Annotated in this window: 103 protein-coding genes, 2 tRNA genes and 1 pseudogene (1 of these 106 running past the window's edge); 41 read left to right on the forward strand and 65 right to left on the reverse strand. The window is 57.3% G+C overall.

Annotated elements, in window-relative coordinates; all coding sequences use genetic code 11:
* The 33 genes from fliR to flgF form a co-directional block, all read right to left on the reverse strand.
* Positions 1–513 carry the 5' portion of a flagellar biosynthetic protein FliR gene (fliR, locus tag IEI95_RS23305; RefSeq protein WP_015914973.1) on the reverse strand. It extends 240 nt beyond the left edge of the window, so 513 of the gene's 753 nt are visible here — the first part of the coding sequence; it begins with the start codon at positions 511–513; its stop codon lies off the left edge, out of view.
* Entirely contained in the window at positions 510–2,600 is a 2,091-nt protein-coding gene (gene flhA, locus IEI95_RS23310) for a flagellar biosynthesis protein FlhA (RefSeq protein ID WP_156531432.1), read from the reverse strand. Before flhA ends, fliR begins: the two co-directional genes overlap by 4 nt.
* Positions 2,601–2,723: 123 nt before the next feature.
* Positions 2,724–2,990 (reverse strand): flagellar biosynthesis protein FliQ, encoded by a 267-nt coding sequence (gene fliQ / locus IEI95_RS23315; RefSeq protein WP_015914971.1) that lies wholly within the window; start codon positions 2,988–2,990, stop codon positions 2,724–2,726.
* A gap of 151 nt (positions 2,991–3,141) precedes the next feature.
* On the reverse strand, positions 3,142–3,597 hold the full coding sequence (gene flgD, locus IEI95_RS23320; RefSeq protein WP_015914970.1) for a flagellar hook assembly protein FlgD: 456 nt from the start codon (positions 3,595–3,597) through the stop codon (positions 3,142–3,144).
* Positions 3,588–4,037 (reverse strand): flagellar biosynthesis repressor FlbT, encoded by a 450-nt coding sequence (gene flbT, locus IEI95_RS23325; RefSeq protein ID WP_015914969.1) that lies wholly within the window; start codon positions 4,035–4,037, stop codon positions 3,588–3,590. The genes flgD and flbT overlap by 10 nt, the downstream gene beginning before the upstream one ends.
* Positions 4,034–4,381, reverse strand: coding sequence for a flagellar biosynthesis regulator FlaF (gene flaF, locus IEI95_RS23330; RefSeq protein WP_060716418.1), 348 nt, complete (start codon positions 4,379–4,381; stop codon positions 4,034–4,036). Before flaF ends, flbT begins: the two co-directional genes overlap by 4 nt.
* 34 nt (positions 4,382–4,415) lie before the next feature.
* On the reverse strand, positions 4,416–5,483 hold the full coding sequence (locus IEI95_RS23335) for a flagellar hook-associated family protein (RefSeq protein WP_194417090.1): 1,068 nt from the start codon (positions 5,481–5,483) through the stop codon (positions 4,416–4,418).
* A 3-nt stretch (positions 5,484–5,486) separates the two neighbouring features.
* Positions 5,487–6,941, reverse strand: a complete 1,455-nt coding sequence (flgK, locus tag IEI95_RS23340; protein ID WP_070163560.1) for a flagellar hook-associated protein FlgK — start codon at positions 6,939–6,941, stop codon at positions 5,487–5,489.
* A 24-nt stretch (positions 6,942–6,965) separates the two neighbouring features.
* Entirely contained in the window at positions 6,966–8,222 is a 1,257-nt protein-coding gene (locus IEI95_RS23345; protein WP_156531429.1) for a flagellar hook protein FlgE, read from the reverse strand.
* A gap of 130 nt (positions 8,223–8,352) precedes the next feature.
* Complete coding sequence (gene rem, locus IEI95_RS23350) at positions 8,353–9,024, reverse strand: transcriptional activator Rem (protein ID WP_015914964.1); 672 nt, start codon at positions 9,022–9,024, stop codon at positions 8,353–8,355.
* Between the two features lie 336 nt (positions 9,025–9,360).
* The gene (locus IEI95_RS23355; RefSeq protein WP_015914963.1) at positions 9,361–9,909 is read right to left on the reverse strand and encodes a transglycosylase SLT domain-containing protein; all 549 of its coding nucleotides are present in this window, start codon (positions 9,907–9,909) and stop codon (positions 9,361–9,363) included.
* Entirely contained in the window at positions 9,875–11,734 is a 1,860-nt protein-coding gene (locus tag IEI95_RS23360) for a flagellar hook-length control protein FliK (protein ID WP_194417091.1), read from the reverse strand. Before IEI95_RS23360 ends, IEI95_RS23355 begins: the two co-directional genes overlap by 35 nt.
* Complete coding sequence (gene motC, locus IEI95_RS23365; RefSeq protein ID WP_156531427.1) at positions 11,731–13,182, reverse strand: chemotaxis protein MotC; 1,452 nt, start codon at positions 13,180–13,182, stop codon at positions 11,731–11,733. Before motC ends, IEI95_RS23360 begins: the two co-directional genes overlap by 4 nt.
* Before the next feature lie 4 nt (positions 13,183–13,186).
* Positions 13,187–14,518 carry a MotB family protein gene (locus tag IEI95_RS23370; RefSeq protein ID WP_194417092.1) on the reverse strand — a complete coding sequence of 444 codons (1,332 nt, stop codon included), beginning with the start codon at positions 14,516–14,518 and terminating at the stop codon, positions 13,187–13,189.
* Positions 14,515–15,165, reverse strand: coding sequence for a FliH/SctL family protein (locus tag IEI95_RS23375; RefSeq protein ID WP_156531425.1), 651 nt, complete (start codon positions 15,163–15,165; stop codon positions 14,515–14,517). Before IEI95_RS23375 ends, IEI95_RS23370 begins: the two co-directional genes overlap by 4 nt.
* Positions 15,166–15,640: 475 nt before the next feature.
* Positions 15,641–16,603: a flagellin N-terminal helical domain-containing protein gene (locus tag IEI95_RS23380; RefSeq protein ID WP_071202982.1), complete on the reverse strand. Its 963-nt coding sequence runs from the start codon at positions 16,601–16,603 to the stop codon at positions 15,641–15,643.
* Between the two features lie 405 nt (positions 16,604–17,008).
* Entirely contained in the window at positions 17,009–17,971 is a 963-nt protein-coding gene (locus IEI95_RS23385; protein ID WP_156531424.1) for a flagellin N-terminal helical domain-containing protein, read from the reverse strand.
* A gap of 414 nt (positions 17,972–18,385) precedes the next feature.
* Complete coding sequence (locus tag IEI95_RS23390) at positions 18,386–19,348, reverse strand: flagellin N-terminal helical domain-containing protein (RefSeq protein WP_156531423.1); 963 nt, start codon at positions 19,346–19,348, stop codon at positions 18,386–18,388.
* Positions 19,349–19,736: 388 nt separating this feature from the next.
* Positions 19,737–20,699, reverse strand: coding sequence for a flagellin N-terminal helical domain-containing protein (locus IEI95_RS23395; protein ID WP_156537579.1), 963 nt, complete (start codon positions 20,697–20,699; stop codon positions 19,737–19,739).
* Positions 20,700–20,986: 287 nt separating this feature from the next.
* Positions 20,987–21,949: a flagellin N-terminal helical domain-containing protein gene (locus IEI95_RS23400; RefSeq protein ID WP_156531421.1), complete on the reverse strand. Its 963-nt coding sequence runs from the start codon at positions 21,947–21,949 to the stop codon at positions 20,987–20,989.
* A gap of 264 nt (positions 21,950–22,213) precedes the next feature.
* Complete coding sequence (fliP, locus tag IEI95_RS23405; protein WP_015914953.1) at positions 22,214–22,951, reverse strand: flagellar type III secretion system pore protein FliP; 738 nt, start codon at positions 22,949–22,951, stop codon at positions 22,214–22,216.
* Positions 22,948–23,466 carry a flagellar basal body-associated FliL family protein gene (locus IEI95_RS23410; RefSeq protein ID WP_071202757.1) on the reverse strand — a complete coding sequence of 173 codons (519 nt, stop codon included), beginning with the start codon at positions 23,464–23,466 and terminating at the stop codon, positions 22,948–22,950. Before IEI95_RS23410 ends, fliP begins: the two co-directional genes overlap by 4 nt.
* 166 nt (positions 23,467–23,632) lie before the next feature.
* Positions 23,633–24,346 carry a flagellar basal body L-ring protein FlgH gene (flgH, locus tag IEI95_RS23415; RefSeq protein ID WP_015914951.1) on the reverse strand — a complete coding sequence of 238 codons (714 nt, stop codon included), beginning with the start codon at positions 24,344–24,346 and terminating at the stop codon, positions 23,633–23,635.
* The gene (locus tag IEI95_RS23420; RefSeq protein WP_156531420.1) at positions 24,343–24,912 is read right to left on the reverse strand and encodes a MotE family protein; all 570 of its coding nucleotides are present in this window, start codon (positions 24,910–24,912) and stop codon (positions 24,343–24,345) included. The genes flgH and IEI95_RS23420 overlap by 4 nt, the downstream gene beginning before the upstream one ends.
* Positions 24,909–26,024 carry a flagellar basal body P-ring protein FlgI gene (locus IEI95_RS23425; RefSeq protein ID WP_015914949.1) on the reverse strand — a complete coding sequence of 372 codons (1,116 nt, stop codon included), beginning with the start codon at positions 26,022–26,024 and terminating at the stop codon, positions 24,909–24,911. Before IEI95_RS23425 ends, IEI95_RS23420 begins: the two co-directional genes overlap by 4 nt.
* Positions 26,021–26,500, reverse strand: coding sequence for a flagellar basal body P-ring formation chaperone FlgA (gene flgA / locus IEI95_RS23430; protein WP_015914948.1), 480 nt, complete (start codon positions 26,498–26,500; stop codon positions 26,021–26,023). Before flgA ends, IEI95_RS23425 begins: the two co-directional genes overlap by 4 nt.
* 17 nt (positions 26,501–26,517) lie before the next feature.
* On the reverse strand, positions 26,518–27,309 hold the full coding sequence (flgG, locus tag IEI95_RS23435) for a flagellar basal-body rod protein FlgG (protein ID WP_015914947.1): 792 nt from the start codon (positions 27,307–27,309) through the stop codon (positions 26,518–26,520).
* An 18-nt stretch (positions 27,310–27,327) separates the two neighbouring features.
* Complete coding sequence (gene fliE / locus IEI95_RS23440; RefSeq protein ID WP_071202753.1) at positions 27,328–27,702, reverse strand: flagellar hook-basal body complex protein FliE; 375 nt, start codon at positions 27,700–27,702, stop codon at positions 27,328–27,330.
* A complete protein-coding gene (gene flgC, locus IEI95_RS23445) occupies positions 27,699–28,136 on the reverse strand; it encodes a flagellar basal body rod protein FlgC (protein WP_015914945.1) in 438 nt (145 codons plus the stop codon). The genes fliE and flgC overlap by 4 nt, the downstream gene beginning before the upstream one ends.
* A gap of 3 nt (positions 28,137–28,139) precedes the next feature.
* Positions 28,140–28,532 carry a flagellar basal body rod protein FlgB gene (gene flgB / locus IEI95_RS23450; protein WP_015914944.1) on the reverse strand — a complete coding sequence of 131 codons (393 nt, stop codon included), beginning with the start codon at positions 28,530–28,532 and terminating at the stop codon, positions 28,140–28,142.
* Between the two features lie 289 nt (positions 28,533–28,821).
* Positions 28,822–29,394, reverse strand: a complete 573-nt coding sequence (locus IEI95_RS23455) for a flagellar protein (RefSeq protein WP_081088894.1) — start codon at positions 29,392–29,394, stop codon at positions 28,822–28,824.
* Positions 29,375–30,718: a flagellar protein export ATPase FliI gene (gene fliI / locus IEI95_RS23460; protein ID WP_233741248.1), complete on the reverse strand. Its 1,344-nt coding sequence runs from the start codon at positions 30,716–30,718 to the stop codon at positions 29,375–29,377. The genes IEI95_RS23455 and fliI overlap by 20 nt, the downstream gene beginning before the upstream one ends.
* Before the next feature lie 73 nt (positions 30,719–30,791).
* Positions 30,792–31,526, reverse strand: a complete 735-nt coding sequence (flgF, locus tag IEI95_RS23465) for a flagellar basal-body rod protein FlgF (protein WP_015914941.1) — start codon at positions 31,524–31,526, stop codon at positions 30,792–30,794.
* Positions 31,527–31,949: 423 nt separating this feature from the next.
* Here flgF and motA point away from each other — a divergent pair, with 423 nt between their 5' ends.
* The 6 genes from motA to IEI95_RS23495 all read left to right on the forward strand — a co-directional run bounded on the left by motA (position 31,950) and on the right by IEI95_RS23495 (position 37,356).
* Positions 31,950–32,825, forward strand: a complete 876-nt coding sequence (gene motA / locus IEI95_RS23470; protein WP_015914940.1) for a flagellar motor stator protein MotA — start codon at positions 31,950–31,952, stop codon at positions 32,823–32,825.
* Positions 32,822–33,781, forward strand: coding sequence for a FliM/FliN family flagellar motor switch protein (locus IEI95_RS23475; RefSeq protein ID WP_156531419.1), 960 nt, complete (start codon positions 32,822–32,824; stop codon positions 33,779–33,781). Before motA ends, IEI95_RS23475 begins: the two co-directional genes overlap by 4 nt.
* A 63-nt stretch (positions 33,782–33,844) precedes the next feature.
* Positions 33,845–34,477: a flagellar motor switch protein FliN gene (fliN, locus tag IEI95_RS23480; protein WP_156531418.1), complete on the forward strand. Its 633-nt coding sequence runs from the start codon at positions 33,845–33,847 to the stop codon at positions 34,475–34,477.
* Between the two features lie 29 nt (positions 34,478–34,506).
* Positions 34,507–35,550 carry a flagellar motor switch protein FliG gene (gene fliG, locus IEI95_RS23485; RefSeq protein ID WP_015914937.1) on the forward strand — a complete coding sequence of 348 codons (1,044 nt, stop codon included), beginning with the start codon at positions 34,507–34,509 and terminating at the stop codon, positions 35,548–35,550.
* 271 nt (positions 35,551–35,821) lie between these two features.
* Positions 35,822–36,907, forward strand: coding sequence for a flagellar biosynthesis protein FlhB (gene flhB, locus IEI95_RS23490; RefSeq protein WP_015914936.1), 1,086 nt, complete (start codon positions 35,822–35,824; stop codon positions 36,905–36,907).
* A gap of 5 nt (positions 36,908–36,912) precedes the next feature.
* A complete protein-coding gene (locus tag IEI95_RS23495; RefSeq protein WP_070151650.1) occupies positions 36,913–37,356 on the forward strand; it encodes a BspJ family T4SS effector nucleomodulin in 444 nt (147 codons plus the stop codon).
* Between the two features lie 206 nt (positions 37,357–37,562).
* On the opposite strand, the gene IEI95_RS23500 is transcribed toward IEI95_RS23495, so the two are convergent.
* Together IEI95_RS23500 and IEI95_RS23505 are read right to left on the reverse strand one after the other, a co-directional pair.
* Complete coding sequence (locus IEI95_RS23500; protein ID WP_156531417.1) at positions 37,563–38,441, reverse strand: DUF6030 family protein; 879 nt, start codon at positions 38,439–38,441, stop codon at positions 37,563–37,565.
* 130 nt (positions 38,442–38,571) lie between these two features.
* Complete coding sequence (locus tag IEI95_RS23505; protein WP_194417354.1) at positions 38,572–40,698, reverse strand: TonB-dependent siderophore receptor; 2,127 nt, start codon at positions 40,696–40,698, stop codon at positions 38,572–38,574.
* Between the two features lie 296 nt (positions 40,699–40,994).
* On the opposite strand from IEI95_RS23505, the gene IEI95_RS23510 reads away from it, so the two are divergent.
* Positions 40,995–41,891 carry a MurR/RpiR family transcriptional regulator gene (locus tag IEI95_RS23510; RefSeq protein WP_194417093.1) on the forward strand — a complete coding sequence of 299 codons (897 nt, stop codon included), beginning with the start codon at positions 40,995–40,997 and terminating at the stop codon, positions 41,889–41,891.
* An 8-nt stretch (positions 41,892–41,899) separates the two neighbouring features.
* On the opposite strand, the gene IEI95_RS23515 is transcribed toward IEI95_RS23510, so the two are convergent.
* Positions 41,900–43,525 (reverse strand): ABC-F family ATP-binding cassette domain-containing protein, encoded by a 1,626-nt coding sequence (locus tag IEI95_RS23515; RefSeq protein WP_015914931.1) that lies wholly within the window; start codon positions 43,523–43,525, stop codon positions 41,900–41,902.
* A 329-nt stretch (positions 43,526–43,854) separates the two neighbouring features.
* Between IEI95_RS23515 and IEI95_RS23520 the strand changes: the two genes are divergently transcribed.
* From IEI95_RS23520 to IEI95_RS23540, 5 genes are all read left to right on the forward strand, one after another.
* Positions 43,855–45,063 carry a glycosyltransferase family 4 protein gene (locus IEI95_RS23520; RefSeq protein WP_156531415.1) on the forward strand — a complete coding sequence of 403 codons (1,209 nt, stop codon included), beginning with the start codon at positions 43,855–43,857 and terminating at the stop codon, positions 45,061–45,063.
* Positions 45,060–46,031: a glycosyltransferase family 2 protein gene (locus IEI95_RS23525; RefSeq protein WP_156537578.1), complete on the forward strand. Its 972-nt coding sequence runs from the start codon at positions 45,060–45,062 to the stop codon at positions 46,029–46,031. The genes IEI95_RS23520 and IEI95_RS23525 overlap by 4 nt, the downstream gene beginning before the upstream one ends.
* A gap of 214 nt (positions 46,032–46,245) precedes the next feature.
* Complete coding sequence (locus IEI95_RS23530) at positions 46,246–47,457, forward strand: hypothetical protein (protein ID WP_156531413.1); 1,212 nt, start codon at positions 46,246–46,248, stop codon at positions 47,455–47,457.
* A 2-nt stretch (positions 47,458–47,459) separates the two neighbouring features.
* Positions 47,460–48,113 carry an ABC transporter ATP-binding protein gene (locus tag IEI95_RS23535; RefSeq protein WP_015914929.1) on the forward strand — a complete coding sequence of 218 codons (654 nt, stop codon included), beginning with the start codon at positions 47,460–47,462 and terminating at the stop codon, positions 48,111–48,113.
* A gap of 224 nt (positions 48,114–48,337) precedes the next feature.
* A complete protein-coding gene (locus tag IEI95_RS23540; RefSeq protein ID WP_194417094.1) occupies positions 48,338–49,417 on the forward strand; it encodes a hypothetical protein in 1,080 nt (359 codons plus the stop codon).
* 234 nt (positions 49,418–49,651) lie between these two features.
* On the opposite strand, the gene IEI95_RS23545 is transcribed toward IEI95_RS23540, so the two are convergent.
* Positions 49,652–49,726: transfer RNA gene (locus tag IEI95_RS23545), tRNA-Thr, on the reverse strand.
* A gap of 150 nt (positions 49,727–49,876) precedes the next feature.
* Between IEI95_RS23545 and IEI95_RS23550 the strand changes: the two genes are divergently transcribed.
* The 11 genes from IEI95_RS23550 to IEI95_RS23600 all read left to right on the forward strand — a co-directional run bounded on the left by IEI95_RS23550 (position 49,877) and on the right by IEI95_RS23600 (position 57,417).
* On the forward strand, positions 49,877–50,125 hold the full coding sequence (locus IEI95_RS23550) for a hypothetical protein (protein WP_015914888.1): 249 nt from the start codon (positions 49,877–49,879) through the stop codon (positions 50,123–50,125).
* A 134-nt stretch (positions 50,126–50,259) separates the two neighbouring features.
* Positions 50,260–51,552 (forward strand): UDP-N-acetylglucosamine 1-carboxyvinyltransferase, encoded by a 1,293-nt coding sequence (gene murA, locus IEI95_RS23555; protein ID WP_015914887.1) that lies wholly within the window; start codon positions 50,260–50,262, stop codon positions 51,550–51,552.
* Between the two features lie 99 nt (positions 51,553–51,651).
* On the forward strand, positions 51,652–52,122 hold the full coding sequence (locus tag IEI95_RS23560; RefSeq protein ID WP_087727262.1) for a DUF2948 family protein: 471 nt from the start codon (positions 51,652–51,654) through the stop codon (positions 52,120–52,122).
* A gap of 34 nt (positions 52,123–52,156) precedes the next feature.
* Entirely contained in the window at positions 52,157–53,455 is a 1,299-nt protein-coding gene (gene hisD, locus IEI95_RS23565; protein ID WP_194417095.1) for a histidinol dehydrogenase, read from the forward strand.
* A 3-nt stretch (positions 53,456–53,458) separates the two neighbouring features.
* Positions 53,459–53,932 (forward strand): UPF0262 family protein, encoded by a 474-nt coding sequence (locus tag IEI95_RS23570; protein WP_015914884.1) that lies wholly within the window; start codon positions 53,459–53,461, stop codon positions 53,930–53,932.
* A gap of 10 nt (positions 53,933–53,942) precedes the next feature.
* Positions 53,943–54,446, forward strand: a complete 504-nt coding sequence (locus IEI95_RS23575; RefSeq protein WP_156531411.1) for an arsenate-mycothiol transferase ArsC — start codon at positions 53,943–53,945, stop codon at positions 54,444–54,446.
* Between the two features lie 121 nt (positions 54,447–54,567).
* Positions 54,568–54,786, forward strand: a complete 219-nt coding sequence (gene infA, locus IEI95_RS23580) for a translation initiation factor IF-1 (protein ID WP_004435948.1) — start codon at positions 54,568–54,570, stop codon at positions 54,784–54,786.
* A 16-nt stretch (positions 54,787–54,802) separates the two neighbouring features.
* Complete coding sequence (locus tag IEI95_RS23585) at positions 54,803–55,423, forward strand: Maf-like protein (RefSeq protein WP_015914882.1); 621 nt, start codon at positions 54,803–54,805, stop codon at positions 55,421–55,423.
* A gap of 59 nt (positions 55,424–55,482) precedes the next feature.
* Positions 55,483–55,692: a DNA gyrase inhibitor YacG gene (yacG, locus tag IEI95_RS23590; RefSeq protein ID WP_060716379.1), complete on the forward strand. Its 210-nt coding sequence runs from the start codon at positions 55,483–55,485 to the stop codon at positions 55,690–55,692.
* A 194-nt stretch (positions 55,693–55,886) separates the two neighbouring features.
* Positions 55,887–55,962: transfer RNA gene (locus IEI95_RS23595), tRNA-Phe, on the forward strand.
* A 327-nt stretch (positions 55,963–56,289) separates the two neighbouring features.
* Positions 56,290–57,417 (forward strand): hypothetical protein, encoded by a 1,128-nt coding sequence (locus IEI95_RS23600; protein ID WP_156531410.1) that lies wholly within the window; start codon positions 56,290–56,292, stop codon positions 57,415–57,417.
* Positions 57,418–57,597: 180 nt separating this feature from the next.
* On the opposite strand, the gene IEI95_RS23605 is transcribed toward IEI95_RS23600, so the two are convergent.
* A complete protein-coding gene (locus IEI95_RS23605; protein ID WP_156531409.1) occupies positions 57,598–58,449 on the reverse strand; it encodes an NAD-dependent epimerase/dehydratase family protein in 852 nt (283 codons plus the stop codon).
* Positions 58,450–58,672: 223 nt separating this feature from the next.
* Here IEI95_RS23605 and IEI95_RS23610 point away from each other — a divergent pair, with 223 nt between their 5' ends.
* On the forward strand, positions 58,673–59,485 hold the full coding sequence (locus IEI95_RS23610; RefSeq protein ID WP_156531408.1) for a cephalosporin hydroxylase family protein: 813 nt from the start codon (positions 58,673–58,675) through the stop codon (positions 59,483–59,485).
* 223 nt (positions 59,486–59,708) lie between these two features.
* Here the strand turns inward: IEI95_RS23610 and IEI95_RS23615 are convergent, their stop codons facing one another.
* The 7 genes from IEI95_RS23615 to mscL form a co-directional block, all read right to left on the reverse strand.
* Entirely contained in the window at positions 59,709–61,049 is a 1,341-nt protein-coding gene (locus IEI95_RS23615; RefSeq protein ID WP_156531407.1) for a glycosyltransferase family 2 protein, read from the reverse strand.
* 124 nt (positions 61,050–61,173) lie between these two features.
* Positions 61,174–62,403 (reverse strand): class I SAM-dependent methyltransferase, encoded by a 1,230-nt coding sequence (locus tag IEI95_RS23620; RefSeq protein WP_156531406.1) that lies wholly within the window; start codon positions 62,401–62,403, stop codon positions 61,174–61,176.
* Complete coding sequence (locus IEI95_RS23625; protein WP_156531405.1) at positions 62,400–62,963, reverse strand: dTDP-4-dehydrorhamnose 3,5-epimerase family protein; 564 nt, start codon at positions 62,961–62,963, stop codon at positions 62,400–62,402. The genes IEI95_RS23620 and IEI95_RS23625 overlap by 4 nt, the downstream gene beginning before the upstream one ends.
* Positions 62,960–64,045: a CDP-glucose 4,6-dehydratase gene (gene rfbG, locus IEI95_RS23630; protein WP_234890861.1), complete on the reverse strand. Its 1,086-nt coding sequence runs from the start codon at positions 64,043–64,045 to the stop codon at positions 62,960–62,962. The genes IEI95_RS23625 and rfbG overlap by 4 nt, the downstream gene beginning before the upstream one ends.
* Positions 64,045–64,815 carry a glucose-1-phosphate cytidylyltransferase gene (gene rfbF / locus IEI95_RS23635; protein WP_015914874.1) on the reverse strand — a complete coding sequence of 257 codons (771 nt, stop codon included), beginning with the start codon at positions 64,813–64,815 and terminating at the stop codon, positions 64,045–64,047. The genes rfbG and rfbF overlap by 1 nt, the downstream gene beginning before the upstream one ends.
* Positions 64,816–65,358: 543 nt before the next feature.
* Positions 65,359–66,546, reverse strand: coding sequence for a pyridoxal phosphate-dependent aminotransferase (locus IEI95_RS23640; RefSeq protein ID WP_156531404.1), 1,188 nt, complete (start codon positions 66,544–66,546; stop codon positions 65,359–65,361).
* Positions 66,547–66,768: 222 nt separating this feature from the next.
* On the reverse strand, positions 66,769–67,245 hold the full coding sequence (mscL, locus tag IEI95_RS23645) for a large conductance mechanosensitive channel protein MscL (RefSeq protein ID WP_194417355.1): 477 nt from the start codon (positions 67,243–67,245) through the stop codon (positions 66,769–66,771).
* A 247-nt stretch (positions 67,246–67,492) separates the two neighbouring features.
* Here mscL and IEI95_RS23650 point away from each other — a divergent pair, with 247 nt between their 5' ends.
* The 4 genes from IEI95_RS23650 (at position 67,493) to IEI95_RS23665 (ending at position 74,136) form a co-directional block, all read left to right on the forward strand.
* Complete coding sequence (locus IEI95_RS23650; protein WP_156531402.1) at positions 67,493–71,002, forward strand: PAS domain-containing hybrid sensor histidine kinase/response regulator; 3,510 nt, start codon at positions 67,493–67,495, stop codon at positions 71,000–71,002.
* A 364-nt stretch (positions 71,003–71,366) separates the two neighbouring features.
* A complete protein-coding gene (locus IEI95_RS23655) occupies positions 71,367–71,804 on the forward strand; it encodes an FKBP-type peptidyl-prolyl cis-trans isomerase (protein ID WP_156531401.1) in 438 nt (145 codons plus the stop codon).
* Between the two features lie 147 nt (positions 71,805–71,951).
* Positions 71,952–72,722 carry a metallophosphoesterase family protein gene (locus tag IEI95_RS23660; protein ID WP_156531400.1) on the forward strand — a complete coding sequence of 257 codons (771 nt, stop codon included), beginning with the start codon at positions 71,952–71,954 and terminating at the stop codon, positions 72,720–72,722.
* A gap of 1 nt (position 72,723) precedes the next feature.
* Complete coding sequence (locus IEI95_RS23665; protein WP_156531399.1) at positions 72,724–74,136, forward strand: bifunctional serine/threonine-protein kinase/universal stress protein; 1,413 nt, start codon at positions 72,724–72,726, stop codon at positions 74,134–74,136.
* A 17-nt stretch (positions 74,137–74,153) separates the two neighbouring features.
* Here IEI95_RS23665 and pdeM read toward each other — a convergent pair whose 3' ends face one another.
* The 4 genes from pdeM to IEI95_RS23685 form a co-directional block, all read right to left on the reverse strand.
* On the reverse strand, positions 74,154–74,855 hold the full coding sequence (gene pdeM / locus IEI95_RS23670; protein WP_234890882.1) for a ligase-associated DNA damage response endonuclease PdeM: 702 nt from the start codon (positions 74,853–74,855) through the stop codon (positions 74,154–74,156).
* A 58-nt stretch (positions 74,856–74,913) separates the two neighbouring features.
* Positions 74,914–77,421, reverse strand: a complete 2,508-nt coding sequence (locus IEI95_RS23675; RefSeq protein ID WP_420360073.1) for a ligase-associated DNA damage response DEXH box helicase — start codon at positions 77,419–77,421, stop codon at positions 74,914–74,916.
* Between the two features lie 70 nt (positions 77,422–77,491).
* Positions 77,492–78,262 (reverse strand): transporter substrate-binding domain-containing protein, encoded by a 771-nt coding sequence (locus IEI95_RS23680; protein ID WP_156531397.1) that lies wholly within the window; start codon positions 78,260–78,262, stop codon positions 77,492–77,494.
* A 99-nt stretch (positions 78,263–78,361) separates the two neighbouring features.
* Positions 78,362–79,009, reverse strand: a complete 648-nt coding sequence (locus IEI95_RS23685) for a YitT family protein (RefSeq protein ID WP_156531396.1) — start codon at positions 79,007–79,009, stop codon at positions 78,362–78,364.
* 263 nt (positions 79,010–79,272) lie between these two features.
* Here IEI95_RS23685 and IEI95_RS23690 point away from each other — a divergent pair, with 263 nt between their 5' ends.
* Positions 79,273–81,222, forward strand: a complete 1,950-nt coding sequence (locus IEI95_RS23690) for a diguanylate cyclase (RefSeq protein ID WP_194417096.1) — start codon at positions 79,273–79,275, stop codon at positions 81,220–81,222.
* A gap of 108 nt (positions 81,223–81,330) precedes the next feature.
* On the opposite strand, the gene IEI95_RS23695 is transcribed toward IEI95_RS23690, so the two are convergent.
* The 8 genes from IEI95_RS23695 to IEI95_RS23730 all read right to left on the reverse strand — a co-directional run bounded on the left by IEI95_RS23695 (position 81,331) and on the right by IEI95_RS23730 (position 93,105).
* Positions 81,331–82,716 (reverse strand): histidine-type phosphatase, encoded by a 1,386-nt coding sequence (locus IEI95_RS23695; protein ID WP_194417097.1) that lies wholly within the window; start codon positions 82,714–82,716, stop codon positions 81,331–81,333.
* Positions 82,717–82,836: 120 nt separating this feature from the next.
* Entirely contained in the window at positions 82,837–84,114 is a 1,278-nt protein-coding gene (locus IEI95_RS23700; protein WP_156537813.1) for an ABC transporter permease, read from the reverse strand.
* Positions 84,111–84,824, reverse strand: coding sequence for an ABC transporter ATP-binding protein (locus tag IEI95_RS23705; protein WP_156531392.1), 714 nt, complete (start codon positions 84,822–84,824; stop codon positions 84,111–84,113). The genes IEI95_RS23700 and IEI95_RS23705 overlap by 4 nt, the downstream gene beginning before the upstream one ends.
* 6 nt (positions 84,825–84,830) lie before the next feature.
* The gene (locus IEI95_RS23710) at positions 84,831–85,298 is read right to left on the reverse strand and encodes a hypothetical protein (RefSeq protein WP_156537814.1); all 468 of its coding nucleotides are present in this window, start codon (positions 85,296–85,298) and stop codon (positions 84,831–84,833) included.
* Between the two features lie 156 nt (positions 85,299–85,454).
* Positions 85,455–87,209: an alkaline phosphatase gene (locus tag IEI95_RS23715; protein ID WP_060716358.1), complete on the reverse strand. Its 1,755-nt coding sequence runs from the start codon at positions 87,207–87,209 to the stop codon at positions 85,455–85,457.
* 105 nt (positions 87,210–87,314) lie between these two features.
* Positions 87,315–88,109, reverse strand: a complete 795-nt coding sequence (locus IEI95_RS23720; RefSeq protein ID WP_420360078.1) for a TIGR02186 family protein — start codon at positions 88,107–88,109, stop codon at positions 87,315–87,317.
* Positions 88,110–88,129: 20 nt separating this feature from the next.
* On the reverse strand, positions 88,130–89,053 hold the full coding sequence (locus IEI95_RS23725; protein ID WP_174082665.1) for a sulfite exporter TauE/SafE family protein: 924 nt from the start codon (positions 89,051–89,053) through the stop codon (positions 88,130–88,132).
* A gap of 269 nt (positions 89,054–89,322) precedes the next feature.
* Positions 89,323–93,105 carry a peptidoglycan-binding protein gene (locus IEI95_RS23730; RefSeq protein WP_234890859.1) on the reverse strand — a complete coding sequence of 1,261 codons (3,783 nt, stop codon included), beginning with the start codon at positions 93,103–93,105 and terminating at the stop codon, positions 89,323–89,325.
* A 453-nt stretch (positions 93,106–93,558) separates the two neighbouring features.
* On the opposite strand from IEI95_RS23730, the gene IEI95_RS23735 reads away from it, so the two are divergent.
* From IEI95_RS23735 to IEI95_RS23745, 3 genes are all read left to right on the forward strand, one after another.
* Positions 93,559–95,352 (forward strand): acyl-CoA dehydrogenase C-terminal domain-containing protein, encoded by a 1,794-nt coding sequence (locus IEI95_RS23735; RefSeq protein WP_156531391.1) that lies wholly within the window; start codon positions 93,559–93,561, stop codon positions 95,350–95,352.
* A 75-nt stretch (positions 95,353–95,427) separates the two neighbouring features.
* Positions 95,428–96,636 carry an acetyl-CoA C-acetyltransferase gene (locus IEI95_RS23740; RefSeq protein WP_015914853.1) on the forward strand — a complete coding sequence of 403 codons (1,209 nt, stop codon included), beginning with the start codon at positions 95,428–95,430 and terminating at the stop codon, positions 96,634–96,636.
* Positions 96,637–96,651: 15 nt separating this feature from the next.
* Positions 96,652–98,865, forward strand: a complete 2,214-nt coding sequence (locus IEI95_RS23745) for an FAD-dependent oxidoreductase (RefSeq protein WP_156537815.1) — start codon at positions 96,652–96,654, stop codon at positions 98,863–98,865.
* Positions 98,866–98,927: 62 nt separating this feature from the next.
* Here IEI95_RS23745 and IEI95_RS23750 read toward each other — a convergent pair whose 3' ends face one another.
* The 4 genes from IEI95_RS23750 to IEI95_RS23765 all read right to left on the reverse strand — a co-directional run bounded on the left by IEI95_RS23750 (position 98,928) and on the right by IEI95_RS23765 (position 102,741).
* Positions 98,928–99,479: a YagU family protein gene (locus IEI95_RS23750; RefSeq protein WP_156531389.1), complete on the reverse strand. Its 552-nt coding sequence runs from the start codon at positions 99,477–99,479 to the stop codon at positions 98,928–98,930.
* Between the two features lie 455 nt (positions 99,480–99,934).
* A complete protein-coding gene (locus IEI95_RS23755; RefSeq protein ID WP_204166271.1) occupies positions 99,935–100,897 on the reverse strand; it encodes an alpha/beta hydrolase family protein in 963 nt (320 codons plus the stop codon).
* Between the two features lie 101 nt (positions 100,898–100,998).
* Positions 100,999–101,637 carry a DUF6198 family protein gene (locus tag IEI95_RS23760; RefSeq protein WP_174109925.1) on the reverse strand — a complete coding sequence of 213 codons (639 nt, stop codon included), beginning with the start codon at positions 101,635–101,637 and terminating at the stop codon, positions 100,999–101,001.
* Positions 101,638–101,766: 129 nt separating this feature from the next.
* A complete protein-coding gene (locus IEI95_RS23765) occupies positions 101,767–102,741 on the reverse strand; it encodes a class I SAM-dependent methyltransferase (protein WP_156531605.1) in 975 nt (324 codons plus the stop codon).
* A gap of 169 nt (positions 102,742–102,910) precedes the next feature.
* Between IEI95_RS23765 and IEI95_RS23770 the strand changes: the two genes are divergently transcribed.
* From IEI95_RS23770 to IEI95_RS23780, 3 genes are read left to right on the forward strand one after another with little or no spacing between them, the layout of a single operon-like run.
* Complete coding sequence (locus tag IEI95_RS23770; RefSeq protein ID WP_087727225.1) at positions 102,911–103,177, forward strand: DUF6460 domain-containing protein; 267 nt, start codon at positions 102,911–102,913, stop codon at positions 103,175–103,177.
* Between the two features lie 22 nt (positions 103,178–103,199).
* On the forward strand, positions 103,200–103,787 hold the full coding sequence (locus IEI95_RS23775) for a CAP domain-containing protein (protein WP_156531604.1): 588 nt from the start codon (positions 103,200–103,202) through the stop codon (positions 103,785–103,787).
* Between the two features lie 40 nt (positions 103,788–103,827).
* A complete protein-coding gene (locus IEI95_RS23780; protein WP_420360074.1) occupies positions 103,828–105,174 on the forward strand; it encodes an MATE family efflux transporter in 1,347 nt (448 codons plus the stop codon).
* Here IEI95_RS23780 and IEI95_RS23785 read toward each other — a convergent pair.
* Both IEI95_RS23785 and IEI95_RS23790 read right to left on the reverse strand, forming a co-directional pair.
* Positions 105,150–106,241: a quinone-dependent dihydroorotate dehydrogenase gene (locus tag IEI95_RS23785; protein ID WP_156531386.1), complete on the reverse strand. Its 1,092-nt coding sequence runs from the start codon at positions 106,239–106,241 to the stop codon at positions 105,150–105,152. The genes IEI95_RS23780 and IEI95_RS23785 overlap by 25 nt on opposite strands.
* Positions 106,238–106,585, reverse strand: coding sequence for a DUF952 domain-containing protein (locus tag IEI95_RS23790; protein WP_156531385.1), 348 nt, complete (start codon positions 106,583–106,585; stop codon positions 106,238–106,240). Before IEI95_RS23790 ends, IEI95_RS23785 begins: the two co-directional genes overlap by 4 nt.
* A 445-nt stretch (positions 106,586–107,030) precedes the next feature.
* Here IEI95_RS23790 and IEI95_RS23795 point away from each other — a divergent pair, with 445 nt between their 5' ends.
* The 3 genes from IEI95_RS23795 (at position 107,031) to IEI95_RS23805 (ending at position 109,166) form a co-directional block, all read left to right on the forward strand.
* Positions 107,031–107,678 carry a response regulator transcription factor gene (locus tag IEI95_RS23795; protein ID WP_015914842.1) on the forward strand — a complete coding sequence of 216 codons (648 nt, stop codon included), beginning with the start codon at positions 107,031–107,033 and terminating at the stop codon, positions 107,676–107,678.
* Positions 107,679–107,903: 225 nt separating this feature from the next.
* Positions 107,904–108,578 carry a S24 family peptidase gene (locus IEI95_RS23800; protein WP_156531384.1) on the forward strand — a complete coding sequence of 225 codons (675 nt, stop codon included), beginning with the start codon at positions 107,904–107,906 and terminating at the stop codon, positions 108,576–108,578.
* 174 nt (positions 108,579–108,752) lie between these two features.
* Positions 108,753–109,166, forward strand: coding sequence for a tellurite resistance TerB family protein (locus tag IEI95_RS23805; RefSeq protein ID WP_156531383.1), 414 nt, complete (start codon positions 108,753–108,755; stop codon positions 109,164–109,166).
* A 19-nt stretch (positions 109,167–109,185) separates the two neighbouring features.
* Here IEI95_RS23805 and IEI95_RS23810 read toward each other — a convergent pair whose 3' ends face one another.
* Positions 109,186–110,100 carry a transporter substrate-binding domain-containing protein gene (locus tag IEI95_RS23810; RefSeq protein ID WP_156531382.1) on the reverse strand — a complete coding sequence of 305 codons (915 nt, stop codon included), beginning with the start codon at positions 110,098–110,100 and terminating at the stop codon, positions 109,186–109,188.
* Between the two features lie 188 nt (positions 110,101–110,288).
* On the opposite strand from IEI95_RS23810, the gene IEI95_RS23815 reads away from it, so the two are divergent.
* Positions 110,289–112,118, forward strand: coding sequence for a glycosyltransferase family 2 protein (locus IEI95_RS23815; RefSeq protein ID WP_234934261.1), 1,830 nt, complete (start codon positions 110,289–110,291; stop codon positions 112,116–112,118).
* Between the two features lie 237 nt (positions 112,119–112,355).
* Here the strand turns inward: IEI95_RS23815 and IEI95_RS23820 are convergent, their stop codons facing one another.
* Positions 112,356–113,474, reverse strand: coding sequence for a heme-binding protein (locus IEI95_RS23820; protein WP_156531380.1), 1,119 nt, complete (start codon positions 113,472–113,474; stop codon positions 112,356–112,358).
* Positions 113,475–113,955: 481 nt separating this feature from the next.
* On the opposite strand from IEI95_RS23820, the gene IEI95_RS23825 reads away from it, so the two are divergent.
* Together IEI95_RS23825 and IEI95_RS23830 are read left to right on the forward strand one after the other, a co-directional pair.
* Positions 113,956–114,195: a hypothetical protein gene (locus IEI95_RS23825; protein ID WP_015914836.1), complete on the forward strand. Its 240-nt coding sequence runs from the start codon at positions 113,956–113,958 to the stop codon at positions 114,193–114,195.
* 20 nt (positions 114,196–114,215) lie between these two features.
* Positions 114,216–114,529: pseudogene (locus tag IEI95_RS23830) on the forward strand (leucine zipper domain-containing protein); the annotation flags it as partial.
* Between the last annotated feature and the right edge of the window lie 814 nt (positions 114,530–115,343).

Below are 115,343 nucleotides of genomic sequence, written 5' to 3' on the forward strand. Positions count from 1 at the left end.
CAGCGTTATCAGCATCTTCTGGGTATCGGGCACGCCGCCCATCGGCATGACGGTATAGCTGTCTATCAGCGCCCGGAAGACGACATGGTGAAAATCCATCATGAACAGCATCATCAGCCCGCAAAAGCTGATCATGTTGGTCATCTGGTTTTCGGCACCGTCTTCCAGAACATCCGCCGTGGCCGTGCTGTTGAAACCGATCATCATCGTCAAGATAGCACCGGCAAATTGCAGGCCAAGCGTGAAAAATCGGGTAATCAGCCCAAAGACGGCGCCGATCAGCGTTTCCGTAAAGATCAACGCGACAAAAATCGAACCGCCGCTGCTCACCTTGGGATACACGGTGTCCCACACAAGCGGCGTGCAGGCCATGGAAACCGCGACCGCGAGCAACAGGCGGATCTGGGTGGGAATGCGCGAGGACGCAAAACCCGGCATGGTCATGAAACAGGAACCGATACGGCAAAACACCAGAAACAGCGCCAGTACCGATCCTTGCGGATCAGTGATCATGAAATCGATCCCAGGATCTTGATTTCGATGCCTTTGGCCAATTCGACATGTGACAGCACCGGCAGGGTTGCAAACAAGCGTTCAATAATCATGCGCACATAAGACCGCGTTTCCGGCGACGTGACAAGCACGAAAGGCAGGCCGCGGTCCATGAATTCACGGATAACCCGGCTTGCCTGCTCGCTGAACTCTTCCAGCGAACGCGGGTCGATATCGAATTCGACAACCTCACCCTTGTTGTCGCGCTTCAGGGCCTGATGGAAGACCAGATCCCATTTGCTGCCCAATCGCAGAACCCGCAGCACGCCATTGTCGGTCAGATCGCCGCACAATTGCTGAGCCATGCGCACACGCACATGTTCAACGATCTGCTCGGTCTTGCGCACATGCGGCGCCAGTTCGGCCACGGCCTCGAGGATCAGATGCAGGTTACGGATCGACACCCGTTCGGCCAACAACAGTTTCAACACGGCTTGCAAGCCTGAATAGGACATATGCGAGGAGCAGATTTCGTCTGCCAGCTTCTTATATTCAGGATCGAGCCGATCGATCAGGATTTTCACGTCCTTATAGGACAAGAGCTGAGGCAGATTGTTGCGGATAACCTCGCTCAAATGGGTTAGCACGACAGAGACATTGTCGATCGGATGAAAGCCTTCGCGCTTCAAGTCTTCGGTAAAGGCTTCCATGATCGAGACGGCTGGCATGCCAAAGGCGGGTTCGCGAATTTCGTCACCGGGAATGCGCGGCTTGCGGCCATTGCCGGTGACAACGAGCACTTCGCCAACCCGCAACAGGTTCGAGGCGATGGTCGTGCCATGGACCCGAATATGATAAGACTTGTCCGGGATGGCGATATCGTCCGTCACCTTGATTTCAGGCACGACAAAACCGTATTGGCTAGCGAATTTCTTGCGCATCTTGCCGACGCGGAAAGCCAGTTCCTGATGCGAGCCAAGCAGGCGGGTCGAAACCAGCTTGCCGAGCGCCAGCTCGATCTCGGAGGTTTTCAGCACGCTCTTGACCGAATCCTTTTCGGCTTCCTTGTTCTGAATAACCTTCTTTTCCTCGACCTGGCGCTTGGCAAGGTTCACGGCTTCCACCTGGCGGGGAATGTACCAGCTGCCGAACGCCATGATACCGCCGAGGGTCACGAAGGGCAGCAAGGGCAGGCCCGGAATGATCGCCAGAAGGAACATCAGGCCAGAAGCGACCGACAACGCACGCGGATAGCCGCTCAGCTGGTTGATGACCGCTTCGTCCGTGGACCCGGCATTGCCGCCACGGGTGACGAGCAGGCCGGCGGCAAGCGAAACGATCAGAGCGGGGATCTGCGAGACCAGACCATCGCCCACCGAGAGCTTGACGAACACATCGGCTGCTTCGCTGATGGGCATGCCATGGCGGAAGTAACCGATGATAATGCCACCGACGATATTGATGGCGGTGATGATCAGACCAGCGACCGCGTCGCCGCGCACGAATTTCGAGGCACCGTCCATCGCGCCGAAGAAGGAGCTTTCCTGCTCCAGTTCCTTGCGCCGGCGTTGAGCTTCGCTTTCCTCGATAATCCCCGCCGAGAGATCGGCATCGATCGCCATCTGCTTGCCGGGAATGGCATCCAACGTGAAGCGGGCGCCCACTTCCGCGATACGGGTGGCACCCTTGGTGATGACGATGAAGTTGACGGTGACCAGAATCGCAAACACGATCAGACCGATCACGAAATCGCCGGACATGACCAGGTTGGCAAAGCCAGCAATGACACTGCCAGCCGCATCATGACCCTGATGACCATGCGACAGGATAACCCGCGTTGTCGCGATATTCAGCGACAGGCGCACCATGGTCGAAATCAGCAGAATGGTCGGGAAAGATGAGAAATCCAGCGGCCGTTGTATCCAGAGCGACACCATCAGGATCAAAACGGAAAGGGCAATGGAAAACGCCAGCCCCATATCGATCAGGAAGGGTGGGATCGGTAGAAAGAGAATGCAGAGAATAGCGACAATGCCCATGGCAAAGCCGATTTCTCGGCCGCGATTATTGGCAATTGTCGGAAGTGAGGTCGTCGGTGCTTGCGCCATGTCCTGTTCCATCTCTTCATGAGAAGGCTGGCGGAACGAGAATCCGCCATTATGGCGACAGGATTAGCGGACAAAGCTTGCGCGAGGATGCCCTTATCTCAGGACGAACGGCTGCACAGTGATTTAAAAGCCGGATTGGACCCGGGAAAACACCAGATTGGCAAAAATCGAAATTTGAGACCCGACAAAGGGAGCGGAAATACCGATCGTCACCATGATCGCAACGATTTTTGGGACGAATGTCAGGGTCATTTCCTGGATCTGGGTCAATGCCTGGATCAAGGCGACCACGACGCCGACGATCATCGCGGCCAGAACGGCTGGCCCCGAGGCAATCAGCACGGTCCATACAGCGGCGCGCATGATATCGAGGGCATCTGCTTCATTCATCGGCATTCCTCCAGCGGCATCATGCCACCTGACACGACTCAATTGATAAAGCAAAATTCCTCAAATCCCAATCGATTTGAGGAATTTCACAGTCGTTAAAGCCTTTTGCATTTTCCATCTCGACCGGTTACGGCGGAATGGAAATGACCGATCAGGAGCCGCTCGAGAAGTTGACGCCGGTCTGCAACTCTACTGTGCCACCGCTGCTGGTGGTGAGTGTCACGGCGTCGTCGGCGACCTTGACGTTGGAGACAACACCGGTCGTTTCGCCGTCCGAGCTTGTCACCGTCTTGCCGACGATATCACCAGCCCGTGTCAAGGCTTCCGCCTGCAACATGCTGCGCAGCAAGGTATTGGTCTTAATGGATTGCTCGACCTGCGAATAGGTTGCAAGCTGAGACACTTGCTCCGTGGCAGACATCGGATCCGTCGGGTCCTGATTCTGCAACTGCGCGATCAGAAGCTGAAGGAAGCTGTTATAGTCCATGGATGCGTCTGCCGCATCCGAGTTGGCCGATGCGTTGGCGAACGGATTGGTATAAGTCGCCGAACTCGAAGAGGACGAGGAACTTGTTGATGTCGCTGAAGTCGTTGCGTCTACCGCCATGGCGCAATCTCCTTGCGGATCTGTTCGATCGTTGCCGGTGCCATTTCCTGGTTGTTCAGTATCCGATCTTCAAGCGGATAAAGACCGCGAATGGCCTTCAATGCATCGAAGGCGCGCCCTGATACGACCTGAGCGTCGATCCGCTTCAATTCAGCCAGGATCTCGTCATCCTGGAAGCAGGACAGCAACATCACGATCGACTTGCGGAACATGGTCAGCGTCTGTTCCTTGCCTTCCGGATTGATGAGGATCATCTGGGCGATGAAATAGAGCTGGCGTAGCGGGGTATTGGCGTCTTCCGGCTGGAGCACGTGGTTTTCCAGCAGAAATGTCACATCGTTCAAAAATTCCAGGGCAACCTTCCGATCGACGCGCAAAACGGCACCATTGATAAAGATTCGTTCCCCGGATTTCAGCGAGATTCGCAAGGTGCTCTTCATTTAAGTCCATCCCTGATGATGGTGGTTACATCGATTATGCCTTGGTAATTGTCGGATTCCCGCTTTCTGATGCGGTCACATTCCTTCAATATCCAAAGGGCAATTGAAATGAGATTGGCTCGAAGTTCCGTGCCAAGCTGGTTGTCCGGCTGCTTGAGATCCTCAATGAAGCGGATCCAGACGCGGCGCGTATAGTAAAGAGCCTCAATGCCTTCACGACCGTATTTTCCGGCAGTCCTGGCCTGGCTCAGCAAGTCTATCGATCTGTCGAGAACCTGGCGCTCACGCTCCTTAGCGTCGGCAACCCCATCCTCCATAATCTCATTGTAGGAAAACTGGTACATCTAGATTTCCTCTACTCCACCCCACCCTTGATCATCAAAGGTAATCCACAAGGCTGAGCTTCTGCAAGCGTGCGGTCAAGGTGTATGACGTCTCGACCAAAGATTGCAGGTTGTTCAAACGGGTCGATGCTTCATAGGCATCCACACCGGTCAAATTGCTTAATTGGTTTTCAATAATGTCCTTCTGGGACGTTAAGGAATCGTTTGCATTGGTGACACGTTCTTGGGATAGGCCCAATTGTGTGCGTTCGTCATTGATACCGGAAACGGCAAGACCGGAATATTCGATCGCCTTGTTGATCATAGCATTGCGGGTTTCGGTCGAGTAATTGCCATTCAGCATTTCGCTGCCGATCACCGAAACAAGGCCCATATAGCGGAAGCCATCGGAGTTGGCGGTGGATGAGCTCTGAATAACTTCGTTTTTGCTGATCCGGCTCGACATTGTCTCATCGGTGGCTGCCGACCAATTGTCCGTCCAGTCCGCCCCATCAAAGGATGGCTCAAGGACGTTCTCCATGAAATCGTCCATCTGGTCAGCGCTGATGCCACTGACGCCATCATCGTCAGGCGACATGCCGAAATATCCGGAAAACAGATTGTCGAAATTCTGCTTGGCGTCCGTTTCATTATCGTCGTCATCGATATAGTAGTAATCGGTGATCGGCTTCACATCGGTATTGATGCCAGAAAACAGATATTCACCGTTCACAGAGGTATTTGCGGCGTCAATGAAGCTGTCCATTGCGCTTTTCATGGTCTTTTGCGCGGAGTCCAGCGTCGTACTGTCAGTGCTGGTACCAAGACCAACCAGCGTCGATTGCATTGTTGTTGCTGCCGATGCAATCGTATCCAACGCCGTCTGAGATGCATCAAGACGGGTCGAGACGATGGAATTGGTGTCCATCAGGGACTGCAAGCGCAGAGAGTCCCGATTGAGATCCACGGCTGAAGAGGTCTTGGCGCCAAGTTCTGTTCCGACATCTGCGTATTTGCCGGTCGTCACTTCTGTCTGAGCATCCGACATCTGCTTTTGCGCATCACTGATCGTGAGACGCATGGCGTTCTGGATGGTAAGACTGGATATGCTCGATGTCTTCATGGCTTATGCGATCTCCAAGAGGGATTTCAGCATCTCATCGACAGCGTTCATCAGCTTGGTCGAAGCCTTGTAGGATTGCTCGATATCAAGCATCTTCGACAATTCTTCATCGAGATTGACGCCGGTCTTGTTCTGATAGGCTTCCGTGGCCCGCTGCGACAAGGCGGATTTGGTTTCATTGGCTGAATCAGCCGTCGAACGATAGCTTTCGAGCCAGCCGACGGAGTTCGAGGCATAGTCGAGGACATTGGAGGTGTCACCGAGACCTGCCGATGAATCGAAGTCCCTTTCATCTTCGAAACCTGTGACAAGGTCGTCGAGCAATTCCGAATAACTGACACCTTCCGTTGTATTCCAGGTGTAATTCGAGCCATTGGCGCCGCCATCGCGCAAAAGCGTCGGATCACCATCTTCCGCGGTCACGTAAGCGCTGTTGACCTTGAATGATTCCGAAATACCGGAAACAAGCGTTCCATCTTCCGGCGTCGTTCCCTCTTCCCATGTGAAGAGGCCCGGCATGTCATTGTCTTTAGTCGATTCTTCCGTTTCCGAAAACATCTTGATCAGCGACCGTGAGGTCTCGTCCAACTGCTGCTGCATCTGCGGGGCAATCGAATCGCGGATCTGTAGATTGGCGGCAATCGATCCTTCCGCCGTGGTGTTTCCACCCGTACCAGCCTTGACGGGAACGCCATCGATATAGACCGAGTTGCCCTCGGTCGAAGCACCGTAAGCGCCGGTCGAGTCGAATGTCACCGTTCTCGGCTGCTTGTCGAACAACACGGTGCCATCATTGGTGTAGAGCGCCATGTCGTTGTTATCGCGCTTGACCGACGATACACCGACAATCTTCGAGATATCCGAGACGAGTTTGTCGCGCTGGTCGAGGGCGTCGTTGGGATCGTTCCCTGTCGCCGTCGCCTTGACCACAGACTGATTGACGGTCTCAAACTGCGACAGAAGATCGTTGAGCTTGTTGACATCGTCCTTGATGGCGTCGTCGGCCTGGGCCCGGACGTTACTGATGCCCTCGGCCGTATTGTTAATCGAGGTGGCGACATCCTGGGCTGCGCTGACCGCCGTTTCCGCCAGGGACAATTCGCTGGGCTGCGCGGCATAGGATTGCATCGCATCCCGCAGCTTGTTGATATAGGTCGACGGTGACGATTCGTAGTCGTTACCGCCGAGAAGTGCCTTCAACTGGTCCAGACCGGTATTGAGCGTATCCTGCCCTTCCGCCTGGGACTGCCCTGAAAGCATTTGCTTTTGCAAGACAGCATCTTCGGAACGGGTCGTAACGACCTGCGCTCCTCCGGTGCTGGTCGAAATAGTGGCAGCGTCACGCTTGACGTAACCTTCCGTCTGGGAGTTGGCAATATTCTTCGACAGAGCCTGCGACTGGACGCCGGTATTGCCGAGAGAAGTTGTCGCCGTATTCATCGTTGACGAAAGAGACATGACACTGCCTTTAAAAGAATAGGATTACCGCTTCAGACTGATCAGCGTATCCAGCATATCCGCCGCAGTCTGGAACACCTTGGAATTGGCGCTATAGCTGCGTTGGGACTGGATCATGTTGGTCAGTTCCGTCGCGAGATCGACATTGGAACTTTCAAGCGTCTTGGAATTAATGCTGCCGAAGCTGCCTGTATTGGCAAAACCAACCACGACCGTGCCTGCATCCGCCGTGACCTGATAGGCCGTGCCGTTGACCGATTTCATATTGTCGGGGCTGGCAACCGTGGCCAACGCCACCTTGTAGAGATTGGCGGTCGAGCCATCCTGATAGGTCGCAACGATATTGCCGTTGCTGTTAACCGTGACGGAGGATGCCGCGCTGGCGCCATTGCCATCCACGTCGCCTTCCGAGGAATTGGCTGAGTTCAACTGGGTCATGGTCGACATATCCACCTCAATCGTCTGAGGCGAACTGGTCGTGCTGTCGGTAAAGGTAAATGTCCCGCCACTGGAGACCGCGCCATCGGAATCGAAGGTCAGGGTCGTGCTGCCGAGAACACCATTGGTATAAGGGAAATTGGTCTCGTCAGTTGCCTCGCTGGTGCGGAAGATATCCGCTTGCCATTCGTTATCGGCGGTCTTGGTATAGTAGATGTCATACTGATTGGCGTTACCAAGGCTGTCATAGGCAACCATGGAGCTCTTGAAGCTCCATGTGGCGCTGGCGCTGTTGCTGGAGGGCACATCGCTGGTCACGATATCAGAACCGGACTTCAGGTTACCTTCGATCAATGCATTGGTCGTAGCATTGGCCGAAATGCTGCTGTCCTGAATCTTGACGGGTTCGAGACCTTCAAAACCGTTGATAACAGAGGCCGGCTCGCCATTTTCGTAGGAATAGCCCAGCAGGGTGTAGCCGGCCGAATTAACCATATACCCATTCTCGTCGGCCTGGAAATCGCCAGCTCGCGTCAGGAAAACGCTGCCCGCTTCGTCCTGAACGACGAAATAGCCATCGCCCTTGATCGCCAGATCGGTTTCCGACGTGCTCGACTGATAAGAGCCTTCCTCGGAAATGCTGTTGACCGTGGTCGTTTGCACGCCGCCGGAATTATAGGTTCCACTGCCCGAGGAACCGACAACTAGGCTGGAAAATGCGGTTGATACCCGCTTGTAGCCTGTCGTATCCGAGTTTGCGACATTGTCGCCGACCGTGCTCAGCTTGCTGGCTTGGGCCTGCAAACCGGATACGGCTGTATTCATGCTGCCTGAAAGGCTCATACCACGTCCCCATTCGATCGTCGTGTGAGAAGATTATGAAGTGGGCCTTGCGTGAAGCTGTTTGAAAAAACGCTTAAGAGCACATTCGGCTGCAAGGCCCTGAGAATCTGGCGGCGTGGCCGCCAGATTGTTATTTCCAATCAATACAATATCCAAGAAACCGCTTGGAATCGACCGGGTCGACACCAAGCTTCTTGCGCAGTTTCTTGCGCAGCTTGCTGATATGGCTTTCGACCACATTCTCTTCGACTTCCTCGTCGAAGATGCCGTAGATCGCATTGAAGATCTGAGACTTGGACACCCGCCGGCCGCGATTGGCGACTAGATATTCCAGAATGCGGCGCTCGCGGCGCGGCAAGGGGAAAATCTCTCCGCCGATCTCGGGATCGCGGCCATCCGAATAAACGCGGATCGCGCCGATTTCGGTATAGTTGGCCACAGCCTTCAGGCGCCGCCGAATGGCCGCAGCTCTCGCCAGGATTTCCCGAGGGTGGACCGGCTTGCGCACCACGTCATCCACGCCACTGTCAAACAGGGCAAGTGTTGCTTCCAACGATGGCTGGTCACTGACCGCAATCACCGGAGCCGTCGTACGATCCCGGATGGCCCGTGGCAGATCGCCTGTGCGATCTCCCTGACCAAGCAGAAACGCTTCCACGGCTGCAACATCGCTATCGGCTGCCGAGGCAACCCATTCACCAAATTCGATCGGGTCAAACCCGGTCGAAGGTATTCCTTCACGTCCAAATAAAGACGTGTATCCATTCTTAACGAGCTCGCGCTCATCAACCACTACGATCATTCGTCCGCCTCCGAATCAGTGTGGTGTTTCAACACGACAATGGGTACGAATCGGGGGCTAAAACGACAACTGTAGAAAGTTAATGATAGTTATTAATAGTTGATTAAGATTTTAGGGGTGATTTGACCTACATCTTGTGTCACTGCCGTTAACCACATACTATTTTTCTGTGAAAAAGGTTAACAAAACGCTTGCAAAGCCGTGAGCACATGAAAAAATTATTCGATGCTAATGTGGGCAAGATCGGGGCAGGCAATCAACCAGAGATTGTTTTTGCTGACAGAACGGCATTGTGATCTCTGACAGAGAAGCCATCGTTTCCGGCGTGCCAGGTTGTTATTGCTGACAAAATTGCCGCGCATTCGCGGTCCAGTTGCCGTATCCGGTTGCAACGAGATTGGCGATGACCCTGCAAACATAGCGTTTTTGCGCTGGATCGTTGTTAGGACCTGCATGATAGCGCGCCACTGCCATTGTCCAGGTTTCGTGTCTTCCATGCAACGCGACCAGGAATTTTGCGGCGTATTCGACGTTCCGTTTCGGGTCGAACATCTCTTCGAGCGAGTGGAAATTCTCGTGATGGAAATAGTGGTTGATCTGCATGCAACCAATATCGATCAATTTCGCGCCCTGTTGCTTGGCGAGCGCGAAGGTTTGCATGGCATCTGTCATGGAATCGGGGAACAGCGCCTTGCCCTCCACATTGAGAGCGTAAGGCTGAAGTGACCCTTTGCGTCCGGTTTCCGTCAGGCCGACCGAATAGAGGATCCCTTCAGGGATCCCGTATTTGGCCGCAGCGTTGCTGATTTCGCGCTCGCATAATCCCGCTGAAGCCGAAGCGTAGCCCTCGTTACAGGTAAAGCTGACCGCTACCGCCAGAAGCATTGCCGCCGGTGCCCACCGTCGCAGAACGTGCCGCATCATCGACTGGACCTCCGGATGTCTGTCCATAAACATCAAAAATCGGCTGCGCTTGTGAGCGATTGCCGCCCTGGCTGGAACTGCCACCGCCCTGCTGCATGCTCTGCTGATTGCTGCTCTGGCTCTGGGAATTGGTCTGGTTGGCGTCATTGCTGGGCTTTTCAGTGCTGGCTATGCTGATCTGGACGTTGTCCACGGAGAAGCCGTGGCTTTTCAGCGCCGCCACAAGACCGTTCTGGTCTTCGTTCAGCTTTCGATAAGCCGCGCTGTTTTCAACAACCAAACTGACCGTCAATTCGCCATTCGTCAGCTTCAATGTCGCCGTGACACTTCCAAGATTTTCCGGCGTCATCTTCAGTTTGAGCGTGTTCATCGTTCGATCGGTGCTGATCTGTTCGCTGGCGCTGAGCTTATCGGAAGCATGACTGTGCATCGCCTGCGCCCAGGAACTGTCACCCGCCATGGATGCGGCAATATTGGCGCCATTGCTGGTGTTGACCGGGGCAATAATGCGTCGGCTGTCAAGCACGCTGACATTCTGCAACGGATCGATACCTGTCGTTGCTGGCTGGCTTGCGGTATCATCGGCAGGCGACGCCGCCGAGGCATCGCTGCTGGTGACCATATGCAGGGCATCCGCAACACTGCTATCTTTGACCGTTTCCTTGCTCGCCGGTGAAACGGCATCCTGCTGCCCCGACTGGACGGACTTGGCCTGCTTGGCAAAATCAACCGCTGCGGTACCCTGGCCGATCTTACCCGTCTTGTCATCCTGCGACGCAACCTGGCCGGCGACGGCAGTCAATGCCCTATCGCCGTTACTGGTGGCCGACCCGGCGGCTGTCTGGCTGCCTGCTTGACGGGCAGCGTGCTGCAATTGTCCGGCGCTCAAATCGCCCAATAATGTCAAGGCATCCTGGGCGCCCGTCGCTGCCTTTGGCTCTGCAGCAGTATCTTTGGTATCCTCTGCGGCAGGCTTTGCCGTCTTGGAACTGTCCTTGGTCTGGGTTTTCGTAACCCCCGGCATGTCTGACTGAGCCGCCGCCGTAGCGGCGTCCTCATCGGTCGCTGTCGACTTGAGGGCTGCCAGGGCCGCGAGCAAAGGTGCACTGTTTTCCTGTCGGCCCTTGATGGCGATCTTGCCGGTATCATCTCCAGCGCCTTCAGTCTCGGCAGCGAGCGCTTCCTCCGCATTTGCGCCAGCAGTAGCAGCCTCAGTCGTGGCATCATCCTGCTGGGTCAGGGCCGCAACAAGCTTTGCGAGCATCCCGCTTTCATCCGTCTTCCCCCCGGAGGAAGATGCGGTCTCTGTTTGACCTTGTGTCTGGCCCTCAGCTTGGGTTTGGGCTTGAGTCTTGGTCTGACTCGCCAAAGCCTTGGCAATCAAAGCAGCCGCCCTGGAATCGCCAGCAGCTATCGGCGCATTGCCGACGGTTTGCGACGGTGCCTTGCCGTCATCGCTGGCGCCAGTGGCTTCATCGTCAGCCACATTACCAAGCTGCGACTGCTCCGCCTGAGCCGAACGCTCCTGATATGCTGTAGCAGATGTCGCTGTGGTCGTGGTTGATTTGGCCGATGACGACGAAGACGCATTCGAACGGGTCTGTGTCTGGTCCTGATCGACAGGAGCATCGTCATCGTCGGCCTTTTGCTCCTGCGCTTGGCTACGGTCAGCCGTATCGGCCAGAGCGTCCAGAAACCCCTTGCCCGCGCCCTTGCCTTGATCGGAACGGCTGCTGCTATAGGCTGGCGAAGCGGCAGAACCTGCTGTGATAGTGGCATCGATCATTTCGTTACGCCCTCCCCCTTCAACATTTTATCTATTTCTTCAAGTTTAGATCGGCCACCGCTCATGAATGTCTGGAATTCCGGATCTGGCTTCTGCTTTGCATCTGCCGAGGCCGGAGTAACCGGCGCCGTGCCAATGCCAGCATCGGGCATTGCAGTCGCCTTGGCTGGAACGCCGGGGTCCTGCTGATCGGACACATTGGCCACACTCTCTGGGGCAGTATTGTCTCCAGACGGCGGTGGTGTGCTTGGCGAAGCCGATGGGCTTTGCGGCGCGGTAGGTAGGGTAATAATCTCCTGCGCGACGGCCCGGGCAGCTTCCAGCAAGGCGTTGTCGGAAGCCGACAGTTGTTCTTTTGGCAATTGTGAGATCGTGTTGAGCGCGTTTTTGACGTCGGTGGTCGAAATCAACGCCGCGCCGCCATAAAGCAGCGCCTGAGGGTCGTTTTTATCTGGCAGGCCCGCCAGGCTCTGCGCCTGGCTGGAGGCAAGACTGGCCAAAGCCTGATTGCCGTTGATCGTCGCACGGCGCGCAATGCGCAGATAGACTTCGCGCTGACGATCCGGATCCATGGTCGCCAATGTCGCCAGAATATCGTTCTTATCCAGCTCCGAGAAATGATCGACAACCAATTGCACCAGCAGATCGGCAAATTGGCTGGCATAGGGCGAATAGAGAAAGCGGCGGGCATAGCGATTGGCATAGGCCATGGCCCGACCATTCTGGCCGGTATCCATGGCGATCTGGAAGGACCGCCGCAGGGCCGCTTCCTCGACGATGGTGCCGGGCGCAACAAGGCGGGCGATATCGAAGAATTTAAGGGCTCCTGCCGGGTCTTTCACCAGGGTGACATTCCCAGCCACCAACGCGATATAAGGCCCGACCCGACCGTTCTGATAGAGCGGTACCATCTCGCCAAGCGAACTTGCCACCAGCACGCCTTTACCACTCAAGTATTTTCTCAACATATCGCTAACGCGGTTATCGAAATGACCATCAACGTCGCGGGCAACGAGATAGTCCAGCGTCGCCGGATTACCCCCGCTCATCGTGTAAATCAGCGCCGCATCGACATTGCGAGGGTCTTCGAAATCCGAAGACGCAGCCGTCCGCAGCCGCTTATCGATCCGGGTCAGAAGAAAACGTTGCATATCGGCTGCTGAATGGTCCCCGCGAACAACCGAGTCCTGCACAAATTGCAGAGAGCGCAACATCAGATAAGGCGGTAGGTTATCACTGTCGCCGCCTGCGGCAGCGCTGCCAACAGGCCCCGTTGCGCCAGCAGCAGGAACCGGAGCCGACCCGTTGCTTGCAGGGGGAGTTGGTCCTGCCGCATATGCCTGACCCGCACAGGCAACAGGGCCGCCGACAGCCAGGGTCAGCAGCACGCCATAGAAGGCGAAGCTGGAAAATCCAGATCTGGCACCCAGGGATCTGCGCGCGGTCATCACCTTACTTCTGGTCTCCCTGAACAAGGATCTCGATCCGTCGGTTTGCAGCGGCCAGCGGGTCCTCCGGCTTCAACAGCCGGCGATCGGCAAAGCCGGACACCTGGGTAATACGGTTTTGTGCGAGCCCGCCGCGCACCAGCATGTAATAGGCCGAATGGGCGCGTGACATCGACAGGCCCCAGTTGTCATTATCAGGGCCTTTATATTGACGTGCGTCGGTGTGGCCCCTGATGACCACGGCACCCTGGCGGTCCGCCAGCAACTTGCCGATCTTTTCCATCGCCAAAACCATTTCCTTGCGAGGCACGGCGGAGCCGACATCGAACATCGGAGCCTGGGATTGGTCGGTCAGTGTTATCAGCAATCCACCTTCAGCCGGCTGCACAATCAACCCCTCGGCCAATTTACCCGCGACACCGCCAATTTCAGAGGCGATCTGCTGCTTAAGCTGGTCCGCCTGCTGTGTCTGATCGCTATCAGCCGATGCATTCTGCTCTTCACGGGCAACCTGCTTGGGATCAGGTCGCGCCTTGGGAACGGCGATGGCTACCTGCTGACCGTCGATTTCGACCTGCGGCTTTGCCTCAGGCTGAGACTTCGACGGGGGAGTGCCCTGCGCTACATCCGTTGCGGCTGCGGCCGCCGCCGCAGAAGCCTGCTGATCGACCGGTTTTTGCGCGAATGGATCAGGCTTTGCCGTCTCGGCCACAGTTTGCTGCTCGCCAGGCTTGGCTTTACCCGGCGTACCCTGCGCCGTCTGCATCTGCTGGCTCCAGAAATCCGGATCGAACGGGTCGCGGTAAGCCTCGCCGCCCGACGCGCCAGTGGACGGGCCGGATTCACTGGCTCCGCCTTCACCCTTGGCGCTGACATTGGCTTGCTGACCAACTTCCTGGGCAATTTCGGCCAGGACGGAATAGGGATTTTCGAACAGGTCCGCTTCCGAATAGACTGGCTTATCACCCGAGGTCGAGGTCATGTCCTCGCCGGTTGCCGCCGCCTTGCCGAGCGTTTCTTCCTCGGCCTTGATTTTCGAGCGTTCTTTGCTTTCCTCGCCTTCGGCCTGATCGACCGGCTTTTTCACGCCCTTCTCGGTTGGCTTTTCATCGGCTAGCTTGATCGGATTGAAATAGCTGGCAACCGAAGCGGTCGTCTTCTCATTGGCGGCATTGACCAGCCACATGACCAGGAAGAAGGCCATCATCGCTGTCATGAAGTCGGCATAGGCAATCTTCCAGGCGCCGCCATGGGCGCCATCGTGATCGCCGCCGCCATGCCGCTTGATAACGATGATCTCGTTCTTGCCGTGGTGGTGATTTTCAGCGTCGCTCATGCCAGAACTTTCTTCAGACTGGCCGTCCAGGCGGAAATCCGGGTGACCAATGCTGCTCCACCGACGTCGACCGTCAGGTCGAGATCATCGGCCTCGACATGTTTAAGCAACAGGTCTTGACCTTCCATGAGGTCGGCAAGTTGCTTGAACAGCGCGGCAGGTCCGGTAACGGTGATCTGCCCTGCCGCTCCCTCCAGGACAGCGGCCTTCAACAGGCCGGAAATATCCTCCAGGGCCTTGTCGACAAGCAGATCCGATAGCAGGGGCGCCAATGTCTCGACCGTCTGGCTACCAACAATGCGCGACAGGTCCGAGGCGATCTGCTGAAGCCCGTCTGCAATCACACGCGCCAGCTCCGCCTGATGCTTTTCCGTCAGTTCCTGAAGCGCTTCGGCATGAGCCTTTTCGAGAGTGCTGAGCTCTTCGGCGTGACGTTCATCCGCCGCCTTGCCCCCCGCGTCCTGGCCTTCCGCATAAGCTTCCTGCCGCTCTTTTTCCACATCCACCGGATCTGGCTGAGGAAGCTCAAGCATCGGCATATCCGGAAACATCAACGCGTCATCGTTGAAACTCACAGGCTCCGCCACCATCGGCGCTGGCCGAGGTGCAGAGAAATCCTTCAGATAATGAGCGAGCGGCATCGTCATGTCATTTTCTCCCGGACCTTACGGCCCTTATCGTCGAGACCGCGCCTATGGCGTTATCGACGCACAATACCTTCGGCCGGGTAAGGCCCAAAGCTTAAATCATCAACCTGATGCCCGGGATCATTTTCAGGACCCTTTCAGGACATGCAGGATGTCACAGGCGGCCCGATCTCCCGCATGACGGCGAACACAAACACCTGTTTCATGATGTCGAAGCTAGGCGGCCAAACTTGCGCGAGGATTTTCTCAAGGCGGTCAGGCATGCCGATTGGCACTCACCCTACATAATTTAACGGGATTGGGCAGGTTTAGGACGAAAATGCCCCGGCGGATTTTGCAGTCATATCGGCTGCATCCCCTGAAAATATGTTGGACCGCGCCAGGGCAGTTGCGCGGTCCAACGATTCCACCAGATGCCGATGACCGGCGGCACGGCAGAAAGGGAAAATTGTAACTCCGGCCCGTTGTCGAAAAACTACTTGAAGAGCGTCAGGATGTTTTCGGCATTGGTATTGGCAATCGACAGCGCCTGGATGCCAAGTTGCTGCTGCGTTTGCAGCGCCTTGATCTTGGTTGACTCCTCGTTCATATCCGCATCCACCAGACGTCCGACGCCCTTGTCGATCGTATCGCTGAGGTTTTTAACGAACGTATCCTGGGAATCGATACGGCTGCTGATCGCACCCAAGGTCGAAGCAGAATCGGTCAGATCCTGAAGCATTTTATCGACGGCTGAAATCATGCCATCGAGATCGTCATTGGACATGTCGGTGGTCAGGGTGATTTCTGTGCCGGTGGCAGGCGTCGTCGACTCCGCATCCAGCAGGTAATAGGTGCCTGTCGTGGTGGTCGTACCGTAAGCCCAGGTTGCAACCGTGGTGCGTGTCAGGATGCCGTTTTCAGCATTCTGGGTATCGATCAGCGTCGATTCCGACGTGTTGAACTTCAAAGTGGTGACCGACACTGTACCGTCGCTGGCGCGGTTAAAGGAGGCAACCATTTCCTTGGTGGTGGGAGGATTGGTCGATTCGTTGTACAACCAGTTTTCGCCGGAGAATGAAGCGGATTCGGCAATGGAGGCGAGCTGGTTCTTCAGCTCGTTGATTTCCTGGTTGATCTTGTCCTTGTCCACGCCCGGTTCACGCGCCGCAACCAATTTGGACTTGATCGAACTGAGCACGTCAATACTGGAGTCCAGACCTGTATAAGCGGTATCTGCTTTTGAAGCAGCAAGCCCCAGAGCATCCTGAACCGTGGAAAGCGCCTTGTTATCGGAGCGCATCGTGGTCGCAATCGACCAATAGGCGGCATTGTCTTTGGCGCTGTCGACTTTATAGCCGGACGAGATTCTGTTCTGCGTCGTCTCCATGTTCTGGTCGATGCCACGGAGAGTCTGCAGAGCCGCCATAGCGGAGGTATTGGTCATAATGCTGGTCATAGAGTGCCCCATGAAGGTGAAGGGACATGCCGGATTTATGGAAGACACCGGCAACGCTGGTCTGCTTCATGCACGTCGGCTACGCTCTTGCCCTGGTAGCCAACCCAACGTTGTTAACAGATTATTAACCCTGAATTAGTTAACAAATGGTTAACGGGGTTATCAAAGTTTTAATAGGTCTAAACGAATTCCTAATTTTTTCAAGACCAAAGAAAAGCAGGCATGAAAAAAGCCGCAGCGGGTGCTGCGGCTTTGATAAACATCGTGGATCCAACACATCGGGCAAGGACCATTCCTGGCCTCCCAACGGTAGTCGTCTCTGGCTTTGTGAACCCTACAAGCCATTGTTGTGGCTTGTTTTTTTCATTTTCAGGAGAAAGGCGTAAACGCCTTCGAACCCTCGTCTTATTTGAACAACGACAGAATGCTTTCGGAATTGGAATTGGCAATCGACAGAGACTGGATACCCAGTTGCTGCTGCGTCTGCAACGCCTTCAGCTTGGTCGATTCCTCGTTCATGTCCGCATCCACCAGACGGCCCACACCTGTGTCGATCGTGTCGCTCAGGTCCTTGATGAAGCTGTCCTGCAACTTCAGGCGTGATGTGGTCGCACCGATGGTGGAGGCAGCATCGGTCATGTTGGACAGCATCTTATCGACGGCTGAGACCATGCCGTCAATCTCGTCGTCGCTGGTCGTCGAGGTCAGCGTCACTTCGCTCGCACTACTGGTATTACCCCCGACAGAGGAAATCAGGTAATAGGATGCCGTCGTCGTCGTTGTACCATAGGCATAGGTTGCGACGGTTCCCTTTGTCAGAAGACCGCCGTCACCCGCCTCGTCATTGATCAGGATCGAGTTGGTCGTATCGAAGGAGATCGTCTTGATCGAGACATTGCCATCATTCCCACGAACGAAGGAGCCAACCATTTCCTGGGTCGTGCCTTCGGCTTCGCTGTTGTCATACAGCCAGTTCTCACCGTTAAACGACGCGGACTTGGCAACAGAACTCAGCTGGTTCTTCAGCTCAACCAGCTCCTTGTTGATCTTTTCCTTGTCCACGCCCGGTTCGCGGGCAGCAACCAGCTTGGCCTTGATGTCGGTAACCACATCGATCGCCGATTTCATGCCGGTATAGGCCGTATCCGTCTTGGCGGAACCAAGGCCGATGGCATCCTCAACGGCACCGAGCGCCTTGTTGTCCGAGCGCATCGTCGTGGCAATCGACCAATAGGCAGCATTATCGGATGCATTCTCAACCTTGTAGCCGGACGAAATCCTGTTCTGTGTCGAATTCATATCGTCGGAAATCGACCGCAGGGTCGAAAGTGCTGAAATTGCAGCGGTATTTGTCATCAAGCTCGTCATAAAAGTGCCCCTTGAGGTGATTGTTTTGGAAAGGGACAGACCGGATTTAGACCGGTAACATTGGTCGGCTTCATGCCCGCCGGATCTCTATCTGCTCGTCCGGCCCAGTGCTTTCGTGAACACAGAAAACACCAGCATGGTTAACGAAACATAAATTTGAAAAAATATTAACCATACAACGAGGATGCATGCAGGCTTGCGCCTTCCATTCCCATCATAGGGAAATTTAATTTTTCTTATTTATCAACCACTTGAAATACCGTTTGGATTATTCCCACGACGAACGAAACTTCGCCATTCCCTGAACCAGCACAATCGATAAGACGTCCGCCAAGGCGCTTTTTGCTAACAAGATAAAAAAATAGCCGGGCTTTCGCCCGGCTATGCATTTGGTGATTCTCGATGCCCTTAGGCTTAACGGAACAGCGACAGCACGTTTTCGGAGCTGGAGTTGGCGATCGACAGAGACTGGATACCCAGCTGCTGCTGTGTCTGCAACGCCTTCAGCTTGGTCGATTCCTCGTTCATGTCCGCATCTACCAGACGGCCCACACCCGTGTCGATCGTGTCGCTCAGGTCCTTGATGAAGCTATCCTGCAACTTCAGACGTGATGTGGTCGCACCGATGGTGGCAGCCGCATCCGTCATGCTGGTCAGCATCTTGTCAACCGAGGCAACCATGCCATCGATCTCATCATCGCTGGTCGTCGAGGTCAGCGTCACTTCGCTCGCACTACTGGTATTACCCCCGACAGAGGAAATCAGGTAATAGGATGCCGTCGTCGTCGTTGTACCATAGGCATAGGTTGCGATGGTTCCCTTTGTCAGAAGACCGCCGTCACCCGCCTCGTCATTGATCAGGATCGAGTTGGTCGTATCGAAGGAGATCGTCTTGATCGAGACATTGCCATCATTCCCACGAACGAAGGAGCCAACCATTTCCTGGGTCGTGCCTTCGGCTTCGCTGTTGTCATACAGCCAGTTCTCGCCGTTAAACGACGCGGACTTGGCAACAGAGCCCAGCTGGTTCTTCAGCTCGGTCAGTTCCTTGTTGATCTTGTCCTTGTCCACGCCCGGTTCGCGGGCGGCAACCAGCTTGGCCTTGATATCGGAGACGACACTGATTGCCGATTCCATGCCGGTATAGGCCGTGTCTGTCTTGGCTGCACCAAGGCCGATGGCGTCTTCAACGGCACCGAGCGCCTTGTTGTCCGAGCGCATCGTCGTGGCAATCGACCAATAGGCCGCATTGTCCGACGCGCTCTCGACCTTGTAACCGGACGAAATCCGGCTCTGGGTGGTCTCCATATCGGAGCTGATCGACCGCAGCGTGGAAAGTGCTGAAATCGCAGCAGTGTTCGTCATAATACTCGTCATAGGCGTTGCCCCTTATGGAACTGGAAACGGAAGGGACATCCCGGGCTCCTTCCCGGCGAACGACGGCTCCGCTTCATGCCATTAATCTTTTTAAACAAGAGATTAATCCGTCGTTTTGATGTTTTTATTTAAACCCAGTTAGGTTAATTCTTGCTAAATCAGGAGAGAAAATTATTCAAAAAATTTTATGAAATGGTGATTCGTTGATCGATAACGAGCAACTTGAGTTTTATTCAAAAGGATAACCAAGACCGAAGTCGTCATGTGCTCATATGATCGGAAACGGGTGCAGTCCAGAATTGTAGAACAGCACATTCCAGATACGAAAAACAAAATAGCCGGGCTCATCACCCGGCTATAGATGTTTCGATGCTGCGGAACTTGAATGCTAGCGGAACAGCGACATAACGTTTTCGGAGCTGGAGTTGGCGATCGACAGAGACTGGATACCCAGCTGCTGCTGCGTCTGCAACGCCTTCAGCTTGGTCGATTCCTCGTTCATGTCCGCATCCACCAGACGGCCCACACCTGTGTCGATCGTGTCGCTCAGGTCCTTGATGAAGCTATCCTGCAACTTCAGACGTGATGTGGTTGCACCGATGGTGGAGGCAGCATCCGTCATGCTGGTCAGCATCTTGTCAACCGAGGCAACCATGCCATCGATCTCATCATCGCTGGTCGTCGAGGTCAGCGTCACTTCGCTCGCACTACTGGTATTACCCCCGACAGAGGAAATCAGGTAATAGGATGCCGTCGTCGTCGTTGTACCATAGGCATAGGTTGCGACGGTTCCCTTTGTCAGAAGACCGCCGTCACCCGCCTCGTCATTGATCAGGATCGAGTTGGTCGTATCGAAGGTGATCGTCTTGATCGAGACATTGCCATCATTCCCACGAACGAAGGAGCCAACCATTTCCTGGGTCGTGCCTTCGGCTTCGCTGTTGTCATACAGCCAGTTCTGACCGTTGAACGACGCGGACTTGGCAACAGAACTCAGCTGGTTCTTCAGCTCGGCCAGTTCCTTGTTGATCTTTTCCTTGTCCACGCCCGGTTCGCGAGCAGCAACCAGCTTGGCCTTGATATCGGAGACGACACTGATTGCCGATTCCATGCCGGTATAGGCCGTGTCTGTCTTGGCTGCACCAAGGCCGATGGCGTCCTCAACAGCACCGAGCGCTTTGTTGTCCGAGCGCATCGTCGTGGCAATCGACCAATAGGCCGCATTGTCCGACGCGCTCTCGACCTTGTAACCGGACGAAATCCGGCTCTGGGTGGTCTCCATATCGGAGCTGATCGACCGCAGCGTGGAAAGTGCTGAAATCGCAGCAGTGTTCGTCATGATACTCGTCATAGGCCTTGCCCCTTGAATGACACATAGGAAGGGACATTCCGGGCTATTCCCCGGTGAAATTCGGCTCGCTTCATGCGATTAACATTCAATTAACAGGTTAACCTGCCGATTTCGATAGCCCGTTTTAACTCAGACACAGTTAAAAATATCCTAACAGAGAATTACGTGATTAATTTATATAAAAATATCCATATTTTACTTGGTTAATACATTATTAAATTAATGAAAAATTAAAAAAGGCCGGACTGAATGCCCGGCCTCTTCGTTTCGTATGCCTATGTCGGTTATTAACGGAACAACGACAAAACATTCTCTGTGCTGGAATTAGCGATTGACAGCGCCTGGATGCCCAGCTGCTGCTGCGTTTGCAGCGCCTTCAGCTTGGTCGATTCCTCGTTCATGTCCGCATCCACGAGCTTGCCGATGCCGACATCGATCGTATCGCTGAGGTCTTTCGCAAAGCTGGACTGAGATTCGATCCGGCTCTTGGTCGCACCGATGGTGGCAGCAGCATCCGTCATGCTGGACAACATCTTGTCAACCGAGGCAACCATGCCATCGATCTCATCGTCACTGGTCGTCGAGGTCAGCGTCACTTCGCTCGCACTACCGGTATTACCGGCGACAGAGGAAATCAGGTAATAGGATGCCGTCGTCGTCGTTGTACCATAGGCATAGGTTGCGACGGTTCCCTTTGTCAGAAGACCGCCGTCACCCGCCTCGTCATTGATCAGGATCGAGTTGGTCGTATCGAAGGTGATCGTCTTGATCGAGACATTGCCATCATTCCCACGAACGAAGGAGCCAACCATTTCCTGGGTCGTGCCTTCGGCTTCGCTGTTGTCATACAGCCAGTTCTCGCCGTTAAACGACGCGGACTTGGCAACAGAACTCAGCTGGTTCTTCAGCTCGGTCAGTTCCTTGTTGATCTTGTCCTTGTCCACGCCTGGTTCACGGGCGGCAACCAGCTTGGCCTTGATGTCAGAGACGACACCGATAGCGGCTTCCATGCCGGTATAGGCTGTATCCGTCTTGGCAGCGCCGACGCCGAGTGCGTCCTGCACGGCAGACATCGCCTTGTTATCGGAGCGCATGGTCGTGGCAATCGACCAGTAAGCCGCATTATCGGATGCGTCCTTGACCTTGTAGCCTGAAGAAATGGCGCTCTGCGTGGTTTCCATCTGCGAGCTGATAGTGCGCAGCGTGGAAAGTGCCGAAATGGCCGAATTGTTGGTCATGATGCTTGTCATCAGATCTGTCCCTGTGGTTACACAATACAAAAGAGGGACATGCCGGACTATATACCGGCAGAAGCGATCGACATCATGTCAATTAACTAGAGTTTGTTTAACTCGCCTCTAATCAGCACATAACCACGCACGGCTTTAAGGTTAGCTCAACAGGAGTGGTAAAAGAACCATTAACAACGCCAAAAACGCCCAGGATGGGGCGCAAGGCGCGAACACGCTGTTCTATGGTTTATAAACCCTCTATTTCTAGGGGATGGTCTGGCTTCAGGAAAATGAGCGCACCAAACTACCGACCAGAAGGTTCCAGCCATCAATGAGCACGAAGAACAGGATCTTGAACGGCAGGGAAATCGACGTCGGCGGCAACATCATCATGCCCATGGCCATGGTGATGGTCGAGACGATCATGTCGATGACCAGAAAAGGCAGGATGATCAGGAAGCCGATTTCAAAGCCGCGCCGGATCTCTGACAGCATGAAAGCTGGGATCAATACCCGGTAATCGACCTTGCCTTCAACGACCGTCGTCTGCCCGCGCTCATTGGCCAGATCGATGAACAGCCGGAGGTCTTTCTCGCGGGTATTGTTGGACATGAAGCCCCGGAAAGGCTCCGCAATCCTGGGAACAGCCTCGGCCTCGGTAATCTGGTTGTCCAGAAGCGGGCGCACACCGTCACGCCAGGCCTGATCCATGACCGGCGTCATGACATAAAAGGTCATGAACAGGGCAAGACTGGTCAGGATCATGTTGGACGGCGTGCTGGATAGACCCATGCCGGAGCGCAGAATGGAAAACGCGATCACGAAGCGCGGAAAGCTCGTCACCATGATCAGGATGCCGGGAGCAACCGAAAGAACTGTCAGTAGACCGAAGGTGCGGATAATCCAGGCCGCGACGGATCCGTCGACCGGCGCTGTCAGGAAGTTTGACGGAAGCTGCTGCGCCTGGGCAAGTTCCGGGGCCGCTATCATCGCGGCGATCAAGATAAGGGTTCGAATCATTCGATGACAAACGTCCTAAACAAAAGCTTCGATACCCGTCCTTCAGACCGCACGTCAACTCGCTCGCGCAGATCGTCCTTCAAATAATCGAAACCGCGTGGGCCTTCGATCTGTTGCAGGGATACCGTGCGCATATAGGCCATCAAATCCTGATGGATATCCTCGGCCAGTTTTGCATCGACCGGACCGTTGAAGACCAGAGCCACTTCCAGCCGGACCCAGCTTTCAGAGGGATAGGCAAGGTTGGTGGTGACGGGATCAAGCTGGACGATACCATTGGCCTCTGCTGGCAATTTCGGCAAGCCGGTCTCTTCTTTTTCGCCTTCTTTTTTTTTGCCCCCGGCCTCTTCAGCCGCCTTTTGTTCTTCCTTCGCCACCTTGACCTTGGGCGCAATCATGGTTCCGACCAGCCAGCCGGCACCCGCGCCGACAACGGTCAGTCCCGCAAGTGCAGCAATGAGCAGAATGGGGGAAGCCTTTTTCGAAGGGCCTTCCAGCGCCGGTGCATCTGCCATGGTGGTCTCCATCCTGCAGCATCGCCCTTCGATCGCCTTGGATCTGAAGGGGCATGCAAAAAACAAATCGGCATATTTCGCCGGCCAATCGTAATCAGCCGGAACGCATCATACCAACGGCCACAGAAACAGGCCGTTGGTACAGGGCAATATCTTTGTCACGTCGTCAGAACGGCGAGAACATGTCGACGACCTGCTGGCCAACCGGCGGCTGCTGCACCTCCGTCAAACGTCCCTTGCCGCCGTAAGAAATGCGGGCCTCTGCGATCTTCTCATAGGAAATGGTGTTCTTGGCATCGACATCCTGCGGGCGCACGATACCCGCGACATTCAGAATGCGGACTTCATGGTTGACGCGCACTTCCTGCGAACCGCTGATCAGCAGATTGCCGTTTTCAAGAATGCTGGTCACCACAGCCGCCACCATCAAGGTCAGCGTTTCAGACCGATCGACCGATCCCTTGCCATCGGAACTCGAATTCGAATCGGTGCTCATGTCGCCGGACGAATCTGGCGGTGTGATGCCGAACAGGTTGATCACCGTCGACCATGTCAGCGATGTCGAGTTCTTACGGCTGCGTGATGTGTCGTTCTTGAACTTCGCCTTGTCGGCAATCGAGATATTGACCGTCAGCAGATCCCCGACATTGATGGCGCGCGAATCCTTGAAAAGCGCCGCCTGGCTGTCGTTCCAGAGGGAGTAGCCGTTGCTGACAGCCTTGGTCTGCTTCGGATAGCTGGCAAGCTGCGGAGCCTGATTGTAACGCAAGCCGCTGCCCACCGGGCTCATGGCCGGAGCATTGCCGACTTCTTCCAATGTCTTGTTCCCACAGCCGGTGAGGATAACGGCCATGAGAACCACAGCGCTACGCTTTATCATGTGGGTTCCTTCGAGGTATTGGGATCAGCGGCATTGGACATGATGCCGGCGACGAGCGCGGCTTTTTCGGGGTCCATCTCGCTGAGAATCAAACTGGATTGCTTGGCCGGAAGCTTCATGATGATCGCTGCGGCCAAGAGAGGATTGACCTTCTCCAGCTGCGGGGCAGCGGCATCGGGCTTCATATTCTTGTAGACATCGGTCAAGCCGGCTTCCGCCTTTTGCAGAAAGTCGTTTCGACGCGCCAGCCAATCCTGATATTCGCTCTTTCGTGCTTCAAGCACGGCAATGCGGTCATTGACATCCGATTGCAGTTTTTCCAGATCCTGCTTTTGCAGCAGATAGCGCTGGTCGCGGGCCGGATCGGCAATGTTGGTGCAAAAACGCTGGATGTCATCGGCGCTGGTCGTGCCGGTGGAGCCGCTATTGGCGGCACGCGCCGGGGCCGCCTGCTGGGCGCTGCCTGGCAGGGCCGAAACAGCAAGAACAGCGCAGGCCAGGGCCAGAGCGCCAAGACCAGAATATCTTGAAGCGGCATAGTTTGCGAGGGAGGCTGTTGATCTCATTGCAGGACAAGCTCCGCTTGAAGTGCCCCTGCCGACTTGATGCCTTGCAGGATGGCGATGATACCGTCCGGCTTCACGCCGATATTATTCAGGCCAGCCACCAGTGTGCGCAGGTCGGGTCCATCGACGATGGCAACCTTGTCACCGGTTTTCTGCGCGGAAATATCCGTCTGCGGCTGCGTCGCCGTCGTGCCGCTGGAAAAGGGCTGCGGTTGAATAACCTGCGGGGTCTCGTTGACCTGCACCGTTAGCGTGCCGTAGCTGACAGCAACCTTGGAGACACGCACGTCAGCGCCGATGACGATGGTTCCTGTGCGCTCGTTGATCACCACCTTGGCCGGTGTGTCGGTCTCCACGACAAGGTTTTCGATATCGGCCATCAATTGGGCCAGATCCGCCGTGCGCGGTTTCTGGATCACCACTTCCTGGCTGTCGCGTGCCTCGGCAATCGGAGCGCCGTAGGTGGCGGTGGCATAATTGTTGATACGCCGAGCCATGCCGAGTGATGTCGAAAAATCCGGATTGCGCAATTGCAGCACGAGATTGACCGAATCCTTGAATTTGGACGGAAGTTCGCGCTCGATGATCGCGCCATTCGGGACGCGGCCGGAGGTGGTGACGCCTTCGGTCACCGTGGCCGCCTGACCCTGGGCAGTAAAGCCGGAAACAACCACCGACCCTTGGGCAACGGCGTAGATCTGGCCATCGGCGCCTGAAAGCGAGGTCATGATCAGCGTACCGCCGCGCAGCGATGTAGCATCTCCCAGCGAACTGACCGTGGCGTCGATACGACTGCCAGGACTGCCGAAGGGCGGAAGGGTGGCGGTCACCATGACGGCAGCGACATTCTTGGCCGAGGACTGACCGCCTTGGGTGGAAATCCCCAGATTCTGGAGCATGGCGCGCATGGACTGGTCGGTGAAAGGTGAGGAACGAAGACTGTCGCCGGTGCTTTGCAGACCGACGACGAGACCGTAACCGATCAATTGGTTATCACGGCCGGCCTGGAGGGAGGCAACGTCCTTGATGCGCGAGCCCTGCGCCAAGGCAGGACCGGCAGCCGCCAGAAGGAAGCCGGTGAAAATCGAGAAAAGCAGAACCCGGATACTCATTTTGCCATCACCTGCACAGTGCCATCGCCCATGACCGTTCCGCTGACGATCTGGCCGGAATCGAGATTACGGACGCGGATGACGTCGCCGATATTGGCATCGTCCATCGGGCTGCCCGACGCAGAAATGGTGAGGTTGCCGATATTGAAGATCAGCCGCAGCTGCGACCCGCGGATCACCGCATAGGGGCGTTTCAGCGTCGCCAACGGAATAGTGCGACCGGGCAGCAGTGTCTTGGTCGAGAGCATGCCGACCACATCCGCCATGTCAGAGGCAAAGCCGCCGGCAAGATTGGGATTGGTCACCTGAACCCGATCCAGTTTGTTGGACGAAATCGCTTCGCCTGGATAGATGGTGTCCGTCGGAACGATCGCATAACGATCCCGCGCCGCTGACGGGGCGGCGGCGAAAGCCACCAAGACCATGACGGCCACCCCGGTCAACCTGAACATTCTCTTCATATGGCGAAACATCATGTTTGCCCCTTTGATGTTTACTTTAGGTTTTTACTGACGATCTGTGCCATTTCGTCGGCGGTGGTGATGACCTTGGAATTCATCTCGTAGGCGCGCTGGGCCGAAATCAGGCTGGTAATTTCCGTGACCGAGTCGACGTTCGAAGACTCCAGATAGCCCTGCTTCAGATAGCCATAGCCCGCGTCGCCGGGCACGCCGTTGATCGGATTACCGGAGGAAGCCGTTTCCTGGAACAGATTGTCGCCGATAGCCTTCAAACCAGCCGGATTGACGAAAGCCGATGTTTCCAGCTGACCAAGCGTTGTATAGGTGGAGGAATCGCCTTGCAAAACCGAGACCTCACCGGATTCGCTGATCTTCACTTCGGTCGCATCCGTTGGGATGGTGATATTTGGAATGATCTTATAGCCTTCGGTCGTCACCAGGTTGCCGTCGGAATCCTTGTTGAGAGCGCCGGCGCGGGTGTAGAACGTGGTAGCACCGTCAGGGCTCTGCACCTGGAGGTAACCGCGTCCAACGATGGCAACGTCCAGTTCGTTCGAGGTCTCCGACAATTCGCCCTGCTCGTTCATCGTCCGCACAGCTGCCGTCTGCACACCGAGACCGATATTGGCACCTTCTGGCACCGTCGATTGGTTGGCGCGGTTTGCGACGCCCACAGCCTTTTCGGTTTGATAAAGAAGGTCCGAAAACTCAGCGCGCGACTTCTTGAAACCGGTCGTATTGATATTGGCGATATTGTTGGAAATGACCTCGAGGTTGGTCTGCTGGGCATTCATGCCGGTGGAGGCAATTGCGAGAGCTCTCATGTGCTGCTATCCCTGAGGTTAAATCTGCATTTTTGTGATGTCGAGGAAGGCCGAAACCAGCTTGTCGCGCAGCGCAATCGCCGTTTGCAGCGATTTCTGCGCAGACATGACGGAATCAACCACTTCGCGGGTGCTGACCTTGCCGAGCATGCCGTCGAGGGAGTTGCTTTCAGCGGTCTTCAGGTTCTGCATCGCATCGTTCATCACGCCGCCGACGACATCGCTGAAGCTCATGCCTGTTGCGGTACCCGGTGTCGCATTCTGCGCCGTGACGCCCGTCTGCGTGCTGAAGAGCGAATGTGTACCGCCGAGCGAGGCCGTGCTGGTAGCGTCGGTGCCCTCAGTCATGCCCGATGGAACGAGAGAGCCAATTTTGCTAATGGAATCAATCATTGTGAGCTCTTCAGCAGGTCGAGGGTCGAGGTAATCAGGTCACGTGTCTGCTTGACGGACTGAAGATTGGCTTCATAGGTGCGGTTGGCTTCGCGCATGTCGGCCATTTCGATCAGCACGTTCACATTGGGCATTTTCACGTAGCCCTTGGCATCGGCAGCCGGATTGCTGGGATCGTATTCTTCCGTGAAATTCGACTTGTCGAAGCCAAGCTTCTTGACCTTGACGATTTCCGTGCCTGTGGCGCGGTCCATTTCGGACCCGAAGGTGATCGTCTTGCGACGGTAGGGATTGGCGCCGGGCGTGTCGCCGGTGCTCTGGGCGTTGGCAATATTTTCCGAAACGATCCTGAGCCGGGTGGACTGTACATCCAGTCCGCTGCCGGCAATTTTCAGGGCCGAGGTGAGAGGATCTGTCGCGGTGACGGAATCCATGGTTTACCCCTTTACAGTCATCAGCATCATGCGATTAAAACTACTGACGAGGTTAGTGTTGAGCGAGTGCTGCCGCTGGATCTCGCCCATCTTGGTCATCTCATCGGCCAGCGCGACCGAATTTCCCGAAACCTGAACGCCGATTTCGCCATTCAAAGGCGCCTCGCGGATATCGACATCCAGATCGGTGTTCAGATCGCTCGAGGCCATATGCTTCGAATTGGTCCGCGCCATACCAAACTGACGCACGTCCAGGATGGCATTGAAGGGTGTGATGTCCTTCGCCATGAATTTCGGTGTATTGGCATTGGCTATGTTGCCGGCGATCACTTCCTGGCGCAGGGAAAGCCACTCGGCCTGCCGTGATGCCACATCAAAAAGCTTTATCGGTTCCATAGAGTTTTCTCCAATTTACACCCTGGAGATTAGGCCGGTAATCTTGCGTGGGACTGACCGCAAAACCGGCCTTTTCTACAATCGTTAACTTTTCCTAAGATCCAATTTAAGATTTTGAAACAATTGTATATTTATCGAGGATTGATCGCCGGGCGAGCACAATTTCAGCCCTGGCCGCCAATGCAAAAAGCCGCCCATAGGCGGCTTTGAAAAACACACTGGATGTGGGATGAAAGCGACGGTCGGCCAAGGCTTATGCCGGCTTCCGGCCCGCACGCGCAAGGCCGGGCTACTGGTTTTCGTAGATCGCGCCGGTGCTGGTGATGATCACCCATTTTCCATTGCGTTGTTCCAGTGTCGCCACGCGGCTATTGTCGGGCAGGACAGAGCCGATTTTGACCATGAACATGCCGGAGGCATCCTCGATCATGGCGCGACCGTTGGAGACATGCAGCAGCCGGAAACCGCCACCGGGAAAGGGCTGTTCGATCTTCACCGGCTCACCATCGGGATCTTTCCGCCCGATATCGGACGCCGTCGCCGTGGTCAGGGGATCAAGATTATCAGGAATTTTCTGTTCGCGGTCTTCACGCGACACCAGCGCCATGGGAGACACGCTGAATACATTGCGTGCATCGACCTGCGGCAAATCGCGGGTCCGGTCCATCGGCTCGACATGAATGCCGAATTTATCGGGATTGAAAAACACATACCACGGAAACATCGCCGCGCTGCACGCCAGCACGACGCCAGCCGCCGCCAACATCCTATCCACCGATGACGCGCCCGACCGGCGGGGTGCGCGAGGCCGAACCACCTCGTCGGCATCGCTGTCTAATGGATCATGCTCTTGATCTTGCATTGCTGTTTCCAGAATTATTGGCCGCCTTCAGGGCATGGGCGAGGTCGGCATAGGCATCGACGACAGCCCTGTCGGAGGGGGTTTGCTTCAGCACTTCGTAAAGGATCGGAACCTGCTTGATCGCCATATCGAGATCGGGATCGCTGCCGGCGCGGTAACCGCCAATCAACCGCAAGTCGCGCGTTTCCTCGAAACGGTGGATCAAAGTCTTCAGGCGCGATACGAGCTTTTCCTGGTCCGGCGTCCAGGCCTTGCGCGCCAAACGCGAAATCGAGGCCAGTGGATTGATCGGCGGATAGCGTCCTTCTTCGGCCAGGCTGCGGTCCAGCACGATGTGGCCATCGAGAATACCGCGGGTACAGTCGGCAATCGGGTCGTTGTGATTGTCACCATCGACGAGGATCGAAATGATCGCCGTGATCGTCCCTGTTCCCTCTTCGCCGGGACCGGCACGCTCCAGAAGCTTGGGCAGCTCGGTAAACACCGAGGCGGGAAATCCACGAGCAATCGGTGGTTCGCCGGCTGCTGTCGCCACTTCGCGAATGGCATGGGCGAAACGGGTAATGCTGTCGGCGATGAACAGGACATTGTCGCCCTGGTCACGAAAATGCTCGGCAACGGTAATCGCTGTCAAAGGCGCCATCTTGCGCAGCATCGGGCTCTCGTCACTGGTCGCCACAATCGCCACGGTCTTGGCCATGTTGTCGCCCAGGGTATCTTCGATGAATTCGCGCACTTCGCGGCCACGTTCGCCGACCAGCGCAATCACCACTTTGTCAAAGGCATCGGCCTTGGCCAGCATGGACAACAGCGTCGATTTACCGACGCCTGAGCCGGCGAAAATCCCGAGCCGCTGTCCAAGGCAAAGCGGCGAGAAAATATCGACCGCCTTCACTCCCGTGCGAAAACCGGTCTCTACCCGTTTGCGCCCCATGGAGGAGGGTGCGGTATTGGCAATAGAGCGACGCACCAGGCCGGGCATGACCGGACCCAGCCCGTCGATCGGATCACCCAGTGCATTGAGCGTGCGGCCACACCAGCTATCCTGCGCGGCGACCCGGAAGGCACCCTTGCGGATCACCGTGTCGCCAATGGCAATCGGCTCGCCCGGCTCGATAGGGCAAACATAGGCGAGATCAGGCTCGACCCGCACCACTTCGCCCAGGTGAATGCCGGTTGGGCTGCGATGGGCAACAAAATCGCCCAGGTGCAAATGACGCGACAGACCCGTCACCGTGTAATGGCCAGCGGCAATGGTGCGGACATGCCCGCCATGGGCGACGGAATAGTCCGACGTGGCATAGCGCTTGGCAATGGCTGCCATGGCATCCAGCTGGGTATTCCTGTCGATCCGAGGGGTGAATTCAACGGTCATGGGAAGACGATCCAGTCACCGGTCATTTGCTACCGCCCAGCGTCTTGATCGTTTCGCTCATGCTGTTTTCAGTCTGGCTCATCGATGCCGAAATGCTTTCGAAAGCGCGGCTGACCTGGATAAGTTGCGTCATCTGGCTGATGCCATTGACGTTGGATTGCTCGACATAACCCTGCATGACGCCGATTGTCGCGTCATCGACGACGGCCTGCGGTCGGTCGGTGGTGATAACGCCACTATTTTCGGTGCGCAGATAGCCCTTGGAAATATCCGCCGTGAACAGGCCGATCTGGCTGATCTGGCGGCCGTTCTGGTTAATCGTGCCGTCGGCGCCAACATGCGGCTCACCGCCATTGGGATCGAGCTGAATAGGTCCGCCACCGGCATCCAAAACAGAATAGCCGCGCACAGAGACCAACTGACCGGTGGATGTCATGGTAAAACGACCGTCACGGGTCAGGGCCGGGCCGGCCGGCGTATCAATGCTGAACCAGGCGTCGCCCTTGACGGCAAAATCCAGGGTACCGCCGGTTTGCAGCATTTCGCCGGATTGGGTATTCAGATAATCGTTGCCCTGAGACACAAATGCGATCTTGGCATTCTGATCGTTGCCGGTGCGGCTGACCACTTCGTCAAATTTCACCTCGGTGCCGCGAAAGCCGACCGTATTCACGTTCGCCATATTGTCGGCGATGGTGGTGAGACGTTTGTCGAGCGCCCGTTGCGACGACAGGGATACATACATGCCGGATTGCATTAAGAGTTACCTCCAAGCCTTGAGTTCGTAACCAAGACCAGCAGGCCTGACGTCCACCGCCATTGTTCCGTTACGCAGGATCATTCTGCTTCGGGCTACAGCGTGTTTTTTGCGGTCCGTCACGGTTGCTCGCCTTCCATCATGGAACGTGGTTTACCGTTCATTGACCCTATTCATGCGCGCAAATGCTTGCGCGAAACTGTCTGGATGCAAACCCGTCAGCAATACGTAAACTCGCCTCAGACAAGCATAATGGGCAGGGACCCAATCCGGTGATGGCAACGGGCCGGTGATGGCGGCGGGCCCCTGATACGCAACCAAGATCATCTTCCTCATGCCCATTAGCCTCACACCCATCAGCCTCACGCAAGGCAGGCTGCCTATCGGTTGAAGTGAAGAGAAACGTGCGGATGCAGGCGCAATATGAATATTATCATCGGATTCGTTATTACCGTGGGCTGTATCCTTGGCGGCTTCATGGCCATGGGCGGCCATCTGAACGTGCTGATACAGCCTTTCGAATTGCTGATCATCGGCGGCGCCGGCCTGGGTGGTTTCGTGATGGCCAACCCGATGAAAATCGTCAAGGATTCCGGCAAGGCGCTGGGTGAAGCGTTCAAGCACGCCGTCCCCAAGGAGCGAGCCTATCTGGATGTTCTCGGTGTTCTCTACTCGCTGATGCGCGACCTGCGCACCAAGTCACGTAACGAGATTGAAGCGCATATCGACAATCCCGAGGAATCGTCGATCTTCCAGACCGCGCCCAATCTTCTGAAAAACAAGGAACTCACATCCTTCATCTGCGACTATGTCCGCCTGATCATCATCGGCAATGCCCGCAGCCATGAGATCGAGGCCTTGATGGACGAGGAAATCAACACCATCCTGCACGATAAGATGAAACCCTACCACGCCATCACCGCGATGGGAGACAGCTTCCCAGCCATTGGTATCGTGGCGGCGGTTCTCGGGGTTATCAAGGCCATGGGCAAGATCAACGAATCGCCCGAAGTTCTTGGCGGCCTGATCGGCGCTGCCCTGGTCGGCACGATGTTGGGTATCTTCTTGTCCTACTCGGTCTGCAATCCGCTGACCTCGCAAATCAAGATCGTCCGCACCAAGCAGCACCGCCTGTATATCATCGTCAAGCAGACACTGCTTGCCTATATGAACGGTTCGGTTCCGCAGGTTGCACTTGAATATGGCCGCAAGACCATTTCCTCCTATGAGCGTCCGTCCATCGATGCCGTAGAGCAGGAAATGATGAATCCAGGCGGCGGTAACGAGAAGGCTGCATGACCATGAGCGAAACCGCCCAGCCCCAATCCCTGCCAAAACCAATGGATCACGCCTTGCTTGCTCGTCTTACCGGCGGCCTTGGCGATATGAAATCCGTCGAAAAGCTTTGCCAGGATTTCGGTCAACTCTATAGCGAGTTTCTGCCGGACGTTTTTCACAGCGAAACCAACCTGACCATCGAAGTCGGTTATCTCGGCTTTAAAAGCGGCCTGATGCGAGATCTGGTCGTCGACCTCGGCGATAATTTCGTGCTGGCCAATACCTCTCTGCGCAACTGGTCACAAAATTTCGTCATGGCCTGCGGCAACGGTTTCGTCATCACCTTGATGGAAACCCTGCTCGGCGGCATGCAGGAATTCATCGGTGAGCCGATCAAAAGGCCGCTGTCGAACATCGAACTTGACCTGGCGGTGATGGTCTTTGAACGGATCGCCAATGTGCTGCGCTCCGGCGTCAATGCGACCGGGGGCTTTGAACCGATTTTCGAGCGGCCGCACAATTGGGAAAACCGTCTGAGGCAAGATGGCGAACAGATCGAGGAGTTCGGCGCCCTGGTGCATATGAGCATCAAGCTGGGCAAGATCACCTCCGATTTCGCCCTGATCATTCCGCAGAAAACCCTTTTGAAGACCAATGTCACGGCGCCAAAATCGAAAAACCAGGTCTCCAAAGCCCGCAAGGAATGGGCCGAGCAGCTGGCGGAACAGGTGCGCAAGAGCCAGGTCACTCTGGAAGGCCGTATCAGCCTGCAATCTCTGAGCCTGTTGACGGTTTCCAAGCTTGCGGCTGGCGATGTGATTCCCTTTCTCGAAAAGGGCGATGTGACAGTCGATGTCAGCGCCAACGGGCGCGACCTTTATACCTGCGAATTCGGACGCGCCGGCGATCACTACACCGTCCGGGTGAAGTCGATGCACAGTACAGATAGTGAGCTTTTACGTCATCTCATGAGATGACGATTTTCCCTGCTGCATCCATGGCAGCAGGTTGAGGCAAGTTTCAAAGGGAATAGTATTTGCATGGCTACGAAAAAAACACCCGTAAAAGATGATGATGCCCTGGCGATGCCATTGGGCGATGCCGATCTCGATCAGGCAATCGACGACCTGCGCGGGGTCTTGAAAAGCGACAGCGATGGCGGTCTGCCGGATATCGGCGCCGACTTCGGGGATGCCTCAGGCGGTGACTTCGGCGATGCCGCTGGCGGCCTTTCCGATTTCGAAAGCGATTTCGGCGGCGGCGCAGCCACAGGTGCCAGTGATTTCGGCACCAGCGACTTTGGCGGCAGCGATCTCGGCGGTGGCGATTTCGGTGGCGGCGATTTTGGCGGGAGCGACTTGGGTGGCGCGAGTAGCTTCGATGCAGGACCGGCCCATCAGGCACCGGGCAGCGCTCTGGACTCCAATCTTGACCTGATCATGGACATCCCGATCGATGTTCAAATCGTGCTGGGTTCCAGCCGCATGCCGGTTTCGGGCTTGATGAATCTTGAAGAGGGCGCAATCATAGCGTTAGATAAAAAGATCGGTGAACCTGTGGAGATCATGGTTAACGGTCGACGGATTGCCCGCGGAGAGATTACAGTTCTTGAGAATGACGATACGCGATTCGGTGTGAAATTGATCGAAGTTATGAGCACCAAGACGTCCTGACCCCATGAACGGGCCAGAGAGGAAAGACCATGATGGACTTTGACGATTTCGGCGGACCGGTAGCGGGCAAGCCACTGAGCCAGGCCGACAAGGCAGCCGCCGTGTTGTTGGCCATGGGCAAAGGCGTGGCGGGAAAGCTGCTGAAATACTTCACGCAGGCCGAACTGCAGATGATCATCAATTCGGCCCAGACGCTCAGAACCATTCCACCGGACGAACTGGCCGAGCTGGTTGGCGAATTCGAGGACCTGTTCACCGAAGGCGCCGGCCTGATGGACAACGCCAAGGCCATCGAGGAAATCCTCGAGGAAGGCCTGACGCCGGAAGAAGTTGACGGCTTGCTTGGCAGGCGCACAGCCTTCCAGGCGTTCGAGACCTCGATCTGGGACCGTTTGCAGGATGCAGACCCCGATTTTATTGCTCAGTTCCTCTTGCGCGAGCATCCGCAGACGGTTGCCTATATCCTGTCCATGCTGCCCTCCTCCTTCGGCGCCAAGGTGCTGATCAAGTTGCCGGACAGCCGCCGCGCCGACATCATGAACCGTACGGTCAACCTGAAGAATGTCAGCCCGCAGGCCGCTCAGATCATTGAGAACCGGGTGGTGGAACTGATCAGCGAGATCGACGCGGAACGCAATTCGGTGGGCACCGCCAAGGTGGCCGAACTGATGAACGAGTTGGAAAAGCCGCAGGTCGATACCCTGCTGGAATCGCTCGAATCGATCAGCAAGGAATCCGCCACCAAGGTCCGTCCGAAGATCTTCTTGTTCGAGGATCTGCTGGTCATGCCACAGCGCAGCAGGGTCATGTTGCTCAACGATATTTCCGGCGACATTCTCACCATGGCGTTGCGCGGCGCCTCGAACGAGATCCGCGAATGTGTGCTCTCGGCCATCAGCCCGCGCTCGCGCCGCATGATCGAATCGGATCTGCAAGCCGGAACGGTCGGAATCAATCCGCGGGAAATCGCTATCGCCAGACGTGCTGTCGCGCAGGAAGCTATCCGCCTTGCCAATTCCGGCCAGATCCAGCTCAAGGAACCGGAAGGCGACAAGGATACGGCTGCCGCCTGACGCTGCACAGGCTGGCATGGAGGCGGCGTGACCATGTTTCATGGCGCAGCCTGCACGCCACTGTTGACAATACCGCGACCCAGCGATCCGAATGGACTGAAAGAGTTGAAGGCCGGAAGAGAGAGCGTTAAGCTTTCTTCTCCGGCCTTTGCGCGTTTTATAAAATACGCGTTGCTACAGCGCCGGAAACTGGCATGCAGACTCCCATTATAATTCCTTGATGCATCGCATAAGGTGCTTGACGCTGTAATCAACCGACCGAGGTCCCGACATGGCAGATGATGAGGACCAGGAAAGTAAAACCGAGAGCCCGTCCGAGAAAAAAATGCGGGACGCGGCAGAACAAGGCAATTTGCCGATCTCGCGCGAGGCTCCGTTATTTGCAACGACGCTGGCCTTCTACATCTATTTTGTATTTTTCATGCCACAGGGCGTCTCCACACTTTATCAGACCCTGCGCGACCTGATGGAAAAACCGGATCAGTGGATCATCGGCACCGGAACAGACGTGATTTCCCTGTTCGTGCATCTGGGTTGGTCGATGGCCGCCATGCTTGGTCCGGCCCTGTTATTGTTCATGCTGTTTGGCCTCACCCAATCCTTTGCCCAGCATTTGCCAAGCTTCGTTCTTGATCGCATTACCCCCAAGATGGAACGGTTATCGCTGATCGGCGGAATAGGGCGGATGTTTTCGGTCATGGGCTTTGTCGAATTCGGCAAGTCGCTTTTTAAGATCATCGTCGTCGCGATCATTATGTTCGTTTCGATGCGCGGCCAGTATTTCGGCACTTTGGATGCAATGCTGTCCGATCCGCAGATCATTTTCGTCAAGCTTTCCGATATCGTCCAGGAAATGCTGATTATCGTGCTATTTGCCACCGGCCTGCTGACGGTGATGGACCTCGGATGGCAGCGATACAACTGGTATCAGAAACTGCGCATGACCCGGCAGGAAGTGAAGGACGAACACAAGCAATCCCAGGGCGACCCGGTCGTCAAGGCACGCCAGCGTTCCGCCCAGCGCGACCAGGCCCGCAGGCGGATGATGAACAACGTGCCGCGCGCCACGATGATCATCACCAATCCCACCCATTTCGCCGTGGCCCTGCGCTATGTGCGCACCGAAATGGAAGCACCGATCGTGCTTGCCAAGGGTCAGGATCTGATTGCATTGAAGATTCGCGAAATCGCCGAGGAAAATAATATCCCGATTTTCGAGGATCCGCCGCTCGCCCGCTCCATGTTTGCGCAAGTCTCGGTGGATAGTGTCATCCCACCGATATTTTACAAGGCCGTCGCTGAGATAGTACAAAGACTATACGCTGCCGACAGCAAGAACAAGAGGCGGTTACGCTAAAGAACATGAAAAAATGCAAATATACGACTGAACGCGAAAAAATAGTTGCGCAAGCTATTAGCCCTGTCGCCTCAGAACTACGGTTACTGGATGCAGCGGACCTGATATCGCTGATCCGTCTGGAGTTTTTCGGTAATATTGCTGATCTCGTGTCTTCTGCTGCTGAGCTTTACTTTCATCCTGGCACGGTCAATTTCGGTGCCGGAGGCGAATACAAGCTGGACTGGGGCGAAACGCCTGAAGTGGTTTTGGACCTCGAAATCAAACCGCGCGACATCACCATCTATGCGCAACTGACGTTGAGCCACGACCATGCCGGGTTGGAGATCAATCACATCTCCTTCAAGAACCCATCGGCCGACCCGCATGAAAACACCGCCCTTCTGGCTCAATGCATGAACGAGGCCCGCTTCGTGCCCAATCTCCCGGCACCGAGTTTTGTCATGTAAGGGATTATACCCAGAGTCATCGCTGATGACCCTGGGTATTCTATCTATCAATATCTAAACCCTTGAGGTATTTAAGATATTCGAAACTTTCTCAAGTCGAGCATGCGTGAGCATCTTCGAGACTTGGTATAAAATCAGGCCGTATCTCATCCCGGCCCAATGCGCCGTCAGCGCCTCGCACCCAAACTTTTCCCGGTTTCCAGAGCTTATCTTACTCCCAAGACCTGTCTGGGCCAGAAACTGGCTTTCAGAGGCGCCGTCTTCAGGCTTGGCTGCGCATTCAGCGCGGCTCTCGTGCGCCGCTCCAGCTCTCCATCATCCTCAGGCATGAAGATAATGTTATAGCGCTCCGGCCCCATGAATTCCTTGGTGAATTTCAACGATATCCCGAAGTGGTTGGCCTCGAAGGGTTCAAGCGAGCGCATACGGTCGAAATCACCGGCAAAATCCGGCCAGCGACTGGCGTTGAGAATGAGATCGAGGGCAGCATCATAACGCTGCCAGATCTGCTGACTGGATTTGACCTCAATGACCTTGATCCGGATCTGGGTGACCTGGCCATCCGGTGTCCCCCGCACCACCATGAAGAATGAGGGTGCGTCGCCATCCGGCTTTGCGGCGGGCAGACTGGTTTCAGCGATACAATTGAAAATCCCGGGTGAAAAAGGGTTCTGCACCCAATCGGCAGTCCCCAGCCCGGCCGCCTTGATCTGTTCACAAAGCGTCTTGCCGGAGACGCGAAACTTGCGCACCGGCGCTGCAATGTCGAGCAGCGGCGGCATATCGAAAAATCGGGCGGGTACCATCACCTGCTCGGAGGGCATCTGCGCGGACGCGAGGCGTTTTCCCCGCAACACGATCGGCTCCGGCTCCTCTCGGCTTTGCCAGGGCAGGACATCTTTGACGCTCTCGATCAGTTGATTGAGCCGGCGCTGATCGTCTGCGGTCAACACCGCGATAGCGATGCTGCAACAGAATAACAGGAAAATCACGGCGAACAGCCTCAGCCCTCGCCGCCGCATGCGGTGGGCTTCCAGGCTTCCGTCCGGCCTTTTATGGCCCGAAGGGAGGTCGCGCTGCTGCATCCATAGGTCCGGTCTTCTTCACAATAGGCTTATGCCACAAAATTCCTTGCAAAGAACTATATGATGACGCGAACGATCACAGGAAGATTTTACTCGCGGAAAACCGGCCCCCCTTTTTCCCTATCAAATTCTAGAATTTGACACTGGCCCTCACCGTGACATTGAAGGGTTCCCCAACCTGGTTGGCGTAATTGGTCGAGCCGATTGATGAGGTATAATAGGTCTTGTCAAAAATATTCTTCAAATTCACCTGAAGCGTCAGTGGCCGCTCGAAATTGAATGTATAAGCGGCAAACAGATCGACGACCGCATAGCCGGGCAGGAAATAACTATTGCTGTTGATGCCCGCCCGCTTACCCACGGCGCGGATGCCACCACCGACCTTCAAGCTGTTGCCATCGCCGCCGATGTCACCGACATCATAGGCCACAGACAGGCTGCCGGTATGGCGGGCGACATTGGGCAATTGCTTGCCGGCATAATCCGGGTCCTCCAGCACCTTGGCATCGGTATAGCCATAGCTGACAATGGCCTGCCAATGGTCGGTCAACTGGCCGGCCACATCGACCTCAAGACCCTGCGAGCGCACCAGTCCCGCCGTCTTGACCACGCTTTCACCACCGATAGTCTCGGAATAGGCGACATTTTTCTTACGAGCGGAAAACAGCGCGACATTGGCGCTCAAGCCGTCCAGAAGCTCGAATTTGCTGCCAATCTCGTAGGATGTCCCCTCTTCCGGGTCGAGATTGCCATAATAGCTTGAGATCGACGATTGCGGGCGGAAAGTCCGGGCCGCATTGGCGTAGAGCGATATCTGCGGCGTCAGCTTGTAGACGATACCGCCATTGGGAATAAGCGCATCGCCATTGCTATCAGTATTGGCATTGAAGGGCCGCCCCTTACCCGCATAGAGATCGTAATATTGGTAGCGCAGACCGCCGACCAAAATCCATTGATCGGTCAGGTGCAGGCTGTCCTGCATATAGACGGAGGCCGTTGATAATTGCTCCGTCTGATCACTATCGGAAGCAGAAACCGTGCTGCATTGCGCCAGATTGCCGTAAACCGGATTGTTAATGTTAAAATTGCTGGAATTGGCGCAACGCAGCATGTCGGTACGCAGCGTATCGCTGTAATCGTAGGAAACGCCGAACAACAGGTCGTTCTGCAAACCGCCGATCTCGACTTCGCCGGTCAGGTCGGCCCTGACTGCATGATTGTAGCTGGTGGAATATTGCGTGGCATCGGCGCGACGCGTCACGGCACCGGTTGCGGAATTATAGCCGGTGACGCGAGCCTGATTGTCGGAATATTCATTGCGGCTATAGGCATAGTTCAGGGACAGTTTCCAGTCCTCGCTCACCTGCCGGTCAATTGACAGCTTAGCCAGATCTGATGTGCCATCGGTAATGTTATATGTCTCATCCAGCCGGGTGCGGCGGCTCAGATCCACCGCATGACCGGTGGTCAGATCGAAGATCGTGCCACGGTCGAAGGGCACGCTGTAATCGTCATGCATATAGGAGACGGTAACCTCGGTATCCTCGCCACTCCAGCTCAAGGACGGCGCGATCATCCATTTCTTGGTCTCACCGAAATTGCGCCAATAATCGCTCTTCTGGCCTTCTGCGATGAAACGATAGGAAAAGTCGGTCCCGGAAATTGGTCCAGTCACATCCAGACCCGAGGTCGATCCATATTTGCCAGCGCCATATCCGGTGACGCTGCTGTAGACTTCGCCGGAAAACACGTCCTCCGGCTTCTTGGTGACCACATTGACCATGCCACCGGGATCGAGAATGCCGTAAAGGGTTGAGGCCGGGCCTTTCAGCACCTCGACACGGTCGGTGGTGGCGTTGAAGGAAAATGGCAGCGCAGTTTTCATCCCATCGGTCAGGATCGAGCCGTCCCGATTGTCGCCGAAGCCACGGCGAATGACGGCATCCTGCGTGCCGCCCAGCGTATTGGCCTGGGTAATGCCGCTGATATTGGCAAGCGCATCGTCCAGCGAGCGGGCGCCCTGGTCCTTCAATGCCTCACCGCTCACCACGTTGACCGCCTGCGGCACATCCAGCAGCGGCGTATCCGTTCGGGTTGCGGTGCTGGTGGACAGGGGCTGATAACCGCGCGTCGATTTTTTGCCCGTCACTGTAATGGTCTGAAGCACTGTCGTGCCAGCCGTATCCCCGACTTGACCGGAGACATCTTCGGCCTTGGCTGGCAAAGCGACGGATGCCAGCAGGAGCGTCGCTATCATCCGACCACGGCTTTTGCCGTTGCCACGTATCAGTCTCACCGCTTGCCCCACCGCTTTACCCCCGAAATTTCACTGTCATCCGCTTGTTCTCTGGGCTTTTCCAATTGATGAATGTAGTAGTCAACTTTAAAACCAAGTGGTAGCCGGGTAAAAAGGCCGCTAAAGCGGCGTATACACGGAAAACCGGATGGGCAGCCTGCCCTTTGCGGCAGGTATTCAACGGTTTTGGTGGAGAAATGCCCGATCTGGACACTGAATGCGGACGACTACTACAGGATCAGGAGCACAGCCAAGGAATGGGCAGGCAAGGCGAACGGACCGGCAAATCACGGCGCATCGACCGGTATGGCGAGCGGCTGAAAAAGCGCCGCGATCAGCTGTCACCGGGCCTGCTGACCGTCGCCGATTATATCGATGGCCATCGCCATGCGGTGTTGAGCAAATCGGCGCTGGAAATCGCCTTTGAGACCAGTACATCCGATGCCACCGTGATCCGCGCCATTCAGGCTCTGGGCTTTCGCGGCCTGATCGACCTGAAGGAAACGCTGAAAGCCTATCTGGGCGAAACCGATTCCCCTATCGAGAAAATGGCCGCGACCACGGATGATATCAGCGGTAACAGCGATGCCGCCGTGGATTTCGTGCTGGAAAACCAGCAGACTGCGCTGGCGGCACTGGCAAGCCCGGAAAACCGCGCCGCCCTTTCCAAGGCAGCCCTGCTGATGGCCGAGGCCCGCGCTATCGGGGTTTTCGGCATCGGCGCATCCGGCATTATCGCCAGTTATGGCGCAAGGCTTTTTTCGCGCTCCGGGTTTCCCTCCTATGCGCTCAACACCACAGGAATTTCGCTGGCCGAACAATTGCTCGGGCTTGGCACCGGCCATGTGCTGGTCATGCTGCTGCATGGCCGACCGCATCGCGAAGCCATGACGGTGATTTCCGAGGCCAAACGGCTGGACGTGCCGCTGATCCTGGTGCTGGGGCAGGCCGAAAGCGTGCTGCGCCAGCATGCCAGCGTCAGCCTCGTCGTTCCGCGCGCCAAAAGCGAGCAGGTGGCGCTGCATGCGCCCTCACTGGTGGTGATCGAAACCCTGGCGCTAGCGCTTTCGGCTCTCAAACCGGAACGGACGCTGGAAACGCTGAACCGGCTGGTGGAGCTGCGCAGCGCCATTCGCCCCGACAAGCGCGGGTAACGACTTGATTATGCCGCGTGCAGGCCGGGCGCTTCCTGCCCGGTGCGCTCCACATATTCGGTATAACCGCCGCCATATTGATGGATGCCATCCGGCGTCAGTTCCAGGACGCGGTTGGACAAGGCGGCCAGAAAATGCCGGTCATGGCTGACGAACAGCATGGTGCCTTCATAGGCCGACAGCGCCTTGATCAGCATTTCCTTGGTGTCGAGATCCAGATGGTTGGTCGGCTCGTCCAGAACCAGCAGATTTGGTGGGTCGAACAACATGGCCGCCATCACCAACCGGGCTTTCTCGCCGCCCGACAGCACCCGGCAGCGCTTTTCAACATCGTCGCCGGAAAAACCGAAGCAACCGGCCAATGCCCGGAGCGGGGCCTGCCCTGCCTTCGGAAAGCTTTCCTCCAGCCATTGCAATACGGTGCTATCGCCATCCAGAACATCCATCGCATGCTGGGCGAAATAGCCGAGCTTGACGCTGGCGCCGATGCTGACCGTGCCTTGATCCGGCTCGGTCGTGCCGGCAACCAGCTTCAGCAGCGTCGATTTTCCAGCGCCATTGATACCCATGATGCACCAGCGTTCGCGCCGGCGGACCATGAAATCCAGCCCCTGATAAATCGTCCGGCTGCCATAGGCCTTGTGGACATTCTTGATATTGATGACGTCGTCACCGGAGCGAGGCGCGGGCAGGAAGTCGAAAGCCACAGTCTGGCGGCGGCGCGGCGGCTCGACCCGGTCGATCTTGTCGAGTTTCTTCACACGGCTCTGCACCTGCGCGGCATGGGAGGCGCGCGCCTTGAAACGCTCGATGAACTTGATTTCCTTGGCCAGCATTGCCTGCTGACGCTCGAATTGCGCCTGCTGCTGCTTCTCATTCTGGGCGCGCTGGCCCTCGTAAAAACCATAGTCGCCGGAATAGCTGGTCAGCGAGCCGCCATCGATCTCGATAATCTTGGTGACGATCCGGTTCATGAACTCGCGGTCATGCGAGGTCATCAACAAGGCGCCATCGTAATTCTTCAGGAAGCTTTCCAGCCAGATCAGGCTTTCGAGATCGAGATGGTTGCTCGGCTCGTCAAGCAGCATCACATCGGGCCGCATCAGCAGAATACGGGCCAGTGCCACGCGCATCTTCCAGCCACCCGACAGCTTGCCGACGTCGCCATCCATCATTTCCTGGGAAAAGCTCAACCCATCCAGCACCTCGCGCGCCCGGCCTTCCAGAGCGTATCCATCCAGCTCTTCATAACGGGCCTGCACCTCGCCGTAGCGCTCGATGATCGCATCCATTTCGTCCATCCGGTCGGGGTCCGACATGGCGCCTTCCAGCTCGCGCAATTCTGCCGCCACTGTGCTGACAGGCCCGGCACCGTCCATGACCTCGGCGACCGCCGAACGTCCGGACATTTCGCCGACATCCTGGTTGAAATAGCCGATGGTCACACCTTTTTCGGTCGCGACCTGGCCTTCATCGGGCAATTCCTCGCCGGTGATCATCCGAAACAGCGTGGTCTTGCCAGCGCCGTTCGGCCCGACCAGGCCGATCTTCTCCCCCTTGTTCAGGGCGGCGGAGGCCTCGATGAACAACAGGCGATGGCTGTTCTGCTTGGAGATATTTTCAATACGGATCATGTCACAAGGCCTGGAAACGGTGGTTTTCGCGCCTTATGGCACGGCTTGCGCGTCCTGTCGCGCCCATTTCTCCATCCGATGCTTCGGAATGGCCGAGGCATAGCGACCTTACAGTGTCTGCGATTGTCTCAAATCCGTCAAATGCCTGAATTATCGCGTATTTGCCATGTCACTCGCAGGAAAGCCTCCTGCATAGAGCCCGATATAACGGCACAGGTAGAACTCATGCTTGACTTTGGAGGGCTGGCGACGAAAAAGCTGGCATTCACTATGCTTCGACGCGACACGCTTTTCCGTGACTGGCGGAAAAGCTAAAGGAGACGGCCCTCGTGCAGTTTGCATCCGCAGCCCGGCATCTATTGTCTTTCCTCGGGTTGAAGACATCAAAGAAAACATTGATCGAGCGTCAAATCGATCATCTCAAGTCATTCGTGAGCTACGAGCCTTCCGGTGGGCGCCCTCCCCTGGACACTCTGGATATGTCCCGGCTGCGCATCACCTGGGTCATTCCGGATTTCATGCCGGGAGCGGGCGGCCATATGACGATTTTCCGGATCGCAAGCTATCTTGAACGCTTCGGTCATGACGTTCGCTTCCTGGTGCAGAATCCGAAGGTTCATAAAACCGCCGAGGCCGCACTGGAAACGATCAATACCCATTTTCAGCCGTTTTCCGGATCCCTTGATCTATTCAAGGGTGCAACACCGCAGGCTGAGGGCGATGCGTTGATCGCGACGGACCGCTTTACCTGCTACCCGGTCAACGCCATGCAGGGCTTCACCCGAAAATTCTATTTCGTGCAGGATTACGAACCGTCCTTCTATCCATCGGGTACGGAAGCCCTGCTCACCGAAGCAACCTACCGTTTCGATTTCGATTGTCTGTGCGCCGGCGATTGGCTGCATAAGCGCATGTCGCAGCAATATGGACGATGGACGATGTCATGGCCGCTTGCCTATGATGCAGGTATCTACAATTCCGGCACCGGCACAAAGGAGCGCCGCAGCAAACGCATTGCCCTTTATGCCCGCTATGTCACGCCACGCCGTGCTGTCGAACTTGCCTTCATGGCCCTCGACATCTTGAGAAAGCGTAATGTCGATTTTGAAGTCGATTTCTTCGGCTGGCCCCTGGGCAAGCTCAAGGTTGACTTTCCCTATCGCGACCTTGGCATTCTGAAAGGTGAGCAACTGGCAGAGCTTTATCGTGAGGCAACGGTTGGCGTGGTGTTTTCAGCCACCAATCATTCGTTGGTCAACAAGGAAATGATGGCCTGCGGACTTCCCGTCATCGATCTCGATCTCGATACCGTCCGCTCGATCTTTCCCGACAATGCCATGGCCTTCGCCGAGCCGACACCGGAGGGCATCGCCGATCAGATGGAGCGCCTGCTCAAACAGCCTGAGGAGCGTGAGCGTCTAAGGCAAGGCGGCCTCGATTATGTGAAGGACCTGTCCTGGGAAAAATCGGCGCGTCTCGTTGAGGCCGCAATCCGGGAACGGGTGGCCCACGGCGCCCAGCAGGGGTCGCAATCATGACGAAATACCGTTGCGCCGTGGTTATCCCGACCAAGAATGCCATGGCGGTCCTGCCGAAGGTGATGGAAAAGGTGCTTCACCAGCAAACACCCTGGCCCTATGAGATCATTGTCATCGATTCAGGCTCTCGCGATGGCACAAAAGACTATCTGCGAAGTCTGGACCGGGTCCGGCTGATCGAAATCGATCCGCGTGACTTCGGCCATGGCAAGACCCGCAATCTCGGCATTGAGACCGCAGATGCGCAGTTCGTGGCCTTTCTCACCCATGACGCGGAGCCTGTCGATGAGCATTGGCTGGCGCGCATGGTCGCGGTCGCGGAACAGGATATCCGGATCGCCGGTGTGTTCGGCCGCCATATCGCCTACGATACCGCCTCGCCTTTTACCAAAAGCGATCTCGACCAGCATTTCCGAGGCTTCCTGCATCATCCGCTGATCGTTCATAAGGACCTTGATCCGGCCCGCTATCAGGCCGATGAAGGCTGGCGGCAATTGCTGCATTTTTACTCCGACAATAATTCCCTGATGCGCAAATCCGTGTGGGAACGGTTTCCCTATCCCGATGTGGAGTTTGCCGAAGATCAATTATGGGCGAAAAGCATTATCGAGGCCGGCTTTTGGAAAGCCTATGCGCCGGACGCAGTGGTCTATCATTCCCATGACTACAGTTTCATCGAACAGCTTCGCCGGGCTTTCGACGAATCCCGCAACTTCACCCGGTATTTTGGCTATCGACTATCACCCAACCTGGGCCAGGCTCTGGCCGGGATGGGTAAGTTTACCTATCAGGCTTTTCGCCAGACGATCGATCCCGCCTATGGCACCATTACCTTCAAGGACAGGCTGAAACGGGCCACGCAGCGCATCGCCCTGGTCGCCGGGCACTGTCTTGGTGCCAATCACGAAAAGCTTCCTGGTTTTCTAACGGACCGCCTGTCGCTTGATAACAGGCTGTTCAAGTCCTAGATCATCTGGAAACGCAAATGTGACATTACAATTTCTATCATGCCACGTTAACGCCATATCTACCGATGATATCAGCAAAATAGGCGGGATTGGTCTAAGAACGGCCATGGCTGTTGCCTGTTGAGACGAGGCAATTGAGAATATATGAGCAAAAGGGTATGACCGTTACGGACAAAGGATGTTTCCGCATCGCTTGCGCCAACAGGAACGCAATATGAGCCTTGAAGTCGGTTTTCCCGTTCACGATGCCCAAAAGACCAATCGAGGACAAGCCGGCACCCCCAGCCTGTCTAAAAAAGGTATTGTCGGGACGCTGCTTGGCCTGTTTTTCACCAAGAAAAACTCTCTTATTACCTTCGTGCTGGTGCCGAGCGTTTTTGCCGCGATCTATTATTCTCTGATTGCCAGCGGCCAGTATATTTCCGAGACCCGTATGGTTGTCCGCACCATCGGCGTCAGCGAACGTTTCGACACGTCTGAGCAACGAGAAGGCCGCTCAATCATCGGCGGCGATTCGTTGACGCAGGATTCCTATATCGTCGCCAATTATCTGAAATCGCCTCAAATCGTCAGGAAGCTGGACACCGAAATCGGGCTACGCAATTTTTTCTTGAAAGACGGTATCGACCCGCTATCGCGTCTGTCCAGCGACCCCACGTCCGAGGACCTTCATAAATACTGGATGCAGCATGTCGATACCTATGTCGACGGCCCGTCCGGCATTATCATTTTTACCGTTCGAGCCTTTTCGCCAGAGGATTCAGTCAGCATATCCAAGGCGGCCCTCGCCGCTGCCGATGAAATGATCAGCAAGATTTCCGACAAGGCCAAGAGCGACCTGGTTGATCGGGTCGAACACGACTTGATCGGCAGCCTAGAAGACTATCGCAAGGCGCTGGACGATCTGCGGGAATATCAAAACAAGACAGGCATTCTCGATCCGGTTTCTTCGGCAAAAATGGTCAGCACGATCATTTCGAAACTGACCGAGCAGAAGTTGAACCTGACGGTCGATCTGAAATCCCTCGAAGCCGCCAAGGCGGACAATACGGCGCGCGGAAGAGAGCTTCGCCGGTCAATCCAGGCGATCGATGATCAGATACAACTGCGCCAGAACAGCCTGGCGGGCAAGGACAGCAACGATCCAACGCAGCTTTCAACCAGCATGATTGAGTTTTCAAGGCTGGAGACCCGCAGGATCGTAACCCAGGCGCTTTACGAAGCGACGGTCAAAAATCTCGATACTGCAAAATCGACGGCACTGAAACGAACCACATTCGTTTCTATTTTCTCAGATTCGCACGCGCCGGAAAAGTCAAAATATCCTGAACGTTTTTCCGCATGGCTCATTCTTACTGCTGGCCTCTTCACGCTTTGGATGACGGCAACGCTGGTCTGGATGTCCATCGAGGATCATAAGGCCTAACGATGATCACCCTTGAGAACGTGACGAAATATTACAAGACAGCAGCGCATCGCCGGTTTATCTTGCGCAATCAGAGCATGCAGTTTGTTGCCGGGCGTTCCTATGGACTGCTTGGGGTGAATGGCGCCGGGAAGTCGACAACCATGCGGCTGATCTCGGGCGCGGAACTGCCCAACAAGGGGCGTATTCATCGACAGGTACGGGTGTCCTGGCCGCTCGGCTTTGCCAATGGCCTGAACCACATGTTGAGCGGAAAGGAAAACCTGAAATTCGTCGCCAGGGCCTATGGCGAGGATTTTCATCGGGTGCTGCGCTTTGTGGCTGAATTTGCCGAAATTGGCAGCTACCTGAACGAACCATTGCGCACCTATTCGTCCGGGATGATGGCACGCTTTGCATTCGGTCTTTCCATGGCTATCGAGTTCGATTGTTATCTTGTCGACGAAATCACCGCTGTCGGCGACTCGAATTTCCAGCGACGCTGTCGTGAAGCCTTCAGGGCAAGGCGTACAAAATCCGATGTCATCATGATCTCCCACGACATGGACACGATTAAAGATTATTGCGATGTCGCTCTTGTGTTAATTGACGGTCATATGGTGCAATTTGATAGTGTCGAAGAGGGTATCGCCACATATATGCGACTGAATCGCTAGGGTTGTCAGGAAAAGTGGAAGACGTGTCAGAGAAAACAGTGACGGACGACAAGAAAATGCTGGAGGCAGACCTGCCTCCCGTGCTTGCGCGCAGCCAAAAACTGGCCTCTGCGCTGAGTTCCTATGCGCGCGCCCTGACATTCGAAAACCGAAGCCGCCGCAATCTCTACCGGCTTGCAGGTCTAGCACCTCGCACGCGCGACCGGGTTTTTGCCGTCATCTTGATGATCTTTATCGGTGTGACATTCGTTTTGCCGATGAGTGGCAGCATCCTCTATTATGCGTTTCTTGCAAGCCCCGGATATGCTTCAGAAGTACGGTTCATCGTGCGTTCCTCCGTTCCTTATCTGTCTCGCGATCGGTATTCGAGCGATGCTGTCGAACCAAAGATGAAAATTGTTCAGGACACCGCCATCCTCCTGAACTATCTCAGCAGCCCGGCGGTCATCCAGGATTTGCAAAAATCTGTCGATCTTCACAAAATTTATGGTCGAGACGACATTGATTGGTTTTCTCGGCTTCGAAGTGACGCCACCCAGGACGACATCCTCAAATACTGGAAAAAGCGATATAGTGCCTCGGTAAACGCGAAAAGCGGCATTGTGGAGCTGGAGGTCACCGCTTTCACACCACAAGAAGCGCATGACCTGTCAAAATTGGTGCTGAAGCTTTCCGAGCAGCAGATCAACCAACTGAGTTCGGGAATGTGGGATGACCTTCTGGTCTCGACACAGCGCGACGTGGACAATGCGACGAAGGAAGTCAGTGAACTGCGCGGTAAGCTTCGCGATACGCAGAATCAAACAGGCGTTTTCGATGTGGATCTGTCGGCCACCAGCATCATTACGGTGTTGACCAATATCGAATCGAGTATTGCTGATCTGAAAAGCCGTCGCATGGCCCTCAGCCAGAGCGTCAGTGCGAGTTCTCCGCAGATGGCTGAGATCGACAGGCGTATCGCTGGCCTTGAGGAACAATCCAAAAGCATGCAGGCTAAAACTGCGGGTCTTTCGACAGGTGCCGATGGTAATCTCGCCGATTACTCAAGCCTATTCAACAAGCTAAACCTTGATCTGAAAATGGCAGAAAGCCGCATGAAGTCAGCTATCAGCGACTTCGAAAAAGTGAAACTGGTCAGCTCACTGCAACTTGTCTATCTCGACAGTTTTACCGATTCAACACTGCCGGACACCAACAAATATCCAAGTACCGGTCTGAACCTGTTCCTGAGTTTGCTTGCCTTTGGCGCAATCTGTGGCGCAGCGTGCGGAACAGTGCTGCTTGTTCGCAAGAAGCTCGACTGAATTTAGGTTTTGCCGCGATATGTGAAGCACAGGATAGCATCGATTACACACCTATCGTGCGCAGGGAGATTGCGACAAATTCAGTGAACCCTGCTCAGGCGGCGCTGAAACAGAAAATAGACGTGATGCACGCTGTCATCATGAGAGACATCCGCAGCCGCTTTTTAAATTACGGACTGGGGTATCTAATCATACCTGCAACGAAATGGCTCTAATAATTTCAACGGGATGTAATGGTGCTGCTAGAGAGATTTGAACTCTCGGCCTCTCCCTTACCAAGGGAGTGCTCTACCCCTGAGCTATAGCAGCATCTGGCGAAGCGGTGTGTGCCGCTGCGGAACGAGTGGGCTATTGCCACAGGATGACGGGGCGCGCAAGCAGCAAAACGTGGTTAGGCGAATAAAATAGCAAAACCTTGCCTATCTTCCGGTTTATCCACATTTGCGCTATGACGCCGCCATGACAGACGAGACCGATACATCCAAGGCCGAGCGCGTGGCAGAAGCCAAGCGGATTGCAGCGCTGAACACCCAGGCGCAGGCCGAGCGCCGGCGTGAGCGGGCGGCTCAGAAATTGCGAGAAAACCTGATGCGCCGTAAAAGCCAGGCGCGGGCGCGCCGGGCTGGCGGCGCCGATGAAACAGATGGACTGCCCGCCGCACATTTGCCCCAACCGGATGACACTGAAACCTCAAACAGCGAAACCTGACACAGCGAATTGAACGGCTGGCGGTTTTCCTCTAAACACCGCGTGCATTGCAGTGCCAATTATTGCTGTCATGGCGCGACACACTCTTCAAACCAAGAAAGGCGGGGGCAGGCCTTGCCCCCTGATCACTCTTTATGGATCGTATCAGGATTGTCGGCGGCAACGCCCTTAACGGCATCATTCCCATTTCCGGCGCGAAAAACGCCGCCCTGCCCTTGATGATCGCCTCGCTCCTGACCAGCGACACGCTGACGCTGGAAAATGTGCCGCATCTGGCCGATGTCGAGCTGCTATTGCGCATTCTGGGCAATCATGGCGTCGACATTGCCGTGAATGGGCGGCGCGAGCGCCAGTCCGGCAGCTATTCCCGCACCATCCATTTCACCTGCCGCACCATTGTCGATACCAATGCACCTTATGAGCTGGTCTCCAAAATGCGCGCCAGCTTCTGGGTGATCGGCCCGCTTCTCGCGCGTGAGGGCAAGGCCCGCGTCTCACTGCCCGGTGGCTGCGCCATCGGCACCCGCCCGGTCGATCTGTTCATCGACGGTCTGCGCGCGCTGGGCGCCACTCTGGAGATCGACAGCGGCTATATCGAAGCCACCGCGCCGAAGGGCGGCTTGATCGGCGCGAGCTATACATTCCCCAAGGTTTCCGTTGGTGCAACCCACGTCATGCTGATGGCGGCATCGCTGGCACGCGGCACCACAGTGATCCACAATGCCGCGCGTGAGCCGGAAGTGGTTGATCTTGCCAATTGCCTGAACGCCATGGGCGCGAAAATTACTGGCCAAGGCACAGCCACCATCACCATCGAAGGTGTTACCAGCCTGTCTGGTGCCCGCCACCGGGTTCTGCCGGACCGGATCGAGACCGGCACCTATGCCATGGCCGTCGCCATGACCGGCGGTGACGTGACGCTGGAAGGCACCGATATCACCCTGCTCGACACCGCCGTCGAGGCGTTGCGCCGGGCTGGCGCCGAGGTTTCCGCCATCGAGGACGGTATTCGCGTCATCGGCCATGGCGACGCCATTCGCCCTGTCGATATCGTTACCGAGCCGTTTCCTGGCTTCCCGACTGACTTGCAGGCGCAATTCATGGGCCTGATGACCCGCGCCCAGGGCGTGGCACATGTGACGGAAACAATTTTCGAAAACCGCTTCATGCATGTGCAGGAACTGGCTCGGCTCGGCGCCAAGATCACCCTCAGCGGCCAGACAGCCCGCATCGAAGGCGTACAGCGCCTACGGGGCGCGCCAGTGATGGCGACCGACCTGCGCGCCTCCGTCTCTCTCGTCATCGCCGGTCTTGCCGCCGAGGGCGAAACATTGGTCAACCGCGTCTATCATCTGGACCGCGGCTTCGAGCGGTTGGAAGAAAAGCTGACCCGCTGCGGCGCGATTGTGGAACGAATCAGCGACTGACCACCCCTATATTTCAAGCTCTTCAAGCAAGGCTGCCCGTTGCTTAATGACGGCGGGCAACCTATCTGCAAGAGCAATTGCAATAGCGGGGCCATGCGCATGACCGATCTCAAGCTTCTATCGCTGGACGAGGAAGATCTCGCCATTTTATCTGCCCATATGCAGGATGCGGTGTTCAAGCCAGCTGACGTGGATTATGCGGCAAAGTCCGGGGTGTTTTCCGTCGCTGTCAACCGTTTCGTCTGGGAGAAAGCCGGAAAAGGCGGCGGAATATTTCGCCGTGCCAAGAGCTTCGAGCGCCGCCGGGCCTTACTCACCATCAAACGAGTGCAGGCGGTGCGCTCCATCGGCATAAGCCAGACGGACAAGGACCAGGTGATGAACCTGCTGGCTGTGACCTTCACCGCCGCCCAAGGTGATGGCAAGGGGGATGGCCCGGAAGGCCGGGTGGAGCTGGTATGCGCGGCGGGCGCCACCATTGCTTTGGATGTTGAATGCATAGAAGTACAGCTTGCAGATACCGGCGGCGCGTGGGAAACCACATCAAGGCCCCGGCATCCCGGAGCCTGAGGAATAGGCGGGCCGGAAGAAGGAATTAGGCGCAGTGGCAGTTTGGCTTGAGCAGGCATCGGATGATTTCGAGGCGCGGTTTGCCGCATTTCTCACCACCAAGCGGGAAGTGTCCGAGGATGTAAACGCAGTCGTCAGAACCATTATCGACGATGTGCGGGCGCGCGGCGATGCCGCCTTGGCGGAGTATTCGCACAGGTTCGATGGGCTGGATTTCGCAGTGACGCCCATGCGCGTCACCGAAGCTGAAATCGATGCGGCCTTTGCCGAGGTCTCGCCTGAGCTGATCGATGCGTTGCAACTTGCCGCAGAGCGTATCGAGCGCCACCACGCCCGCCAGATGCCCAAGGACGACATCTACGAAGACGCCATCGGCGTCGGCCTCGGCTCCCGCTGGACCGCCATCGATGCGGTTGGCCTTTATGTGCCGGGCGGCACGGCAAGCTATCCAAGTTCCGTACTGATGAATGCCGTTCCGGCCAGGGTTGCCGGTGTGCCGCGCGTCGTCATGGTCGTGCCTGCCTCCGGCGGCGCCATTAATCCCACGGTGCTGGCCGCGGCAAAAATTGCGGGCGTGACGGAAATCTACCGGATCGGTGGCGCTCAGGCTGTCGCCGCACTCGCCTATGGCACACAAACCATCGAACCGGTCGCCAAGATCGTCGGCCCCGGCAATGCCTATGTGGCCGCTGCCAAGCGCCATGTGTTCGGCACAGTCGGCATCGATATGATCGCCGGTCCTTCGGAAGTGCTTGTGATCGCCGACAAGGATAATGACCCAGACTGGATTGCCGCCGATCTGCTGGCGCAGGCCGAACACGACCGGGGCGCTCAATCAATCCTGATCACCGACAGTCCGGACTTTGCCAAAGCGGTTGAGGCTGCCGTCGAGCGGCAATTGAAAACATTGAGCCGCAGCGAAACTGCCAGCGCCAGCTGGCAGGATTTTGGCGCGCTGGTCATTGTACCAAACCTTGGCGCTTCCGTGCCGCTTGCCAACCGGATTGCCGCCGAGCATCTGGAACTGGCTGTCGCCGATCCCGATACGTTGATGGCGGGCATTCGCAATGCTGGCGCGATCTTCATCGGTCGCCATACACCGGAGGTGATCGGCGATTATGTCGGCGGCTCCAACCACGTCCTGCCAACGGCCCGTTCGGCGCGGTTTTCCTCCGGCCTGTCGGTGCTGGATTTCGTCAAGCGCACATCGATATTACGGCTCGGCCCGCAACAGCTTAGGCAATTGGCGCCGGCAGCAATTGCTTTGGCCAAGAGCGAAGGGCTGGACGCCCATGCACGATCCGTCGCCATCCGGCTCAATCTTGAGGAATAGCTGATGGCCAAGGGCGACTTCAAGCTTTTCGATGTCGTTCTCGATGAGACGATCGGGCGCTCGACGCCCGATGTCGAGCATGAGCGGGCCGTGGCGATTTTCGATCTGATCGAGGAAAACTCTTTCGAGCCGGTCGGTCATCCAGGTGGCCCTTATCGCCTCAGCCTGTCCCTGGTGAATGCCCGGCTGGTCTTCACCATCACCACGCAGGATGGCGAGGCTGTCGCCACCCATATCCTGTCGCTGACGCCGCTCAGGCGGATCATCAAAGACTATTTCATGATCTGTGAAAGTTATTACGAGGCGATCCGTTCTTCCACGCCCAGCCAGATCGAAGCAATCGACATGGGGCGGCGCGGCATTCACAACGATGGCTCGCAAACCCTGAAAGACCGGCTGAAAGACAAGATCAATCTCGATTTCGACAGTGCACGGCGACTCTTCACGCTGGTCTGCGTGCTGTATTGGCGCGGCTGAGGCGTCCGGCATGAGCGAACCGACCAAAGATCTCACCAGCATCGGCACCGATCACAGCCAAGAGAGGGCCATACCCCACTCCGTATTGTTCCTCTGCGGTATGAATGCCGTGCGCTCGCCCATGGCCGAGGCCCTGGCCAAGAGGTTACTGCCGTCAGGTGTCTATGTAGCCTCGGCTGGCGTGCGGCATGGCGAGCGCGACCCTTTTGTGGATGTGGTACTGGATGAAATCGGACTTTCGCTCGGCAAGCGCCAGCCTCAGACCCTGGACGAGCTGGAGGATGACTTTTTCGACCTCGTCGTCACTCTCGCCCCCGAAGCGCATCATGCCGCCCTGGAACTGACTCGCTCCTCTTCCGTTGAGGTGGTATATTGGCCGATGCATGACCCAACCATTGAGGCCGACACCCGCGACCAGCAACTGGCCGCCTATCGCGAGGTGCGAGACCGGCTGGCGGTGCTGATCGAACAGCGCTTCAAACGGCCCGGAACAAGCCCGCTTGGCGGCGTTTGAAACAAATTCGAAAAGCCCGATCTACAAGGTTCACAAAAGCCCAGTGATTGTGTAGGTTCCGGCCACATTTTGACCGGGGCGGTAGCCGCCTCGACGAAACACACAGAAAGACAAGGCATCAATGGCTAAAGAAGAAGTCCTCGAATTCCCCGGTGTCGTTACGGAACTGCTGCCGAACGCCACATTCCGGGTGAAGCTCGAAAACGAACATGAAATTATCGCCCATACGGCTGGCCGTATGCGCAAGAACCGCATCCGCGTGCTGGCTGGCGACAAGGTCCTGGTGGAAATGACACCCTACGACCTGACCAAGGGCCGTATCACCTATCGCTTCAAGTAACGGCGAGGAGCCGCCTATGGCCGGCAAACGCAAGCTGATCCTGGCCTCAGGCTCCCCCCGCCGCGTCGAACTGCTGCGGCAGGTGGGCCTGGAAGCCGATCGGCTGATGCCGATGGATCTGGACGAAAGCCCCTTGAAGAACGAGCAGCCACGCTCGCTGGCGCGCCGCTTGGCAACCGACAAGGCCAAAGCCGCCCTGGAGGCGAGTGCTGACGAGGCGGATTGGAAAGGCGCTTTCATCCTGGCGGCCGATACGGTGGTTGCCGTTGGCCGTCGGGTGCTGCCGAAAACCGAATACAGCGATGAGGCCATCGCCGCGCTCAATCTGGTTTCCGGCCGCAATCACTGGGTGTTTACCGGTGTCTGCCTGATCACGCCGGATCGCAAGATCCGCCAGAAGGTGGTGGAAAGCAAGGTGCGCTTCAAGCGTCTGTCGGAAGCGGACATCAATGCCTATATCCTGTCCGGCGAATGGCGTGGCAAGGCTGGCGCCTATGCCATTCAGGGCATTGCCGGCAGTTTCGTACAGAAATTGGTCGGCTCTTATTCCAATGTTGTCGGCCTGCCCCTGTATGAAACCGTGCAATTGCTGGCAGGTGAAGGCATGGACGTGCAGGCCCGCTGGTCGGAAGGATAAGCAGCCCAGCAGGCAAGGCCCCGGCGAGTTTAAAGCTGACGCCAAGCAAAGGATAACACATGAGTGACGAGCCAGAACATACTGCCAAGGTCGCACCCTTGCGCAAACCTCTTCCCTGCCCGGAATGCGGCCATCCATCCCACCGCGAACACTATCCCTTCTGCTCCGACCGCTGCCGCACCCAGGATCTGTCTCGCTGGCTGAAAGGCTCCTATGCCATTCCCGTGGCCGAAGACGAATCCAACCCGGATGACGACGGTCGATTCTGAACCGCGACAGCCATTGCAATTTCAGCGTAAGCTTCTGTTTTAAAATGACTTTCAATCTTTTTACATGCATCGTCAAAAAAGTGTCTTTTGGCGCTGGACATGAAAAATTTAGATGGTATAACCGCGCTGCTTCCGGGGGAAAAGTTTTCCCCTAACGGCAAACAAGCCTGAAAGAGGGTATGTTTGGCCAGGATGCCCGGATAGCTCAGTTGGTAGAGCAGCGGATTGAAAATCCGCGTGTCGGTGGTTCAAATCCGCCTCCGGGCACCATTATTTCAAGTGAAATGTCCTATATTCCTTGCTTAATATGCTTATTAAGTCATGGCTGCGCCAAGGCTCGCACCAGTTTGTCATCTTAAAACAGCATCGAAAGCTGCGGACACCTCTCCTATTTTGTGCGTTTGATAACAGAATGGCACGGAATTGTTGTTGATCCTTTGCATCCTTAGAAACGGAGTGGATGGCGCAGCAAGGTCTTTTTGAGCTTGTCAGGAAAAAGTGAATTCCGATTTTCTCGAAAAGACAAACGAAAACAACAAGAGTGAGAGAATGGCTGGTTCAATCTGAACCTCACAGACTCTAGATCGTGAGATGCCGATGCCGAAGCTTTCCGTTTGTATTCCTGTGGAACCGGGCCATGTCCTGCCTGTCTATCTGGTCTCGGAACTCCTGAAGAATGAGACCGCTGATCTGGAAATCATTCTCTCCGGCTTTGGCGACACAGTGCATCGTCCTGGGCAGTTCGCGGATATCGCGGCGCGCGATAGTCGTTTGCGCCTTCTGCCACCTGCGCCGGAAACCCTTTCGGCAGCTCAGCTCTGGATCGGCACCTTGGCTGCGGCTGAGGGCGATTGGGTGTCGCTTGTCCATCCCGAAGACATGATCGAGCCGGATCTTCCCGAGCTGCTCTCCTCTCTGGAAAATAAACATCCCCATGTGGATGCGTTGGGATGGAGCGCATTCCAAATCTCGGCGGATGCACCGCGCCATATCAAGACCAATGTGGCGATCCCGGTGCTGCATAATATTACCGAATTTGAGAAGGCTCCGATGCTCGAGGCTTTCTTTCACTGGAAAGACGCACGGCAAGTGCCACGCATGCCCTTCGGTCTCTATCATGGGGCCATCAAGCGAAGCCTGATCGACAGTGTCCTTTCGGCTTGCGGCGCACTGAGTTGGCTAACCCTGGTGCCGCAATATGAGTGGGCGGCCCGCGTGCTGCTGTTTGCCAATGCACTGGCCTTTTGCAATCGCCCGCTGTCCGCCGTGCATGCACACCCGTTCCAGCCACGTCCCGTGCCATCCGCACTCAAGGATTTTCCGTTGCACGCCGGAATAGGCCTGACGGCTGCCATTGCCGAAGTTCAGGCCCGAGTGCTGATGGAGCTTGGCAGCGAATGGGCAGGCTTTGGGGAGGATTTCGTCCGCGCCTGCATGTATGATTGCGCTTTCGAACATTCCACTGGCCCGTTTCGGACAAAATACGAAGCCTATTCCCGAGCGTTCCTGTCCATGCCGGGCGGTCAGGCATGGGTCCGGGCCTTCGCACCGCCCTTTTCCGCCACACCCCATGAAGACAGACAGCAGGGCCTGCATGGCAAGGTTCTGTTGGTAGACCGCTTCATTGGCAATGCCGTCAACGCCCAGCAGTTCTACGCCGTGGCGCGCAGCATGATGACGCCAATCAGGGTCATCGCGGAGCCAAACGCCCGTGCGAGTGCCTGACGCCAAGGTCCGGATACATTGGCGTCTTCAATGCGTTGCGATAAACGAGAGTCTGTCAGGTTCTGATTGAACCAGACAGACTCTCGTTTTTCTTGTTTTCATTTGCCTTTTCGGGAAACCCGAATTCCACTTTTCCCTGACAAACGAGGGCTGAAAGTATCAACCGGCAGCCATTCCTCCTCAGTCAGGCTTGATCGCCGCAACATTGCACACGCCAACCACCGCCAGGGGATCGGTAGGATGGATCTCTGCCGTGCCGAATTCCAGCAGGTCGCGGCGGCCATAGTCATCGGCAATGCGTTCGGCCAGCGCCCGAATGGTGACCGCCTTGCCGGAACAGATATTGACCGCGCCGGTCTGTCCGGTATCGACAACGCCAGCAATCATTTTTCCGGCCTCTTTCACATCCAGAAAATCGCGCCATTGTGTGCCTTTGGAAAGCTTGGCAACGAGCCCTTGCGAAAGTTGTTGCCTCAGATAAGGCACAAGACGGGCCGGATGTTCGCCTTCCCCATAGAGATAAAAGATCCGGCACCAGGAAAACCCCAGGCCAAGGCCTGCGAAATACCGGTCCAACATCTGGTAGGTGGAAAGCTTGGCAGCGGCATAAAGCGTCTTCGGCTCAAGGGGTGAATCCACGGTCAAGTGGTCCGACGGCAAGCGATATTCGACACAGGTGCCAAGGCCGATGAAATGGGAAATGCCAGCGCGTGCTGCCCCCTGCGCCAGGGCCAAACTGCCGGTGACGCAGTGAAAATTCAGCGGCGAATCCAGGTATTTCCCCGCCTCCACATACCAGGCGGCGTGGATGACCGCGTCGCAGCCCTGGCACTGGGCCGCCCACCAATCGACCGATTGTGCAAAGACATCCGCCGTCTCGATCACTCTCGCGGCACGGCCCTCTGTGGCAAGAACGCTTGAGGATTGTGGCCGCACGACAGCCACCACGCTATGCCCAGCGTCCAGCAGAGCATGGTGGATCTGCCTCCCGACGAAGCCCGTCGCTCCCGTCAACAGAATAGTCTTGCCCATCCCTTGCCACTCCAATCTTTCATCTGCGGCAAACCCCAGACCGAGGAGATTTAAGGACGATACCGCCGATACAACGCATTGCGCGCCATATGACGCCAACCGATTTAGGTGTTCAAGAGACACCCTGGCTTATTCAACCATCATTACACACAGACACGTCAGGCTCACGCAGGTAAGACAGCCTAGCGTCTGCGCAGGCAGGCAATAACTGAACGGACCCGCAATGAATACTGTCGAAGATTTCAAGGCTTTGGTAAGCCGTAACATCCAGTCGATCGGCGAGAGCAAGGAATTCCTCGATTTGTCCAATCGCTGGATCGAGACATGCATACCGCTGGGCTATATGTATAATTTCAGCTGGCTCGGCCGGCCCATCATCCAGATCCCGCAGGACAGCTATGCTATCCAGGAGATGATCTGGTCGGTCAAACCGGATCTGGTGATCGAAACTGGCATAGCCCATGGCGGCTCGCTGGTGATGAGCGCCTCCATGCTGGCAATGATCGATTATTGCGAGGCCGTCGAAAAAGGCGAAATGCTGGACCCCAAGGCCAGCCGCCGCAAGGTGCTCGGCATCGACATCGACATCCGCGCCCATAACCGTGCCGCCATCGAGGCCCACCCCATGAGCCACAAGATCAGCATGATCGAGGGCTCTTCCGTCGCGCCTGATATCATCGCTCAGGTCAAGGATATCGCCAGGGACTATGAAAAGGTCATGGTTTTCCTCGATTCCAACCATACCCATGAGCACGTCTTGCAGGAACTGGAGCTTTACGCACCGCTTGTCTCCAAGGGCTCCTATTGCGCGGTCTGGGATACGCTGGTGGAGGACATGCCGGAAAGCATGTATCCCGAACGGCCCTGGGGTCCGGGCGACAATCCCAGAACCGCGGTCTGGGAATATATGCGACGCCTGGAGCAGGAAGGCCGTACGGCTGCCGATGGCGCGCCGCTGCACCTTGAATACGACCACGCGCTGGAGCACAAAATCGCCATCACCGTTTCACGCGATGGATTTCTGCGTCGGGTGTGACGGCTGGAAGATCTTTGGCAAGCGACAACGCCATGCGTTTTATAAAACGCATGGCGTTGTCGCTTTCTATATTTGCTGCATAAATTTCTCCTCAAATCGATCCCGATTTGAGGAAACGAGCAATAAATTACCTCACCGTCAGGATGGCTGAAAAGTCACCATGACTGTGAGGTAGCACGGTAGATAGCTTGGTCGATCTCTGAAGACAGGAAGGCGATTAAGTTCAGCGCCGCCGGCCTCTGGTGTGTCGGTCATTGCGCATGGCAACCGGCTTGCCGGGAGCTGCTTTTTCAGAACTGGCAACACGCATATTTCCTTCGAGCCGCATAAGTTCGTTGGTGGCAAACTCCTCTTCGTTCTGCAGACGCAAGCCTGTCGGACGGACGAGAATATCGTCGGGAGCCACAATCATCGCCGAGACGACATCCCAAAGCTCGGCGGGGGACGTTGCCCCAGCGATATCGGCAAGCACCATCACCCCGGCAGAGGTCGCACCGCTCATGGGCGTCACGGGTATGTCACCGCGCCAGACCGGTTGGTAATGTGAAAGAAACCTTCCACCCTGCCAATTGCGGAAGGCCGTCTCGTAACCTGCGCGAATGATGTCAAAGGCCTCCCTGTCTCGATAGGTTTCGGTATTGAGTGCGCAGGCGCTCGCGTAGCCCTTTTCCCACCCCGTATAGCTGACATTATAAGTCTTCCGGAACCATTGCTGGGTGACGCCAATGGTCGCCGTACAGCCTAAAAAGGAGCTGAATGGGAAATCCCGCAGTGTCGGGTCTTCTTCAAAATTCTTGCCGAATTCGTCCATGAAAATTTTGGCCCGCATCTTGGTGTCTTCCAAGCGGCCGATGGAAAAAGAATTGCTCTGGGGGCAGGCTCCGAGCACTGAGAATGGCCGTTGGCACACGACGAAGTCCTGCGCTTCACAGATCACTTTCATCGCAATATCGTAGTCGACAACCGGATGCTCAAAGTAACGGTGATGATATTTGGCATAGATCCGATCCAGCAGCCTTCGCCTGATAGCGGAATGGTAAATGGAAAAGCCCGACGTTGGAACGGATGTCGACTCGTGCCAGCCAAACATCCGGCGCATCAGCTGTGCCCTGGGTAAACGCATGACGGTTCGGTCAAACGGCACAACCACGGTACAGACCGCTTCTCCTTCAACCGGCCAGGAATAATTCAAAACTCCCCAGGATAATGCCTCCATATCCGGATTGATCTCATCAATCCGCAGGATCAGTCCGGCAACATCAGGCTCGATGAAATCGTCGTCGCCGATGAACACCACCCACTCGCCTCGGCTGGCATGAATCGTCCGCTCCCAATTGTCCATCATCGACAGGACACGATCAGTTGTAGGAAGGTAGACGACCCGCGTATCCTTGACGATATCAGCCATGAAGTCGTTCATAATGGCCGGATCGTCCGAGTTATCGGTGAAAATGAACTCCACGTCGGTGCGCGTGTTGCGCAACAGTCCCTCGATGGTCTTTTGAAAATAGATTTGCCGGTTGCGCGAAGGCACGCAAATCGAAAGGGTTGGCTTGTCAGTCATCGAGGGTCTCCTGGATCTACGCTCTATGCCAGCCACTATTTGGCGCTGATTGTATCGCCGGGACGTGGGAGCGTGTCTCTTGGCAGGATCGGCTGACTATCCTGACTCACGTCGGCTTCCAAAGTCACGGATGGACGGTCAGATTCGGAACTGCCGTCACGAATTTCCCACCCCAATCGGCGATATAGGAAAGCTGTTGTTTGATTTCTGCCGTCAGATTCCATGGGAGGATCACCAGTCTGTCAGGTTTACGGGTTTTCAGAACCTCTTCCGAAACAATCGGCACGCGGCTTCCGGGCAGCAACATGCCTTGCTTGGCCGGGTTCTTGTCGACGACGAAAGCAATCTGGCCGGCTTTGATGCCGGCGAAGTTCAACAGCGTATTGCCCTTGGCCGCTGCACCATAGGCGGCAACAGACAGGCCTTTCCGGTTGCAGTCGATCAGGAAGGACAGGAAATCATCGCGCACGGCTTCGGCCTCAGTCTGGAAACCGTCATAGCCGGTCACGGCGTCAAGACCGGCCGCTCTTTCACGCGCCAGCATCGCCTCGACAGCCGGTGTGCGGACATGCGCCTTGCTGTCGGCCCGGCAGGCCAGCACCCGCAGGCTGCCGCCATGCCAGGGCGTGGTTTCCACATCGAACACCATTAGTCCGTTAGCGGCAAAAATTCGATCAACAGCCAGCAGCGACAGATAGGAATAATGCTCGTGATAGGCCGTATCGAACTGGCGCTCCGCGATCATATTCATCAGATGCGGAAATTCAAAGGTTGCAACCCCCGCAGGTTTCAGCAATTGGGCAAAGCCTGCGACGAAGTCATTGATGTCAGGCACATGCGCCAGCACATTGTTGGCCGCAGTCAGATCCGCGGCCCAGCCGTCGGCCACCAGCTTTTTCGCCAGTTCTACGCCAAAAAACTCTTCGATGATGTCAATGCCCTTGTCACGTGCGGCACGGGCCGTGCTGGCCGTCGGCTCAACGCCCAGGCAGGCGATACCGCGCTCACGCACATATTGCAGCAGGTAGCCGTCATTGGCGGCAACTTCCACCACTTTTGCCCCCTCACCAAGCCCGAAGCGATGCGTCATCGCCTCGACATAGGATTTGGCATGCGCCAGCCAGGACGAGGAAAACGAAGAAAAATAGGCATAGTCGTGGGAAAAGAAGGTTTCACGGGCGGCGAAATCCTCGGTCTGCACCAAAAGGCAGTCCTCGCAAATCCGGATGACCAGCGGATACCAAAGCTCCGGCTTTACCAGATCCTCGGCCTTCACATAGGAATTGGAGGGCGGCGCGGTGCCAAGATCGAGAAAGGGTCGCATCCGAAGCGATCCGCAATGGCGGCAATTCATGCAATCAGTCCTTCAAAATCGGGCTGGATCAGCGGATGGCTCTGGTCTCGGGCTGACAGCCGCTCAACCGGCAAAGGCCAGGCAATGCCGATCCTTGCATCCTGCGGGTGAAGTCCGCCCTCGGCCTCCGCCCGGTAAGGCGCGGAATGGGTATAGATCATCCGCACCGTGTCGCTCAGCGCCTGAAACCCATGGGCAAAGCCCGGCGGGATCAGCAGCGAGCGGCAATTGTCGCCCGACAGCTCGACACAGACATGCTGGAGAAAGCTCGACGAGCCCTGGCGCAGATCCACGGCCACGTCGAGGATTGTGCCTTCGATGCAGGTCACCAGTTTCCATTCGGCAAAAGGCGCGTGCTGAAAATGCAGGCCGCGCACGGTGCCTTTTTGTGCCGTTCCGGTTTCATTGACCTGCAAGACCGGCCCCGGCCAGCCAAAAGCTGTAAGCTCTTCACCGCAAAACAACCGACTGAGAAAACCACGCTCGTCGCCAAACCGACTGCGGGTCAGCAGCGTCAGGCCGGGGATCGCGGTGTCTTCGGGCTGGAAACGTTGGCTCATCCCGCCTGCCTCACATCCATGCCGAGACCATGGGCATAATCGGCGATATCGGCAAGGCACAGGTCTCTGGCCGATGCGCCAGCGGCGAGCCGTCGATACCAGTTCATGGTGCGCGCCACGGTTTCCTCCAGCGACCAGACAGGTCTGTAGCCGAGTGTCATGCAAGCTTTGGAGCTGTCGAGCATCAGATAACCGGCTTCATGAGGACCATCGCGGCCATCGCCCAGCACCACCTCACCGCTGCCGAAATACCTGACGGCCAGAGCCAGAACATCCGCAACGCAGGCCGCACTGGCGTGGTCAGGACCAAAATTTAACGCTGTCAGCGAAGCCGGATCATGCCACAGATGGTGCGCCATGGCGATGTAACCTGCCAAGGGCTCCAGAACATGCTGCCAGGGGCGGACCGCATTCGGGCGGCGCACGTCGAGCGGCGCACCGAGGCTCCAGGCGCGCACCGCATCCGGGATCAACCGGTCCTCAGCCCAATCGCCACCGCCGATGACATTGCCGGCCCGCGCCGTGGCAAGACCGACGCCGCGTGCGGCAAAAAACGACGACCGGTAGCTGGAGACGACGATCTCAGCCGCCGCCTTGCTGGCGCTATAGGGATCGTGACCGCCGAGCGGATCGGTCTCGACAAAGGCCTTGCCGGTCTCGGCATTCTCATAGACCTTGTCGGTGGTGATGACGACGATGGACTTCACATCCGGGGAAATCCGAAGCGCTTCCAGCACATGCACCGTGCCTTGCACATTGGTCTCAAAGGTCGCCACGGGATCGCGGTAGCCAAGCCGCACCAGCGGCTGGGCGGCCAGATGGAAGACGATCTGCGGCTTTATCCGGGCAACGAGGGCCGCCACCGCAATACGGTCACGCAGATCGCAAATGCCGCCCTCGGCGTGATTATCATGACCGGTCAACAGGCCGCAAAGGTTGGGCGTTGTCCGTGGCGCAAGCGCCAGACCGCTGACCTGGGCACCCATTTGCATCAGCCAAAGCGCCAGCCAGCTGCCCTTGAAGCCAGTATGGCCGGTCAGCAGCACCCGTTTTCCGGCCCAGAACTGTCGGTCAATCATCATCACCAGCTCTTCCATGGCGGGCTGCCACCGGCCCACAGATCTTCCAGATGGTTCTTGTCGCGCAGCGTATCCATTGGCTGCCAGAAACCGTTGTGCAGATAGGCGCAAAGCTCGCCGTCTTCGGCAAGGCTGGTCAGTGGTTCCGCTTCCCACGGCATGTCATCGCCAGCGATCCGGTCGATGCATTTGGGCGACAGCACGAAGAAGCCGCCATTGATATAGCCCGCTTCGCCCACCGGTTTTTCCACGAAGCCACGCACCATCGGTCCGTCCATTTTCAGCGCGCCGTAGCGGGCTGGCGGCTGCACGGCGGTCACTGTCGCAAGCTTGCCATGCTCCTTGTGAAACCGCAGTGTGGCGGAAATATCCAGATCGGAGAGACCGTCGCCATAGGTAAAGCAGAACGCTTCCTCGTCCTTCAGATAGGAAGCAACCCGCTTTAGCCGTCCGCCGGTCATCGAGCTTTCACCGGTATCGATCAGGGTCACACGCCAGTTTTCGGCACTCTTGCGATGAAATTCCAGCCGGTTATCGGAGAGATCGAAGGTGATATCCGACATATGCAGACCGTAATTGGCGAAATATTCCTTGATGATATAGCCCTTGAACCCGCAGCAGATGATGAATTCACGGATGCCATGAGCGTAATAGAGCTTCATGATGTGCCAGAGGATCGGCCGCCCGCCGATCTCGATCATCGGCTTTGGCCGTAAATGGGTCTCTTCGGAAATCCGCGTGCCGAGACCGCCAGCCAGGATAACCGCCTTCATCGCCCAATCTCCATGCCGACCATTGCCTACCTGCCCACTTCACAGCCTGTCCGGTTTCAATCCAATTGCCGCCGGATACCTTTTCTCAGACGCAAAATGCCCGCGCAGGCGGGCAAGATGCGCAAACTGGAGGGCCGCCGATCATGCACAACCCGGCAACCTCTCCCTGCCGGACAACCCTAGCGAGGCAAGCTGTCGTCAAACTGGAGGATGTCTACTAATTGGGGGTCGACGTTCCGGCTAAAAACCTCCGGCAAGTCTTTGAGCGGCATTGCGCGGCGGCTAAGGCAGCCTCCGGACTGCTGACAAACCCCGTATTCATCCGCGACGTCATGCTCGGCCTTGTGCCGAGCATCTAAGCACGTTAATTTAATCCAACAACGTCAATGGCTTATTTAGCGGCAGCAGACCCTCGGGACAAGCCCGAGGGTGACGAAATGCCGAAATCGAGGTTTGTCAATCAACTGCTCTTTCCCATTCGAGAGAGATGCGTGCAATCGCATCTGGCGCAACGCAGCCCCTATCGTATTGAATGAGAAGCCATCAAAGCCGGGCGATGTAATCGCTCAACCGCCCGGCCGCATCCTCGATCTGGCGTGGATCGCGCAGGAAACAGGCGCGCAGGAACGAGCTGCCACCTGCCCCGAACGCCGACCCGGGCGCCAGCGCCACGCCGGTTTTATCAACGATATCCATGGCCGCCGCCCGGCTGTCGGTGACGCCATCGATTTCCATGAAAGCATAAAGCGCACCATCCGGCTTAACGGAACGGACCCGGTTGGTGGCAATCAGCGCATCCAGCAAGATATCGCGCGAGGTGCGCGCCCGCTGGATGTTTTCGGCGACGAATTGATCGCCGTGGTCCAAGGCCGCCACCGCGCCGCGCTGCATGAACTGCGCCACGCCAGAGGTGGAATATTGAATGAGGTTTTCCAGCACCTGACCGATTTCCGGTGGTGCCACCAGCCAGCCGACCCGCCAGCCGGTCATCGACCAATTCTTGGAAAAGGAATTGCCAAACATCACCCGGTCGCCCTCTTCCATCACATCCAGGAAGGACGGAGCACGAGAGGGGCCGGCGAAATAGTAAAGCGAGTAGATTTCATCCGCCAGAATCCAAAGACCATGCTTGCGGGCAAGCGCGAGAATGGCGCGCAGATCATCGAGGCTGGCCGTCCAGCCGGTCGGGTTGGACGGCGTGTTGATGAACAGCGCCTTGGTTTTGGGCGTAATCGCCTTTTCGATCTGCCCGAGATCCAGCTGCCAGGCACCATGATTATAGCCGATTTCTACACCGACCGCCTTTGCGCCACTGATTTCGATGGCGGCGACGATATTGGGCCAGCAGGGGGAAAGGTAGATCATCTCGTCGCCCGGCCCGGTCATTGCCTGCACGGCAAGCTGGATGGCTTGCATGCCGGAGCCGGTCACATAGAAATGCTCGCTCGGCAAGCTGACGGCGAAATGCCGCCGGTAGTAATCAGAAAGCGCCTGACGCAGTTCGGGAATGCCACGTTGCCAGGTATAGAATGTCTCGCCACCCAGAAGCGCGTCGCTTGCGGCCCGATTGATGAAATCCGGGCTCGGCAGGTCGCCTTCCCCGGCCCAGAGCGGCAGGAGATTATCGCGCCCACGCGCATAGTTGATAATCTCGACAATACCGCTTTCGGGCGCGGACGTTGCGCGATGGCTAAGGCTGGAAATCAGGGATGGACCGGCAGGCAAAGACATGGACTAGCTCCTTTAGTTATGTCGTTCATAACCGAAGCTCCAGAGAAAATCCTATGAGAAAGAGTGGCTGACCAATCGATTCTGGTGATGGCCTCGGCCCGTGGAAACCCTTGTACCAAGGACCGAGGCCATCTCTACCTCATTGCAAATGCAACAGGATCTATCAGTTTCACTGCTTTTCGGTCAGCCTCATTTTCTGTCAGCACAGCAGACAGCGAACCATCAAGGCTTGCCTGGCTCAATACGTCCTGAAGACGCTTCGGGTTCGTTGCTCTGCTGTGCCTTCAGCAAATCGCGGATCTCTGTCAGCAGCACGACGTCTGCCGGTGGCGGCGGTGTGGGTTTGCCCTGTTTTTCATCATGTTCCAGCTGTTTGCGCAGGACGTTGACTCCCTTGACCATCAGGAAAATGATCCAGGCCAGAATGACAAAATTGATGGCGACGGTCAGGAAGTTGCCATAGGCGAATACTGCGCCCTGTTTGCGCGCTTCGGCCAGGGTCTGGGCCGTGACCTTGTCGCTGAGCGGCAGGAAATAATTGGAAAAATCGAACCCGCCAAACACCACGCCAACCACCGGCATGACGATATCATTGACCAACGAGGTAACGATCAAACCGAAGGCGCCACCAATGATGACACCGACGGCCAGATCCATGACATTGCCCCTGGCAATGAACGACTTGAATTCTTTGAACACACCTGTCCCCTTCATGATTTGCCTGCCTCCATTCAACTGGATGATTTCATAGATGCCTCATAAAGACGTGCCTTAGAAGCCCAAATTGCCGGTTTCAGCAGGAATGCCAAAATCCAACATTTTTTTTAACGCGCAAATTCCGTTTCGGTTTCGACTTATTGCCAACAAGCCCCCGATTTTAAAAGGCAACGGCATGGCTTAAAGTGACAGTGCTTTATAAGAGGCACGTGAATGGGAGGGGCAAGCGATGCTTCCGGCATGGCTGATCATCACGGCATCGATTGCCTATCTGCTGCTGCTGTTTGCGGTGGCAAGCTATGGCGACAGGCGAAGCCGCCGCAATGGCGTGCCCGCCGGTGGGCGTCCGCTTGTCTACGGGCTGTCGCTGGCGGTCTATTGCACCTCCTGGACCTATTTCGGCGGCGTCGGCCTGGCTGCGGACCGCGGCCTCGAATTCATGGGCATCTATATCGGCCCGATCCTGATGCTGACATTGGGCCTGCCGCTGATCCGCCGGATGATCGAAATCGCCAAGGTCGAAAAGCTCACCTCCGGCGCGGATTTCGTTGCTGCCCGCTACGGCAAGAACCCAATTGTCGGCATGCTGGTAACGGTGATTTCGCTGGCCGGCTCCATTCCCTATATCGCACTTCAACTGAAGGCCGTCTCCAATTCGGTCGGCGTCATGGTCGATCCGGCCAGCTACGGCATCGGCACCGGCAATCTCTATTTTGTCGATCTGGCGCTGATCGTTGCCCTGACGCTTGCCTGTTTTTCCGCGATTTTCGGCACCCGCCATACGGACGCCACCGAGCATCAGGATGGGCTGATCCTGGCGATCTCGATGGAATCGGTGGTGAAGCTGCTGGCCTTCTGCACGCTGGGCATCACGGTGGTGTTCTTCCTGTTCGATGGACCGGCTGATCTCTGGCGCGCGGCAACCGAAAGCCCAAGGGTGATGGAGGCGCTGGCCTATGAGACACCCCTTAGCCGCTGGCTGCTGCTGATTGCGCTCTCTGCCTTTGCCATCCTGATGCTGCCGCGCCAATTCCATGTCAGCGTGGTCGAAAACCGCACGGATCGGGAACTGCGCCGGGCCGGACTGCTGCTGCCGCTTTATCTGATCGCCATCAATCTCTTCGTGCTGCCAGCTGCCATTGGCGGGCTTCTGGCTTTCAACGGCACCGGCAATGCCGATCTCTATGTGCTTTCCCTGCCGCTGACCCATGATCTGCCATTTGTCACGCTGGTCACCTTCATCGGCGGTTTTTCCGCCGCCACCGCCATGGTGATCGTCGAGACGGTGGCGCTGGCCATCATGATTTCCAACGATATCGTCCTGCCGGTTCTGCTACGGCGCGGGTTCCGGCATGGACCGGAAGCCTCGCAAAGCCTCGCCAAAACCGTGCTGATCATTCGCCGCCTGGCGATTTTCGGGGTACTGCTGCTCGGCTATGCCTATTTTCGGCTGGCCAGCGACGACCGGGGCCTTTCCTCCATCGGCCTGCTGGCCTTTTCCGCCATTGCCCAGATCGCCCCTTGCCTGTTGGGCGGCCTCATCTGGCGCAGGGCCAATGCCAGGGGCGCGATCCTTGGCCTGTCGCTTGGTTTTCTCACCTGGATCTACACCCTGCTTTTGCCAAGCTTCGGGCTTGATGCCCATAAGGATCTGGCGCCGGATATCCTGTCCTTCCTGTTTCCGGGTATCGATGCCTTCAGCCGCGCCGGGGCCGATCCGCTGCTGACGGCGACCGTGCTGTCCCTGCTGATCAACCTCTTGGCCTTCGTGCTTGGCAGTCTCAGCCGCAACCCCCGCCCGGTCGAGCGCATCCAGTCGGGCATATTCGTGCGTCGGCACCAACGCTCGCAATTTGCCACCAGGGGCTGGAAAACCCGGGTCAGCATTGGCGACCTGAAGACGGCGATTGCCCGTTATCTCGGTCAGGAGCGAATGGAACGCTCACTGAAAAGCTATGAGCGCGATGCCGGTCGCCGGTTGGAAGACGATAGCCCCGCGGACATGGCCTTCATCCATTTCACCGAGCAATTGCTGGGCAGCGCCATCGGCTCGGCCTCGGCCCGGCTGGTCCTGTCGCTGGTGCTGCAAAAGGCCGAGGATACTTCCGCCGATACCGCCTGGCTGCTCGACCAGGCAAGCGAGGCCCTGCACTATAACCAGGACATGTTGCAAACCGCGCTTTCGCAGATGGATCAGGGCATAGCGGTCTTCGACAGCAGTAGCCGATTGACCATCTGGAACCGCCGATTTCGAAGCCTTCTCGATCTGCCCGACGAAATGGGACAGGTCGGCGTGCCACTCAGCACGATAGTCCATCGGCTGACCGAGCGCGGCGCCATTGCGGCCAAGGAGGAAGCGGGCGTTCTTGCCAATTTCCACCATCTCGACGAACCCTTCCAGCTGGTGTTGAGCGAAGGTGCCCAGATCATCGAAGTGCGCTGCAACGCTCTGCCCGATAAGGGGTTGGTGGCAACCTTCACCGACATCACCCCGCAGGTGGCAGCGGACCGGGCTTTGAAACAGGCCAATGAAACGCTGGAACAGCGGGTGGGCGAGCGCACGGCGGAACTGATGCGGGTCAATACAGCACTTGCAGAGGCTCGCGCCAGTGCAGACGAGGCCAATATCGGCAAGACCCGGTTCTTTGCCGCCGCCGGTCACGACATTCTCCAGCCGCTCAATGCCGCAAGGCTCTATTCCTCGGCGCTGGTGGAGCGGTTGGGCCAGTCGGAAAATGCCGGACTGGTCCGCAATATCGATTCGGCACTGGAATCGGTCGAACAGATTCTTGGCGCGGTGCTGGACCTGTCCCGGTTGGATACGGGCGCAATGAAGCCGCGCTTTGCCACCGTCCCCCTGCAAGGCCTGCTGGAGCGGATCAGGACCGATTTCGAGCCGATGGCGCTGGAGAAAAACCTGAAATTGGTGGTGCTGCCGACCACGCTCAGCGTCCGCTCCGATGCCAACCTTCTGCGTCGGCTGGTGCAAAATTTGGTCTCCAACGCCATCAAATATACGCCCTCGGGAAAGGTCCTGGTTGGTGCGCGCCGCCGTGGCGGCCAGGTGATCATTCAGGTAACGGATTCGGGCATCGGCATTCCGACATCGAAATTCCGCACTGTGTTCAAGGAATTTGCCCGGCTGGACGAAGGCATCAAAACCGCCAGCGGGCTTGGGCTCGGTCTGTCGATTGTCGACCGTATCGCCCGGGTCCTCAAGGCGACGGTGGCGCTGGAATCCCGGCCGGGTCGAGGCACCAGTTTTCGTGTCACGATACCGATCGAAAAGAGCGCCAAGGCGCCGTTGCCCGCTGAGGATTTGGCGACCGCGACCGCGCTGCGGAGCAGTCTTACCGGCCTGCGCATCCTGTGCATCGACAATGAGCCGGATATTCTGGACGGCATGCGGCTGCTGATCAGCGGTTGGGGCTGTACGGTGATGACCGCTGGCTCGGTCACTGATCTTGACACGACCTTCAGCGACAATCCTGTTGCCCCAGATGTGATCATTGCCGATTATCATCTGGGAGATGGCAGCGGTATCGGCGCGATCCTGCGCCTGCGCGCGCTCTACGGTCAGCCGGTACCCGGCCTGCTGATTACCGCCGACCGCACCGCCGACGTGCGGGCGGAAGCGGAACGGCAGGGCATTGCCGTCCAGCATAAGCCCGTCCGTCCAGCGGCTTTGCGGGCCTATATTACCCAGGTCTCCAGCCCCCGCCGCAGCGCTGCGGAATAGAAAATCCCGTTCCGGGATAATTCCTCAAAGTGGAATCAATTTAAGGAATTATCTATAGTATACAAATATTTAAATATAACTTTCGTGCGTCATCCATGGCGCACAGGGCTGTAGTTTTCCCAGTTTTTACCATGCTGCCGTTGATCTGCCGCGTTTCAGGCCTACTTCTGTTAAGGCTTGCACCTTTGGGTGTGAACACTCCGATAGTCGTCATGCAACTCACGCATTTTCCGTGTGTCGGCTGAATCGCTTCCGCTACGGCCATCCGGGACGTCCCGGAAATGGCCTGGCAAAAAGGAAGCTTCAAGAAGGCAATGCGGTGCCCATTGCACCCGCGCCTCCCTTGAGACGAAAGGACATTACCATGACGCAAGCGAAAAACGGCGATACCGTCCGCATCCATTATGTCGGCCTGCTGCCGGATGGCACGCAATTCGACACCTCCCGCGACCGCGATCCGCTCCAGTTTGAAATCGGCTCCGGCCAGATCATTTCAGGGCTTGAACGGCAGGTGGATGGCATGGAAGTCGGGCGCAGCCAGCGGGTGACGGTGCCTGCCGAGGAAGCCTATGGCGCGCACGATCCCCAGAAAATTCAGCAGGTGGCGCGTGACCTGATACCCGCCAATGTCAATGTGGCACCCGGCACAAGGCTTCAAGCGCAGAGCGGCAATGGCACACCTCTGATTGTCACTGTGACTGATGTGGCAGGCGATGTGGTGACGATCGATGCCAACCATCCACTGGCTGGTCAGGATCTGATTTTCGAGGTCGAACTGATCGATATTGTTCGCGCAGCGTAATCGACCTGCGCACAGCCTAACCAGATCACCCCTCCGCGCATCGTGCCGGAGGGGTTTTTCATGCTCCCCCACCTTCAGTCCAATGGTGTAGCCTCAACAAACTGCTTATGGTTGGCCGTACTGATGATGCAATGCCGGGGAGGGTTAATGCGCATTGCTCTTTTGTCCGACATCCACGGCAATGCCCAGGCCCTTGATGCGGTCTTGCAGGCGACGGCGCAGGCCGGTGCCGAACGCATCGTCATTCTCGGCGATATCGTCGGTTATGGCGGCGATCCCGTTCGCTGCGTCGACAAGGTCAGCGCTTTGCAGCAGCAAGGTGCCCTGGTGGTGCGGGGCAATCACGACCAGGCGGTAAGCGATCCCGCCATTTCCCTCAATGACACGGCCCGCGCCGCCATTCACTGGACGCGGCAGGTTCTAAGCGAAGAACAGCGGACCTTTCTGGCCAATCTACCAATGATGCTGCGGGATGAAGACCGGCTCTATGTCCATGCCGAAGCCACCTCTCCCTCGGCCTTTCATTATGTAACCGACAGCGACACGGCGGCGCAGCATTTTGCCGCCTGCACGGCGCGGCTCAGTTTTTGCGGCCATGTCCATCGGCCGACGCTTTATGCGCTGGCTTCCTATGGTCAAACCACTGATGGCCCTCCACCTCAAGGCAAGATCACCACCTTTGTTCCCCATTCGCAAACAGACATTCCGCTTCTGGCGCAGCGGCGCTGGCTCGGCGTGATCGGCTCGGTCGGCCAGCCGCGTGATGGCGATCCGGCGGCGGCCTTTGGCCTGCTCGACACGATAAAGAACACGCTTACCTTCATCAGGGTCAACTATGACATCGACGGCGCGGCAGCGGCCATCCGTGCGGCGGGCCTGACTGAGACGCTTGCCACACGGCTCTACAGGGGACGATGACATGGCCCGCAACCGCCTTGAACCCGGCAGCGTGATCGATGGTTTTACCGTGGTGGAGCAGGCGCACAAGGGCGGCATGGCCCGGCTTTATGCCGTGACCCACCCGGATTATTTTTTCCCACTGCTGATGAAAGTGCCGGAAATGGGCGGTGGCATCGACCCGGCGATGATTGTCGGCTTTGAAATGGAGCAGATGATCCTGCCGCGCATTTCCGGCCCGCATGTGCCCCGCTTTGTTGCCAATGGCGATTTCACCCATCTGCCTTACATGGTGTTTGAAAGGTTGCCGGGCAAATCGCTTTATCCGCTGCTGGACAGCCTGCCGCTCAACGCAGACGAGGTGGCAAGGATGGGTGAGCGAATCGCCACGGCGCTTGCCGACCTGCATCGCCAGCATGTGGTGCATCTCGACATCAAGCCCTCGAATATCCTGTTTCGTGACAGCGGCGAAGCGGTGCTGGTGGATTTCGGCCTGGCGCGCCATCTGGACCTGCCGGATCTGGTAAACGAGGAATTTCGTCTGCCCTATGGCACCGCACCCTATATGGCGCCTGAACAGATCCTGGGCATTCGCTCGGATTTTCGCTCCGACCTGTTTGCACTGGGTGTGCTGATGTATTTCTTTGCCACCGGCAAGCGCCCCTTTGGCGATCCGCAGCGGCTGAAGGGATTGAAGCGTCGGCTGTGGCGCGATCCGGTGCCACCACGAGCGCTGAACTCTTCAATATCTCCCGCCTTCCAGGAAGTTATCCTGCGCTGCCTGGAGGTGAACCCGGCAAGGAGGACGCCGACAGCGGCCCAACTGGCGCTGGACCTGAAGGACCTGCCGGCGGTTCCCCTGACGGCGCGGGCTGACAAGCTGAAGCAGGACGGGCTGGCGGAGGTTTTGAAACGCCGCTTCAACCCCGACCCGATCGAATTGCTGAAACCGCAAACCGCTACGGCGGCCCTGGCTAATGCACCGATTATCGTCGTCGCCCTCGACCTTGGCGAAACCTCGACGGAGCTGACGGAAGCCATGCGGTTGACGGTGTCGCGCATCATGGCGCGCTCGCCCGGCGCACGACTTGCCTGCCTGAATATTTTGAAAATCGCCCGGCTCAACCTCGACAACGATCTGGACGACGAGGGCAATAACAAGCATGTCGCCCGCCTTGGCAAGCTGCGGCAATGGGCAGCGCCGTTGAAGGACCAGCCGCAAATTACCTGCCACGTGCTGGAAAGCACCTCACCCGCCAATGCCATCCTGGATTATGCCCGCGACAACAGTGTCGACCATATCGTCATGGGCGCTCGCGCCAATTCACCAAAGCGCGCCCTGCTCGGCAGCGTATCGGCGGAAGTCGCCTCGAAAGCACCGTGCACGGTCACGGTGGTGCGCGTGCGGGAGACTGCGCATAATGGTAAGCAATAACTTACATTTATGGGTTTTCAAGCGAACAGGCCGCTGAAGCGCACCGAATAGATCCGCTCCCGGCCCAGAAGATGCGCGACCAGCGTCTCCCTTGCGAAAAGCCCTGTGAATGCCTTGTGCTTTAAATCCAGCCCGCCCGTCGTCACGCCGAAAGCCGGCATGATCAGCCGGTCGCCATCGGCGGCGAAACAGGCGCGACGCACGGATTTCTCCCGCCGGCGCACGGTGGCTGATGGATGAAGATGGCCGGCAATCTCGCCTCTGGCGCTTGCACCGATATGCGGTTCATGGCGAAACACCAATCCGCCATAGGAAATTTCATTGGCCACCATGCCAGCCAAGTTTTCGACCCCATCGGGATCATGATTGCCGGTAATCCAGATCCATTCGCGGCCTCTTGACATCTGCTCAAGTGTCTGCCGGAACGGTTCCGGCATCAGCGCCGATCCCAACCGATCATGAAACGTGTCACCCAGGCTGACGACGATGGATGGAGCGAAACGAGCAATCACCGCTTGCAGTTTTTTCAATGTCGCAACGGTATCATAGGGCGGCAGAAGCTGGCCACGCCGCGCAAAGGCCGCCCCCTTTTCCAGATGCAGATCGGAGACGACGAGCAACCGTGATGCAGGCAGAAACAGCGCACCGGACAGGTCACAGATGGCCTCAACACCGCAGATCTCGATCTCGGCGGTGAGGTCCGTCTTCTCCGGGCGCATTATAGAAGCCGTCGTCAATCCCGTCATATCCGGCCTGTCATGTCCTGACCATTCCATCTTATCCCATCGCTTCAGCGATAAGATCTTCCGCCGCTTCCGCCAGCACATCTTCTTGCGCTTCGCCGACCACCGTTTCCCGGCCGATCTCCAGCATGACCGGCACGGCCAGCGGCGAGACATGGTCCAGTGCCTTATGGAGAATATGGCCTTTGATTCGCTTTAGCATATCGCCAAGCCGGGCAATGTCCAAAAGACCATTTGCCGCATCGGCACGGGTTGCCTGCAACAGGATATGATCAGGCTCATGGGCGCGCAGCACATCATAGATCAGGTCCGCGGAAACCGTCACCTGCCTGCCGGATTTTTCCTTGCCGGGATGGCGCTTTTCAATCAGCCCGGCAATCACCGCGCAGGTGCGGAAGGTTCGCTTCAGCATGTAGGAAGAGTCCAGCCAGGCCTCCAGATCGTCGCCCAGCATGTCTTCCTCGAACAGGTCAGCCAGCGAAAGCTTGCCCGTGGACACCATCCAGCCGAGATCCTCCAGTCCCCAGATCGCCAGGGCGTAATCCGTCGCCACAAAGCCAAGCGGCTTGGCCCGCCACCGTTCCAGCCGCCGCGTCAGCAGCATGCCCAGCGTCTGATGGGCCAGCCGCCCCTCGAATGGATAGAGCACCATGTAGAAGCGCTTGCCGCGTGGAAAAGTCTCAACCAGCAGGTCGCCCCGCTTCGGCAACACGGATTTGACTTTCTGGATTTCCAGCCAGTCACGCACCTGATCCGGCAAGCTGGCGCGGCGGGCGGGATCGTCCAGCATGGCCCGCACCTGATCGGCAAGATAGGTCGAGAGTGGAAATTTTCCGCCCGCATAGGCCGGAATTTTCGGGTCCTGCGAAAAAGCATTGGACACCAGGCACTCGCTTTCACGCAGGCCTTCGAACCGCAAGACCTTGCCGGAAAACAGAAATGTATCGCCCGGCGCCAGTTGCTCGACGAAATACTCCTCCACCTTGCCAAGGGTCATGCCGCCTCGCCCGATGGAGCCGAGATGATTGCGCTTGACGAGCCGGACATTCAGCATCGGCTCCTCGACAATCGTGCCGAGATTGAGCCGGTATTGCTGCGCCACCGCCGGATTGGAAATCCGCCAGCGCCCTTCTGCCGTCTTGCGAATGCGGGCATAGCGGTCATAGGTCTTCAATGCGTAGCCACCGGTGGCGACAAAATCGACAATCCGCCCGAACGTGTCTCGCGGCAACGAAGCGTAAGGCATGGCCGACGTTACTTCATGATAAAGTGCCTCCGTATCAAACGGTTCGGCACAAGCCATGCCCAGCACATGCTGGGCGAGCACATCCAGCGGCCCCTCACCCACGGCTTGAGTGTCCTGCGCACCGAGATAGTTGGCATCCAGCGCCGCCTGACATTCCATCACCTCGAAGCGGTTGGCGGGAACCAGAATGGCGCGGCTCGGCTCATCCATGCGGTGATTGGCCCGGCCAATCCGCTGCGCCAACCGGCTAGCGCCCTTCGGCGCGCCAACATGGATGACGAGATCGACCTCGCCCCAGTCAATACCGAGATCCAGCGTCGAGGTGGCGACCACGGCACGCAGCCGGTTGGCGGCCATCGCCTCTTCCACCTTGCGGCGCTGCCCGACATCCAGCGAGCCGTGATGCAGGGCAATTGGCAGGCTGTCATCATTGACCGTCCACAATTCCTGAAACAGCATTTCCGCCTGAGAGCGAGTGTTGACGAAGATGATCGTCATCGCAAACTGTTTCAGCACTGCATAAATGTCAGGAATGGCATAGCGGGCCGAATGGCCGGACCAGGGAATGCGCTCCTGCGTCTTCAAAATGGTAATGTTGGGCCTTGCCCCGCCCGCCACTTTCACCAGCCCGGCTAAGGCCGGTTCCCCCGGTCTTTGCGCCACCAGCCACCGTTGTAGCTCCGGCGGATCGGCAACGGTGGCAGACAGTCCGATGGTTTGAAGTCCCGGCGCCAAGATCCGCAGCCGGGCCAGTCCCAGCGCCAGAAGATGGCCGCGCTTGGAAGTGACGAGCGAATGCAACTCGTCGAAGATCACATAGCGCAGATCCCTGAAGAACCGAGGCGCTTCGCCATTGGCGATCAGCAAAGCCAGCTGTTCCGGCGTGGTCAGCAGAATATCCGGCGGGTTGAGCTTCTGGCGCGCCCGCTTGGCCTGCGGCGTATCGCCGGTGCGGGTCTCGATGCTGACAGGCAGGCCGATTTCCTCGACCGGCTTGACCAGATTGCGCTCAATATCGACCGCCAGCGCCTTCAACGGCGAGATGTAAAGCGTGTGAATGCCGGTAAAGGCCTCGCCCGGTCGCTTTCGCCCGCGCCGGGTCAAATCGACCAACGACGGAAGAAACCCGGCAAGAGTCTTGCCAGCCCCGGTCGGGGCAATCAGAAGCGTGCTTTCCCCCTGCCCGGCCCGCGCCAGCAGCTCCAACTGATGCGCACGCGGCTGCCATCCCTTCTGCGCAAACCAGCGCTCGAAGGGGGGAGGCAATAGGGAAAGCGTGGATTCCGGCTCAGACACGGAGATAAGATAGGCGAAACCGAATTAAAGAGAAGCCACTCCTGACCATTTTGCGGTTACAGCAGGAGCTTTACTGCATCGCAGCATCCAGCTTGGCCTTCCAGTCACCGTTTTCCAGCGCCTTGGCCATGAAACCGTCCACCGCAGCCTTGAAGGCCGGGTCCTTGCGCAGCAGATAGGCGTTTTCAAAATGGGTGAAGGGTTCCTTGACGGCAGAAGGGCAAAGCACGCCGGGATGCAGCTTGGATTGCAGGTCCACTTCCACGCCGTCGGTCACCATTACATCCGCCTTGTTGGCGGCAATCTGATCGAAAATCACCTTATTATCGGGAAACACCTCGATAGGCGCCTTGGTGAAATGCTCATGGGCAAATTTGTCGTTGGTGCCGCCGGGATTGACGATAACGCGCACCGAGGGCTGATCGATCGCCTCCAGCGTCACCAGCCGGTCCTTGTCCTCACAACGGACGATCGGCCGTTTGCCGTCCTTGACATTTGAAAGCGAAAAATCGCCCACCTCAGCGCGGGCCGGATTAACGGTAATGCCGCCCAGAACCATGTCGAACTTTCCAGCCTTGAAATCCTCCAGCATGGTTTTCCAGGTGGTCATCACAAATTCCGGCTTGACGCCGAGGTCTGTGGCCAGCGCCTTGCCCATGGAAATATCGGCGCCAACCAATTCGCCATCGCCACCCTTATAGCTGAAGGGTTTATAGTCCCCTGTCGTGCCGATGCGGATCACGCCCGCCTGCTTGATGGTTGCCAGTGTGCCATCCTCGGCATGGGCAAGAGAGGACGTCAACAGCAGGGCTGTGACCAGAGCGGTGCGGAAAAACGTCATTATCTGTCTCTTTCTTGAGCATCAATCAGGGCGAGGGCCAAATTCGGCCCTTTGGCATCTGGGCAGCAAGTTTCATTCCAAATGACAAGACGCTCCAGTCTACATGGCGATATAGCGGTCCTTACGGTGATTGATCGCCAGCGTCAGGTTGACGACAACAGCGCCGATGATCGAGCAGGCAATAATGCCGGGCGTCGCCACGAAGAACGAGCCAATCAGCACCATGCCGTCAAAGCAAAGCTGCACAAGCCCGGCCCGCCAGCCATAGCGATCTTGAAGATACAGCGCCAATATGCCAAAGCCGCCGAGACTGGCCTGATGGCGAAACAGCACCAGCATGCCAGTTCCGACCAGCAGCCCGCCGAAGATGGCCGCCACCAACGGGTCCAGCAGGGAAAAGCCGATGAATTTCGGCAGGATGGCGCTCAGCACGGAGGTCAGCAGCACCGCGATGAAGGTTTTAGCCGTGAAGGCCAGACCCATCCGCCGGAAAGCGAAATAGTAGAAGGGCAGGTTGATGGCAAAGAAGATCGGCCCAAACCCCACAGCCGACACATAATGCAGCAGAAAGGCGACCCCCGCTGTGCCGCCGGAAAGCAATTTGGCATTGGACAACAAGACGACGCCCAGCGCCGCCAGCATGCTGCCCGCCAGCAGGCCCTGCACATCGTCCAGCAGGGAATGCTGTTCAGGACTTGAGGCCATGGGCTTGCGGGACTTGCCTGCCTGTTTGTCTGCTGCCGCCATGAATCTGTCCTGCCTTTGCCACCACCAGGGGATGTTCATCCGTAGACCTGCGGGCCGGTGTCCTCAAGCGCCGACGCGCAATATCGCCACGGTTATCCCCGGTCGCCGGAGACCGCGCCCCAGGTAGATGCAGCAATATACATATCTTCGAAATTACAAATTAACGATCATCTTCTACTCTCTGGCCCATGAAACAGGCTCGGCGAGATTTCTTGCTTTTCCTGCAATGCATTGACGGGGCCATGGAGGAGACGCCGGAACAGATGAACACGACCATGACGCTTATTCTGGTCAATAGTGCCCTTGTCACGCTGTTTTCCATCGTTTCGAGCAGACTGGCCGGATGGCTGGAACAGCAGAACCCTGCCTATAGGCCAATCGGGCTTGGTATTGCCGGCGGCGTCACGGCCATCGTCGCCATGCAATTTCCGATAACGATCGTACCGGGTCTTTTCATGGACCTTCGCAGCAGTGCGATTGCGGTCTGCGCACTGATGGGCGGTCCGGTTTGTGCCATTTTCGCAGCGGGCATTGCTATAACCTGGCGTGTTCTGGAAGGTGGGATCGGCGCTGGAGCCGGAGCTCTGGCTATTTTACTGGCTGCAGGCGCGGGTGTTTGGGCAGGCTGGCGCGATGAACAGGCAATCTTGAGCCTACGGCGTATCGCGGCCATGGGCCTTGGTCTCATCATTCTGCCACAGGTAACGCTCTTGGTCATTCCGTCTGAAACATGGCCAGCGGTGTTTGCCGTCTTGCCACTGCTTTTGCCAATGCAATCCCTAGCTGCTCTGCTTGCAGCGGCTGTGATCAGAAGCGAGACATTGCAACGCGCTCGATTACAGGAGGCAAAACTTTACCGGACCGTGATTGAGAGCATGCCGGAAACCCTGACGGCCAAGGATCGAGATGGCCGCTTCATCCTGACCAATCTCGCCTCGGCTTCGGCCCTGGGCCTGAACGACCCCGCGCAGATGATTGGCAAAACCGATGCGGATTTTCATTCCCCCGAGCTTGCAGCCCGCTACCGTGCTGACGAAGAGGCTGTCTTTGCCGAGGGCAAACCTGTCCATATCGAGCAGAGCTATGAAACGCCTGCCGGCGCCAAGGGCTGGTATTCGACCCTGAAATATCCGATCCACGACCAGAGGACCGGAGAGATCATCGCTCTTGCCACCCATAGCCGCGACATCAGCAAGCAGAAGGAATTGGAGCAGCAATTGGCTGAGAGCCGCCAGCAATTGGCCGATGCCCTGGCCAATATGGCCGATGGGCTTGTGATGTTCGATCGACAGGGAAAGCTGGTCTATTGCAATGAACGCTATCGCTCCATGTTTTCCAAAACCGCGGATATCAGGGTGCCTGGCGCTGATCTGCACGACATCATCGCCGCTTCGCGCGCACGTGGCGAAGAGATGACACCTCGCGACAGCGACCCCATCCTGCCAGAACAACTCTTCGACAGTCTGCCTGTTTTACCGCTGGTGCCGGGCAAGCGCGAAATTACCCTCTGGGACGGAAGAAGCCTCGAAGCGCAGACAAGAAGTGTCGGCGGAGGCGGTTCGCTGATCGTCTTTACGGATATTACCAGGGCAAAACAGGCGGAGGGTTTACTGCGCCATACCAATCGCGCCCTGGAAAAAGCGGCCTTTACCGATGGGCTTACCGGCCTTTACAACCGGCGCGCCTTTGATGTGCAACTCCGGCAAGAATTTGCACGCTCCCACCGCACCGGGTCGGGCGTCAGCCTTTTGATGATCGATATCGACCATTTCAAACTGTTTAACGATCGCTACGGACACCAGGCCGGGGACCAATGCCTGCGCCAGATCGCCGCGACTTTGCGTTCGGTCGCGAAACGCAGCACCGATATCGCTGCCCGCTATGGCGGCGAGGAAATGGCGCTCATTCTCTCCGACACCGATCTTGCCGGAGGCTCGACTGTGGCGGAATACTATTGCCAGGCAGTTCGCGACCTGCACATTCCCCATGGCGATAGCGAAAAGGGTATCGTCACCGTCAGTATCGGCGTGGCAGCTGCCCCGTCCGACGATATACAGTCCAGCGACGATCTGGTGGCGAGCGCCGACGCTGCACTTTACCAGGCAAAACACAGCGGCCGCGACCAGTATGTCACCGCCAGCCATGGTCCCGCCCTGGACACGGTCCAGCAAAACCGCAAACTGGTTTTGGCAATCGGCAATGCCTTAAAGTAATCGACAATGCATCTCCGCACCCCGGTGAAAAGCCGAGGCGCCATTCTGCATAGCGTTTCGAATGAACGTCATGGCGGATGTCAGGTTCAGTTTGAACCTGACCGACTCTCAATGCCCACTCGCCAGATAGATTTGCGGCGCCACTGCCGTCATGTCCAGCTTGGGGCGGGCGATGGCGAGGAACCGGTCCAGCGGACAGGCGCCATCAACCTGTTGTTGCTCGCAGCCTGGCATGGTGATGGTCGCCTGGAGTGGCGGGTTTTTGTCATCCAGAACCGATGCATTGCGGATCTGGTCCAGCGACGGCGCGATGAACTGCATGCGCACGAACACCTTGCCCGTGGCATCGTGCAGGCGCTCGAACGCCATGGTGCCGGTGGGTGGCGTTTCATCATCGAGATAAGGCGGGATATGCCAATGCAGGCCGAGCATGGCGCCAATTTCCGCCTGCTGCGTGTCGGAACCGGCAAAGAGCAGATATTTCGCATTTGGCGGACCATCGCTGGGCGCACTATTGTTGGCCAGACCCGTTGCCGGATCGGCGGCAACCGCCAGCAAGATCTGATTGAGAAGATTGGAACCATCGCGGGCGGCAAGATAAGGAACACGATTGCCGAGATCATATTTGATCTGGCGCAGCTGCGACAGGCGGATAATGTCCGCTTCTGTCGGCACCTTGCCAAATCCGACCTGATCGGCAGGAAAACCATTGGCATATTGCAGCAGGAAGACCTGTACGACGGTGCCTGCATCCTTCAACGGGCCGACCACTTCGACGCTGGCAGGCTTTTCCCCCTTGGCCTGCTTGACCTTGATCGACCAGGGACGGTCGGACAACGTACAGGCAGCCGACGCCTCGGCCTTTTCGCAAAGCGAAGCTGCGCAGCAGTCGAGAATACCGTCGAGTTCCTGCATCAGGCTGGCGGCGCGCGCCCGGGGCTTTTCAAGATCGCCACCCGCTGCCTCCAAAATTGCAGCCTTGGCCTTGTCGGGATCGACAGCGCCAAGCTTGGTATCGGAAGGGGCATAGAGCACATCGACGCCATCCGTGGCCTCGGTATTATTGAAGCCAACTGTCAGACCACAGCCGGGAAACAGGGTGGAAAGCATCACATTGCCGGTATCGATGGTGCGCTTCACCGAACCATTCGCCCAGCCGAACACCGTGCCGGTCGCAGGGCAGCCGTCTTGCGGCAAAAGCCCCCGGCCCCGGAGCATAGCGCCCTCCCACCGTGCCAATTGTGCCGTTGCTTCAGCGCCGTGCGGCGTCAATTGACCATCGGCGGTATCCCATTGCAGCCAGGGCTTGGACGACAGCGGGGCGATTTCCTTGGCGCTGGTTTGCGGGCGCACGCCATGGCGCATCAGCACCACATACTTATCCAGCACCATGCCGCTATCGGCAAAGGCCAGTGGGGTAAAACCCGGTGCGGCAAAACCCGCTATCGCCATGCCAAGCGCGGAGAAAACCAATGTTCGAACCGATATGCCCATCGCCATGCTCCCGAAGCACCAGTCTTGAACCGAAAATGGAACAAGAACTGTGGCGGCTCACTTATCTCTGGCGGGTGACCGTTATATGACAGAACATAAAGCAGGCCATGCCGTGCTCCGTCAGGAGCGCAGCGCCGCCACTGGCGATTGGCGATAGGCAAGCCAGGCTGGCAGTGCCGAAAGCACTCCGGCAAAGACCAGCATGGCGCAGATCTGCCAACCATCCTGGCTTGCGAATTCGACCGGCAGGTTGAAGCCATTGCTGGTCTTGACGGTTTGCGAAATGACCCTTGCTGCCGCATATCCCATAGCCACACCAAACACGATACCGCCCAGGAACAGGCTGAAAAGCTCGCACCAGACGATCAGGAAGACCGAGAACCTGGGAGCGCCAAAGGCTCTGAGGGCGCCGATCTGCTTGCGGCGTTGGCCGATATGAACGACCGTCACCAGCAAGAGTGCGCCCGCCACCAGCGCCTGCGCGCCGATTGCCACGAAGGACAAAACCAGTTTCGCGTCGCCCAGCGTCGCGTAAAGCCTGGTCAGGACCTCGCCGGGGAAAACGCCGAGTGTCCGGTCGTTGCGATAGTCCTGCCGCAGCTTATAGGCGGCGGAAATGGTTTTCGGCTTGACCAGAATGGCCGGTACGCCGGGGTCTGCGGCTGAAAACTGCTCTGAGAGAGCAGCATTGGGGTCGATATGGCCGTGATGATCATGCTCGTCATGGTCTTCGCCGTGACCGGCTTCCCCCTTGTCCGCTGCTGCCTCCTCCGCATCATGATCCTCATGCTCTTCACCGAGACCGTGAATATGCCAGACGGCCTGAACCGGAACGAGGATTGCACGATCCCAGGCCGTGCCGGTGGCTTTCAGCCTGCCAACGACATGATAGGCCAGTTCGCCATGGGTATGGCCGCCTTCGGCAGCCGTGCCATGCATCGGCTTGACCGTATCGCCGGTCTTCAGTTTCACATCGGCACCGACCACCGCCTCGCCTTCAAGCGCGAACATCTGTCCTTCGGCAAAGCCCGGCGTGGTCGCAGTGATCAGCCGTGTCGTCGTACCGACAATCGGATAGCCGGAAAAACTATCGCCAAACGCCACAGGTGCTGCCCATTCCACGCGGGGATCGGTCTGCAATGTCGCCAGAACCGCACCCGGCACCAGCGGCAAGGGCGAAGGCTGCAAAAACACTGAGGACAGGACCAACTGGGTTTCCGACCCGGCTGCGCCGATCACCAGATCGAATTTATCGGCAGCCCGGGCACTGCCCAGCCGCAAAGCTCGTTCCTGCAAGGTCACCGTCACGCCAAGCGCGGTCGAGAGCGCCACCAGCAGGCAGACAACCAGCGCACCGGCCCAGAGGCGGCGCAGATCGGCAAGGATGAAACGGATCATGCGTCACCTTCCCGAGGACCGGTCTGATGCCCAACAAAGTCACCTGTGTCATGGACGATTTCACCGTTTTTCAGCTCGATCCTGCGGGGCAGGCGCTCCACCAGACGGGCATCGTGGGAAACGACGATCAAGGTGCTGCCCTCACTTTTCGCCAGATCCAGAAGAAGATCGGCAACCGCAGCCCCCGCCTCGGCGTCGAGGCTTGCGGTCGGCTCGTCGGCAATGATCACGCCGGGTTTTCTCAACAGCGCCCGGGCCACCGCCACCCGCTGCATTTCGCCACGCGACATGGTTTCAATAGCCTGATCAGGACGCCCAAGGCCGAAACGCTGCATCAAGTCGTGGGCGCGCTTGACGCAAGCAGGCGTCCCCACCCGCGCCAGCCGGGCTGGCAGCAGGATATTGTCGATGGCCGACAGGCCGGAGAACAAATGAAATTCCTGCATGACAAGACCGATATGCGCCGCGCGGAACCGGTCGCGCGCGCCCTCTGACAGACCCGACAGGTCGGTGCCGTTCCAGCGGGCATTGCCTTGGCGCAGACGCTCCAGCCCGGTCATCACATTAACAAGCGTGCTTTTGCCCGAACCGGAACCGCCGATGATCGCCAGTTGAGCCCCGGCGGCAACCTCAAGCCGGCCAATGCTTAAAACCGGCTTCGGCAGGCCCGCGTAGCGGACCGCCACATCCTCAAGAACAAGCGACATCATGGGTGATCACACCGTGCCATAAGTGGCATTTCTCAGCCGCAACAGACTAACGAAACCCGTTTCAGGGTCGGTCCAGGACCCCATTTCCAGGGTTCCAGCCACTTCGATGCGGGTTCCCGGCTGCACGAATGTCTGCTTTCTATCCAGGTAGACCACGACGATATTGTCCGGCCAGTCCGCGTCGGAGGAGCAGAACGGGCAGAGCGCCATCGGAATTTCCGTCAGCACGAAAAACGCCGCTTCCGCCTTCAGCGGCGGCGCCATGAAACCGCGCATCGCCACCGGTTTTCCGGCGGCCTGTTTGACCATATCGGAAAATTCCAGCCCGAGCACGCCAACCTTGCCATAGAGCTGGTCGAAATCGATCAGCTGCGGTGCTGCTTTTGCCGCTTTTGAGAACAGCCCAAGGGCGGCAAACCCGAAAAGGGCCAAACTGTCTCGCCGCCGAAAAGCAACCCTGCTGAGATCTTTCATCGTAACGCCTCGGCACTGAACACGGCATCGCACCACGCCATGAACCCTCAAAAAATAGAGCATTTCCAGGAAATGCGTAAAAACAAATGGTGGAAGTCTCAATAGAATAGGCTCCAGATGCGATATCCGCACCCGGAGCCGAGTATCATAGCAGGCTTAGTTGGCCTTTGGCGCACCAAGGGCAAAAGCGTCGGCCAAGACCTTGTAGACGTCGCTTTCTTCCAAATAGCCCTTGAAGCCTTCCGAACCGGCACCCGTGGCCTGAAGCACGACATCGTCAACAGCGTGAACGGCGGTGTCGGCCGAACGGGGCAGATTGCCTTCGCGGAAAACCGCACCCGGCACGGACTTATAGGCCTCGTTGGCGACGTATTGCTTCTTCTCGTTCTGAATTGCCGGCTCGAACGGACCGTCCATCTTGGGGCGGAAGGTCTCGTAATAGTCCGGGAAGTTGGACGAGAACACAGCCAGGCGACGCGATACATCGACCTTGTCCGGGAAGCCGTCGCCGTCCTTGTCTTCATAGTTCGGGAAGCCGGCATCGGCATAGACGCCGACCTTTTCGCGCATCTCAGTGCCGGGCTTGTCGTCGTCAATGGTTCCGATGATGGAAACGCCATGGGTGTGGTCGCCGGTGACGACGATCAGCGTATCGGGATGAGTCTTCAGGAATTCGAGGCCAAGCCCAATCGCCTGATCGAATTCGATGGTTTCATACATCGCCCGATCCCAATCCATTGGATGGGACATTTTATCGATGGAAGCGCCTTCGACCATCAGGAAGAAGCCGTCCTGGTTCTTGGAGAGCTGATCAAGGGCAACCTTGGTCATATCGACCAGGCCCGGCTGATCGGGGAATTTGTCGACGGTCCCCTTCTTCAGGAACTTGCGATCCAGAAGCGTATCCATGTTGCCGGTATGAAACAGACCGAGCAGCTTGCCGCTATTGGTGCCAGCAGCGGCGTCCAGTTCGGTCTTTGAGGTCGCCAGCGTATAGCCGGCATTCTTGAACTCGGCGATATAGTCCTTGTCGTCCTTGCGCTTCGAGCCGGGGATGGACTTGGACAGGAAATAGGCCGAACCGCCGCCCAGGATAACATCCGGCTTGACGTTGAACATCATGCCGACAATTTCGGCCTTATCGGCGCGGGCGCGGGTATGGGAGACCACGGCAGCGGGCGTTGCGTCTTCGATTTCAGCCGGAGAAACAATACCAATCGACTTTTTGGTGGTGCGGCGCAGCGCCTCGGCAATGGTTTCGACCTTCGGGTCATCAAGGGTATTCGGGGTGCGGTCGGCATAAACGCCAAGCGCGTTCACGGCGGTCTTGTGGCCGGTCATATAGGCCGACATGGTGTTGGCGCTATCGGTGGCGATGGCATTGGTCGAGGACGTGCCGATAAAGGCCATCCGGTCGAGGCTATCCATGTTGAGATGGCCGTTAGCCTTGCCTTCGGTCATGCCCTTGGACATGATGCGGGCGCCGGTGCGGTGGGCAACCGACAGACCGTCGCCGAGGAAGAAAATGATATTCTTGGCAACAGGCTTTTGCTGGGTCGCATAGACATCCCAGGTGACGGATTTCTTTTCGTCGCCAGCCGAAACCTCGACCTTGTAGGAGCCTGCCGGAAGCTTGACATCGCGCAGGATCAGGGCCGAACCCAGAACCTTGTCTTCCTTGCCTTTTTCTTCGGCGGTGAACTGTGCCTGGCTGCCGAACACGGCCTTGTAGTCCTGGCCGTTAACGGTGATTTTTACGTCTTCCGGCTTGACGACAGATTTCAGCTCGACCTTGAAATCAAAGGGAGAACCGGTGAGGATCGTGGCGCGATCAAGCGGATAGACCGTGGCGGCTTGAGCGCCACCTGCCAGAACCGTCGTGGTAAAAAGAGCTGCGAGAATGGTGCGCATAATGTTTCCCCCAATATGTGCCAGATGATTGCAGGGCGGTCTTAGGGCGCAGAGATGACAGGCAGATGACAACGCCCGATTGCGTGCCGATTGTCTAAATGCCTCTCAATCCTTGCGGAAGACAATGCTGGCCGTCCACCCGGTGATCACAGCCACCAGGACGGCGAAGATGCCATAGGACAAGGGCTGATTATGGGCAGCATCGGTGATTGCCTGTTCGACACCGGTCTTCACCACCCGCAGGCGCAGATCCTTCTGGGCCAGGAAGACGCCGCTCTTGAACAGATAGGCATGCACGACATGCACGCCATCGGGAATACTGGCGGGCAGCCGCAGGCTGGCGCGAAACAGATTGGTGCTGACGAAACGAATACCGGTATCGCCCTCCTGATAAAGGCCGTTCGTCTGTTGCAGGCGGCGATAGGCAGCCCGGAACTCGCCCATATTGATATCGCCAACGAAATGGCCAGTCGGCGTCAATGGCAGATAGTCGACGCCAAGCCCCAGATCGTTCAGAACCTCGCGCGGGGCAATCGCCTGCACCGGCCTGGTGCTGGCAACCGAATAGGAGGTCGGCACCCGCTCGAAAGTCAGGGATTGACGGTTGACCCAGATGCCCAGGAACCGCTCCTTGCGCCGGACGGTCGCCGCTTCGCGTGGACCTTCCAGCGTTACCACGACATCATATTGGCCGATGGCCAGCAGCAATTGATCGACATTGTTCAACGCACCAAACACGGTGAGATCCGCCCCGCGAAAATCCGAGGTAATGGCGATTTCATTGGTGGACGTGCCAATTTCCAGCGTTTCCTTGCCGGTACTGTCAGGGGTCAGAAAGGGGATCTGGGCGCTCGCGGTGCTCGCAAACAGGATTGCGCCAGAGAATGCCATCAGCGTCAGAAGCATGAACCGGCCCAGGATCATCGGCCCGTACTCCCCACCACTATGGAATAGGCATCCTCTGGAGTCATCACCAGTTCGATGGCAAGACGCAGGCCAACCGCCATCACCAGCAGGCCCAGCAGGGCGCGCAATTGTTCGCCGCGTAGCTTCTGGCCGACCCGCACCCCATATTGCGCGCCGATCACGCCAGCGATCATCAGCATGAAGGCCAGAACGATATCGACCGAATAATTGGCCTTGGCCTGGGCGATGGTGGTGAAGGCGCTGACGAAGATGATCTGGAACAGCGAGGTGCCGACCACGACATTGGTGGGGATGCGCAACAGATAGATCATCGCCGGCACCAGAATAAAGCCACCGCCGATCCCCATCGGTGTCAGCACGCCGACGAGGAAACCGAGCACCAGAATGGGGATGGCGCTGAGATAGATCTTCGATTTCTTGAAGCGCATCTTGAAGGGCAGCCGATGCACCCAATTGTGATGACCGGGGCGGCGCACGGGCGCTGGCTGCTTGCGGGCCGCACGGCGCAGAGCGCCGATGCTTTCCCAGAGCATCAGCGTGCCGATGGAGCCCAGCAGCACGACATAAAGGATAGAAATGAACAGGTCGATCTGGCCGAGCTTACGCAGAGCGACGAAAATCCACATGCCGAGCGACGCACCGAACAACCCGCCAACCAGCAGCACGCCGCCAAGCTTCAAATCCAGCGAGCCACGCCGAAAATGACTCATCGCGCCGGAAACCGAAGAGGCCACCACCTGATTGGCACCGGTGGCAACGGCAACGACGGGCGGAATATTATAGAAGATCAGCAGGGGGGTGATCAGGAACCCGCCGCCGACACCAAACATGCCCGAGAGAAAGCCAACAGCCGCGCCCATGCCGAGGATGATGAAAATATTCACCGACAGTTCCGCAATCGGCAGGTAAAGTGTCACGGCTGTCCTCGAAATGCGCCCGAAATGCCAAATTCCGCCGTCATGGCCGGAATGCCCATGACGATGCCCGTCAATCCTTACGATATCATTCGTTAAATCCCGGTAGATTTAGGGGAGCTTGCCCCAAAAATCCTCAAGCGTCACGTATTCTAAAATCGTGACGCTTGCCCGGCACCCGGCAATAATGATCACCTAAGCAGGTGTGTTTGGGCGATTGTAAGAGGAATTCGTTCGCCTGCAAGGTTAAACTCAACCACCCCGACCCAGCATCAACCGTTATGGGCCAGCAACGCCTTGACCAGTTCGTTGGAAACCTTGCCGCTTGGCTCCTGGCCCACCGAGGTCTGGAAGGCTTTGATGGCAGCAACGGTGCGGGCACCGAGCTTGCCGTCCGGCTCTCCGGCATTGAAGCCGTTCTTGTTGAGAATGGCCTGGATGTTGCGGACCGCCTTTTCCATATCGACGCTGCCGGTCTTCAGGCTCTTGCCGACCCATTCATCCGGCAGGTTGACCGTGTTGGCATCGGCATTCATTGGCATTGTCTGCCATTGCTGGACGCTCGCCTTGGCACGAGCAAGTGCAGCAGGCTGCATCGATCTTGCCACTTCTTCCTGCTTGGCAGCGGCATCCTTGTCGCCCTGGCTGGCGGCCAGCGCGAACCATTTATAGGAGGCTTCCAGATCCGGCTTCACACCCGTACCGCGCGCATAGAGCACCGCGAGATTAAACTGGCTGTCCGTCACGCCGAGGTCGGCGGCCCTGGCAAACCACTTGGCCGCAGCATCCATATCCGGCTTGCCATCGCCACCGGAGGCGTAGAGCACGGCGAGGTTATGCATGGCGCTGGCATTGCCCGCGTCAGCGGCCTGGCTGTAAAGCCCTTTCGCCCGTGTCAGGTCGCGCTGAACGCCAGTGCCTTTTTCATAAAGCCCGGCAAGGCGATATTGAGCAGGCGCCAGCCCCAGATCGGCGGCGCGCTGGAACCAGACCGCAGCCTGTGAGACATCACCGGGCAGGCCGCGTGCTTCCATATAGCGCGAACCGATTTCGAATAGGGCAGCTGGCTCGCCCGCCTTGGCAGCCGTCACCAAGGAAGCGGGAGACAGATCGGCGGGCACCTCGAACAGCGGCTTGGCAGCCTCAGTCTTCGGGGCGGCAAATCCGGCCTGGGCCGCATCCGGCATCGGCGGTTGAGACGAGAGACCGGCGACCGTCTGGCTGCCATCCATCGGGGTGGAGGAAAGGCTGGCCTGTCCTGTCGGTGACGTCACCGGAATGACCGGCGCGGAAGATAGCTCGGCCTCGGTGCTTTCCACGGCGGGCTGGGATTGCGGCGCTTCGGCCTTGATCTCGACCGCCCGAACTGGTTGTTGAGGTGCCTGCTGGATCGAAGGTGCCTCAATGGCCGCAGAGGGTGCCAGTTTGGCAGGTGCCGGTGTGGCAGGCGCTTGCGCGGCCGGAGCCGGAGCATTGCCGCCGCCAAGCGTCTTTACTGCCGAGACGGCAAGGGCCGCCAGCAAAAGCGCGCCGACCGCCATCAGGATCGGGCGACGATATCTGGAAAAGGCCGAGCCGCCAGCGACTTCGTCAGCGAGGGCTGTCCGGCTAGGGCGGCTGGCCCGATCGGTTTCCTGGGCTGCCGCCTGCGCCGCCCGGCGCGCGGCGGCAATGAAATCCATCCGGTCATCCGCTGATGCCGGTTTTACACCTGCCGCACCAAGCGCAGGTTCAGCCGGTGCAGAACCGGCCTGCTGACGCGCCCGGACCTTTTCCAGGATCTTGCGCACATCCGGCTTGCCGGAACCAGGCTCCAGCAATTCATTGGCCTCTTCCGGGGGGAGGATATCAACGGGATCGATGGAAGGCGCATCCTCGATCATCTGACGCGGGTGCGGCGCGGCGGCCTTTGCCGGTGTCGCGGTCTCGGTCTGCGCTTTCTTGATCTTCGGCTTCAGGCGCCGGCTCAAACCGGCGATCAGGCTGGGTTTCGCGACCTTCCCATCATCGCTCTGGGGACGAGCCTCGGCATGAGCGGGCGCATCGATAGTGTCTTCAGCCTGAAGAAGGTCAACAACCGGTTCCACGTCAGTCTCAACGGACGCGGTCCGCTGCGCAGCCGCAACCGCCTTATCGGCGCGATCTTCCTCACTGTTGGCGGTGGCAGTCCGGCGGTCCATCTGGTCGAGTTTTTCGGCAATCTGCACCAGGGTCTGGTGCAAAGCCTCGACGGTACGGTGGCTGCGTTCCTCCCCGCCCCGGCTGATCTCTTCCAGGTGGCGCAGGTGATCGGCGAGCACGGCCAGCGTTTCGGAAATCTGGTCCTGTCCCGGCACCTGAACGGTGGCCGGGCTTTGGCGGGCATAATTGTCCATCACAGCTTCGGCGGCCTGGCGGGCCGCCTCGACGATATACTCATCGCTGGTCGCCAGATAATCCTCAAGGGCCGTCATCCTGCCCTCGATACGCTCACCCTGGCCATTGTCCGTCAAGGGCGAGGCACTGATCAGCGCCGAGAGATGGGCGATCTGCTGTTCCAACCCGGCAATGGCGGAGCCATCACCGGATGGCGAGGCACTCGTCTCATCCAGACGGGCAGCGATGGAGTAAAGCCGGTCGTCCAGGCTGCGCAGCAGGTTTTCATCCACCGATGATACCGTCGGCTGAGCATCGATCTGATCGATTCGCCTACCGATCACGGCAATCTGCTCGGCCAGCTTGTCGCTCAGCGAAGCATGGTCCAGCGCGTCGATCTTGCGGGAGATATCGGAGAGATAGCCGGTCAGTTCGGGTTGCAGGCTTTCGCGCTGCGACATTTCCAGCATGCGGGTCAGATCGTCCAGCCGCTCTTCCAACCGCTGGGCGGCCTGCTGGTGCGCCAAATCCTCGATTTTCAACGATAGCGCTTCGAGACGGTGCTCCAGATCACCAGCCGGAAACCCTGCGGTCTGCTCCGAAATCAGTTCCAGATGATGGGCAATGGTAGCGATCCGGTCTTCCAGACGCTCGATCAGACGCGGGTCGGTGGCTTGCCCCCCATGACGGCCAGAAACGGAAATGGCGCGGGAAATCTCGTCCAGACGGTGATCAAGCTGGCCGAACTGCTCCAGCATCGCCTGGCTGTTGGGCTCCAGATGCTGGCCGATATGCTCAAGCGCCTTGGCAATGGCAACCAGCTTGTCTTCCAGGAGCCGCACGGAGCGCACATCGCCGATCGTGCCCAATTGCTGCTTGATCTCATCCAGCCGGTAGGCAAGCTGCAACAGGTCCTGCTGGATGCGCTCAGGCGCGATGGTGTCGAGCCGCGCTTCAAGCGCGCTCCAACGGGTTTCCATGGTCTGCGTGCCGCTATCGCGGGCAAGTCGGTCCATCAACGAGCGCAATTCCTCGAAATCGGCCCGCAATGCTTCGGTTTCGGGCGCGGCGGGATGGCCGATCCGCTCCAGGCTGTCGGCCATGCGCATGAAATCCTCACGCAGGCCAGCGGCTTCGCGGCTTTCTTCAGCCATCACCCTGATATCCTGGATATCGGAGCGCAAAGCACCGATTTCACCGGCAAGGCTCTCGCTGATATCCTGGCGCAGGTCGGCGCGCAGGGTAGACAGGGCCTTATAGAAATCCGGCAAGGGCGCGGCACTCCCGCCAGCCATCAGCTGCGGGGCCAATTCCAGCACCTGGGGCGGGCGCACGACTACAGTCTCCTCAGGCGCTCGATATTTCGGATCGCTGTCGCGCAGCGATGTCCGTCCCGGAGCGAGTGGGCGTGCCGCTTCCAACGCCCGTTGCCGGGCGCGGATTTCGGCCAACGGATCGAGCCGGTCGGCAGGAGCAGAAGAGGTCGCAGCAGGCGGCAGCTCTGCCGAAGCCTGCAATGGCTTATCGGAAAAAGCACTGGCTGCCGAGCGAACATCCCTGGAGACGCCGCCGGAGATGCCATTCATCAGACCTTCGATCCGCGCCTCCAGCCCCTCGATCGTGCGGCTCAGGGCATCCAGCGACGAGGCACCGACGGGGCGCGGGTCAGCCTGACGCATCTCCACCTGGTGAGGCAGCATCTGGCCGGGAGCTCTATAGCTCTGCGATGGAGACCGCTGTCCGTTCATATTCCAAACTCGCTTCGCGTTTCGGGCCTGCCCCAAGACCTGCTCCCCTCCCCCAAACCCGGGATTGGAGGTTGCAATTCTCATCTTGAGGCGGCGCAAATCATTCCGCAGCAGAATCGGGGAAACGTGGTAAACAACCCGTTAAGAATGACTGAGATTTTTAACCTTTTCGGTGTGGGCATCCTATTGTGCCGCCAAACGGGAACTCCAGCGTGATATATGCGCGACGATCATCGCCCCTTTCGTCTCCGCTGCACAAATTCCTTGTACATCTTGCCTATCCGTTGGCAGGGCGCATTCTTCAAATTCACATTTTTGCGTATTGACGTTTACGCGCACGTCAATATTTTGTAAGACAGAACATCGCCGGGGAGGACGCCGGCCGCAATCTGGAGGACATTGACCATGCCCGTCTATAAGGCACCTGTCGCGGACACGCTTTTCATCCTGAACACAGTGCTGGGCCTGGAGCGCTACAACAACCTGCCCGGTTTTGAAGACGCGACGCCCGACATGATCGAGGCGATTGTCGGCGAGGCCGCCAAGCTTGCCGAAGAACAGCTGTTTCCGCTCAATCTGTCCGGCGACCAGGAAGGCTGTACCCGCAATGCGGATGGCTCCGTTGCCGTGCCGAAGGGCTTCAAGGAAGCCTATGACGCCTACTGCGCCGGTGGCTGGAGCGGCCTTGCCGTCCCACCGGAATATGGCGGCCAGGGCCTGCCTTACGTGCTGCATGCTGCCGTTGGTGAATATATGTCGTCGGCCAATATGGCGCTGATGATGTACCCAGGCCTGACACAAGGGGCGATTGCCGCCATTCTGGCGCATGGGTCTGACGCGCAAAAGGCCACCTATCTGCCGAAAATGGTCGAAGGCACCTGGTCCGGCACCATGAACCTGACTGAGCCCCATTGCGGCACCGACCTTGGTCTGCTGCGCACCAAGGCCGTGCCGAATGGCGATGGCACCTATAAAATTTCCGGCCAGAAGATCTTCATCTCGGCTGGTGAACACGGGATGAGCGAGAATATCATCCATCTGGTTCTCGCCCGTATCGAAGGTGCGCCTGAGGGCACCAAGGGCATTTCACTGTTCATTGTGCCGAAAGTCATTGTCGGTGAAGATGGCACGCTGGGTGCCAGAAATGGCGTTTCCTGTGGCGCAATCGAACACAAGATGGGCATTCACGGCAATGCCACCTGCGTGATGAACTATGACGAGGCCACCGGCTATTTGATCGGCGCGGAGAACAAAGGCCTTTCGGCCATGTTCGTGATGATGAACGAGGCCCGTCTGGGCGTCGGCCTGCAAGGCCTGTCGATTGCCGAAGTCGCCTATCAGAATGCCGTGACCTATGCGCGGGAGCGTATTCAGGGCCGCTCGCTGTCTGGCGCAAAGGCACCGGATAAAAAGGCCGATCCGATCATCGTCCACCCCGATATTCGCCGCGCCCTGATGACCATCAAGGCCTTCAACGAGGCAGGCCGCGCCTTCACGCTCTGGACCGCGCTGAAATCCGACATTGCCCACCGCGCCGGTGATGCGGCTGAAAAGCAAACCGCCGATGATATTCTCGGCCTGATGACACCGATCCTCAAGGGTGTTTTGACCGACAAGGGCTTTGACCATGCGGTTATGGCCCAGCAGGTCTATGGCGGCCATGGCTATATCGAAGAATGGGGCATGAGCCAGTATGTACGCGATGCCCGCATCGCGATGATTTATGAAGGGGCGAACGGCATTCAGGCGCTGGATCTGGTCGGCCGCAAGCTGGGCTTGAACGGTGGACGGGCCGTGATGGCGCTGTTCAACGAAATCGGTGCCTTCTGCGAGGAAAACCGCGAGAATGAAAAGCTATCCTTCTTCACCAAGCAGCTGAAGAAGGGGCTGAACGACGCGCAAGGTGCGACCATGTGGTTCATGCAAAATGCCATGGCCAAGCCCGACAATGCCGGTGCTGGCTCGACCGATTACATGCATCTCTTCGGTCTGGTTGTGCTGGGCTATATGTGGGCCAAAATGGCCAAGGCCGCCCATGAGGCACTGGATGGCTGTGCTAGTGATGCGGATTATTACAACAACAAGCTGTTGACCGGTCGCTACTTCATGGAAAAGATCATGCCGGAAACCGCCTTGCGCAAGTCGCGCATCGAAGCGGGTGCTGACAGCGTGATGGCGATGGCTGCCGAGGCATTTTGATTAAATACGGCTTCTCCCCACCGGGGATAAACCATTGAAAAAATTCAGGAGCTTTGCGCTCCGGGGAGAGAGACGATGACTGAAGTCTATGTTTACGACCACGTGCGCACGCCGCGCGGCCGCGGCAAGAAGGATGGCGCACTGCATGAAGTGCCATCCGTGCGCCTTGCCGCCAAGGCGCTGGAAGCCATCCGCGACCGCAACGGTCTCGACACATCCACCGTCGATGACATCATCATGGGTTGCGTCGATCCTGTCATGGATGCTGGCGCCGTGATCCCCAAGGCTGCGGCCTTTGAGGCGGGTTATTCCACCAAGGCTCCGGGCATACAGATTTCGCGTTTCTGCGCGTCTGGTCTTGATGCCATCAATCTGGCCGCAGGCAAGATTGCCACGGGTGCGGATGATATCGTCATTGCGGGTGGCGTGGAGAGCATGTCACGTGTTGGCCTTGGCATGTCGGGTGGGGCGTGGTTCATGGACCCATCGGTCAACTTCCCGGCCTTTTTCATGCCGCAGGGCGTGTCCGCCGATCTGATCGCCACAAAGTATGGCTTCTCCCGCGATGATGTGGATGCCTATGCGGTGGAAAGCCAGAAACGCTCCGCCAATTCCTGGGCAAATGGCTATTTCGACAAATCGGTCGTCGCCGTGAAGGACCAGAATGGCCTGACCATTCTGGATCGCGACGAACATATGCGCCCCGGCACGGACATGCAGTCGCTGGCAGGTCTCAACCCTTCCTTCCAGATGCCCGGTGAAATGGGCGGCTTTGAAGCCGTCGGCATTCAGGCGCATCCCGAAATCGAGAAAATCAACTACGTCCACCACGCGGGCAATTCGTCCGGCATCGTCGATGGCTCCGGCGTTGTGCTGCTTGGCTCCAAGACCGGCGGCGAGAGCATGGGCTTGAAGCCCCGCGCCCGCATTCGCGCCTTTGCCAATATCGGCTCCGATCCGGCCTTGATGCTGACCGGCCCTGTCGATGTGACGGAAAAGCTGTTGAAGAAAACCGGCATGACGCTGGCCGACATCGATCTGTTCGAGCTGAACGAAGCCTTTGCCGCCGTGGTTCTGCGCTTCATGCAGCATTTTGACGTGTCCCATGATGTCATGAACGTTAATGGCGGCGCGATTGCCATGGGCCACCCGCTGGGTGCCACAGGCGCGATGATCCTCGGCACCGTGCTGGATGAGCTGGAGCGGCGGGATCTGAACACCGCGCTTGTCACGCTCTGCATCGGGGCTGGCATGGGCACCGCCACCGTTATTGAACGAGTCTGATCGGGAGGGATGACAATGACCTATAAGAATTTCACCGTTGAGACCGATGCAGACGGCATTGCCCTTGTCACCTGGGACATGCCCGACAAGAGCATGAATGTCTTCACCATGGAGGTGATGGACGAAATCGAAGCGATTGTGGATGCCACCGTCGCGGATGCAGCCGTCAAGGGCGTGGTGTTCACGTCAGGCAAATCCGCCTTTTCCGGCGGAGCCGATCTCAGCATGATCCGCGGCATGTTCTCCATGGTAGAGGAAGAACGCGCCAAGGACCCGGCCAATGCCGTGCAAAAACTGTTCGACGCCGCTGGCCGGATGAGCTGGCTGTGGCGCAAGATCGAGACCAATGGCAAGCCCTGGGTATCGGCCATCAACGGCACCTGCATGGGCGGCGCATTCGAACTCTCCCTGTCTTGCCATGGCCGCGTGGTCTCCAACGGCAAATCGGTGAAGCTGGCGCTGCCCGAAGTCAAGGTTGGCATTTTCCCCGGCGCGGGTGGCACGCAGCGTGTGCCGCGTCTGGCCAATGCCCAGGACGCCCTGCAAATGATGACCACCGGCCAGACCCTGACGCCGCAACGCGCCAAGGCCATGAACCTCGTGCATCAGGTGGTGGAGCCGGACCAGCTCATTACAGCCGCAAAGCAGATGATCAAGGATGGCTTGAAGCCGGTTGCCCCCTGGGATGAAAAAGGCTTCAAAGCCCCAGGCGGTGGCATCTGGACACCGGCATCGGCCCAGCTTTGGCCAGCGGCACCGGCTGTGCTGCGCCGTGAAACCTCCGGCAATTACCCGGCCGCCCTGGCGATCCTGAAATGCGTTTACGAAGGCTTGCAGGTGCCGTTCGACACCGGCCTTCGCATCGAGCAGCGCTATTTCACCGAAATCGTCCAGACCACTGAAGCCTTCTCGATGATCCGCTCGCTGTTCATCTCACTTCAGGAGCTTGGCAAGGGCGCGCGCCGCCCGGCTGGCCAGCCGAAAAGCACCATCAAGAAGGTTGGCGTGGTTGGCGCTGGTTTCATGGGCGCATCGATTGCCTATGTCACCGCCGCCGCCGGTCTGCCCGTAGTGCTGATCGACCGCGACATGGAGGCTGCCAACAAGGGCAGGTCCGTGGCCGAAGGCCTGGTGTCGGGTGCAATCGGCAAGGGCAAGATGAGCAAGGAAGACGGCGAAAAGCTGCTGTCTCTGATCACGCCCAGCGACGATTATTCCGCCCTGTCGGATGCCGATCTGGTGATCGAAGCGGTGTTTGAAGACCGCGACGTCAAGAAGGCCGTGATTGAAAAGATTGAGGCCGTGCTGCCGGAAGGGGCAATTTTTGCCTCCAACACCTCGACCCTGCCGATCACGGGTCTTGCCAAGAACTCCAAACGCCCAGTGGATTTCATCGGCATCCATTTCTTCTCGCCGGTCGAAAAGATGATGCTGACGGAAGTCATCCTCGGCAAGGAGACCGGCGACAAGGCGCTGGCGGTGGCTCTCGACTATGTGGCAGCCATCAAGAAGACACCGATTGTCGTCAATGACACCCGTGGTTTCTTCGTCAACCGCTGCGTACTGCGCTACATGGCGGAAAGCTACGACATGTTGCTGGAAGGCGTGCCGCCGGTGATGATCGAAAATGCCGCGAAATTCGCCGGCATGCCGGTTGGTCCGCTGTCCCTCAACGATGAAGTGGCAATCGATCTGTCCTACAAGATCCTCAAGGCCACCATTGCCGATCTTGGTGAGAAGGCCGTGGACCCGCGCCATATGGAACTGGTGGCCCGCATGGTCGAGAAGGAAGAACGCTTTGGTCGCAAGAACGGCAAGGGTTTCTATGATTACCCCGCCAAGCCTGCCAAAAAGCATGTCTGGCCGGGCCTGAAGGACTTTTATCCGCAGCAAAAGCCTGATGACGTCAATGTCAAAACCCTGCAAGAGCGTTTCCTGGCGACCATCGCCCTGGAAGCGGCCCGCACCATGGAAGAAGGCATCGTGGTTGACCCGCGCGAAGCTGATGTCGGCTCTATCCTCGGCTTCGGCTTTGCCCCCTATACCGGCGGCGCGCTGTCCTACATCGACGGCATGGGCGTGAAGACCTTCGTGGCACTCTGCGAACGGCTGGCCAAGGACTACGGCCCGCATTTTGCACCAACGCCGCTGCTCAAGGAGATGGCGCAGAAGGGCGAGACCTTCTACGGGCGGTTTGATCCCTATGGGGCAGCCAAGCAGGCGGCCTGATTGCCAGGCAAAATAGAACGGGGAGGCAGAAATGCCTCCCCGCTTTTATGTGGTCATAGGGTTTAAGCTTTGACCCAATCGCCCTGAATAGGCCTGGCGAAATAAGCCAATACAGCAATCATGCAAATTTCAATCGATACCGACCAATAGATATGGCCGAGGATCTCGCTCCAGAGTTCAAACCCGTTGAGGTTCCACAGCCATCCTGTGGCGCCATTGGCGTAAACCGGATTTCTAAAGCCGAGCAGCGGGATGAGAAATCCATGCATCACCACGGTGATGATCAATCCATAAAACGCGCCATACCAGAGCCTGATCTTCGGCCAATAAGCGGAAGCGAAAACATAGACCAAAGCAAAGGCGAAACTGAACAGCCAGTGATACAGCGTGACAGCTCCAGGCACGGTGACGCCCTGATAGATGTAATCGAGCGAATGCGAATTGAAGCCAAATCCTCCAAGCCACGCATCGATATGAGCACCCGGAGGTGACACTTCGCCCGGCACGCGCGGCGGCATATTGACCTCAGATCCCCATTTGACCAGTGAACTGATGAAACCGCCTATGAGGGTGGTCCAGACAATAACCTGTCGATTGACCTTATTTTCCAACATTATAAATATCCTTCTGGCGGATACCCCTAAAGACCAGGGGCTTTTGCAAAAAATGCAACGGCACGAGCGTCAAATCGTGACTTATCCTCATGAATTACAATAGGAATATGCGTGCATCCATCATGACTGCCGTTGTCTGGATCATGGGAGAAAACACGTCCACCGCCCTTGATCCTGATCAAGGTTGGTCTGGATTTCATTGATGCCGTAGGATGCAGACTTCAATTTTAAGGTGTGAGTGGATTTTACCGAACACACAAAAACGCTGTAGTTCCTTAAATTTCTTGCAGAATTCTCATCTGAAATTGGGTTGGATTTAAGGTAAACGTTGTGAAGGCAACGATTGCCGATCCGGCTCCGGCACGGTTAACTTCAAGACGACATGAACTGGCAGCAATGCCAGCATTTTTATGAATGATTTCATATCTCTACATTTCAGCAGCACCGCTAAAACTTTACAGATGCGCCTTAAAGAATGTCACCACCTGGCTGTTAAGGCCCTGATGAAAGGCGGCTCGATCAAACCCCGGCCTATCACTGCAAAGTTCTGGGAGGCTTTTGGTCAGTTCTGCGGGGCAAACGGTCAAAAATGCAAAGTGCTCAGAGTTTGGCACGACATGAAAGTCAGGTTTGTCAGGCAAGTTACGAGCAACTGTCAAAAGGTTTTCTGGAGAGACACCATCTCCACCATATTGAGAACCCCACATCTGGATGGGTGCGTTGACATTTTGCACACTGCTTGGCGCAGAAAAAACACTGCTGAGTGGATCGGCGATCACAAATGCCTTGATACGCTGGTCATGATGCAAAGCGACGTTCGGAAAGGCGTCCCGGTTCGCATGATCACAGGCGGCTCCAGTCTGATCTTGGCACGGTGAACGCAAGCTTCCAAAATCCGGGTTCGCCCCTGCCAGAACAAGCCCGGTATATCCACCTCGGGAAAATCCGAAAAAGCCGATAGACTGAGGATCAATCCTGGCTGCATCCGGGGAAGAGCCGAGCATGAAGTCGATGACCCGCTTCACGTCCACCGGACGACTGATCAAAGCCTTGAGATTATGCTGTCTCTCTTTGTTTGCAGCGGTATCGTCAGGGTGATTGATCGCCACAACGACAAATCCTGCGTCTGCCAATGCCTCTGCCGTGTCATGATGGCTGAGATTGGTGCCGCCGAAGCCATGGGAAATCACAATCAGTGGTCGATTTTCTCCCTCAACCGGACAATCTCGAACCCCCGAAAGAATAAAGGGGCCAGCCTTAATCTCTCCATCTGGCTTTGCACAGGGCGACCACTCCACAGCTTTCAGCAGGGGTCCTTCACCATCGGCAGGAATGTCGAAGGACTTCAAACCCGCACTATTCGCCTGCCCTGCGGTCAAAATAAGCACCGCAGCAAGCAGAAATCTCCCAACCCTCACGGCAACCCCTCCAGCGAGACCGACAACCCTGGACTGGTAGTCACGACATTTAGAGGATGAGGTCAAGACGAAAGGCGGAATACCGCATCCTGTTTCTTCCATCACCGCAAAGCAATATACCGATCCGACCGATGGTTGATCAGCACGAACACATTCAGCACCACAGCCCCGATAATCGAGCAACCGACCACCCACGGGCTGACCACGGTAAAGGCCAGCGCCATGACCACGACGTCAAAGGCCAATTGCACCAATCCCGCCTGGATGCCAAAACGGTCCTGGACGAAGACCGCGAGGATACCGATGCCGCCGAGGCTGGCGCGGTGGCGGTAAAGCGCCAGCAGGCCGAAGCCGAGCAACAGTCCCGCGAGGATGGCGCCCCAGACCGGATTGATGCTCTCGATGACGATGAAGCGGCTTTCGATTTCGACGAGAAACGAGGTCAGCGCCACGGCCACGAAGGTTTTGAGGGTAAAATCCCAGCCGACCCGTTTGATGGAGAGAATGTAGAAAGGCATGTTGAGCAGGAAGAACACCAGACCGAAGCTCCAGCCCGTCCAGTAATGGATGACGAAGGCAAGACCCGCCATGCCGCTGGTGACGAGACCAATCTTGGCAATGAGATAGAGGCCGAGCGCCGAAATCATCGTGCCGCAGATAATACCCTGGATATCCTCGGCCCGGTTGTGACGGGCGGGATTGTCGTTCCAGATGCCGAACAGATTGCTCATCAATGCCATCACCATTCTCCATCTGGACGGGCGGTTTCTTCCGCAGTTTCATCCATGAAGATGCCTGAAAATCGGCAGGTTTCAAGCGGGTTGCGTCAGCAAGACTGACCTATCGGCAAGATCGCAATATTCGGTCTTTCAGCCGCTCTTAGCCGCAACAAACAGAATGCCTTGGATGGGTTTTCCGCCATCCATGCGAATGACCTCCTGCTGGCTTTCGAGCAGGGTAAAGCCTTTGGCTTCCAGTTCGCAGACCACATAGGCCTCGCTATGCTGGTAGCGCAGCGACTGCGCCAGGCTGAAGCTCTCCTCCCCCAGCTGTTTTTCGACGGAAAAAGCGAAATAGCCGCCCCGTTCCAGAAGATCGGCCGCCAGCCCAAAGACGCCGGACAATGCGCCAAGATACATCAGCACATCAGCTGCCGTCACCAGATCAGCACGCCCCTCGCCCTTTGCAGGACCAAACAGACCGCAGGCCTCCGCATCAAGCGACAAATCCGCGATCGCCAGATCATCGTAGATCTGTTTTTCCCGTGCCTTGGCCAGCATGGCCGACGACAGATCGTAACCCTCAAGATGATCGACCCATGGCCGCAGTTCCATGCCCAGCAGGCCAGTGCCGCAACCGAAATCCACAGTGCGGCGATAGCGCCGGTCCGCACCACCAATCCGTGAAATCATCGCCGCCAGCTTTTTCGGCACCCGGTAGTCCAGCTTGTCCACAAGGGCTGTGTCGAAGCGGTCGGCATAATCATCAAACAGCGCCGCCACATAGCGGCTCGGCGGCTTTTCCGGCATGGCTTGCGCGCCGATCAGCACCAGTTTCAGCCCGGCGGCAAAAACATCCTCGGGGTCGAGTGTCAGCACCTGCCGATAGGCATCCGCTGCCGTCTCGATCAAGCCCGCCTTGGCCCGGTATTCCCCCAGCAGAAACCACCCCGCCACCCACGTCGGCGCGAGTTCCAGCGCCTGTTCCATCAGCTCTGCGGCAGCGGCGTGATCGCCGCTTTCCGAGAGCATCCGGGCATAATCAGCGCGGCGATCAGCGGTGATATCACCGGAGGATCGTTGTCCAGAAGGGAGATGGCCAAAGGCGGGCTGGATGCCATGCATGGATGTCGAACGATCCTCAAAATATGATTTCGGAGCAATGGAGCAAGCCTTGAAAAACGCAAGCGGAATCTTGTCACTGCCAACAACAGCCCTCATCGCGCTTGCACCGCCATAATCCAATGCTTATGTGGGCCTATGCTCAACGGAGCGGGAAACAGGAGACTAGGCCATGACCGATGGCGTGAACAGATTTCTGGGCGATTCGATTGGCCGAACGATCATCAAACTGCTCGTCGTTTCGGTGATCGTCGGCTTTGTCATGCGGATATTCGGCATTTACCCCTATGACATCATCGAGGGTATCCGGCATTTCGTCCTGGATGTCTGGCACAAGGGGTTTGCGGCGCTGGGCCAGTTCGGGGACTATTTGTTGCTGGGTGCCAGTATCGTCATTCCGGTTTTCATCCTGATCCGGCTTCTCAATCTGCGGAAATAACATGCGATCCAAATCCCTCTTGATGCCCCAAGCCGTCTCAACGCAAAAGGCCGTCTCAACGCCAAAGGCTGGCCGCCGCGAGCTTTTGGCGCTGGGCGGCCTTGGCCTTGGAGCCCTGCTGAGCGGCTGCGCCACGCCTTCGCTCAAGCCTTCCGCCCCCTCAGATGTTGAGGACGAGACCGCCGCCTTTCTGCCAATGGTCAACGCACTGCGCCAGAAAAACGGCAAGTCGGTGCTGGTCAATGACCCACAAGCAGCCAAGGCCGCGATGTTCCAGGCCAATCGCATGGCCCAGGCGGAAAAAATGGCGCATCTGATCGGCATGGGCGACAGTTTTGGCGCGCGGATGCGCTCAGGTAATGTCCAGCTTCCAGCCGCTGAAAATGTCGCCATGTTGCAGCAGACGGCGGATGCCGCCATGCAGGCCTGGATCACCTCGTCCCATCATCTGGAAAACATGCTCGGCCCCTATCACGGGCTGGGCGTCGCCGTGGCGCGCATACCGTCACGCGGTAACAAGCCGTATTGGGCCATGGTTCTGTCCGGCACGCCACGTCCAGAGAGCGAAATGGGACCGCCGCCAACTGGCATTCGCTTAAGAATCGGGTGATAAAGGGCTTCGGCGGGCCGTTCCTCGCCTGCTGGAGCCTTTGATGACCATCGCCAATCCCCCCGACCGCGCTTTTCGTGTGACCCATCGCGGCGTGCTGGCCATCGCCATTCCGATGACCATTGGCTATATAACCACGCCGCTTCTGGGCATTACCGATACCGCCGTCATTGGCCGAACCGGCGAAGCGGCAGCGCTTGCGGGCCTGGCAATTGGTGCCGTGCTGTTCGATCTGGTGTTTGCCAGTCTCAATTTCCTGCGCGCCTCCACCACCGCGCTGGTGGCGCAGGCCCATGGTCGTCAGGATGCACGCGATCAGGTCGCGGTGTTCTGTCGCTCCATGATCCTGTCGCTGGGCATTGGGCTGCTGTTGTTGCTGCTATCTCCCTTGCTGCTCAAGGCCGGGCTGGCGCTGATGGGGCCACAGGGACGGGTGGCTGAAGTGACGTCGATCTATTTTTCCACCCGCATCCTGGCCGGGCCGCTGACGCTCGCCAACTTCACCATCATGGGCTTTATCCTGGGGCGCGGCAAAGGCGCGCTGGCGCTTGGCCTGCAAATTGCGCTGAACGGCGTCAATATTCTGCTTTCAATCTATCTTGGTCTTCATCTTGGCTGGGGCGTATCCGGCGTCGCCTGGGGGGCCGTGGCCGGGGAAGCCACCGCCACGCTTGCGGGGTTGGCGATCATTCTGGCCCGCACCGACAAGGCACTGTTTCCGTCCCTGGCCGAATTGCTGGATCGCAACAAGCTCGCCCAATTGTTTGCCCTCAACCGCGATATCCTGATCCGTAGCTTCGTGCTGCTGGCGGCCTTCACGGTATTGACCCGGATCGGCACCGGCTTTGGGGCCGTGACCCTTGCCGCCAATGCGCTGCTGATGAATTTCTTCATGATTGCCTCCTTCTATCTGGATGGCATTGCCAATGCTGCCGAACAGATCGTTGGCCGGGCTGTCGGTGCCCGCTACCGCCCCGCTTTCGACCAGGCCGTCAGGCTCACCAGCCTCTGGTCCTTCGGACTGGCGCTCACCAGCCTGCTGTTTTTCCTGGGCGCAGGTGGAGCGATCATCGACATGATGACGACGGCTGAAGAGGTTCGCCGCGTGGCACGCGAGTTTCTGCCCTGGGCCGCCATGACCGCGATGACCGGGGCGCTGGCCTTCCAGATGGACGGGGTCTTCATCGGGGCCGCCTGGTCTAGCGATATGCGCAATATGATGCTGGCGGCCTTTGCCGGTTATCTTATTGCGCTGGCGCTGTTCGTGCCGCTGCTAGGCAATCACGGACTATGGCTGGCGCTCAACCTGTTTCTGGCGTTTCGCGGCCTTTTCCTGGCGCTGCGGCTCAAAAGCCGCCGCGATCAGACCTTCAGCGCCCGCCAGTAATCAACCCTGCTGTCACGCAGTTGCGCAATCGAGGCAATGCCATCGCGGTCCAGCGCCTGTGACAGGCCCTTGACGATGGAAACGGGCAAGCCCGGCCCTTCATAAACCATGCAGGAATAGAGCTGCACCAGATCGGCACCGGCCTTGATTTTCTCCAGCGCCGTCTGCGCCGAGGAAACACCACCGACGCCAATGATCGGCAGGGTCGCTCCAACCCGGTGGCGCATACGGGCCAGCACCGCCGTCGATTTCTCGAACAAGGGCTTGCCCGACAATCCGCCCGCCTCGCCCGCCTGCCTTGTATCCGCCAGGCCATCGCGCGACAGCGTGGTGTTAGAGACGATCAACCCATCCAGATCGCGGGCCAGAACCACTTCAGCAATGTCATCCATGCCTTCCTCGGTCAGATCAGGGGCGATCTTCAGAAAGACCGGCACCCGACGGCCCGCCTTGGCCGCCTCATCGGCGCGGGCGGCCAGCACCGCATCCAGCAAGTGACCGAGACTATCCTTTGCCTGCAAATCTCGCAGGCCCGGCGTGTTGGGCGAGGAAATATTAGCGGTGAAATAGCTGGCCAGCGGATAAAAGCGCCGAATGCCCGTGACATAATCGGCAATCCGGTCCTCGGCATCCTTGTTGGCGCCAATATTGATGCCGACCACGCCCGGCTTGCCTGATCGCGCCTTCAGCCTGGCAAAGGCCGCCTCATGCCCTTCATTATTAAATCCGAGACGATTGATGACGGCTTCATCGCGGACCAACCGGAAAATCCGGGGCTTGGGATTACCGCCCTGCGGCTTTGGTGTCAGCGTTCCCACTTCTGCAAAGCCGAAGCCGAGACCCAGCAATTCGTCCGGCACTTCAGCGTTTTTGTCATAGCCTGCCGCCATGCCGAGCGGGTTGGGAAAATGCAGACCAGCAACAGTCTGCGCCAACCGGGGATCGTCCGGCAAGTGGCATTTCGGCATCAGACTGGTTTTTAACCCGGCAATCGACAGGCCATGGGCGGTTTCGGCGTCGAACAAAAACAGGCCCGGGCGGGCGAAACGCTTGAACGGATCGATCATGCCATCTCCTCCGGAAACTGGTGCAGGCCGTCTTTTCCAAGCGGCAGCGGTTTTTCCCATAAAACAGCGGAGAGCGGCAAGGGTGCATAAAGATGCGGAAACAGCGCGCCGCCGCGTGAGGGTTCAAATATCAGGGCCGCTCCCAGTGCCTCCCCATCGACCGCGACCAGCAACAGGTCTTGTTGTCCGGCAAAATGCAATCTTGCGGTGTCCTTCGCCTGGATCGCAGTGGAAAAATGGATGAAACCGTCCTGGAGATCGATTGGCGCACCGGCAAACACACCATCGGCACGGGCCTTTTGCCAGAGGGCGTCTGGCACGATCTTGTAGATTGCATTTGCCATGATGTCATCCTTATCGCGATCTTGGGACACGAGCGTTGCGCCGGTTTGCCCCAACAGCAACGTCTTGTCCACGCCAGACAGCATCAGACGGCGGAAATGAACCGAATTCGTCCCCTATGGCGGGCCATCACATAGCCCTGGAGTGACTGGCATCAATATATCAAAGCACACTCCAGGCATGATCATTTTCGTAACCGCCATTTTCGGCTTGATGTATTGTTCACCCAAAGCAATCTATGGTATTATTTAATTCCTGACCCAACCCTATGAATAGAATGCTATCTTGCATCCCTTCAGCACAGGATTAGAGCCGGGAATTGGGCGATCGGACGCCGGCCTCGGTGTTCCCGCTTGCACAAACAGCAGAACAAACGTTAAACTAACATCCCGACGCGACAGACGCGAGCGGTGCTGCACAACGAAAGCTCTTGGGAGGGGGCAGACGATGGCTGAGCAAACAATCATTATCGCGGACGATCATCCCTTGTTTCGCGGCGCGCTTCGGCAAGCCGTGAGCGGCATGGATGGCAGGCAGGACATTGTCGAAGCTGGCGATTTCGAGGCGGCCCGACTGGCGGCGGATCAGCATCCGGATGCCGATGTTCTTCTGCTCGATCTGGCCATGCCAGGCGTCAGCGGCTTTTCCGGCCTGATGGCCTTGCGCGCGGAGTTTTCCAGCCTGCCGATCATTATCTGTTCGGCCACCGACGATTGCGCCACGATCCGCCGCTCGCTGGAGCTTGGCGCTTCCGGTTTCATTTCCAAATCCTCTGGCATCGATGACATTCGCTCCGCGATCCAGACCGTGCTTAACGGCGATATCTTCACGCCTTCATCCTATGTCGAGGATCAGGAACAGGACCCTGAGCTGGCCGATATCATGGCACGGCTGCGCACACTGACCCCTCAGCAGAACCGGGTGCTCGGCATGTTGTGCGAAGGCTTGCTGAACAAGCAGATCGCCTATGAACTCAGCGTTTCCGAAGCCACGATCAAGGCGCATGTCTCCGCCATTCTGCTCAAGCTCAAGGTCGATAGCCGAACCCAGGCGGTCATCCAACTGGGGCGGCTCAATATGGCCATGGTCGCTTGAGGGCAGGACTGGCTTTCATCTTCCTCGCCTGATGCCGATCTGCCCGCTCTCCTCAAGTCCGCATCGTCGTGGCATGAGGCGAGTTGGGCTTTGTGCGCAGAAACAGGAACAATCGAGGATTTTATTCCTCCAAGATCTTTACTCTCGACCGCATTTGGCCGATATATGGCGAGGTGGGTCGAAGCCGTTTGTCGACGGCTGATAAATGCCGGGGTTTGGCGGGATATGCTTTCACACGAGACAATCTGGAATGCGATTGACCGGCTTGCCGAGCAGTATCATTTGACGCCGTCCGGGCTGGCACGAAAGGCCGGCCTTGATCCAACCTCGTTCAACAAGTCCAAGCGGGTCGGGCCGGATGGACGTATGCGCTGGCCATCGACCGAATCCATCGCCAAGGTGCTGGAAGCGACAGGTGCGCGGATCGATCAATTCGTCACGCTGATCGGCAATGATCACCATCATGGCAATGCCGTTCACGACACATTGCCGGATGGCAATTTTCCGCCGCAGATCGGCACGATTCCACTGCTTGGCTTGGCCCAGGCGGGCTCGGGCGGGTTTTTCGACGATGGCGGTTTTCCGGCCGGACAAGGCTGGGATCTGGTGGATTTACCGACTTCCGCCAAGCCAGGCGTCTATGCCCTGGAAATTCAGGGCGACAGTATGAAGCCACTTTATCGCGATGGCGACATTCTGATCGTCGAGCCAGGAGCGCCTGTGCGCCGGGGCGACCGGGTCGTCGTCAAAACCTGCGATGGCGAGGTCATGGCCAAGGTACTGGGCCGCCAGACGGCGCGGACCGTCGATCTCATTTCGATCAATCCAGACCATCCGAACCGGGTATTGGATATGCAGGACGTCGAATGGATCGCCCGAATCATCTGGGTCAGCCAGTAGGAATTATTTGCCATTCATCGATTTTTTGCGGGGGCCTGCTGAGGCAGAATGCCAGCCTCTTGAAACGGCAGAGGGCAATCGCCATTCTTCAAGACGAACCGGTCTTCGGCCATATCCAGATGGCCCATAAGATAAGCCCAATACGATAAAGCAAATGACAGGAACAGAATTTCCATGACCCCCCAGGTGACCCTTCAGGATGCCCTGATTTTCGCAATGGTGATGACCTCGGCCGTCGACAATGCCATGGATGACCGGGAACTTGAGCGGATCGGCAATCTGGTCTCCAGCACGCCGGTCTTTGAAGGCTTCGATAAAAGCGCCGTCTTGGATGTGGCCAGACGCTGCGCGACCATGCTGGCTGGGCCGGAAGGACTGGACATCACCCTGGAAACCATCCGCGACGCGCTGCCGGAGCGCCTTTACGATACGGCCTATGCACTGGCCGTCGAAGTTGCCGCCGTTGATCATACCGTTCTGCCGGAGGAAATCCGCCTGCTGCAATTGCTGCGGGATCGTCTTGGCCTGGACAAGTTGACCTGCGCGGCCATCGAGCGCAGCGCCATTGCGCGCTATCGCAAGCCATAAAACACCTGCTTGAGATATTTCAGTAAAATCCCTCGGCAAAATACCGGCGGGACAATTCGTCCAGCCTCCCCTTGCGCGACAGGGAGACCAGCGCATAGTCAAAGGCGGCGGCCAGAAAGCCGTCTTCCTTGCGCACCATGATGGTCATGCCTTCGCCAAGAAACTGCTGTGACAGGAAAGGCCCGCCAAGAAAAGCGCAGCATTGGGCGGATGAGGCACTGGCCAGCCAAAACGAGAGCTGCAATCCATCGGCGAAGGCCGCCTGGATTTTTTTCTGTTTCAGCGCATCCATCAAGGCGGCCTGATCGGCAAAACCCACCGGCGTGATCGCCGGGAAAAATGCCTTCAGCATGGCTTCCTGCGCCGTGCCAGTGACGATGCCAACCGGCTTTCCGGCCAATGCCGCAGGCGTATCGGCCTTGCCGAGATTGTCACGCGGCACAACGAAACGGGCCGGCAACATCAGATAAGGTCTGGAAAAGGCAAAATCCCGCCGCAACCCTGCCGTCACCGCCATGCCCGCCACCGCAGCATCGCCATGCTTGCTCAGCAACGCGATCTCCATATCGGAAAAGGGCACGGCCTGAACCTCGCATTTCGCCTCGACATCCAGTTCGCGGCAGATCTCCCGTACCAGATCGATATTATAGCCGGTCAAATGGCCGGTCTGATCAAGAAAACTGAAAGGTGGAAAATCCACCGTGGTGAGAAACCGCAATCGCAGCAGCACCGATAGATCCGGCTTCGGCAACCGCGCCCGCGCATCGAACAGGACCGGCACCGATTGCTGGGATGGAAGCGCCTGTGCCTGAACGGGCAAGGGTGCGAGACCCAGGGATAGAAAAGGGAGCACACCACGGGTCAAAGCAGCCAATACAGTGATTGCCTTCATGCGCCCCTTGGTTTTCAGGGATGTAACTTTCAACCGGCTCATTATCATCGCTTTCGGGCAGGCAAATGGGGTGTGAGGTACGGTTATTGTTTAGCAAAAGAATCGCGGCGAGGAAACGCGCCGCGCCATTTTCACATATATCCTCTTTTTCATTTTCCCTTTCCACGCCTGAACCGCCCCTGCTGCGATCCTCCGTCGATCTGGTCGAACGGTTCGGCGAGGAAGTGCTCGTGCTGAAGCAGCTTGGGCTTCCAAAGCCGCTCCTGTCGCGTCTCATTCAGCAGGCGCTTGCCCATGGCACATCGATAGAGCAGGAATTGCTGGCCACTGGCGACATGGAGGCGCAGGACTATTACGCCGCCCTCGCCCGGCATCTCGACCTGCCCTTTCTGCCCGTGCTTCCGGTGGAGCAGGTCCTCTATTCCGACCACATGGACAGCCAATTGCGTAAGCCGGGCCTATTGCGGCTGCATGACAAAGTCCGCGCGCCGATCACCGTCATCGTTCCAGAGGCACGGCAATTCCATGTCTTGAAGGAGCGGCTCGCGCATGCTCCGGATTTGCGAGCATCGCTTGCCATCACCACGCCGAGAGCCCTTTCTGGCGCTATCTGGCAGGCTGGCGCCCGACACCGCGTGGAAAAAGCCACGGCACATCTGTTCGATACGGCACCACTGTCCTCGGCGCGCATGGTCTTGACCGGCAAACAAGGTTTCTGGCTGGGATCTCTGCTGACGGCGACACTCGCCGCCTGTTCCACCTTTGGCTATGACGCGCTGGCGGTGATGCATATTCTGACATCGCTGCTTTATCTTTGCATGCTCGCCTTTCGAGCCGCGACCCTGGCCTATCGAATCGGAGCGAGCGATCCCCCGCCCGTCTTGCCCGCCTCGGTGGAGCTTCCGGTCTATACCGTTCTTGTGGCGCTTTACCGGGAAAGCAGCATGATCCCGCAATTGATAGACGGGCTGCGGCGGCTGGACTGGCCGGTTTCCAGGCTGGATATCAAGCTTGTCTGCGAAGCCGACGACCTGGACACGCTGGGCGCGCTGGCAGAAGCCGACATACCAGCCCATATCGAGATCGTCCCAACCCCGCCGATTGGGCCGCGCACCAAGCCGAAGGCACTCAGCTATGCGCTGTCAGGCGCACGTGGTGATTTCCTGGTCCTCTATGATGCAGAGGATCGTCCGCATCCCGCCCAACTCAAGGAGGCCTATGCCCATTTCCTGTCCCGCCCACCTGAAGTGGCCTGCCTGCAAGCGCCGCTGATCATCGCCAATGGCGATGAAAGCTGGATTAGTGCCTTGTTTGCGCTCGAATACGCGGCTTTGTTTCGAGGCACCCTGCCAATGCTTGCCTATCATGGCATGCCCTTGCCGCTCGGCGGGACGTCCAACCATTTCCGTATCGAGGCCTTGAAGGATGTCGGTGCCTGGGACCCCTATAATGTTACAGAGGATGCCGACCTCGGCCTGCGGCTGTTCCGGGCCGGCTACCGCTGTGAAACGATCACCCGGCAAACCCTTGAAGATGCACCCGTCAGCAGCCGCATCTGGATGGGCCAGCGCAGCCGATGGTTCAAGGGCTGGCTACAGACATGGCTGATCGTCATGCGCGAACCGCGCGTCGCCTGCAAGGAAATGGGGGGATCGGCCTTTGCCGTCTTTCATCTGATGATTGGCGGCATGCTGCTATCATCGCTGAGCCATCCCGCCCTTCTGCTATTCCTGACCATGACCGTCTACAGCATGGCCAACCCGCCTGCCACTGGCATTCCCCTGCGCGACCTGACGGTGTTCTGGATCGACCTGGTGAATATTCTCGGCAGTTACCTGATTTTCCTCGCACTCGGCCGTGCCGCTATGACCGAATTCGAGCGCCGCCGCATCGGCAGACGCTATCTGTTCATTCCGCTCTATTGGCTGATGACGTCCATCGCCGCCTGGCGGGCGATGATCGAGCTGAAAACCAAGCCATTTTTCTGGAACAAGACCCCGCATGCGCCGAGAGGCAACGAACGAAACCGAAAAGCACAGCCGAACAAGGGTATTGTTTAGAGCATCGAACCGAAAGTTAAGAACCGGTTTTCGGATGAATCCGATACGTAAACAAAAACGTATACGAAGGGTCATTGAAGATGACTCTTCGTATTCCGTTCGAAAACATCTCAAGCCGTGCAAGCATTTGAGATATTTTCAATTTCTCAAGTCGAGGATGCATCAGCATGTCAGAGACATGGTATTATACCAAGTGTCATATTCAATCACTTGATTGATACAACGAAAACAGCGCACTTATTTTTTGCCCACCAGCACGCCGCTGCCCGGCACCTTGGTCAGTGTATTTGTGGTGATGTGCGGAAAGGTGATCTCGGTCGGTGCGTCACCAGGTTTCAGGACGATCGGGATCTTTAGCATGATGGTCTGAGAATATTGCAGCTGATCGAACTGGCCGTTACCGGTATCTTCGATCCAGTAGGTCGCGTAATATTGCGTCACATCAGCGCGTTCCTGTTCGTAGTTGATGTTGGCGACGGCACCACCACCTTGATCCGAATTGACGTCGAGTTGAACGAATTGCTTAATCGGCAGGGAGACGGCCAGCGCATCCTTTAGCGGCTGATTGGGGTTCTGCGCATAGACCGGGTTGAGGTTCTGCACCGACTGGCGTATGTAGACGCCGGTATCGATACTCCCGGCAGGCAGCACCTGCGGCGGCGGGCCAATCATCGGGGCACCCTGCTGCACCGGGCTCGCACCGACAGTACCGCAGGCGAGCACAGAATTACCGTGCGGCACGGAAATCTGTTTGAAGATGTTGTAAGGCAATTCGGGTGGCACCGTGCCGAATGTCTGCATGCCCGCCGCTAACCCGTCGCCGTCGCCGTAAGGCCCGAGTTGCTGCGCCTCCGGCGTAAGAAAACCCCAAATGCCGTTTTCGAAATGCACCAGAGTGTCCTTGTCCGGGCCGTCCGAAATATAAACCCGCTGCTCATAGAGCAGAGCGTGGGAGATCTGGCTGCCTGTACCCCCGCGATTCGGCGCCGTGCCATGAACCGCCGAGAACGTTATTTCCTCATAATAAGACATGCTCTTCAGGATATAACCGAACGGCGATTGAGTAGGATCACTGGGATCGGCAGTGGGTGACTGTGGCAGCGTCATCAGATTGTAGGAGAACGGATTTTCCGGTCCGCCACGGCCGGAGGCGCCAATATTTTGGTTGGTCCAGGTGCCGATGAGATATTTGAGCGCGCCAACCGACATGGTTTCGGCGTGTGGGTTCGCCTGGGCTGGCTCGTTGATCAACGGCAGGCTGAGCGTCGGCGGCACCACTGGCTGTACCGGATCAACGAACTGCCCCTGTTGCCCGCCACCGATGCGCCCTGCCGTAGTTTCTACCGTGGCTTCCATCCATAAATCCTTATGGTTGAATATTATAAATAACTCTCCCATTGGTCGTATTGATCGAAACAGAACGTGTCAACGACATCAACACTCATTAATTGTTATGATGCCATTGAATTCCATCAAAAGTGGTGGTGAGGTTTATCCAGATGGTCATGCTCAGGCCGAGCTGCAACGGTCCGGACCGTCTGGAAACCCCATCATAATTCACTCCTGCAAGGCAAGCACAACCTGTTGGTATTGCACAGCTGCTCGTCATATCAAGGGTCATTGAAAATGGCAGTTGGTATTGCCTTTGCAAACATCTCAAGCCGTGCCAAGCATTTGAGATATTTGCAATGCCTTCAAGGCGAGGATGCGTCAGCATCTTCGAGACTTGGTATAAGAAGCGTATAAACGCGAATTCGATCCTTCCATGCCCGAAAAAAGCGGCATTGACTCCTCTCAAAAAATAGAACATAAACAGAACAATTGAGAGGTCATCAACATGTCTGAAGCCGAAAAAATCATCGTCGTTCAGTTTAAAAAGAATCGCGCTGGCATCGTACCGGGCGATATGCGTCCAGCATCAAGCGTCGCTTCTGCGGAGAAAATAGCTGGCGCAATGGCCGATCGCTACATTGGCGTTGCCGCATACGCTGTCACTATCGATGAAGAAAACGGAAGCATGACGAACCCCCGCTTGCTCGTATCGCACGGACAGATTTCGGATCTTATGCCCGATTGACGTAATCGCGTCTAAAAGGAATGGCACGTCGTGTCATTAATGGCATGCCAGTCTGGCAGGCGGCCCGCAACTTTGGTGTCTGTACCAAGATCGTCCGGCGGTGAACGGATCGCTTCCGGCAGGGCGACAGCGAGGCCATGGCGGATCGCTCGTCCAGGCCGCATACAAGCCCCAGGATGACGGATCAGGCGCTGACAAGCCGCATCATCACGCTGCGCCGCCAACGCCTGACCGGAGCAAGCACATCGCCATCGAAACGGGCGTGTCACCGGCAACGGTCAGCCGTGTCCTGAAGCGTGCCGGGCTCTCACGCATCAGAAATATCGACAGCGCCTCTCACCCTATATGGCGCACAAAGGTTCGCTGTCGCGCTTTATATCTGCTGTATAATTTTCTCTTTAAGCCGGTTCCGGTTTAAGGAATTATGCAGTAGCTCCCCTGCAAACGTGTAGGCGATGGAAACGCGAGCGGGTGTAGTTTCCGAAACAGTCGATGCCACCGACTCGATAGAGGCCGTCCAAAATCTGGCAACACACACCACATCAAAGATGACAAAACGCTACGCCAGAGGCGACGGATTGGAAATGAGTCGAAAAGTGTCCGTTGCCCGCGCCGAACAGCGCAAGTGACACGGACTGACACGAGTGACACAGATTTCTTGTAAGTTATTGAATTTTCTGGAGCGGGTGAAGGGAATCGAACCCTCGTATTCAGCTTGGGAAGCTCCAGCTAAGACATGTAAATCAATTCGTTACCTGTAAAACATTGCCTGCATCCATTACAAATCCCGTAATCATTTCAATAGGGCTGTAAAACGAAATTCGGCAAAGCCCCTGTCTCAACCCTTCGTGAAAGAGCCGCTGGCGTGCATCGTTCTATTTTGCCAGCAGAACATTTAAGCGATGTCCATTTCCCCGTTTCCAACGATAATTTACCAGAACCGACGGACGGTGGGTGTTGTGCAGCGACCGGCATAACCGGTTATAGCCGCAGCCAACGACGGAACGCCGACACAGGCGATCGCCGCGCGTCTTTTAATGTATCGACCAGATGCCGCAAGACCGACGATGCTATCCGGGACGCAGCATCGCAAACCGCACGCCACTTAAGGCCTTCACGAACGCGCTGAGAAAAAATCTGAACCATCA

Origin of the sequence: Agrobacterium vitis, assembly GCF_014926405.1 — a bacterium.
GTDB classification, from domain to species: Bacteria; Pseudomonadota; Alphaproteobacteria; order Rhizobiales; family Rhizobiaceae; genus Allorhizobium; species Allorhizobium vitis_H.

Bases quoted from the DNA above. Each gene is read 5' to 3' on its own strand.
- IEI95_RS23795 (WP_015914842.1), top strand. From the start codon at position 107,031: ATGGCTGAGCAAACAATCATTATCGCGGACGATCATCCCTTGTTTCGC.
- fliN (WP_156531418.1), top strand. From the start codon at position 33,845: ATGGCTACGAAAAAAACACCCGTAAAAGATGATGATGCCCTGGCGATG.
- IEI95_RS23760 (WP_174109925.1), bottom strand. From the start codon at position 101,637: ATGGCATTGATGAGCAATCTGTTCGGCATCTGGAACGACAATCCCGCC.
- IEI95_RS23805 (WP_156531383.1), top strand. From the start codon at position 108,753: ATGACCCCCCAGGTGACCCTTCAGGATGCCCTGATTTTCGCAATGGTG.
- IEI95_RS23690 (WP_194417096.1), top strand. From the start codon at position 79,273: ATGAACACGACCATGACGCTTATTCTGGTCAATAGTGCCCTTGTCACG.
- IEI95_RS23380 (WP_071202982.1), bottom strand. From the start codon at position 16,603: ATGACCAGCATTATGACCAATACCTCCGCTATGGCGGCTCTGCAGACT.
- IEI95_RS23375 (WP_156531425.1), bottom strand. From the start codon at position 15,165: ATGACGATGCCGCTCGCTCATTATCTGAAGGATTTCTCTGCACCTCGG.
- IEI95_RS23395 (WP_156537579.1), bottom strand. From the start codon at position 20,699: ATGACGAGTATCATGACGAACACTGCTGCGATTTCAGCACTTTCCACG.
- IEI95_RS23765 (WP_156531605.1), bottom strand. From the start codon at position 102,741: ATGCATGGCATCCAGCCCGCCTTTGGCCATCTCCCTTCTGGACAACGA.
- IEI95_RS23510 (WP_194417093.1), top strand. From the start codon at position 40,995: ATGGGCAGGCAAGGCGAACGGACCGGCAAATCACGGCGCATCGACCGG.
- flgG (WP_015914947.1), bottom strand. From the start codon at position 27,309: ATGAGAGCTCTCGCAATTGCCTCCACCGGCATGAATGCCCAGCAGACC.
- IEI95_RS23810 (WP_156531382.1), bottom strand. From the start codon at position 110,100: ATGAGCCGGTTGAAAGTTACATCCCTGAAAACCAAGGGGCGCATGAAG.
- IEI95_RS23620 (WP_156531406.1), bottom strand. From the start codon at position 62,403: ATGAATTGCCGCCATTGCGGATCGCTTCGGATGCGACCCTTTCTCGAT.
- IEI95_RS23560 (WP_087727262.1), top strand. From the start codon at position 51,652: ATGACCGATCTCAAGCTTCTATCGCTGGACGAGGAAGATCTCGCCATT.
- IEI95_RS23740 (WP_015914853.1), top strand. From the start codon at position 95,428: ATGACTGAAGTCTATGTTTACGACCACGTGCGCACGCCGCGCGGCCGC.
- fliE (WP_071202753.1), bottom strand. From the start codon at position 27,702: ATGATTGATTCCATTAGCAAAATTGGCTCTCTCGTTCCATCGGGCATG.
- infA (WP_004435948.1), top strand. From the start codon at position 54,568: ATGGCTAAAGAAGAAGTCCTCGAATTCCCCGGTGTCGTTACGGAACTG.
- IEI95_RS23665 (WP_156531399.1), top strand. From the start codon at position 72,724: ATGGCCCGCAACCGCCTTGAACCCGGCAGCGTGATCGATGGTTTTACC.
- IEI95_RS23655 (WP_156531401.1), top strand. From the start codon at position 71,367: ATGACGCAAGCGAAAAACGGCGATACCGTCCGCATCCATTATGTCGGC.
- IEI95_RS23625 (WP_156531405.1), bottom strand. From the start codon at position 62,963: ATGAGCCAACGTTTCCAGCCCGAAGACACCGCGATCCCCGGCCTGACG.
- fliQ (WP_015914971.1), bottom strand. From the start codon at position 2,990: ATGAATGAAGCAGATGCCCTCGATATCATGCGCGCCGCTGTATGGACC.
- IEI95_RS23495 (WP_070151650.1), top strand. From the start codon at position 36,913: ATGAAAAAATGCAAATATACGACTGAACGCGAAAAAATAGTTGCGCAA.
- motC (WP_156531427.1), bottom strand. From the start codon at position 13,182: ATGACCGCGCGCAGATCCCTGGGTGCCAGATCTGGATTTTCCAGCTTC.
- rem (WP_015914964.1), bottom strand. From the start codon at position 9,024: ATGATCGTAGTGGTTGATGAGCGCGAGCTCGTTAAGAATGGATACACG.
- fliI (WP_233741248.1), bottom strand. From the start codon at position 30,718: ATGGCAGCCATTGCCAAGCGCTATGCCACGTCGGACTATTCCGTCGCC.
- IEI95_RS23455 (WP_081088894.1), bottom strand. From the start codon at position 29,394: ATGCAAGATCAAGAGCATGATCCATTAGACAGCGATGCCGACGAGGTG.
- IEI95_RS23360 (WP_194417091.1), bottom strand. From the start codon at position 11,734: ATGATCGATGCCACTATCACAGCAGGTTCTGCCGCTTCGCCAGCCTAT.
- IEI95_RS23785 (WP_156531386.1), bottom strand. From the start codon at position 106,241: ATGATCGATCCGTTCAAGCGTTTCGCCCGCCCGGGCCTGTTTTTGTTC.
- rfbG (WP_234890861.1), bottom strand. From the start codon at position 64,045: ATGATGATTGACCGACAGTTCTGGGCCGGAAAACGGGTGCTGCTGACC.
- IEI95_RS23385 (WP_156531424.1), bottom strand. From the start codon at position 17,971: ATGACGAGCTTGATGACAAATACCGCTGCAATTTCAGCACTTTCGACC.
- IEI95_RS23370 (WP_194417092.1), bottom strand. From the start codon at position 14,518: ATGAGCGACGCTGAAAATCACCACCACGGCAAGAACGAGATCATCGTT.
- IEI95_RS23610 (WP_156531408.1), top strand. From the start codon at position 58,673: ATGAATACTGTCGAAGATTTCAAGGCTTTGGTAAGCCGTAACATCCAG.
- IEI95_RS23570 (WP_015914884.1), top strand. From the start codon at position 53,459: ATGGCCAAGGGCGACTTCAAGCTTTTCGATGTCGTTCTCGATGAGACG.
- IEI95_RS23505 (WP_194417354.1), bottom strand. From the start codon at position 40,698: ATGATAGCGACGCTCCTGCTGGCATCCGTCGCTTTGCCAGCCAAGGCC.
- fliG (WP_015914937.1), top strand. From the start codon at position 34,507: ATGATGGACTTTGACGATTTCGGCGGACCGGTAGCGGGCAAGCCACTG.
- IEI95_RS23660 (WP_156531400.1), top strand. From the start codon at position 71,952: ATGCGCATTGCTCTTTTGTCCGACATCCACGGCAATGCCCAGGCCCTT.
- IEI95_RS23685 (WP_156531396.1), bottom strand. From the start codon at position 79,009: ATGGCGGCAGCAGACAAACAGGCAGGCAAGTCCCGCAAGCCCATGGCC.
- flhA (WP_156531432.1), bottom strand. From the start codon at position 2,600: ATGGCGCAAGCACCGACGACCTCACTTCCGACAATTGCCAATAATCGC.
- IEI95_RS23825 (WP_015914836.1), top strand. From the start codon at position 113,956: ATGTCTGAAGCCGAAAAAATCATCGTCGTTCAGTTTAAAAAGAATCGC.
- fliP (WP_015914953.1), bottom strand. From the start codon at position 22,951: ATGATTCGAACCCTTATCTTGATCGCCGCGATGATAGCGGCCCCGGAA.
- IEI95_RS23500 (WP_156531417.1), bottom strand. From the start codon at position 38,441: ATGCAGCAGCGCGACCTCCCTTCGGGCCATAAAAGGCCGGACGGAAGC.
- flgC (WP_015914945.1), bottom strand. From the start codon at position 28,136: ATGGATTCCGTCACCGCGACAGATCCTCTCACCTCGGCCCTGAAAATT.
- IEI95_RS23550 (WP_015914888.1), top strand. From the start codon at position 49,877: ATGACAGACGAGACCGATACATCCAAGGCCGAGCGCGTGGCAGAAGCC.
- IEI95_RS23475 (WP_156531419.1), top strand. From the start codon at position 32,822: ATGACCATGAGCGAAACCGCCCAGCCCCAATCCCTGCCAAAACCAATG.
- IEI95_RS23605 (WP_156531409.1), bottom strand. From the start codon at position 58,449: ATGGGCAAGACTATTCTGTTGACGGGAGCGACGGGCTTCGTCGGGAGG.
- IEI95_RS23400 (WP_156531421.1), bottom strand. From the start codon at position 21,949: ATGACAAGCATCATGACCAACAATTCGGCCATTTCGGCACTTTCCACG.
- IEI95_RS23390 (WP_156531423.1), bottom strand. From the start codon at position 19,348: ATGACGAGTATTATGACGAACACTGCTGCGATTTCAGCACTTTCCACG.
- motA (WP_015914940.1), top strand. From the start codon at position 31,950: ATGAATATTATCATCGGATTCGTTATTACCGTGGGCTGTATCCTTGGC.
- IEI95_RS23575 (WP_156531411.1), top strand. From the start codon at position 53,943: ATGAGCGAACCGACCAAAGATCTCACCAGCATCGGCACCGATCACAGC.
- IEI95_RS23695 (WP_194417097.1), bottom strand. From the start codon at position 82,716: ATGGGCATATCGGTTCGAACATTGGTTTTCTCCGCGCTTGGCATGGCG.
- rfbF (WP_015914874.1), bottom strand. From the start codon at position 64,815: ATGAAGGCGGTTATCCTGGCTGGCGGTCTCGGCACGCGGATTTCCGAA.
- murA (WP_015914887.1), top strand. From the start codon at position 50,260: ATGGATCGTATCAGGATTGTCGGCGGCAACGCCCTTAACGGCATCATT.
- IEI95_RS23355 (WP_015914963.1), bottom strand. From the start codon at position 9,909: ATGCTTCTGGCGGTAGCGGTCAGCTTTACCTGTAACGAGGGCTACGCT.
- IEI95_RS23530 (WP_156531413.1), top strand. From the start codon at position 46,246: ATGAGCCTTGAAGTCGGTTTTCCCGTTCACGATGCCCAAAAGACCAAT.
- flaF (WP_060716418.1), bottom strand. From the start codon at position 4,381: ATGTACCAGTTTTCCTACAATGAGATTATGGAGGATGGGGTTGCCGAC.
- IEI95_RS23410 (WP_071202757.1), bottom strand. From the start codon at position 23,466: ATGGCAGATGCACCGGCGCTGGAAGGCCCTTCGAAAAAGGCTTCCCCC.
- IEI95_RS23680 (WP_156531397.1), bottom strand. From the start codon at position 78,262: ATGACGTTTTTCCGCACCGCTCTGGTCACAGCCCTGCTGTTGACGTCC.
- IEI95_RS23705 (WP_156531392.1), bottom strand. From the start codon at position 84,824: ATGATGTCGCTTGTTCTTGAGGATGTGGCGGTCCGCTACGCGGGCCTG.
- IEI95_RS23585 (WP_015914882.1), top strand. From the start codon at position 54,803: ATGGCCGGCAAACGCAAGCTGATCCTGGCCTCAGGCTCCCCCCGCCGC.
- IEI95_RS23735 (WP_156531391.1), top strand. From the start codon at position 93,559: ATGCCCGTCTATAAGGCACCTGTCGCGGACACGCTTTTCATCCTGAAC.
- IEI95_RS23730 (WP_234890859.1), bottom strand. From the start codon at position 93,105: ATGCTGCCTCACCAGGTGGAGATGCGTCAGGCTGACCCGCGCCCCGTC.
- pdeM (WP_234890882.1), bottom strand. From the start codon at position 74,855: ATGCGCCCGGAGAAGACGGACCTCACCGCCGAGATCGAGATCTGCGGT.
- flgB (WP_015914944.1), bottom strand. From the start codon at position 28,532: ATGGAACCGATAAAGCTTTTTGATGTGGCATCACGGCAGGCCGAGTGG.
- IEI95_RS23515 (WP_015914931.1), bottom strand. From the start codon at position 43,525: ATGATCCGTATTGAAAATATCTCCAAGCAGAACAGCCATCGCCTGTTG.
- flbT (WP_015914969.1), bottom strand. From the start codon at position 4,037: ATGAAGAGCACCTTGCGAATCTCGCTGAAATCCGGGGAACGAATCTTT.
- IEI95_RS23775 (WP_156531604.1), top strand. From the start codon at position 103,200: ATGCCCCAAGCCGTCTCAACGCAAAAGGCCGTCTCAACGCCAAAGGCT.
- IEI95_RS23535 (WP_015914929.1), top strand. From the start codon at position 47,460: ATGATCACCCTTGAGAACGTGACGAAATATTACAAGACAGCAGCGCAT.
- IEI95_RS23820 (WP_156531380.1), bottom strand. From the start codon at position 113,474: ATGGAAGCCACGGTAGAAACTACGGCAGGGCGCATCGGTGGCGGGCAA.
- IEI95_RS23750 (WP_156531389.1), bottom strand. From the start codon at position 99,479: ATGTTGGAAAATAAGGTCAATCGACAGGTTATTGTCTGGACCACCCTC.
- IEI95_RS23710 (WP_156537814.1), bottom strand. From the start codon at position 85,298: ATGAAAGATCTCAGCAGGGTTGCTTTTCGGCGGCGAGACAGTTTGGCC.
- IEI95_RS23650 (WP_156531402.1), top strand. From the start codon at position 67,493: ATGCTTCCGGCATGGCTGATCATCACGGCATCGATTGCCTATCTGCTG.
- flgH (WP_015914951.1), bottom strand. From the start codon at position 24,346: ATGATAAAGCGTAGCGCTGTGGTTCTCATGGCCGTTATCCTCACCGGC.
- IEI95_RS23800 (WP_156531384.1), top strand. From the start codon at position 107,904: ATGCTTTCACACGAGACAATCTGGAATGCGATTGACCGGCTTGCCGAG.
- flgF (WP_015914941.1), bottom strand. From the start codon at position 31,526: ATGCAATCCGGCATGTATGTATCCCTGTCGTCGCAACGGGCGCTCGAC.
- IEI95_RS23700 (WP_156537813.1), bottom strand. From the start codon at position 84,114: ATGATCCGTTTCATCCTTGCCGATCTGCGCCGCCTCTGGGCCGGTGCG.
- flgK (WP_070163560.1), bottom strand. From the start codon at position 6,941: ATGTCTCTTTCGTCAACGATGAATACGGCGACAACTTCTCTCGGCAAT.
- flhB (WP_015914936.1), top strand. From the start codon at position 35,822: ATGGCAGATGATGAGGACCAGGAAAGTAAAACCGAGAGCCCGTCCGAG.
- flgD (WP_015914970.1), bottom strand. From the start codon at position 3,597: ATGGCGGTAGACGCAACGACTTCAGCGACATCAACAAGTTCCTCGTCC.
- IEI95_RS23345 (WP_156531429.1), bottom strand. From the start codon at position 8,222: ATGAGCCTTTCAGGCAGCATGAATACAGCCGTATCCGGTTTGCAGGCC.
- IEI95_RS23790 (WP_156531385.1), bottom strand. From the start codon at position 106,585: ATGGCAAATGCAATCTACAAGATCGTGCCAGACGCCCTCTGGCAAAAG.
- yacG (WP_060716379.1), top strand. From the start codon at position 55,483: ATGAGTGACGAGCCAGAACATACTGCCAAGGTCGCACCCTTGCGCAAA.
- IEI95_RS23615 (WP_156531407.1), bottom strand. From the start codon at position 61,049: ATGACTGACAAGCCAACCCTTTCGATTTGCGTGCCTTCGCGCAACCGG.
- IEI95_RS23640 (WP_156531404.1), bottom strand. From the start codon at position 66,546: ATGTCTTTGCCTGCCGGTCCATCCCTGATTTCCAGCCTTAGCCATCGC.
- IEI95_RS23420 (WP_156531420.1), bottom strand. From the start codon at position 24,912: ATGAGATCAACAGCCTCCCTCGCAAACTATGCCGCTTCAAGATATTCT.
- IEI95_RS23525 (WP_156537578.1), top strand. From the start codon at position 45,060: ATGACGAAATACCGTTGCGCCGTGGTTATCCCGACCAAGAATGCCATG.
- IEI95_RS23335 (WP_194417090.1), bottom strand. From the start codon at position 5,483: ATGAAGACATCGAGCATATCCAGTCTTACCATCCAGAACGCCATGCGT.
- IEI95_RS23600 (WP_156531410.1), top strand. From the start codon at position 56,290: ATGCCGAAGCTTTCCGTTTGTATTCCTGTGGAACCGGGCCATGTCCTG.
- IEI95_RS23770 (WP_087727225.1), top strand. From the start codon at position 102,911: ATGACCGATGGCGTGAACAGATTTCTGGGCGATTCGATTGGCCGAACG.
- IEI95_RS23540 (WP_194417094.1), top strand. From the start codon at position 48,338: ATGATCTTTATCGGTGTGACATTCGTTTTGCCGATGAGTGGCAGCATC.
- IEI95_RS23425 (WP_015914949.1), bottom strand. From the start codon at position 26,024: ATGAGTATCCGGGTTCTGCTTTTCTCGATTTTCACCGGCTTCCTTCTG.
- flgA (WP_015914948.1), bottom strand. From the start codon at position 26,500: ATGATGTTTCGCCATATGAAGAGAATGTTCAGGTTGACCGGGGTGGCC.
- IEI95_RS23715 (WP_060716358.1), bottom strand. From the start codon at position 87,209: ATGCGCACCATTCTCGCAGCTCTTTTTACCACGACGGTTCTGGCAGGT.
- IEI95_RS23745 (WP_156537815.1), top strand. From the start codon at position 96,652: ATGACCTATAAGAATTTCACCGTTGAGACCGATGCAGACGGCATTGCC.